The organism is Murinocardiopsis flavida (genome assembly GCF_003014485.1).
Lineage (GTDB): Bacteria > Actinomycetota > Actinomycetes > Streptosporangiales > Streptosporangiaceae > Murinocardiopsis > Murinocardiopsis flavida.
This window is the reverse complement of sequence record NZ_PYGA01000015.1, coordinates 55866-168077: the sequence shown is the minus strand read 5'-3', so window position 1 is coordinate 168077 and position 112212 is coordinate 55866. Positions and strand designations below refer to the sequence as shown.

Annotated in this window: 101 protein-coding genes, 2 tRNA genes, 1 other RNA gene and 2 pseudogenes (2 of these 106 running past the window's edge); 48 read left to right on the top strand and 58 right to left on the bottom strand. The window is 72.4% G+C overall.

Translation table 11 applies throughout. From position 1 onward, the window contains the following. Nucleotides 1-647, bottom strand: the 5' portion of a protein-coding gene (locus CLV63_RS20750) for an inositol-3-phosphate synthase (RefSeq protein WP_106584822.1). The gene continues 433 nt to the left of window position 1, outside the view; only the first 647 of its 1080 coding nucleotides appear in the window; the start codon lies at nt 645-647; the stop codon falls past the left edge of the window. A gap of 882 nt (nt 648-1529) precedes the next feature. Here CLV63_RS20750 and CLV63_RS20745 point away from each other — a divergent pair. The 8 genes from CLV63_RS20745 to CLV63_RS20710 all read left to right on the top strand — a co-directional run bounded on the left by CLV63_RS20745 (nt 1530) and on the right by CLV63_RS20710 (nt 9435). Then, the gene (locus CLV63_RS20745) at nt 1530-4067 is read left to right on the top strand and encodes a transglycosylase domain-containing protein (protein WP_245928948.1); all 2538 of its coding nucleotides are present in this window, start codon (nt 1530-1532) and stop codon (nt 4065-4067) included. Between the two features lie 55 nt (nt 4068-4122). Next, complete coding sequence (locus CLV63_RS20740; protein WP_106584821.1) at nt 4123-5565, top strand: glycosyltransferase family 87 protein; 1443 nt, start codon at nt 4123-4125, stop codon at nt 5563-5565. Nucleotides 5566-5697: 132 nt separating this feature from the next. Continuing rightward, on the top strand, nt 5698-5988 hold the full coding sequence (gene rpsF / locus CLV63_RS20735) for a 30S ribosomal protein S6 (RefSeq protein WP_106584820.1): 291 nt from the start codon (nt 5698-5700) through the stop codon (nt 5986-5988). Between the two features lie 58 nt (nt 5989-6046). After that, nucleotides 6047-6637 carry a single-stranded DNA-binding protein gene (locus tag CLV63_RS20730; protein WP_106584819.1) on the top strand — a complete coding sequence of 197 codons (591 nt, stop codon included), beginning with the start codon at nt 6047-6049 and terminating at the stop codon, nt 6635-6637. A gap of 79 nt (nt 6638-6716) precedes the next feature. Beyond that, on the top strand, nt 6717-6953 hold the full coding sequence (rpsR, locus tag CLV63_RS20725) for a 30S ribosomal protein S18 (RefSeq protein WP_106584818.1): 237 nt from the start codon (nt 6717-6719) through the stop codon (nt 6951-6953). A 21-nt stretch (nt 6954-6974) separates the two neighbouring features. Then, nucleotides 6975-7421: a 50S ribosomal protein L9 gene (gene rplI, locus CLV63_RS20720; RefSeq protein WP_106584817.1), complete on the top strand. Its 447-nt coding sequence runs from the start codon at nt 6975-6977 to the stop codon at nt 7419-7421. Between the two features lie 163 nt (nt 7422-7584). Then, the gene (locus CLV63_RS20715; RefSeq protein ID WP_106584816.1) at nt 7585-8412 is read left to right on the top strand and encodes a peptidoglycan recognition protein family protein; all 828 of its coding nucleotides are present in this window, start codon (nt 7585-7587) and stop codon (nt 8410-8412) included. Nucleotides 8413-8601: 189 nt separating this feature from the next. After that, nucleotides 8602-9435, top strand: a complete 834-nt coding sequence (locus CLV63_RS20710; RefSeq protein WP_106584815.1) for a peptidoglycan recognition protein family protein — start codon at nt 8602-8604, stop codon at nt 9433-9435. A 123-nt stretch (nt 9436-9558) separates the two neighbouring features. On the opposite strand, the gene CLV63_RS20705 is transcribed toward CLV63_RS20710, so the two are convergent. Further along, a complete protein-coding gene (locus tag CLV63_RS20705) occupies nt 9559-10938 on the bottom strand; it encodes an MATE family efflux transporter (RefSeq protein ID WP_106584814.1) in 1380 nt (459 codons plus the stop codon). 326 nt (nt 10939-11264) lie between these two features. Here CLV63_RS20705 and dnaB point away from each other — a divergent pair, with 326 nt between their 5' ends. Then, nucleotides 11265-13859: a replicative DNA helicase gene (dnaB, locus tag CLV63_RS20700; protein WP_106584813.1), complete on the top strand. Its 2595-nt coding sequence runs from the start codon at nt 11265-11267 to the stop codon at nt 13857-13859. Nucleotides 13860-14038: 179 nt separating this feature from the next. Here the strand turns inward: dnaB and CLV63_RS20695 are convergent, their stop codons facing one another. The 4 genes from CLV63_RS20695 to CLV63_RS20680 all read right to left on the bottom strand — a co-directional run bounded on the left by CLV63_RS20695 (nt 14039) and on the right by CLV63_RS20680 (nt 17079). Further along, the gene (locus tag CLV63_RS20695) at nt 14039-14746 is read right to left on the bottom strand and encodes a type 1 glutamine amidotransferase domain-containing protein (protein WP_106584812.1); all 708 of its coding nucleotides are present in this window, start codon (nt 14744-14746) and stop codon (nt 14039-14041) included. A gap of 86 nt (nt 14747-14832) precedes the next feature. Then, entirely contained in the window at nt 14833-15420 is a 588-nt protein-coding gene (locus tag CLV63_RS20690; protein WP_106584811.1) for a TetR/AcrR family transcriptional regulator, read from the bottom strand. 71 nt (nt 15421-15491) lie between these two features. Beyond that, complete coding sequence (locus tag CLV63_RS20685; protein ID WP_106584810.1) at nt 15492-16328, bottom strand: alpha/beta fold hydrolase; 837 nt, start codon at nt 16326-16328, stop codon at nt 15492-15494. A gap of 202 nt (nt 16329-16530) precedes the next feature. After that, entirely contained in the window at nt 16531-17079 is a 549-nt protein-coding gene (locus CLV63_RS20680; protein ID WP_106584809.1) for a TetR/AcrR family transcriptional regulator, read from the bottom strand. 104 nt (nt 17080-17183) lie between these two features. Between CLV63_RS20680 and CLV63_RS20675 the strand changes: the two genes are divergently transcribed. The 3 genes from CLV63_RS20675 (at nt 17184) to CLV63_RS20665 (ending at nt 20285) form a co-directional block, all read left to right on the top strand. Continuing rightward, nucleotides 17184-18044, top strand: coding sequence for an enoyl-CoA hydratase/isomerase family protein (locus CLV63_RS20675; RefSeq protein WP_211301396.1), 861 nt, complete (start codon nt 17184-17186; stop codon nt 18042-18044). A gap of 168 nt (nt 18045-18212) precedes the next feature. After that, entirely contained in the window at nt 18213-18644 is a 432-nt protein-coding gene (locus tag CLV63_RS20670; protein WP_106584808.1) for an HIT family protein, read from the top strand. A gap of 21 nt (nt 18645-18665) precedes the next feature. Further along, nucleotides 18666-20285 carry a GMC family oxidoreductase gene (locus CLV63_RS20665; protein ID WP_106584807.1) on the top strand — a complete coding sequence of 540 codons (1620 nt, stop codon included), beginning with the start codon at nt 18666-18668 and terminating at the stop codon, nt 20283-20285. A gap of 224 nt (nt 20286-20509) precedes the next feature. Here the strand turns inward: CLV63_RS20665 and CLV63_RS20660 are convergent, their stop codons facing one another. Together CLV63_RS20660 and CLV63_RS20655 are read right to left on the bottom strand one after the other, a co-directional pair. Next, complete coding sequence (locus CLV63_RS20660) at nt 20510-22393, bottom strand: ABC transporter ATP-binding protein (protein ID WP_106584806.1); 1884 nt, start codon at nt 22391-22393, stop codon at nt 20510-20512. Between the two features lie 163 nt (nt 22394-22556). Next, nucleotides 22557-23108: a TIGR03086 family metal-binding protein gene (locus tag CLV63_RS20655; RefSeq protein ID WP_106584805.1), complete on the bottom strand. Its 552-nt coding sequence runs from the start codon at nt 23106-23108 to the stop codon at nt 22557-22559. Nucleotides 23109-23206: 98 nt separating this feature from the next. On the opposite strand from CLV63_RS20655, the gene CLV63_RS20650 reads away from it, so the two are divergent. Next, the gene (locus CLV63_RS20650; protein ID WP_245928946.1) at nt 23207-24001 is read left to right on the top strand and encodes a helix-turn-helix domain-containing protein; all 795 of its coding nucleotides are present in this window, start codon (nt 23207-23209) and stop codon (nt 23999-24001) included. 230 nt (nt 24002-24231) lie between these two features. Here the strand turns inward: CLV63_RS20650 and CLV63_RS20645 are convergent, their stop codons facing one another. The 8 genes from CLV63_RS20645 to upp all read right to left on the bottom strand — a co-directional run bounded on the left by CLV63_RS20645 (nt 24232) and on the right by upp (nt 33479). Next, a complete protein-coding gene (locus CLV63_RS20645) occupies nt 24232-25131 on the bottom strand; it encodes a phosphotransferase enzyme family protein (protein WP_106584866.1) in 900 nt (299 codons plus the stop codon). A gap of 2419 nt (nt 25132-27550) precedes the next feature. Beyond that, nucleotides 27551-27979 carry an uL11 family ribosomal protein gene (locus CLV63_RS20640; RefSeq protein ID WP_106584803.1) on the bottom strand — a complete coding sequence of 143 codons (429 nt, stop codon included), beginning with the start codon at nt 27977-27979 and terminating at the stop codon, nt 27551-27553. Between the two features lie 347 nt (nt 27980-28326). Beyond that, nucleotides 28327-30216 (bottom strand): ABC-F family ATP-binding cassette domain-containing protein, encoded by a 1890-nt coding sequence (locus tag CLV63_RS20635; RefSeq protein WP_106584802.1) that lies wholly within the window; start codon nt 30214-30216, stop codon nt 28327-28329. Between the two features lie 538 nt (nt 30217-30754). Next, nucleotides 30755-31015, bottom strand: coding sequence for a hypothetical protein (locus CLV63_RS20630; protein WP_106584801.1), 261 nt, complete (start codon nt 31013-31015; stop codon nt 30755-30757). A gap of 221 nt (nt 31016-31236) precedes the next feature. Next, on the bottom strand, nt 31237-31752 hold the full coding sequence (locus CLV63_RS20625) for a PH domain-containing protein (RefSeq protein WP_106584800.1): 516 nt from the start codon (nt 31750-31752) through the stop codon (nt 31237-31239). 13 nt (nt 31753-31765) lie between these two features. Beyond that, nucleotides 31766-31930, bottom strand: coding sequence for a hypothetical protein (locus CLV63_RS33675; protein ID WP_170134285.1), 165 nt, complete (start codon nt 31928-31930; stop codon nt 31766-31768). Between the two features lie 136 nt (nt 31931-32066). Next, nucleotides 32067-32291: a three-helix bundle dimerization domain-containing protein gene (locus tag CLV63_RS20620; protein WP_106584799.1), complete on the bottom strand. Its 225-nt coding sequence runs from the start codon at nt 32289-32291 to the stop codon at nt 32067-32069. A 534-nt stretch (nt 32292-32825) separates the two neighbouring features. Continuing rightward, complete coding sequence (gene upp / locus CLV63_RS20615; RefSeq protein WP_106584798.1) at nt 32826-33479, bottom strand: uracil phosphoribosyltransferase; 654 nt, start codon at nt 33477-33479, stop codon at nt 32826-32828. Between the two features lie 488 nt (nt 33480-33967). On the opposite strand from upp, the gene CLV63_RS20605 reads away from it, so the two are divergent. From CLV63_RS20605 to CLV63_RS20590, 4 genes are all read left to right on the top strand, one after another. Beyond that, complete coding sequence (locus CLV63_RS20605; protein WP_106584797.1) at nt 33968-34471, top strand: tRNA adenosine deaminase-associated protein; 504 nt, start codon at nt 33968-33970, stop codon at nt 34469-34471. A 107-nt stretch (nt 34472-34578) separates the two neighbouring features. After that, nucleotides 34579-35076 (top strand): tRNA adenosine deaminase-associated protein, encoded by a 498-nt coding sequence (locus tag CLV63_RS20600; protein WP_106584796.1) that lies wholly within the window; start codon nt 34579-34581, stop codon nt 35074-35076. Between the two features lie 85 nt (nt 35077-35161). Continuing rightward, the gene (locus tag CLV63_RS20595; RefSeq protein WP_106584795.1) at nt 35162-35665 is read left to right on the top strand and encodes a nucleoside deaminase; all 504 of its coding nucleotides are present in this window, start codon (nt 35162-35164) and stop codon (nt 35663-35665) included. 10 nt (nt 35666-35675) lie between these two features. Then, nucleotides 35676-35760: transfer RNA gene (locus CLV63_RS20590), tRNA-Ser, on the top strand. A 66-nt stretch (nt 35761-35826) separates the two neighbouring features. Here the strand turns inward: CLV63_RS20590 and CLV63_RS20585 are convergent. The 3 genes from CLV63_RS20585 to CLV63_RS20575 form a co-directional block, all read right to left on the bottom strand. Next, nucleotides 35827-36891 (bottom strand): aminotransferase class V-fold PLP-dependent enzyme, encoded by a 1065-nt coding sequence (locus tag CLV63_RS20585; RefSeq protein WP_106584794.1) that lies wholly within the window; start codon nt 36889-36891, stop codon nt 35827-35829. Between the two features lie 207 nt (nt 36892-37098). Next, nucleotides 37099-37734, bottom strand: coding sequence for a GNAT family N-acetyltransferase (locus CLV63_RS20580; RefSeq protein WP_106584793.1), 636 nt, complete (start codon nt 37732-37734; stop codon nt 37099-37101). Between the two features lie 105 nt (nt 37735-37839). Further along, nucleotides 37840-39405 (bottom strand): multicopper oxidase family protein, encoded by a 1566-nt coding sequence (locus tag CLV63_RS20575; RefSeq protein ID WP_106584792.1) that lies wholly within the window; start codon nt 39403-39405, stop codon nt 37840-37842. A 167-nt stretch (nt 39406-39572) separates the two neighbouring features. On the opposite strand from CLV63_RS20575, the gene CLV63_RS20570 reads away from it, so the two are divergent. Further along, the gene (locus CLV63_RS20570; protein ID WP_146165622.1) at nt 39573-40730 is read left to right on the top strand and encodes a sensor histidine kinase; all 1158 of its coding nucleotides are present in this window, start codon (nt 39573-39575) and stop codon (nt 40728-40730) included. Continuing rightward, nucleotides 40727-41401 carry a response regulator transcription factor gene (locus tag CLV63_RS20565; RefSeq protein ID WP_106584790.1) on the top strand — a complete coding sequence of 225 codons (675 nt, stop codon included), beginning with the start codon at nt 40727-40729 and terminating at the stop codon, nt 41399-41401. The genes CLV63_RS20570 and CLV63_RS20565 overlap by 4 nt, the downstream gene beginning before the upstream one ends. A 68-nt stretch (nt 41402-41469) precedes the next feature. Here CLV63_RS20565 and CLV63_RS20560 read toward each other — a convergent pair whose 3' ends face one another. From CLV63_RS20560 to CLV63_RS20550, 3 genes are all read right to left on the bottom strand, one after another. After that, the gene (locus CLV63_RS20560; RefSeq protein WP_106584789.1) at nt 41470-41967 is read right to left on the bottom strand and encodes a phosphoribosyltransferase; all 498 of its coding nucleotides are present in this window, start codon (nt 41965-41967) and stop codon (nt 41470-41472) included. Between the two features lie 131 nt (nt 41968-42098). Further along, the gene (locus CLV63_RS20555) at nt 42099-43574 is read right to left on the bottom strand and encodes an AAA family ATPase (RefSeq protein WP_106584788.1); all 1476 of its coding nucleotides are present in this window, start codon (nt 43572-43574) and stop codon (nt 42099-42101) included. 168 nt (nt 43575-43742) lie between these two features. Beyond that, entirely contained in the window at nt 43743-44507 is a 765-nt protein-coding gene (locus CLV63_RS20550) for a transposase (protein WP_211301395.1), read from the bottom strand. A 48-nt stretch (nt 44508-44555) separates the two neighbouring features. On the opposite strand from CLV63_RS20550, the gene CLV63_RS20545 reads away from it, so the two are divergent. Further along, nucleotides 44556-46175 (top strand): hypothetical protein, encoded by a 1620-nt coding sequence (locus tag CLV63_RS20545; RefSeq protein WP_146165621.1) that lies wholly within the window; start codon nt 44556-44558, stop codon nt 46173-46175. 80 nt (nt 46176-46255) lie between these two features. Here the strand turns inward: CLV63_RS20545 and CLV63_RS20540 are convergent, their stop codons facing one another. Continuing rightward, nucleotides 46256-46840, bottom strand: coding sequence for a helix-turn-helix domain-containing protein (locus tag CLV63_RS20540; RefSeq protein WP_106584786.1), 585 nt, complete (start codon nt 46838-46840; stop codon nt 46256-46258). A 62-nt stretch (nt 46841-46902) separates the two neighbouring features. Between CLV63_RS20540 and CLV63_RS20535 the strand changes: the two genes are divergently transcribed. Then, nucleotides 46903-47850, top strand: a complete 948-nt coding sequence (locus CLV63_RS20535) for an alpha/beta hydrolase (protein WP_106584785.1) — start codon at nt 46903-46905, stop codon at nt 47848-47850. A gap of 158 nt (nt 47851-48008) precedes the next feature. Then, nucleotides 48009-48848 (top strand): CPBP family intramembrane glutamic endopeptidase, encoded by an 840-nt coding sequence (locus CLV63_RS20530; protein ID WP_106584784.1) that lies wholly within the window; start codon nt 48009-48011, stop codon nt 48846-48848. A gap of 113 nt (nt 48849-48961) precedes the next feature. On the opposite strand, the gene CLV63_RS20525 is transcribed toward CLV63_RS20530, so the two are convergent. Then, nucleotides 48962-49049 (bottom strand) — tRNA-Ser (locus CLV63_RS20525). Between the two features lie 113 nt (nt 49050-49162). Here CLV63_RS20525 and ffs point away from each other — a divergent pair. Both ffs and CLV63_RS20515 read left to right on the top strand, forming a co-directional pair. Continuing rightward, nucleotides 49163-49258, top strand: an RNA gene (gene ffs / locus CLV63_RS20520) — signal recognition particle sRNA small type. A gap of 166 nt (nt 49259-49424) precedes the next feature. Beyond that, nucleotides 49425-51575, top strand: a complete 2151-nt coding sequence (locus tag CLV63_RS20515) for a DNA polymerase III subunit gamma and tau (RefSeq protein ID WP_106584783.1) — start codon at nt 49425-49427, stop codon at nt 51573-51575. A 79-nt stretch (nt 51576-51654) separates the two neighbouring features. On the opposite strand, the gene CLV63_RS20510 is transcribed toward CLV63_RS20515, so the two are convergent. From CLV63_RS20510 to CLV63_RS20475, 8 genes are all read right to left on the bottom strand, one after another. Then, nucleotides 51655-52305, bottom strand: a complete 651-nt coding sequence (locus CLV63_RS20510; RefSeq protein ID WP_106584782.1) for a DedA family protein — start codon at nt 52303-52305, stop codon at nt 51655-51657. Then, nucleotides 52302-52961, bottom strand: a complete 660-nt coding sequence (locus CLV63_RS20505; protein ID WP_106584781.1) for a class I SAM-dependent methyltransferase — start codon at nt 52959-52961, stop codon at nt 52302-52304. Before CLV63_RS20505 ends, CLV63_RS20510 begins: the two co-directional genes overlap by 4 nt. A 375-nt stretch (nt 52962-53336) precedes the next feature. Continuing rightward, on the bottom strand, nt 53337-53966 hold the full coding sequence (locus CLV63_RS20500) for a TetR/AcrR family transcriptional regulator (RefSeq protein ID WP_245928945.1): 630 nt from the start codon (nt 53964-53966) through the stop codon (nt 53337-53339). Nucleotides 53967-54008: 42 nt separating this feature from the next. Continuing rightward, a complete protein-coding gene (locus CLV63_RS20495) occupies nt 54009-56648 on the bottom strand; it encodes a PEP/pyruvate-binding domain-containing protein (RefSeq protein ID WP_106584780.1) in 2640 nt (879 codons plus the stop codon). Nucleotides 56649-56658: 10 nt separating this feature from the next. Then, on the bottom strand, nt 56659-58227 hold the full coding sequence (locus CLV63_RS20490; protein WP_106584779.1) for an MDR family MFS transporter: 1569 nt from the start codon (nt 58225-58227) through the stop codon (nt 56659-56661). Nucleotides 58228-58883: 656 nt separating this feature from the next. Next, complete coding sequence (locus CLV63_RS20485; RefSeq protein WP_106584778.1) at nt 58884-60122, bottom strand: CaiB/BaiF CoA transferase family protein; 1239 nt, start codon at nt 60120-60122, stop codon at nt 58884-58886. Between the two features lie 95 nt (nt 60123-60217). Then, complete coding sequence (locus CLV63_RS20480; RefSeq protein WP_106584777.1) at nt 60218-61738, bottom strand: carboxyl transferase domain-containing protein; 1521 nt, start codon at nt 61736-61738, stop codon at nt 60218-60220. A gap of 123 nt (nt 61739-61861) precedes the next feature. Further along, complete coding sequence (locus CLV63_RS20475) at nt 61862-63172, bottom strand: SLC13 family permease (RefSeq protein ID WP_106584776.1); 1311 nt, start codon at nt 63170-63172, stop codon at nt 61862-61864. Between the two features lie 152 nt (nt 63173-63324). Between CLV63_RS20475 and CLV63_RS20470 the strand changes: the two genes are divergently transcribed. Then, nucleotides 63325-64026: a FadR/GntR family transcriptional regulator gene (locus tag CLV63_RS20470; RefSeq protein ID WP_106584775.1), complete on the top strand. Its 702-nt coding sequence runs from the start codon at nt 63325-63327 to the stop codon at nt 64024-64026. Nucleotides 64027-64143: 117 nt separating this feature from the next. Here the strand turns inward: CLV63_RS20470 and CLV63_RS20465 are convergent, their stop codons facing one another. Beyond that, a complete protein-coding gene (locus tag CLV63_RS20465; RefSeq protein WP_106584774.1) occupies nt 64144-65331 on the bottom strand; it encodes a methyltransferase domain-containing protein in 1188 nt (395 codons plus the stop codon). A 78-nt stretch (nt 65332-65409) separates the two neighbouring features. Next, nucleotides 65410-66534: an alkene reductase gene (locus CLV63_RS20460; protein WP_106584773.1), complete on the bottom strand. Its 1125-nt coding sequence runs from the start codon at nt 66532-66534 to the stop codon at nt 65410-65412. A gap of 59 nt (nt 66535-66593) precedes the next feature. Between CLV63_RS20460 and CLV63_RS20455 the strand changes: the two genes are divergently transcribed. After that, nucleotides 66594-66962: a MerR family transcriptional regulator gene (locus CLV63_RS20455; protein ID WP_106584864.1), complete on the top strand. Its 369-nt coding sequence runs from the start codon at nt 66594-66596 to the stop codon at nt 66960-66962. A gap of 99 nt (nt 66963-67061) precedes the next feature. Further along, a complete protein-coding gene (locus CLV63_RS20450; protein ID WP_106584772.1) occupies nt 67062-67412 on the top strand; it encodes a YbaB/EbfC family nucleoid-associated protein in 351 nt (116 codons plus the stop codon). Between the two features lie 83 nt (nt 67413-67495). Here the strand turns inward: CLV63_RS20450 and CLV63_RS20445 are convergent, their stop codons facing one another. Further along, a complete protein-coding gene (locus CLV63_RS20445) occupies nt 67496-68236 on the bottom strand; it encodes a DUF6882 domain-containing protein (protein WP_106584771.1) in 741 nt (246 codons plus the stop codon). A 143-nt stretch (nt 68237-68379) separates the two neighbouring features. Here CLV63_RS20445 and recR point away from each other — a divergent pair, with 143 nt between their 5' ends. The 3 genes from recR to CLV63_RS20430 all read left to right on the top strand — a co-directional run bounded on the left by recR (nt 68380) and on the right by CLV63_RS20430 (nt 71105). Then, nucleotides 68380-68979, top strand: coding sequence for a recombination mediator RecR (gene recR / locus CLV63_RS20440; RefSeq protein ID WP_106584863.1), 600 nt, complete (start codon nt 68380-68382; stop codon nt 68977-68979). Between the two features lie 188 nt (nt 68980-69167). Further along, nucleotides 69168-70439 carry an aspartate kinase gene (locus tag CLV63_RS20435; RefSeq protein ID WP_106584770.1) on the top strand — a complete coding sequence of 424 codons (1272 nt, stop codon included), beginning with the start codon at nt 69168-69170 and terminating at the stop codon, nt 70437-70439. 99 nt (nt 70440-70538) lie between these two features. Further along, on the top strand, nt 70539-71105 hold the full coding sequence (locus CLV63_RS20430) for an NADAR family protein (protein WP_106584769.1): 567 nt from the start codon (nt 70539-70541) through the stop codon (nt 71103-71105). Between the two features lie 22 nt (nt 71106-71127). Here CLV63_RS20430 and CLV63_RS20425 read toward each other — a convergent pair whose 3' ends face one another. From CLV63_RS20425 to CLV63_RS20395, 7 genes are all read right to left on the bottom strand, one after another. Further along, nucleotides 71128-71676 (bottom strand): NUDIX domain-containing protein, encoded by a 549-nt coding sequence (locus CLV63_RS20425; RefSeq protein WP_106584768.1) that lies wholly within the window; start codon nt 71674-71676, stop codon nt 71128-71130. After that, on the bottom strand, nt 71673-73118 hold the full coding sequence (locus CLV63_RS20420) for a pyridoxal phosphate-dependent decarboxylase family protein (RefSeq protein WP_245928944.1): 1446 nt from the start codon (nt 73116-73118) through the stop codon (nt 71673-71675). The genes CLV63_RS20425 and CLV63_RS20420 overlap by 4 nt, the downstream gene beginning before the upstream one ends. A gap of 2 nt (nt 73119-73120) precedes the next feature. After that, nucleotides 73121-74518 (bottom strand): MFS transporter, encoded by a 1398-nt coding sequence (locus CLV63_RS20415; RefSeq protein ID WP_106584767.1) that lies wholly within the window; start codon nt 74516-74518, stop codon nt 73121-73123. A gap of 157 nt (nt 74519-74675) precedes the next feature. Beyond that, a complete protein-coding gene (locus CLV63_RS20410; RefSeq protein ID WP_106584766.1) occupies nt 74676-75350 on the bottom strand; it encodes a DUF3159 domain-containing protein in 675 nt (224 codons plus the stop codon). A 266-nt stretch (nt 75351-75616) separates the two neighbouring features. Then, nucleotides 75617-76225 carry a GNAT family N-acetyltransferase gene (locus tag CLV63_RS20405; RefSeq protein ID WP_106584765.1) on the bottom strand — a complete coding sequence of 203 codons (609 nt, stop codon included), beginning with the start codon at nt 76223-76225 and terminating at the stop codon, nt 75617-75619. A 127-nt stretch (nt 76226-76352) separates the two neighbouring features. Next, nucleotides 76353-76856: a hypothetical protein gene (locus tag CLV63_RS20400; RefSeq protein WP_146165620.1), complete on the bottom strand. Its 504-nt coding sequence runs from the start codon at nt 76854-76856 to the stop codon at nt 76353-76355. 151 nt (nt 76857-77007) lie between these two features. Continuing rightward, nucleotides 77008-78237, bottom strand: a complete 1230-nt coding sequence (locus CLV63_RS20395; protein ID WP_245928943.1) for a DUF418 domain-containing protein — start codon at nt 78235-78237, stop codon at nt 77008-77010. 81 nt (nt 78238-78318) lie between these two features. Between CLV63_RS20395 and CLV63_RS20390 the strand changes: the two genes are divergently transcribed. Next, entirely contained in the window at nt 78319-79092 is a 774-nt protein-coding gene (locus tag CLV63_RS20390; protein WP_106584763.1) for a TetR/AcrR family transcriptional regulator C-terminal domain-containing protein, read from the top strand. A gap of 87 nt (nt 79093-79179) precedes the next feature. On the opposite strand, the gene CLV63_RS20385 is transcribed toward CLV63_RS20390, so the two are convergent. The 4 genes from CLV63_RS20385 to CLV63_RS20370 all read right to left on the bottom strand — a co-directional run bounded on the left by CLV63_RS20385 (nt 79180) and on the right by CLV63_RS20370 (nt 83590). After that, nucleotides 79180-80484, bottom strand: a complete 1305-nt coding sequence (locus CLV63_RS20385; protein ID WP_106584762.1) for a dihydrolipoamide acetyltransferase family protein — start codon at nt 80482-80484, stop codon at nt 79180-79182. A 14-nt stretch (nt 80485-80498) separates the two neighbouring features. After that, nucleotides 80499-81497, bottom strand: a complete 999-nt coding sequence (locus CLV63_RS20380) for an alpha-ketoacid dehydrogenase subunit beta (protein ID WP_106584761.1) — start codon at nt 81495-81497, stop codon at nt 80499-80501. Nucleotides 81498-81513: 16 nt separating this feature from the next. Further along, a complete protein-coding gene (gene pdhA / locus CLV63_RS20375; RefSeq protein WP_106584760.1) occupies nt 81514-82614 on the bottom strand; it encodes a pyruvate dehydrogenase (acetyl-transferring) E1 component subunit alpha in 1101 nt (366 codons plus the stop codon). A 298-nt stretch (nt 82615-82912) separates the two neighbouring features. Then, a complete protein-coding gene (locus tag CLV63_RS20370; protein WP_106584860.1) occupies nt 82913-83590 on the bottom strand; it encodes a GntR family transcriptional regulator in 678 nt (225 codons plus the stop codon). Nucleotides 83591-84317: 727 nt separating this feature from the next. On the opposite strand from CLV63_RS20370, the gene CLV63_RS20365 reads away from it, so the two are divergent. The 3 genes from CLV63_RS20365 to CLV63_RS20355 all read left to right on the top strand — a co-directional run bounded on the left by CLV63_RS20365 (nt 84318) and on the right by CLV63_RS20355 (nt 86529). Next, nucleotides 84318-85022 carry a phosphatase PAP2 family protein gene (locus CLV63_RS20365; protein WP_245928954.1) on the top strand — a complete coding sequence of 235 codons (705 nt, stop codon included), beginning with the start codon at nt 84318-84320 and terminating at the stop codon, nt 85020-85022. A gap of 122 nt (nt 85023-85144) precedes the next feature. Beyond that, nucleotides 85145-85354 (top strand): hypothetical protein, encoded by a 210-nt coding sequence (locus tag CLV63_RS20360; RefSeq protein WP_245928942.1) that lies wholly within the window; start codon nt 85145-85147, stop codon nt 85352-85354. Between the two features lie 116 nt (nt 85355-85470). Next, nucleotides 85471-86529 carry a LacI family DNA-binding transcriptional regulator gene (locus CLV63_RS20355; RefSeq protein ID WP_106584758.1) on the top strand — a complete coding sequence of 353 codons (1059 nt, stop codon included), beginning with the start codon at nt 85471-85473 and terminating at the stop codon, nt 86527-86529. 57 nt (nt 86530-86586) lie between these two features. On the opposite strand, the gene CLV63_RS20350 is transcribed toward CLV63_RS20355, so the two are convergent. After that, on the bottom strand, nt 86587-87378 hold the full coding sequence (locus tag CLV63_RS20350) for a phosphotransferase enzyme family protein (RefSeq protein ID WP_245928941.1): 792 nt from the start codon (nt 87376-87378) through the stop codon (nt 86587-86589). An 83-nt stretch (nt 87379-87461) separates the two neighbouring features. Next, nucleotides 87462-88529, bottom strand: a complete 1068-nt coding sequence (locus tag CLV63_RS20345; protein WP_106584757.1) for a sigma-70 family RNA polymerase sigma factor — start codon at nt 88527-88529, stop codon at nt 87462-87464. A gap of 321 nt (nt 88530-88850) precedes the next feature. Here CLV63_RS20345 and CLV63_RS20340 point away from each other — a divergent pair, with 321 nt between their 5' ends. Together CLV63_RS20340 and CLV63_RS20335 are read left to right on the top strand one after the other, a co-directional pair. Beyond that, entirely contained in the window at nt 88851-89702 is an 852-nt protein-coding gene (locus tag CLV63_RS20340) for a hypothetical protein (protein ID WP_106584756.1), read from the top strand. Between the two features lie 350 nt (nt 89703-90052). Next, nucleotides 90053-90889, top strand: a complete 837-nt coding sequence (locus CLV63_RS20335) for a hypothetical protein (RefSeq protein WP_106584755.1) — start codon at nt 90053-90055, stop codon at nt 90887-90889. Between the two features lie 390 nt (nt 90890-91279). Here the strand turns inward: CLV63_RS20335 and CLV63_RS20330 are convergent, their stop codons facing one another. The 5 genes from CLV63_RS20330 to CLV63_RS20310 form a co-directional block, all read right to left on the bottom strand. Further along, nucleotides 91280-92257: a nucleoside hydrolase gene (locus CLV63_RS20330; RefSeq protein WP_106584754.1), complete on the bottom strand. Its 978-nt coding sequence runs from the start codon at nt 92255-92257 to the stop codon at nt 91280-91282. Nucleotides 92258-92343: 86 nt separating this feature from the next. Beyond that, nucleotides 92344-92799 carry a hypothetical protein gene (locus CLV63_RS20325; RefSeq protein WP_106584753.1) on the bottom strand — a complete coding sequence of 152 codons (456 nt, stop codon included), beginning with the start codon at nt 92797-92799 and terminating at the stop codon, nt 92344-92346. A gap of 345 nt (nt 92800-93144) precedes the next feature. Continuing rightward, nucleotides 93145-93894 (bottom strand): GAF and ANTAR domain-containing protein, encoded by a 750-nt coding sequence (locus CLV63_RS20320; protein WP_170134283.1) that lies wholly within the window; start codon nt 93892-93894, stop codon nt 93145-93147. A gap of 244 nt (nt 93895-94138) precedes the next feature. Then, nucleotides 94139-95566, bottom strand: coding sequence for an FG-GAP repeat domain-containing protein (locus CLV63_RS20315; protein WP_106584752.1), 1428 nt, complete (start codon nt 95564-95566; stop codon nt 94139-94141). Between the two features lie 124 nt (nt 95567-95690). Then, nucleotides 95691-96590 (bottom strand): MurR/RpiR family transcriptional regulator, encoded by a 900-nt coding sequence (locus CLV63_RS20310; protein WP_106584751.1) that lies wholly within the window; start codon nt 96588-96590, stop codon nt 95691-95693. 75 nt (nt 96591-96665) lie between these two features. Here CLV63_RS20310 and CLV63_RS20305 point away from each other — a divergent pair, with 75 nt between their 5' ends. Together CLV63_RS20305 and CLV63_RS20300 are read left to right on the top strand one after the other, a co-directional pair. Next, complete coding sequence (locus CLV63_RS20305) at nt 96666-97799, top strand: NAD(P)/FAD-dependent oxidoreductase (RefSeq protein ID WP_106584750.1); 1134 nt, start codon at nt 96666-96668, stop codon at nt 97797-97799. 93 nt (nt 97800-97892) lie between these two features. Next, the gene (locus CLV63_RS20300; protein ID WP_106584749.1) at nt 97893-99269 is read left to right on the top strand and encodes a sodium/glutamate symporter; all 1377 of its coding nucleotides are present in this window, start codon (nt 97893-97895) and stop codon (nt 99267-99269) included. A 22-nt stretch (nt 99270-99291) separates the two neighbouring features. Here CLV63_RS20300 and CLV63_RS20295 read toward each other — a convergent pair whose 3' ends face one another. From CLV63_RS20295 to CLV63_RS20285, 3 genes are all read right to left on the bottom strand, one after another. Continuing rightward, nucleotides 99292-99690: a hypothetical protein gene (locus tag CLV63_RS20295; RefSeq protein ID WP_106584748.1), complete on the bottom strand. Its 399-nt coding sequence runs from the start codon at nt 99688-99690 to the stop codon at nt 99292-99294. A 61-nt stretch (nt 99691-99751) separates the two neighbouring features. After that, on the bottom strand, nt 99752-101104 hold the full coding sequence (locus tag CLV63_RS20290; RefSeq protein WP_245928940.1) for a hypothetical protein: 1353 nt from the start codon (nt 101102-101104) through the stop codon (nt 99752-99754). Between the two features lie 432 nt (nt 101105-101536). After that, the gene (locus CLV63_RS20285) at nt 101537-102946 is read right to left on the bottom strand and encodes a YcaO-like family protein (RefSeq protein ID WP_245928939.1); all 1410 of its coding nucleotides are present in this window, start codon (nt 102944-102946) and stop codon (nt 101537-101539) included. A gap of 243 nt (nt 102947-103189) precedes the next feature. On the opposite strand from CLV63_RS20285, the gene CLV63_RS20280 reads away from it, so the two are divergent. From CLV63_RS20280 to CLV63_RS20265, 4 genes are all read left to right on the top strand, one after another. Next, nucleotides 103190-104110, top strand: a complete 921-nt coding sequence (locus CLV63_RS20280; protein WP_106584745.1) for an SAM-dependent methyltransferase — start codon at nt 103190-103192, stop codon at nt 104108-104110. A 93-nt stretch (nt 104111-104203) separates the two neighbouring features. After that, complete coding sequence (locus tag CLV63_RS34655; protein ID WP_245928938.1) at nt 104204-105094, top strand: DUF3105 domain-containing protein; 891 nt, start codon at nt 104204-104206, stop codon at nt 105092-105094. Between the two features lie 90 nt (nt 105095-105184). Next, nucleotides 105185-106171 carry an NAD-dependent epimerase/dehydratase family protein gene (locus CLV63_RS20270; protein ID WP_106584744.1) on the top strand — a complete coding sequence of 329 codons (987 nt, stop codon included), beginning with the start codon at nt 105185-105187 and terminating at the stop codon, nt 106169-106171. A gap of 99 nt (nt 106172-106270) precedes the next feature. Beyond that, the gene (locus CLV63_RS20265; RefSeq protein ID WP_106584743.1) at nt 106271-107122 is read left to right on the top strand and encodes a class I SAM-dependent methyltransferase family protein; all 852 of its coding nucleotides are present in this window, start codon (nt 106271-106273) and stop codon (nt 107120-107122) included. A gap of 242 nt (nt 107123-107364) precedes the next feature. Here CLV63_RS20265 and CLV63_RS20260 read toward each other — a convergent pair whose 3' ends face one another. After that, nucleotides 107365-108672: a sensor histidine kinase gene (locus CLV63_RS20260; protein ID WP_245928937.1), complete on the bottom strand. Its 1308-nt coding sequence runs from the start codon at nt 108670-108672 to the stop codon at nt 107365-107367. After that, nucleotides 108669-109325, bottom strand: a complete 657-nt coding sequence (locus CLV63_RS20255; protein ID WP_106584742.1) for a response regulator transcription factor — start codon at nt 109323-109325, stop codon at nt 108669-108671. The genes CLV63_RS20260 and CLV63_RS20255 overlap by 4 nt, the downstream gene beginning before the upstream one ends. A 208-nt stretch (nt 109326-109533) precedes the next feature. Here CLV63_RS20255 and CLV63_RS20250 point away from each other — a divergent pair, with 208 nt between their 5' ends. The 6 genes and pseudogenes from CLV63_RS20250 to CLV63_RS20235 all read left to right on the top strand — a co-directional run. After that, nucleotides 109534-110040 (top strand): hypothetical protein, encoded by a 507-nt coding sequence (locus CLV63_RS20250; RefSeq protein WP_245928936.1) that lies wholly within the window; start codon nt 109534-109536, stop codon nt 110038-110040. Beyond that, nucleotides 110040-111173 carry a peptidoglycan-binding protein gene (locus CLV63_RS20245; RefSeq protein ID WP_106584741.1) on the top strand — a complete coding sequence of 378 codons (1134 nt, stop codon included), beginning with the start codon at nt 110040-110042 and terminating at the stop codon, nt 111171-111173. The genes CLV63_RS20250 and CLV63_RS20245 overlap by 1 nt, the downstream gene beginning before the upstream one ends. Nucleotides 111174-111235: 62 nt before the next feature. Next, a pseudogene (locus tag CLV63_RS35285) lies at nt 111236-111409 on the top strand (ATP-binding cassette domain-containing protein); the annotation flags it as partial. 95 nt (nt 111410-111504) lie between these two features. After that, nucleotides 111505-111615, top strand: a pseudogene (locus tag CLV63_RS35280) (ABC transporter ATP-binding protein); the annotation flags it as partial. A gap of 105 nt (nt 111616-111720) precedes the next feature. Next, nucleotides 111721-111864: a hypothetical protein gene (locus CLV63_RS35275; RefSeq protein ID WP_394339795.1), complete on the top strand. Its 144-nt coding sequence runs from the start codon at nt 111721-111723 to the stop codon at nt 111862-111864. Further along, nucleotides 111864-112212, top strand: the 5' portion of a protein-coding gene (locus CLV63_RS20235) for an ABC transporter permease (protein WP_106584740.1). 857 nt of this gene lie beyond the right edge of the window; only the first 349 of its 1206 coding nucleotides appear in the window; it begins with the start codon at nt 111864-111866; the stop codon falls past the right edge of the window. Before CLV63_RS35275 ends, CLV63_RS20235 begins: the two co-directional genes overlap by 1 nt.

The window sequence follows — 112212 nt, the reverse complement described above, 5'->3', positions numbered from 1 at the left end:
AACTGGTACGTGCGGTCGACCACAACGCCGCGGTCCTCGAACAGCTTCGCGAGCACCCGGTGCGTGATCGTGGCGCCCACCTGCGACTTGATGTCGTCGCCCACAATGGGCAGCCCCGCCCGGGTGAACCGCGCCGCCCACTCCGGGTCGGAGGCGATGAACACGGGCAGCGCGTTGACGAACGCCGCCCCGGCGTCGATGGCGCACTGCGCGTAGAACCGGGCGGCCTCCTCCGAACCGACCGGCAGGTAGCAGACCAGGACATCGGCGCGCGCGGCCTTCAGCATGGCCACCACGTCGACCGCGTCGTCGGCGGACTCCGCCACGGTCTGCCGGTAGTACCGGCCCAGCCCGTCGTAGGTGGGACCCCGCTGTACGGTGATCCCCGTCGGCGGCACCTCGCTGATCGTGATGGTGTTGTTCTCGCTCGCGGTGATCGCCGAGGCGAGGTCGTGGCCGACCTTCTTCGCGTCGACGTCGAACGCCGCCACGAACTCCACATCGCGGACGTGGTAACCGCCGAACTCGACGTGCATCAGCCCGGGGACCCGGGCGTGCGGATCGGCGTCGGCGTAGTAGTGGACGCCTTGGACGAGTGACGCCGCGCAGTTGCCGACTCCCGCGATGGCGACGCGTACCGAACCCATGTGACCTGCGCTCCTTCGACCATGCCCGGCGCGGCGCGCGGCGGCGGACGTGCGGCCGCCCCGTGGTGCCGTGCCGACCCTCCGGGCAGCGTCCGAGTTGTCTGTTTTGTGGTTGTTAACGGTATCGGGTCGATATATTGGCGACCCGGGAGGGATCACGGTGGTCCGCATCGCTCCCGGCACTGCGCCATGCCCCTGGCGGGTAAAAAACCTCGCGCTGCTGAGCTGCGATAACCCGACTGAATGGGAAGATCCGCCATTCCGGCTCCCACTCTGCCCCCGGCAGGTCGTACGCTGACACCGCTGAGGAACGAGTAGCGGATCGTTACCGAGGCAGGGCCGTAGAGCAGTACGCTCGCGCCCGGGTTGTGCTATATGACCGCATCGCCCTAACGTAACGATCGCCCCTTTGTGGGCCGGCGTCGACAATCCGGCGCCGCGCATGCCAGGGTCCACCGCGTACCGCTTGGTCACGAGCGGTGCGATGCGCCGTTCACCGTGAGCGGTCAGGAAGGAGCGACGGCACGTCCGCGCCGGGAGCAGTCGTACCCCGGCCCGGTACCCCCCACACGTTCCCCTGTGCCTCGGGCGAGGTCCGTCCCGAGCACGGAGCGTGCGGCAGTAGTCGAGTGCCGTGCTCTGGAATTTCCGCCCCGATAGGCCAGCGACAGGAGGAAGCAGCGACCAACGTCTTCGGCACGCCGGAGAGGACCACCCGCACGCACCCGGAGTCCACCCCTTTACCAACGGACACCACTGCGACCGCGGCCGGTTCAACTCTCCCCCCAGGCGAGTCGGACCCGTTATCCCCGGGGGATCCCGCTGCCCCCTTCCGTTCCCGTTCCCCGAGCGGGCCGGCCTGACGAAAGCAGACGATGACGCGTGAGTAGCGAAAGACGACGGAGCGCCGGTGGCCGGCGCCGGGCCGGCGGCCCGGCGCCCGAATCGCGCGGCAACGGCGGCAGGCGTGCCTCCCGCGGCTACGACGACGAGCGCCCCGCCCCGCGCCGCCAACCCGCAGAGCAGGAGTCCGGCGGTTTCTGGGACGACGACGAGCGCGGCGGCCGCGACCGCAGGTCCCGGCGCGACAGCCCGCCGCCCCGCCGCGCGGCGGCGGCCTCGGGCGGCGCCCGCGACGGCGGGCGCCGCCGCGGCGACGACCGCGAGGGCCGCGACGGCCGCCGCAGGCCGCCGTCCAGCGGCTCCCGGTCCGAGGGCTCCCGGCGGGCGTCCGGCGGTGGGCGGCGCCGCCCACCGGGGCGCGACGACGAGCACGACGACCGCGGCCCGTTCAAGCGGTTCATGGCCAAGGCGTGGAAGCCGGCGCTGATCGTCTGCGCTGTGGGGTTCGTGGGGGTCGTGGCGGTGTTCGGCATCGCCTACGCGACGACACCGGACTTCAACGAACTCAAGACTCAGGCCACCTCCCAGAACGCGGCGACGTCGATCCGGTTCGAGGACGGCGGCATGGCGACCACCTCGGGCGAGGTGAAGCGGTTCCCGATCGGCGCGAACGAGATCCCGAAGCCCGTCAAGAACGGAGTCCTGGCGGCCGAGCAGCGCTCGTTCTACGACGACCCCGCCGTGTCGCCCGTCGGCATGCTCCGCGCGGCGGCCGGCTTCGGGCAGGCCGGCGGCGGTTCGACCATCACCCAGCAGATGGCGCGCAACTACTATGACGGCCTCTCGCAAGAGGTCAGCTACACCCGCAAGTTCAACGAGATCATCATCGCGCTCAAGGTCGAGCAGTCGCTGAACAAGGACCAGGTGCTCGCGCAGTACCTGAACACGATCTTCTTCGGCCGCAGCGCCTACGGCATCCAGGCGGCGTCGCAGGCGTACTTCGGCAAGGACATCGACAAGCTCGACAACGCCGAAGGTGCGCTGCTCGGCACGATCATCCAGCAGCCCGGCAACTTCCAGGACGTCTCCAAGGACCCCAAGATGGAGGCCGTCCTCAAGGAGCGGTGGCAGTACACCGTCGACGGCATGGTCGCCATGAACGGCGACGACCCGAAGCTCGGGATCAGCCAGGCAGAGGCCGACAAGCTCGAATTCCCGAAGATCATCAAGCCGCAGGCCGACAAGGACAGCACGGGCTACCGCGGCTACATCAAGACCGCGGTGACCAAGGAGCTGACGTCTCGGTACTCGCTCAAGGAAGCCGACATCGCCGGCGGCGGCTACGAGGTCAAGACCTCGCTCGACAAGAAGTACATGGAGTACGCCGAGAAGGCCGTCAAGGAGGAGATCCCCGAGAACACCCCCGAGGAGACCAACATCGGTCTCGCGTCGGTCGAACCCCAGACCGGTGAGGTCAAGGCGTTCTACGGCGGCACCGACTTCCTCGAGGACGCCAACAACTCCATCGACCAGACCGGCCAGGCGGGTTCGGCGTTCAAGCCCTACGTGCTCGCCACCGGCCTGTCCCAGGGCATCAGCCTGAAGAGCGAGTTCAACGGCGACTCCCCGCAGAACTTCGAGGGCCTCGGCGAGCCGGTCCGCAACGACAGCAACAAGTCGTGGGGGACGGTCGACCTGGTCGACTCCACCGCCAACTCGGTCAACACCAGCTTCGTCGAACTGGCGATCCAGGTGCAGCCGCAGAACGCGGCCGACACGGCGAAGAAGGCGGGCATCCCCGACGCCCGGTTCAAGACGGCCGACCTCGGGCCGAACATCGCTCTCGGTACGTACCAGGTCAGCGCGCTCGACCAGGCCGCGGGGTTCTCCACCTTCGCCAACAAGGGCAAGCACATGCCCCAGCACATGGTCACCGAGGTCAAGAACCGCGACGGCAAGGTCATCGAGCCGAACGACGCGGACAAGCTCGACAGCGGCACGGCGGCGTTCGATGCCGACGTCGCCGCCGACGCCACCTATGCCATGGAGCAGGTCGTCAAGAACGGCGGCGCCAAGACCGCGGCGCTGCCCGACGGCCGCCCGGTGGCCGGCAAGACCGGTACCTCCAACAGCGCGAAGTCGGCCTGGTTCGTCGGCTTCACCCCGCAGCTGTCCACGGCGGTCGGCCTGCACCGCAGCGACCAGAAGCCGGTGACCATCCCCGGTGTCGGCGCGCTGTACGGGTCGAAGACCCCTGCTGCGGTCTGGAAGAACTTCATGACCAGGGCCATGAAGGGCAAGGAGATCCAGAAGTTCCCGCCGCCGGCCAACGTCGGCCAGGCGAAGAACTACGGACCCACGCCGACACCGACCCCCACACCGCGGGAGACCGAGGAGCCGGACCCGACCCCGACACCGACACCGTCGGACTCCCCGTCGCCGACGGCGCCGGAGACCACGCCGCCGCCCGACGACTGCCGATGGGGCGACCCCCGGCCGGAATGCCAGGATCAGCCCGACCCGCCTGATCCGACCGACGATCCCGAAGAGACCGACGGGCCCGGAATCCCGTGGTGACACCCTGACCCGCCGTGTTGGCCAGCACCGGCGAACCCGTCTATAAAAGGGTGGCGTGATCACCACGTCTGATACCCCGGGCCATCCAGGTGCCGGTGACGCCGACAGCGTCACCGGCACCTCGCGCAGGTCGGCCGCCGCGGCGTTCCCGTGGCTCTGGCTGACCGCCATCGGGCTGGCCGGCGCCGTGCTCGGCTACCTCGTGAAGCTCTCCTGCCGCACCGGGGGGTGGTGGGACGGCACCCAGAACCACTTGGGCTGCTACAGCGACATCTACCCGCTGTACTTCCGCGACGGCCTCGACACCGGGACCGTCCCCTACCTCGACAAGGCCGTCGAGTACCCCGTCCTCATCGGGGCCTTCATGCACCTCGCGGCGCGGGCGGTGGCGTGGCTGCCCGACGAGGGGGCGCGGGCGCTCGGCTACTTCGACCTCAGCGCGGCCGTCCTCGGCGGGTTCCTCGTCGCCGCGGTGCTGAGCGTCGGCTTCCTCGTGGGGCGCGGCGGCGTCGCCGGGGCCGGGCGCCCGTTCGACCGCACGGCCGCGCTCGTCGCCGGGGCGTTCACCGCGCTGGTCCCCGCCGCCTTCATGACCGCCTACATCAACTGGGACCTCATGGCGGTCGCGCTGCTCTGCGGCGGCATTGCGGTCTACGCGCGGGGGCGCCAATGGAGCGGAGGGGTGCTCATCGGCCTCGCCGTCGCCGCGAAGTTCTACCCGTTCCTGGTGTTCGGCCCGCTGTTCGTGCTGCTGGCGCGGCACCTGCTGCGCCGGTGGCGCGGGCTCCCCGACGAGGCGGGCGCGACCTCCGTGGGCGACTTCCTGCGCCCGCTGGGGGGCGCCGCCGCGGCGTGGGCCGCGGTGAACGTCCCGGTGCTGGTGGCGGCGCCCGCCGCGTGGGCGACGTTCTTCACGTTCAGCCGGGAGCGGCCGGCCGACTGGGGCTCGGTGTACTTCGCGCTGGGCGAGCTGGGCCTGTTCGACACCGGCGACCTGGACCGGATCAACTTCCTCGGCACCGCGCAGCTCGTGGTCGTGTGCGCCGGGGTGGCGCTGCTCGCGGTGCTGGCGCGGCGCAGGCCGTCCTGGGAGCAGCTCATCCTGCTGGTGGTGGCGGGGTTCCTGATCACCAACAAGGTGTGGTCGCCGCAGTTCGTGCTGTGGCTGCTGCCGCTGGCGGTGCTGGCCTGGCCGCGCAGCACGATGCGGCCCTGGGTCTGGGCCGCCGTGCTCGGGGTGTGGCAGCTCGCGGAGTACGTCTACATCAACGCGATCTGGGCGCTGCTGGCGCACTTCACCGACATGGAGGCCGGCAGTGCGGCGCCGTCGGCGGGCTTCCCGGCGTTCGCCGCGCAGGCCTTCGGCTTCGGCGACACAGCGGCGACCATCGACGGCCCGACCTACGCCATCGCCCAGTTGGTCCGGATGTTCTCGCTGGTCATCGTGTGTGCCTTCATCGTTGTGGATTGCCTGAGAAACGGCGATTCCAAGGCTTGACAACTGGTAACCTTGGCATTCGTCCGGCTCCGAGCCGCCCCCTCCGCATTCCGCGCACCGGTGGCGGCTCGTGCCCTCCTGCCACGGGCAACAGCCCGTGGCCGCACCAGTCCAGAGGAGGTACGCACGCATATGCGTCGTTATGAAGTCATGGTCATCCTCGACCCCAACCTCGACGAGCGCACGGTCTCGCCGTCGCTGGAGCAGTTCCTTGCCGTCGTCCGCAACGACGGCGGGTCCGTCGAGAAGGTCGACGTGTGGGGCAAGCGCCGGCTGTCCTACGACATCAACAAGGTGTCCGAGGGCATCTACGCCGTCATCGACCTCACCGCGACCCCCGACACCGTGAAGGAGCTCGACCGCCAGCTCGGGCTCACCGAGGCGGTCCTGCGCACCAAGGTCCTGCGCCCCGAGGTCCACTAGGCGCTTCCGCGCCATCCCCGCACACGCCGTCCGACTCAGACCGAACCGGAGTTGACCAATGGCAGGCGAAACACAGATCACGCTCGTCGGCAACCTCGTCGACGACCCTGAGCTGCGCTTCACGCCCAGCGGGGCCGCGGTGGCGAACTTCCGCGTGGCCTCGACCCCCCGTATCTTCGACAAGCAGGCCGGTGACTGGAAGGACGGCGAATCGCTGTTCCTCACCTGCACCGTTTGGCGGCAGTACGCGGAGAACGTGGCCGAGAGCCTTCAGCGGGGCATGCGCGTCATCGTGCAGGGCCGGCTGAAGCAGCGGTCGTTCGAGACCAAAGAGGGCGAGAAGCGCACCGTCTTCGAGATCGACGTCGACGAGGTCGGCCCCGTGCTGCGCAGCGCCACCGCGAAGGTGACGAAGACCCAGCGGCAGGGCGGCGGCCAAGGCGGCTTCGGCGGCGGTCAGGGCGGCGGTTTCGGTGGCGGCCAGGGCGGCGGCAACCAGGGCGGTTACGGCAACCAGGGCGGCGGCTTCGGCGGCGGCCAGGGTGGCCGTTCCGGCCCGCCCGCCGACGACCCGTGGGCCACCGGCGGCGGCAACCAGGGCGGCGGTTTCGGCGGCGGGGGCGGGTTCTCCGACGAACCCCCGTTCTGATCGGCGCGGCAACACAGCACATCTGTCCGAATTGACCATCCCCGGATAGCACCGGGGCTCTTGCAAAAGGAGCACCACGATGGCGAAGCCGGCAGCACGCAAGCCCAAGAAGAAGGTTTGCCTGTTCTGTCAGGAAAAGCTGTCCTACATCGACTACAAGGACACGACCCTGCTGCGGAAGTTCATTTCCGACCGCGGCAAGATCCGTGCCCGTCGAGTGTCGGGCAACTGCACGCAGCACCAGCGCGACGTCGCCACGGCGATCAAGTCCGCGCGTGAGATGGCGCTGCTCCCCTACACCAGCACCGCTCGCTAACGACGCCGAGGGAGGTTCATCGTGAAGCTGATTCTGACCCACGAGGTCATTGGCCTCGGCGACCCCGGTGACGTGGTCGAGGTGAAGGACGGCTACGGCCGCAACTACCTGCTGCCCCGCGGGTTCGCCATCAGGTGGACGCGTGGCGGCCAGCGGCAGATCGACTCGATCCGCCGTGCGCGCGCCGCGCGCGACATCCGCAGCCTGGACGAAGCCAAGCAGATCGCGGGCCGCCTCGGCTCGCTGAAGGTGCGGCTGACCCAGCGCGCGGGCAACGGCGGCCGGCTGTTCGGTTCGGTCACCCCGTCCGACATCGCCGACGCCGTGAAGAACTCGGGCGGCCCGGCGGTCGACAAGCGCCGGGTGCAGATCGGCAACCCGATCAAGTCGATCGGCGACCACAACGTGCAGGTTCGCCTGCACCCCGAGGTCACGGCCACTGTCGCGGTCGAGGTCGTCGGGGCTTAGGCTCCGACCGCAGCACGGCCCCGTCCCCGCAAGGGGGCGGGGCCTTTTGCTGTGGCCGATTCCGGACGGTCTCAATCGGCGCGTGACCCTTTGAACACATTCGGTCGCGTGTGGTTTCCTTTGTGACTTGCCATAAAGGCGCGAATGGAGAGGATTGGGTTCAATGTCCGATGTAGATCCCCATCAGCCGTACCAAGGTCCGAGCCGCAGAAACGTCTTCCGAGGGGCCGCGCTCACCTCGGGGACGGTGCTCTTCGGCGGCGCGTTCACCATCGGCACCGCGACCACCGCCGCCGCGGCGCCCGAGCCGCAGCTGCACACCCGCGCCGATTGGGGCGCGCGCCCGCCGTCGTCCCCGGTGCAGGTGCTCGACACCCCGCCCGACACGATCATCGTGCACCACACCGCGGGCGGGAACAGCGACGACACCTCGGTCGAGCACGCGTACAAGATCTCCCGCGACATCCAGAACCTGCACATGGACAGCAACGGCTGGATCGACGCCGGCCAGCAGCTGACGATCAGCAGGGGCGGGCACGTCGTCGAGGGCCGCGACAAGGCGCTCACCGCCATCCGCGACGGCAAGCACTGCTACGGCACGCACGTGGCCGACCACAACGGCCACTGCATCGGCATCGAGAACGAAGGCATCTACGTCACCGACACCCCGCCGAAGGCGCTGGTCGACTCCCTGGTGGCGACCCTCGCCTGGCTGTGCACCGCCTACTCCCTCGACCCGCAGGCCGCGATCCTCGGGCACCGCGACTTCAACGCCACCCAGTGCCCGGGCGACGTCCTGTACGGGATGCTCCCCGATATCCGCAACGCCGTCGCCGACTCCCTTGCGGCCTCCGGTGTGCGGACTACACCAGGTGCGCGCCGCGGCCTGCCCGCCGACCACCGTCCCGGCTATCCCGCTGTCCCGAAGCAGGAGCCCAAGCGCGAGCTGTACCACGGCCCGGCGCGCGGGCCCGACGACATCAGCCGCTGACCGGTACCGATCGCTCCCCGCTCGCGCAGGGGTACGGCGCTCCCGAGAACGCCGCGCCCCTGCGGTAGGCCGGTCCCGGTATATCGTGTGCGGCGACACGCCGACACACCTAGAGTGATTCAATAACTACTATTAGTCACATATCGTTTTCGATGGGTCCGTTACTCCATCGAAAGGGATGAGTGCCGCATGTCCATTCACCAGCACCGCCTTCGGTCGCAGGAGGGCATGTCACGCAGGAACGCATTACGCGGCGCCGCTTTTGTGGCGGGCGGTGTTCTGCTCGGTGGGGCCGCCGATCTCGGCGGCCCCACCAGTGCCATGGCCGCAACACTGTCGGGGACCGTCTACAAGCGCGGCGACTGGAAGGCCAGGAAGCCGAAACAGGCCGCACAGGTGCTCGGCAAGGGCCCGGATCACATCATCATCCACCACACGGCCACCGCCAACAGCGGCGACCGGTCCAAGAACCACGCCTTCGCGCTGTCGCGCTCGATTCAGCGCTACCACATGGACAGCAACAAGTGGGATGACACCGGCCAGCAGCTCACCATCAGCCGCGGCGGCCACGTCATGGAGGGGCGCAACGGCTCCCTCGCGGCCATCCGCGGCGGCAGGCACGTCGTCGGCGCGCACGTGGCGAACCACAACGCGCACACCATCGGCATCGAGAGCGAGGGCACCTACACCTCCGCCGGGCCGCCCACGGCACTGCTGAGCGCCCTCGTCGAGACGTGCGCCTGGCTGTGCGCCGCGTACGGGCTCAACCCCGCCAAGGCGATCGTCGGGCACCGCGACTACAACAAGACCAGCTGCCCCGGCGACAAGCTCTACTCGCTGCTGCCGAAGCTGCGGTCCGATGTCGGCGCGCGGATGGCCCGCCTGGAGGTCCGCCTGGAGCAGCTCGGCTACGACGAGGTGCCGAAGGAGCACCTGCCGACCTACCCCGAGGTGCCGATGGACGAGCGCACGACGGACTACTACCACGGCCCCGCCTTCGGCGACGCCGACCCTTCGCTGTAGCGGCACGCCGCCGAGCGTGCGCGAACGGGCCCCTCGACTCGGTCGAGGGGCCCGTTCGCGCACGCTCGCCGCAAGGGCGTGCGGCAGGACCACCGGCGTGGAGCCCGACGGAGCCCGGCGGGATCAGTCGGAGCGCTGACGCTCGCGGTCGCCCGGGCCGGCGGCCCCCGTGACCAGCCACGCGCCGCCCCGGGCGCGCAGGGCGAGGGTGATGCCGCGGGCGGCGATCCACACCCCGTACGCCAGCCACAGGGCCGGCAGTCCGTACGGGGAACCCTGCGGGGTGGCCCACAGCACCAGCAGGGCGCACGGCAGGAACGCGAGCATCGTCCACACCCCGGCCCAGGCGAGGTAGCGCTGGTCGCCGGCGCCCATGAGGATGCCGTCGAGCACCATGACCACCCCGCTGAGCGGCTGGAGCAGCGCGACGATGATCAGCACGGCGAAGATCAGCGCGCCGACCTCGGGATCGGTGGTGAACGGCAGCGCGGCGAACGGGCGCACCGCGAGCACCAGCAGCAGGAAGGCGACGCCACTCAGGACGCCCCACTCGACCATGCGGCGGGTGATCGCGCGGGCGCCCGGTGCGTCGCCGGCCCCCAGGTAGCGGCCGATGATGGACTGCCCGGCGATGGCGATGGCGTCCATGGCGAACACGAGGAGGGTCCAGAGCTGGAAGGCCACATGGTGCGCCGCGACCTCGGTGTCGCCGAGCCGCGCCGCGACGGCGGTGGTGACGATCAGCACGATCCGCATCGAGACGGTGCGCACGAACAGCGCGAACCCGGCGCTCGCCGTGGCCCGGAGCCCGGCGGAACTGGGGGCGATGGCGACCCCGTTGCGCCGGGCGGCGCGGCCGACCACCACGATGTAGACGGCCGCCCCGGCGGTCTGCGCCGCTACGGTGGACCATGCCGACCCGGCGATGCCCCAGCCGAACCCGAACACGAAGGTGACGCACAGCACGATGTTGGCGAGGTTGGCGCCGAGCGCGACCAGCAGCGGGGAGCGGGCGTCCTGGAGGCCGCGCAGGACACCGGTGCCGGCCATGGTGATGAGGAGCGCGGGGGTGCTGAGCAGGCTGATGCGCAGGTAGGTGAGGGCGTGCGGTGCCGCTGTGTCGGAGGCGCCGAGCGATTGGATCAGCCAGGGTGCCAGCGGCAGGAAGACCGCGATGACCCCGATGCCGATGAGCAGGGCGAGCCAGAGGCCGTCGACGCCGTGGCGGATGCCGGCGGGGATGTCGCCGGCGCCGAACCGGCGGGCCACGGCGGAGGTCGTGCCGTAGGCGAGGAAGATGCACAGGCTGGCGAAGGTCAGCAGGACCTGGCTGGCCACCCCGAGGCCGGCGAGTTCCGCGGTGCCGAGCCGACCCACCACCGCAGAGTCGGTGAGCAGGAACAACGGCTCGGAGATGAGTGCGAAGAAGGTCGGGACGGCGAGCCGGAAGATCTCGGCGTCGCGGACATGGCGGAACGGCGGGGCGGACAGAAGTTTGCGCATGACCTTGCCACATTAGCGTACGGATGTTCGACTGAAAGCAGTAGGGTTATCCACCGACGGCAGGCGATCCTGTGGATAACTTGTGGAAACCCGGGTGAGAACTTTCTTTCCCACACAGGTCGTGGACAGAGTTTTTGCAGGTCAAATCGGTTGCAAGGGGATAGGTCGAAAGTTATCCACAGGTGTTGTGCACAAGTTGTCCGCAGAAACGCCCGAGTCGTCCACAGGATCTCCCCAAGTCTGTCCACAGGACGCTTTGCGCACCGCGCGGGGAGTGACGAGAATCCAAGTCCGGGTCATCTGGCGGCCCGCAGGGGGGAGTACCAGTGAGCGTGGGCGAACCGCCGCCCGGGGAGGGCGGCTTCGAACGCGCACTGCCGAGCGACATCATGGCCGAGCAGTGCGTCCTCGGCGGCATGCTGCTCTCCAAGGAGGCCATCACCCAGGTCGTCGAGATCGTCAGGTCCGCCGACTTCCACCGGCCGGCGCACCAGACCGTCTACGACACCGTCGTCGACCTGTTCTCCCGCGGCGAACCCGTCGACGCGGTCTCGGTGAACGCCGAGCTCACCAAGCGCGGCGAGATCACCCGCATCGGCGGCGCACCGTACCTGCACACCCTCACCGAGGCCGTGCCCACCGCCGCCAACGCCGGATATTACGCGCGCATCGTCGCCGACCGCGCCGTGCTGCGCCGCCTGGTGGAGGTCGGCACCCGCATCGCCCAGATCGGCTACGCCGGCGACGGCGAGGTCGACGACCTCGTCGACCGCGCCCAGGCCGAGGTCTACCGGGTCGCCGAGAAGCGCACCGGCGAGGACTACCTCCCGCTCAGCGAGATCATGCCGGGCGCCCTCGACGAGATCGAGGCCATCTCCGCGCACGACGGCTCCATGACCGGTGTCCCCACCGGCTTCACCGACTTCGACGCCCTCTCCAACGGCCTCCACCCCGGCCAAATGGTCATCATCGCCGCGAGACCCGCTGTGGGCAAGGCGCTGGCCCTCGACACCCCTCTTCCGACCCCGGGCGGGTGGACCACCATGGGAGAGGTCCGGACCGGCGACACGCTCCTCTCCGCCGACGGGACGCCCACCCGCGTCGTCGCATCGACCGCCGTTATGGCCGACCGCGACTGCTTCGAGGTGACGTTCGACGACGGCAGCACGATCGTCGCCGACGGCGAGCACCAATGGCGCACCGACACCCGTGCCTCGCGGCGCGCCGCCCAGGAGGTGCGGGCTCGCCGATCCGACCGGCCCAGGGCGGTTGCCGAGGTGCGGACCACCCGCCAGATCGCCGAGACCCTTCGCTGCGCGACAGCCGACCGGCGGCTGAACCATTCGGTGCGCAACGCGGCACCGCTCGACCTTCCAGAGCAGGACCTGCCCCTTTCGCCGTATCTGCTGGGGGCGTGGCTGGGCGATGGGCACTCGGCGGGTGCGCGGATCACCACCGCCGACCCCGAGATCGTCATGTACCTGGAGGCGGAGGGGTTCGTCGTCCGACCGGTCGGCAATGCGACGATCTCCTACGGGGTCTGCTTCCCTGCCGGAAGCGGTCCCGTCGAACGCCCCTGCGTCGTCTGCGGCCGGTCCTTCGTCCCGAAACTCCCGCACGTGCGGACGTGCGGGCAGTCCTGCGGCGGTAAGGCGCGCTTCGTCTCCGCGCCGGTCGCGCACGCCACCTGCGTCGATTGCGGCAAGCGCTGCTTCGGGCAAAGCCGTTGCCGCGAATGCATCACCGACCACGGAACCGTGACCGCGGTCCTGCGCAAGATCGGTGTCCTCGGTGACAAGCACATCCCTGAGGAGTACCTGCGCGGCTCCTTGCGGCAACGCCGTGCGCTCCTCGCCGGGCTGCTCGACACCGACGGGACGGTCACCCGAACGGGCGCTGTCCAGTTCGCTGTTACGAGCAAGGCGCTCGCCGAGGGTTTTCGCGAGTTGGTCCACAGCCTCGGTTATCGGTGCGGTACCTCGCTCAAGCGGGTCAACGGCCGGTCAGAGGCATCGTCCACCTGCTACGTCGTCACATTCAGCACCCCCGATGAGGTCTTCCGCCTCGAACGCAAGAAGTCGGCTCACAAGGAGCGGGGGGACAGGAACTATCCCCGTGTCGGGGCGCGCTTCATCACCGACGTGCGTCCGGTGCGGAGTGTCCCGGTTCGGTGCGTCCAAGTCGACCATCCGGATCACCTCTACCTCGCCGGCCGGTCGATGATCCCCACGCACAATTCGACCCTCGCCCTGGATTTTGCGCGGGCCGCGTCGATCAAGCATCAGCTGACCAGCGTTTTCTTCAGCCTGGAGATGGGGCGCAACGAGATCGTCATGCGGTTGCTCTCCGCCGAGGCGCGGGTGCCGCTGCACACCATGCGGTCCGGGCTCATGACCGACGACGACTGGACCCGGTTGGCGCGACGCATGGGCGAGGTCGCCAGCGCGCCGCTGTTCATCGACGACTCCCCGAACATGTCGATGATGGAGATCCGGGCGAAGTGCCGCCGCCTCAAGCAGCAGCACGACCTCAAGCTCGTGGTGGTCGACTACCTCCAGCTGATGTCGTCGGGCAGCCGGGTCGAGAGCCGCCAGCAGGAGGTGTCGGAGTTCTCGCGGTCGCTCAAGCTCCTCGCGAAGGAGCTTGAGGTCCCGGTCATCGCGTTGTCCCAGCTCAACCGTGGTCCGGAGCAGAGAACGGACAAAAAGCCCCAAGTTAGCGATCTACGCGAATCGGGCAGCATCGAGCAAGATGCCGACATGGTCATCCTGCTGTACCGCGAGGACGTCCATGAGAAGGAGTCGCCGCGGGCGGGCGAGGCCGACCTCATCGTCGCCAAGCACCGCAACGGTCCCACCGCCACTGTGACCGTGGCGTTCCAGGGCCACTACAGCCGATTTGTCGACATGGCGCCCGGATAGTGAAGCGCCGGGATGCCCATCTCCGATTCGGAGATGGGCATCCGTTCCGGTCGGCGATCGCCGTCGCGATGGCGGGGCGGTCGAGGATCTCCCGGAGAGGCCGCGGGGCCGGGGCCGCAGGCGCTCGGCCCCGCGGGGTCACTCGTCAGTGCGCCCGATAGTGCTCATTGGGGCGCCCGCTATGCGCGGGCCTCGTCGACCTGGGTGCGGAGCGTGAGGAGGGTGAGTAGGGCGTCGGCGGCGGGGCCGGAGGAGGCGGGGCTCTGGCCGGTGATGAGGAGTCCGTCGACGACGACGTAGGGCTGCCAGTCATCGGTCTTGGAGTAGTCGGCGCCGAGCCGCTTGAGTTCGTCCTCGACGAGGAAGGGGACGATGCCGGTCAGGCCGACGGCGGCCTCTTCCCCGTTGGTGAAGCCGGTGACCTTCCGGCCCCGGACGAGGGGTGTGCCGTCGGAGTTGGTGGCGTGGCGCAGGGTGCCGGGGGCGTGGCAGACCAGGGCGAGGGGCTTGCCCGCGCGCTGGACGGTCTCGATGAGCCGGACGGAGGCGGGGTCTTCGGCCAGGTCCCACAGGGGGCCGTGGCCGCCGGGGTAGAAGACGGTGTCGAAGTCGTCGGCGGAGACGGAGTCGAGGCGGACGGTGTGGGCGAGGGCGGCCATGGCCTCGGGGTCGGCCTCGAAGCGGTGGGTCTCGTCGGTCTGGAAGGTGGGCTCGTTGCTCTTGGGGTCCAGGGGCGGCCTGCCGCCCTTGGGGGAGGCGAGGACGACTTCGGCGCCGGCGTCCTTGAAGCGGTAGTAGGGGGCGGCGAGTTCCTCCAGCCAGAAGCCGGTCTTGCGGCCGGTGGTGCCGAGTTCGCCGTGCGAGGTGAGAACGATGAGGATCTTCATGGTGTGACTCGAATTCTAGTAGACCGGTCGACTCTGTCATGGCAGGTGACCGGTGTTCGGGCGGGTCTTCGGGGTGCGGCCGGGCTCTACAGGTGCAGGAGTTGACGGGTGACCGTGGTCGTGGTGTCCAACGGGCTGATGTCGCGGTGGATCTTGACCATGACGCTCGCTCCGAGCCACATGTCGTACAGGGCCTGCGCGGTGTCGCGCGGGGTGCCGTCGAGGGCGATCGATCCGTCCTCCAGGCCGGCCGTGATCGTCCGTTCCAGGCGGTCGATGATTCCGGTGGTGCCTTCCTTCAGGGCGAGCCGCATCGTCTCCGACAGGTCGGCGACCTCCGCGCCGAGCTTGACGGCCAGGCACTTGCCCTGGCATTCGTCGAGGGCCTGTGTCTCGCGCCAGTTCCGCCAGTAGTTCATCAGCCGTTCCGCCGCGGTCAGGCCCGGCTCGGCGAGGACGCGGTCCATGTCCGCCAGGTAGTCGGTGAAGTAGGCCCGCATCATGGCCTCGCCGAAGGCGTCCTTGGAGCCGAAGAAGTGATAGAACGACCCCTTCGGCACCCCGGCCGCGGAGAGGACTTCGTTGATGCCCACCGCTGAGAACCCCTTGCGGGACATGATCTGCTGGGCGGCGTCGAGGATGTTGCGGCGGGTGTCGCCCTGAACGGCTGGCATGCTCCCCATCCTACCTCCCATTAGACCAGTCGTCTAAGTCGTGCCGTGCGCCGGCCGCACCGCCCGGCGGGTCATCCGCCGAGGAAGTCCAGCAGGATCTCGTTGACCTCGGCGGTGTGGGTGGTGAGCAGCCCGTGCGGCGCGCCGTCGATCTCGACGTACTTGGCGGCGGGTAGAGCCTTGGCGAAGCGGCGCCCGGTGGCGTCGATCGGCAGGGTGCGGTCGCCCGTGCCGTGCACGATCAGGGCGGGGACGTCGATCCGGGGGATGTCGGCCCGGAAGTCGGTGGGCCAGGTCAGCGGGGCGGCGGCCGAGGCGATCGGGCCCGCTCCGGCTGCGACGTTCCAGGCGTTGCGCACGGCCTCCTCGCTCACCCGGGTGCCCAGGTTCTCGTCGAGGTTGAAGAAGTCCGTGTAGAACCCGGTGAAGAAGGCGTAGCGGTCCTTTTTCACCGCCTCGGAGACGCCTTCGAAGAAGGAGGGCGGGGCGGCGCCGTCGGGGTTGTCGTCGGTGATCGCCAGATACGGTTCCAGTGACGCGAGGAACACCGCCTTGGCGACCCGGTCGGAGCCGTAGACGGACAGGTAGCGCGCGACCTCGCCGGTGCCCATCGAGAAGCCGACCAGGACCGCGTCGCGCAGGTCGAGGGTCTCCATGACGGTGTTCAGGTCGGCGGCGAAGGTGTCGTAGTCGTAGCCGGTGGCGGGCTGGCTGGATTTGCCGAAGCCGCGCCGGTCGTAGGTGACGACCCGGTGGCCTGCCGCCAGAAGGGCCGGGGTCTGGCCCTCCCAGGAGTTGCCGTCGAGCGGGTAGCCGTGGATCAGGACGACGGGCTGCCCGCTCCCCTTGTCCTCGTAGTGCAGTTCGATGTCGGTGCTGTTCTCCGTGCCGACCTTGATGCGTCCCATGATGCCTTCCCCTTCCGGGAATTCGGTGCCTTGCGTGTTCCGACACTGGAACTATACGACCGGTCTACTCTGAGCGCAAGCCCCTCCGTCGCCGATGTCGGACGAAGGGCCGCCGCATGAGCCGGCGGCGTCCGTGGCCCGCCGCATTCCAGGGCCGACCGGGTCGCCTCGGCCCGGCCGGGTCCCCGGTGCGAGCGAAGGACTATGCGGGCCAGGCCCGGATCGCGAAACGCGCCGCGTCCAGGAGCCGGTTCCGGTCGGCACCGTCGCGGGCCAGGGCGGCCATGCCGGACAGCACGGTGTCGACGAACGCGGCGACGCCGTCGGCCTCGGCGGCCGACGCGAGTTCCCCCTCGGCGGCGGCCCGGCGCAGGCGTGCCCGGATCATGTCGCGTGTCCTGTCGCGCCGTTCGGTGAGCCGCGGCTCGCCCATGACGAGGCAGCCGGGGGGCTGCCCGGGCGCGGTGAAGTGCTCGGCCGCGGACCGCAGCAGGCGTTCGATCGCAGCACGTGCCGCGGGTGCCGAGAGGTCGCGCTCCAGGTCCTCGTCCAGGTGCTCGGTGTAGAGCGCGCACGCCTGCTCGAACAGCGCTTCCTTGTCGCCGAAGGCCGCGTACAGACTCGGCGCGGCGATGCCCGCCTCCGCGCACACCTGCGCGACGCTCACCCCGTCGTATCCCCGCTCCCAGAACGCGCGCATCGCCATCCGGAGCACCGCGTCCTTGTCGAACGTCCTCGGTCTGCCTGTCATGAGCCTTACTTTAGCGCACGTTAAAGAATGTGCTACGTTCCTTCTGTAACGACCAATAAACAACGTCGGGCGGCCGTGCCGTACCCGACCGGAGGAGCGAAGCGATGAGCTACAGCGGTTACAAGGCCCTGGTGGTCCGCGCGGAGGACCGGATCGCCCGGGTGACCATCGACAACCCGCCGGTGAACACCGTCGACGCCACACTGGCCGGAGACCTCAAGGCGTTCGCGGAGGAGGTGGCGACCGACGAGGACGTCGCCGTGATCGTCTTCCAGTCGGCCAGCCCCGAGTTCTTCTCCGCCCACGCGGACTTCGAGTGGTCCTTCGATCCGAGCACCCTCATGGCCCTGGCCGACCCCGACGCCGACCCGGCTCTCAATCCGCTCCAGCAGCTCAACGAGCGGCTGCGCACCCTGCCGCAGGTGACGATCGCGAAACTGCGCGGTTACGCCCGCGCGGGCGGCGTCGAATTGGCGATGGCGGCGGACATGCGGTTCGCCGCAGCGGACCGGACCTGGCTCTCCCAGCCGGAGTCGCTGATGGGCATCTTCCCCGGCGGGGGCGGCACCCAGTACCTCAACCGGCTGGTCGGCCGGGCCCGCGCCCTGGAGATCGTACTGGGCGCCGAACTGTTCGACACCTCTGTCGCCGAGCGCTACGGGTGGATCAACCGCGCGGTCCCGGACGAACACCTCGACGCGTTCGTCGACGCCCTCGCCCGCCGCATCGCCGTGCTGCCCCAGGGCGTCGCCGCCGCCGCGAAGGAGGCGCTGGACGCGGCCGAGGCGAGCGGCCCTGTGCCGAACCTGGCGGAGGAGGCCGCCGCCCACGCCAAGGTCTACCCCTCCCCGGACGACGTCGTCCACCGGCTCCGCGTACTGATGGACCACGGCGGGCAGACACGCGACGGCGAACTCCGACTGGAGCGCCTGCTCGAATCCATCCCCTGGGCCCACCGCTCCTGACCGGCCGCCGGCCATGCCCGCCGGACACCGCACGGTCGCGGTTCCGGTGTCTCCGGTACCCGCGACGTGTGCGGCCCCTCAGAATTCACCCAGGACTCGGGGCACCGAGAGAACCCGCTCGCGCCTCTCCGCGGAGGGCTGCCCGCTGTATGTAAAGGAGATTCGGCCATGCCCACTCTGTTCTCACGCATCATCGCGGGTGAGCTGCCCGGACGCTTTGTCTGGCAGGATCCCGTCGTCACCGCGTTCCTCACCAACGCGCCCTTGAGCCCCGGCCACACCCTCGTTGTCCCTCGGCGCGAGATCGACCGGTGGACGGATGCCGACGGCGCGCTTCTGGGGCGGTGCATGGAGGTCGCCCGGGCCGTCGGGCAAGGGGTGCAGCGGGCTTGGGACGCTCCGCGAGCGGGCCTCGTCATCGCGGGTTTCGAGGTGCCGCACCTGCATATACATGTCGCTCCCGTCTGGGACATGTCCGACTTCGATTTCGGCAGGGCCGAGCCGGAGGACGAGTCCGCTCTGGACGACGCCGCGGAGAAACTGCGTGCCGCTCTGCTCGAACTCGGTTATGACCAGGCCCGGGACACCGACCGCGGCTGACAGTCCAAGGAGACGCTGAGCATGAGGAGACACCCCGGACATGCCGATACCGCGGCGACCACGACGTCGCATCGGCTCGCACTCGCCGACCACCTGGACGACGGCGCCACGTTCGACTACATCGTGTGCGGCGCGGGTCCGTCCGGTTCCGTTCTCGCCGGCCGGCTCGCGGCCGATCCGGCCGTCACGGTACTGCTCGTCGAGAGCGGCGGCGACGACGATGACGAGCGTGTCCGCGACCCGGACCTGTGGCCGGCCAACCTCGGCAGCGAGCGGACCTGGGACCACGTCACGGAGCCGAACCGGCATCTGAACGGGCGCCGGCTCGCTTATGCCACGGGCCGCGGGCTGGGCGGGGGAAGCGCCGTCAACGCGGGTGTGTGGAGCCGTGGCCACCGCAGCGACTGGGACTCCTACGCCGAGGCCGCGGGCGATTCCATGTGGGGCTACGCACACGTGCTGGAGCACTACCGCGGCATCGAGGACTGGCAGGGCGCGCCCGACCCCGAGCGCCGGGGTACCGGCGGGCCGATGCGGATACGGCCGTCGCAGGACGTGCATCCGCTCTTCACCGCGTTCCTCGACGGCGCCGAGACCACAGGACTCTCCCGGTTCGACAGCGCCAACGGCGCCCTGATGGAGGCGGACTCCGGTTGCGCCGTGCGGGACGAGAACATCCACAACGGCGTGCGGCAGACCCCCTTCCGCCGATACGTCGCCGACCGGGTGGGGCAGCCGAACCTCACGGTGCTCCCGCACACGACGGTCTCCCGCGTCCTGCTCTCCGCGGGCCGGGCCCACGGCGTCGAGCTCGTGCGCGACGGCACGCCGCTGCGCGCCCACGCGTCGCACGAGGTGGTGTTGTCGCTGGGTGCGATCGGCACCCCGGCCGTGCTCATGCGGTCCGGGATCGGGGACGAGGGCGAGCTGCGGAACTTCGGCATCCCGGTGGTCCAGCACCTGCCCGGCGTCGGCCGCAACCTCGACGACCACATACGCCTGCCCTGCATGTGGGAGGCGACGGACGTGCCGCTGCCGGTGCCCACACGCAGCCAGGCCGTCTGTTTCTGGGCAGACGGAACACGGCCGGGCGCACCGGAGTTCGTCATGTACGTCTCGCCGGCGCCGTCCGTCTCCCCCGAGAGCGCGGCGCAGTATCCGCCGCCGGAGCGGTGCTTCACCCTGATGCCCGCCATGCGCCTGCGCGGCGGCAGCCGCGGCCGGGTCCGCCTGGCGAGCACGGACCCGATGGCAGGACCGCGCATCGAGACGAACTTCCTCGCCGACCCCGACGACGTGCGCTCGGCTCTGTCCGCCGTCGCCATGGCCCGGGAGATCGGCAACTCGGCGGCACTCCGCCCGTTCGTCGAGCGGGAGGTGTCCCCGGCGTCCGCTGTGACGGACACGGTGGAGATGTTCGTGCGGAACGCCGTGGAGACCTACTGGCACCAGAGCGGTACGTCCCGGATGGGTCGGGACGAGGGGGCCGTGGTGGACGCGAGGCTCAAGGTGCACGGCATCGAGGGCCTCCGCGTCGCCGACGCCTCGGTGCTGCCCCATGTGACGGTCGCCAACACCCTGGCCCCTTCCATGGTGGTCGGCGAGCGGGCAGCCGGGATCCTCGCGGCCGAGCAGGGCTGAGATGACGAGCAGGGCCGGGATTCGCCGCACTGCCACGGGACGCCTCACCGACCCCGGGGGCCTCGCCGCGATGCTGCTCAAGATCCCGTGACGGAAGGGCCGTGACGCGGCGGGTGGTACCGCCGGCGATGGACCGGGGCGGCCGCCCTTGCGATGCGCACCGCAAGGGCGGACTCCGGACGGGCGCCGCCGCCCGCGCCGCTCCCTGGCGCGGGCGGCGGGGGTCAGACCGCCACGTCGGCGGTGTCGGCGTCGTCGAACTGGGTGCGGTAGAGCTGTTCGTAGCGTCCGCCTGCGGCGAGCAGGTCGGTGTGGGTGCCCCGCTCCACCACGCGGCCCTCTTCGAGCACCAGGATGAGGTCGGCGGCGCGGACGGTCGAGAGGCGGTGCGCGATGACCACCGCTGTGCGTCCGTCGAGCGCCTCGGCCAGCGCCTCCTGCACGGCGGCCTCGGAGGTGGAGTCGAGGTGGGCGGTCGCTTCGTCGAGGATGACGACGCGCTGCTGTGCGAGCAGCAGCCGGGCGATGGTCAGCCGCTGGCGCTCGCCGCCGGACAACCGGTACCCGCGCTCGCCGACGATGGTGTCGAGGCCGTCGGGCAGTGAGGCGATGAGGTCGGCGAGCCGGGCGCGGGTGAGGGCGTCCCACACCTGGGTTTCGGTCGCGTTGGGCGCGGCCATGAGCAGGTTCGCCCGGATGGACTCGTGGAACAGGTGGCCGTCCTGGGTGACCATGCCCAGGGTGTCGCGGATGGACTGGGCGGAGAGGTCGCGGACGTCGATGCCGGCGAGCCGCACCGCGCCGCTGTCGGCGTCGTAGAGGCGCGGGGCGAGCTGGGCGATGGTGGACTTGCCGGCGCCGGAGGATCCGACGAGCGCCACCATCTGGCCGGGCTCGGCGCGGAACGAGATGTCGTGCAGGACGTCGACGCCGCCGCGGGTGTCGAGGGTGGCGACCTCCTCCAGTGAGGCGAGGGAGACCTTGTCGGCTGAGGGGTAGGCGAACCGCACGGAGTCGAACTCGACCGACACCGGGCCGTCGGGGACGTCCTCGGCGTCGGGCTTTTCGCGGATGAGCGGCTTGAGGTCGAGGACCTCGAAGACCCGCTCGAAGCTCACCATGGCGCTCATGACCTCGACGCGCGCGCTGGCGAGTTCGGTCAGCGGGGAGTAGAGGCGGGTGAGGAGCATGGCCAGGGAGACCACGGCGCCGGGTTCGATGGCGTTGGTCAGGGCGAGGTACCCGCCGAGCCCGTAGACGAGTGCGAGTGCGAGCGCCGAGACGAGGGTCAGCGCTGTGACGAACACGGTCTGGAGCATGGCGGTGCGCACGCCGATGTCGCGGACGCGGCTCGCGCGGGCGGCGAACTCGGCCGACTCGTGGGCGGGGCGGCCGAACAGTTTGACGAGGGTGGCGCCGGGAGCGGAGAACCGCTCGGTCATCTGGGTGCCCATGACGGCGTCGTGGTTCGCGGCCTCGCGCTCCAGGTGGGCGAGGCGGGTGCCCATGCGGCGCGCGGGGAGGACGAACAGCGGGAGCAGCAGGAGTGTGAGCAGGGTGATCTGCCAGGACAGGCCGATCATCACGATCAGGGTCAGCAGCAGCATGACGAAGTTGCTGACGACGCCGGACAGAGTGTCGCTGAACGCCCGCTGCGCGCCGATGACGTCGTTGTTGAGCCTGCTGACCAGGGCGCCGGTGCGGGTGCGGGTGAAGAACGCGACCGGCATGCGCTGGACGTGGTCGAACACCGAGGTGCGGAGGTCGAGGATGAGCCCTTCGCCGATGTTCGCGGAGAGCCACCGGGTGAACAGGCCGAGGGCGGCCTCGGCGATGGCGATGACGGCGATGAGTGCGGCGATCCCGCCCACGATGGTCATCGGTTCGCGCTGGATGATGGCGTCGATGACGCGTCCGGCGAGTACCGGTGTGGCGACGGCGAGGATCGCGGTCAGGACGCTGAGGACCAGGAACTTGGCGATCCGCCGCCGGTGCGGCCGGGCGAACCGGCCGATGCGCCGCAGTGTGGCCATGGAGAACGGGCGTTTGTCCTGCTGCGCGTGCATCGCGTTGTACAGCGAGTTCCACGCCGTGACTTCCATGCTCATCGGTACCACCGGATCGTCGGAGCGGCTGTTGCAACCCCCAGACTGATACCTCAACTAAGGTTGAAGTCAAGCCGGCCAGTGTGGGGGACGCCGGATCAGTGGTGCGTGGGTCTGTCGTCCAAACGCTACGCAGGACCGCCGACAATCCGGAGGCGTGCGGCGGCTACCAGGCGCGACGCCCGACGGAGGCGAGGAACGCGGTCTGCCGTCCGGAGCCGGGCGGCGGGACGAGAGCGGGACCGCACACCCCGTCGCTGTGCAACATGTCACCGAACGACGCGGCCTTCTCCGCCGCCCAGTCGATGTCGGCGGGGTCGAGTCGGAGCTCCAGGCCGGCCGCCTGTGCGAGGTCCCAGCGGTGCACGATCAGGTCGAAGTTGACGAAGCGGTCGAGTGCCACGTCGAACCTGCTGCGGCCGAAGAAGCCGTCGAAGGTCGCCGCCGCGCGCTCGGGGTCGGCCAGTTCGGCTTGGACCACCGCTGCCGCCGCCCGCCAGGAGCCGACCGGGTCGTCGGCCGCGGACGGGATGTCGCCGAGGCCGCGGTGCACGAACCCGAGGAACATGACCTGGTTCTCCACGAGGTGGCCCACAACCCCGCGGGCCGTCCACTCGGGGCAGGGCGACGGGCTGTCCCACCGCTCGGGCGGCACCGCCTCCGCCGTTGCGGCGAAGTCGGCTGCCAACCTCGTGAACCGTGCTGCGATCTCGCTCATATTCGGCCATCCGTTCGTTGCGACAGGAGTTCGATTATGGCTCCCTGCGGTGCTCGGCGGATTGAACAAAAGCGACATCGGCGGATTACGATGGGCGGGTGATCCGACCAGTGCGGGAGGACGCCCGCGGCATCATCGACGCGGAGGCCGGCCTCCGGCGCTTCCGCCTCGACCGCTTCCCTCCGTCGTCCCCAGCGGCGCGGTTCGTCGATCGCTACTGGGTGTCGACGTGGGACCTCGCGGCGCCCTACGTGCAGCGCGTCTTCTCGCACCCCGTGGTGAACGTGGTGTTCGAGCCCGGCGGCACCGTCCACGGGCCCACCACCCGGGTCTCGAACCAGGTCCTCGAAGGGGCCGGGCGGGTCCTCGGCGTCATGTTCCGGCCGGCGGGGTTCCGGCCGTTCCTCGGCGCGGCGATGTCGGGCATTGTCGACGGCACGCTCGACCTGTCCGCTGTGTTCGACGGCGCCGCCGACCTGGCGGACGAGATCGCGGCCGCCGCCGACCCCGCCGCCATGGCCGCCGCAGCCGACCGCTTCCTGTGCGAGCGGGTGCCGCCGCACCCCTGCCCCTCGGAGCCGACGAGCGCCCTCGTCGAGCGCATCGCCGCCGACCCCGCCATGGTCAGGGTCGAGGACCTCGCCGCGGGCGAGGGCATCGGCGTGCGCCAGTTGCAGCGCCGCTTCACCGACCATGTGGGCATCAGCCCCAAGGCGGTGATCCGCAGGTACCGCCTGTACGAGGCGGCGGAGCGGGCGCGCAAGGGCGCCGACGTCCCATGGGCGGCGCTGGCCGTGGAGCTCGGCTACAGCGACCAGTCGCACCTGACCCGCGAGTTCACGGCGGTCATCGGCACCCCGCCCGACCGCTACGCGCGCACGGGGTCGGCCTGAGCGTCCGCACCCACCCGCCCGCGTTGCGGTCACGGGCGCAGGGCCAGCGGACGGTGGGGCGGCGGGGCGGCGGGGGTAGGGCGGGGCGAGTCAGCGGAGCGGTGGGACGGTGGTGCCGGGCACTTCGTGACCAGGGAAGGTTCCCCTTGGCGGGGCCGGTTCCCCTTGGCGGGGGCGGTGGTGCCGGGCACGCCGCGACCAGGGAAGGTTCCCCTTGGCGGGGCGGGGCCTCACGGGCGGAGCCGGGTGAACGCTGCGATGCGCCGCCGGTGGTAGTCGAGGTCCCCGGCGTCCTGCCCGGCCTCATTGCCGCGAGCGCGTTCGACGTAGGCAGCCTCACTGCGCAGCCGGTGCCGGATCAGCTGGACGGTAGTCTGCTCGTCCATGTCGCCGGCGGTGCCGCCTGCCTGCTGGTACGCGGTGATGAACCGGCGGCGCGCCTCGGCGGGGCCGTCGAACCCGCCGGACCACTCCATCGCGGCCGAGGCGACCTCCAACTCTGGCGGGCCCGTCATGGCCTCGTCCCAGTCGAACAGCGCCACCAGGCGGCCTCCTTGTGTCAGTGTGTTCCCGGAGTAGAAGTCGCCGTGCAGCGGATGGGACACCGGGGCGCGCCGGTGGAAGTCGGCCAGCCACTGGTCGAGCGCGGGATCAGGGGGCGTCGGCGCATCGCCGGTCGGCCGCCCGTCGAGCCCGGCCTCTAGGAGGGTTCGCGTCGGCCGCGGAGCCGGGCGCAGCGAGGCCAGTGCCCGGTGCAGCCGGGCGAGCAGGCCCGCGGCCTGCTCGGCGGTGTCGGCCTGGGCGGGGTCGGGCCGCTCCCCGTCGACAAAGCGCCATAGCGACAGCGGTCTGCCCTCCGCGCGCACGACGGTGCCGCCGTCGCGGGTGCGCAGGGGGGCCACGGCCTCGGGCAGGCGCTGAGCCGCGTGGGCGGCGATGGAGTGGCACCATTCCATCTCGGCGTTGCCGCGGCCGAGCGGGCCGACGCGCACGACCAGGGCACCGGTGCGGTAGGCGGCGGACTCCTCCCCTCCGAACAGGCGCACGGCCCGGTCGTCCACGGTGTGCCCCCAGGCGTGTGCGATGGCGCGGCGCATGGCGGCGGTGAGCGGTGTCGCGGCAAAGGACATGACGCTCATCATGCACACCGGTCCAGGTGTGGGCATACCGAGGACGACCGGCCATGGCGCGGCGAAGGGGGCGGTGCCACGGGACCGCGCCGGTCGCCGCGCAGGCATCCGATACGTCCGATACAGGACGGACGGTGCTGCCCGCGCCCCGAAGACGCCGCCCCTCCATCGCGCGGTGCGGCGCGGACACCACCAGCGGCGTGATGCGAACGCCAGCGGTGCAACCCGGCGGAAGCGGACCGACGAGGGTCCGTGGACTATCGGCTCCTTAAGGCGTCGGGTCTGCTGGGCGGTCTTGTCGCAGGTCACCATGCGGGTGCGCGGTGGTGAAAAGCGGCAGCAACGGCGGCACAGGGTCGGGCTCGGTTGTTCCGGCTGGGGTATGCGGGGGTCGGGGCGGGAGACGGGGCAGCGACGGCCGGTGGTGGGCCGGGGTAGGTGGTCGTCTCCGCAGCGTTGTGGGGGCGGTCCGTCTGTTGGGCGGCCTTCTCGCTGGGCCGCGTGCGGGTGGTCTGTGGTGAGAAGCAGCGCCGAAGGCGGGAGGGGGTCGGGGTTCGGCTGCATCGGCTGGGGTGGGCGGGGGTCGGGGTGGGTGCCGGGGGCGTCCGTGTCCGCGGCGGGCTTGGGCGGGGGTGTCGGGGTGTGGGGCGTTGGCTCGGGGTGTGGGTTGTGGCGTCGGCTTCGTGCCGGGGGTGGGTGCCGAGAGCGTCCTTGCCCCCAGCGGACCTGGGCTGGGCTGCCGGGGAGCCTGCGCAGCAGCGACGGCCGAAGCAGACGTCGGGGTTCGAGGCATAAGGCTCGCCACGTACTGAGCGCGCGACCGGGGTGCTGTGTTGGGGCGCCCGGGTGTGGTTGCGGTGGGTTCCGTGCGGCGTCGGGCCCGGCGGTCGCAGTGCGGGATGTGTGTCGGCCGTCGCTGCTGCGCAGGCTTTCCGGCAGCCTGGCTCCTGTTCCCTTGGGGTCACGGACGCCCTTGCTCGCGGGCGCCTTGCTTCGGGGGCGGTCTCGCCTCCGGGTGCCCGTGGCCGTTTCCGTGCGGTGCCGCGTAGCGGCAGTCCTTCTGGCGCCCGGGTCGGTGGGTGCGTGAGCATGCCGTCGTTGCCGTTGGGTCGACGGCGTTGGGTGGGCGGGCGCATCGTCCTGCGCAGAAGGGCAGGTCAGCGGATCGGGGGCGGCGCCCCACCATCCCGGGCGTCTCGTATCGTGAGAACTCGATGAGAGGGTCAACCCAGACAGCACCCGTATGACGTCTGGATGAGCACCCCGCCGCTCGCCGGGCCCGCACCACCCGTAAAAACCGGACACCATACCGCAATCCGGGCGCGTGGCGGCGGTCTCGGCCGATCACTCGTCCGCATGATGGACATGATCTTGGCGCGGGGACCGAATCGGCGCCTCTTCGCCGCGAACCACGCGACCAAAAGGGACATTCACCGCCAATCGCCCTTTGCGGGTGGGGCTCTGCGCAGGTAGCCGTGCTTTTCGCTGCGGGGGGACGCGGGGAGGCGCTGACGACCCCGAGAGACCCCGGCCTCGACCGCCCACTCCGGCCCATCCCCGGCCATCGCCGCCCCGTCGCCCACCCTGGCCCCCGCACGCCCGATCGAGGCAACCCGAACTCGGCCCCTCGCCGCCGTTGGTGCTGCTGTTCCCCACTGCGCACCCGGCTCGACTCCGCCGGGGTCCGGAGCCCGCCCGCCGTTGGCGCTGCATGTAACCACTGACCGCCCGCGCGCGGACCGGTGAGAAGGCCGCCCCTCGAACGGACCGCCGCCCGCGCACCCCGACGGAGGCAACCGGGCCCCGGCCCCTCGCCGCGTCAGGTGCTGCTTTCCCACCGCGCACCCGTCTCGATCCCGCCGGGGCCCGGAGCCCGCCCGTCGTCGTCGCTGCCTTTCCCCGAAGGCCACCCGTGCGCGGCCCGGAGACAAGGCCGCCCAGCAGACGGACCGACCGCAGGTGCCGGATCGATGCCGCCAATGAGCGAAGTCCGCCTGCCGTCGTTGCTGCTGTTCGCCACCGCGCACCCGTCTCGATCCCGCCGGGGCCCGGGCTCTCGCCGCCGTCGTTGCTGCTTTGACCGAAGGTCACCCGCGTGCGGCTCGGCGGCAAGGCCGCTCTGTGAACGGACCGACCCCACAACGCTGCGGAGGCGACCACTCACCCCGGCCTGCCGCCAGCCTTCGTTGCCCTGTCGCCCGCCCCGACCCTTGCGCGCCCCGACCGAAACAAGCGAGCCCGGTTCCCTCGTCGCCTTGGGTGCTGGATTTGACCACTGACTACCCGCGTGCGGCCTGGTGGCAAGGCCGCGCCGCGGACGGGCCGTCCCCGGGAAAGCCGGAACTCCGCCGGTGCGGGAGAGGTGGACAAGGTCATCGGACGAACCAGGAGGGGCTGGTTGCCTCGGTGCGCGGGGCGATCAGGTGTCGCTGATCGCGACGCCCATCGACCTGGCGGTGCCCGCGATGGTCCGCATGGCGGCGTCGATGTCGGTGACGTTGAGGTCGGGTAGTTTGCGTTCGGCGATCGCGCGCAGGTCGGCCCGGGTGAGCGTGCCCGCGGTGGTCCGGCCCGGTTCGGCCGACCCCGTTGTGCCGATCGCGCCGCGGATGAGGTGGGCCGTCGGCGGGGTCTTGAGCCGCAGCGCGAACGTGCGGTTCTCGTACACGGTGATGTGCGCGGGGATCGTCTCGCCGCGGTGGGCGGCCGTCGACGCGTCGTAGGCGCGCTTGACCTCGATCAGGTTGATGCCCGTTGCGCCGAGCGTCTTCCCCAGGTCGGCGACTGCCGCGTCGCCGGCGTTCAGGTTCAGCGTGGTCTCGAAGACCACTCGTTGTGCGGTGGCCATGGTCGTCCCCCGGATCTCGTGGATGGTTCGCCGAGGACGCTAAAGACTCCAGTGGGTGGAGGGTCAAGGCGATTAACACGGACCGCCGATCCCGCGCAGTGAGGAGCGGGATCGGCGGTCCGCACGGCGCGGGGAGCGGGGGCGGCGGACCTCACCGCGCGGGGAGCGGGGGCGGCGGACCTCACCGCGCGGGGATTGGGGGCGACGGTCCCGATTCGCGGCCGCCCTGTTCGCCCTGCCCGCTCTGGCCGGGCCGCCCTCCTCAGCCGACCCGCTCCGCCCCGGCCGGTCTGCCCTGGTCGGACCGACCGCGGCGAACGTGTGCCCGCCGTTGGCGGGCGCGGTCCTCACCCCGCGGTGGTGAGCACTCCGTCGCACATGTGGATCCGGGTCGCGGCGGTGCGCTCACGCAGCCTTCGGTCGTGGGAGACCACGACCAGGGCGCCGCGGTACGCGCTGAGGGCCTCCTCCAACTCCTCGACCAGAACGGGCGAGAAGTGGTTGGTCGGCTCGTCCAGGAGCAGCAGGTCGATCCGGCCGGTAACCAGGCGGGCGAGTTCGATGCGCCGCTGCTGGCCCACCGACAGGTCGCCGACCGCGACCCCCAGGTCCGCCGCCCGGAACAGGCCGAGCGCCAGGAGCGCGGAGCGGTGGTCCGCCGGTGGTCCCGGTCTCCCCGCGGCGAACGCCTCCAGGACGGTGCGCTGCGGGTGCGCCACAGTGTGCTCCTGGTGCAGGAGGCCCACCCTGCTGGGCCGCCGCCCCGTTCCACGGTCGGGGGTGAGCTCTCCGGCGAGGACGTGCAGCAGGGTGCTCTTGCCCGCCCCGTTGGGTCCGGTGACCAGGACGCGTTCGCCGCGGGCGATGCGCAGCCGGTCCACGCTGAGCCGGTGGCCGACGGCGACGTCGCGCAGTTCGACCAACGGTGGCACCGCTGGTGGCACCGCCGGTTCCGCCGCGGGGAGGACGCCGCCAGTGCCACAGGTGGGTCCGGTGCCACCGGAACCGGCAGAGCCGCCCCTGCCGCCGGATCCACCAGAGTCGCCGGTGCCGTCGCTGCTACCGGATCCGCCAGTGCCACCGGATCCACCGGGTTCACCGCTGCGACCAGATCCACCGGTGCGACCAGGGCCACCGCTGCCGCCAGGGTCACCCGTGCCGCCGTTGTCCGTCGTCGCCGGGTCGGCGTGGAAGCGCAGCGGCTCGGGCGGCACCGGGACGGGGTCGGCCCTGAGCCGGCGCAGCCGTTCGCGCGCGGCGCGCACCTTGTTGGACGTGGAGTGCGAGGACGACCGCGACCGGTGCGCCCCGTTGCCGCTGAACCAGGCCGGACCCTTGCGCGAGATGCCGCCGAGCCACGCTCCGGCGGACTCGGCGATGCGCTCCTGCCGGTCGATCTCCGCGAGCCAGTCGCGGTACTCCTGCGCCCAGCGCTGCCGGGCCGCCGCCTTGGCGGCGAGGTAGCCGCGGTACCCATTGCCGTACGCGGTCACGGCGCGGGTGTCGCGGTCGACCTCCAGGATCGTGGTCGTGACGCGGTCGAGGAACACCCGGTCGTGGGTGATGGCGACGACCGTGCCCCGGTGCCTGCGCAACCGGTCCTCCAGCCATGCGGTCGCGACGTCGTCGAGGTGGTTGGTCGGCTCGTCGAGCAGCAGCAGTTCGGGGTCTGCCGCGAGTGTCGCCGCGAGTGCGAGGCGCGAGCACTCGCCCCCGGAAAGGGTGCGCAGCGTGCGGTCGCGGGGGAGTCGGGGGAGCCCGAGTCCGTGCAGCGCGGCGTCCACGCGGGCGTCGGCCTGGTAGCCGCCGCGCGCCTCGAACTCCGCGAGGAGTTCGCCGTAGGCGTCGAGCTGCTTGGGTTCCGCGGTGCCCAGTGCGGACTCGGCCGCCCGGATCCGCGCTTCGATGCTCCGCAGGTGGGCCAGTGCGGCGTCGATGATGTCGCCGACGGTCGGCTCGTTCAGGTCGGCGCCGAGCAGGGACGGTGTCGGCGTCTGGGCGAGGTAGCCGATGCCGCCGGGTGCGGAGACGGCGGCATCGCCGCCGTCGGGGGCCTCGCGCCCGCTGAGGAGTCGGAGCAGGGTGGACTTGCCGGAGCCGTTGTCCCCGATGATGCCGACCCGTTCGCCGGGTTTGACGGAGAGGGACACGCAGTCGAGTACGGTTCGTTCGCCGTAGCGCTTGGTGGCGTCGGTCAGGGTGAGCCGGCTTGCGGCGAGGGTTGGCGCGGTGGTCATGAGCGACCTCCTGGAGTCCGGGCCGCGCGCGGGGGCGTCGCGGCGGGTGGGGTGCGGCCCGCGCCGGGCTCCCGCCCCGTGGGGGCGCGCGAAAGGCGCGGCCGTGCACGGAGGTGCTGGTGGGGCGGGAACCCGGCTGCGGGCGGGACGCGACGGCCTGCGGTGGGCGCGGCGAAGCGCGCTCAGGACACCGCGGCGGCGGAACTCGCGTCCCTGGACCGGTGGACTACAGGAAGTGGATCAGCGTACCCATGCGTGGATCATAGGCGGCGGTCGTGGCCGATGTCACGGGGTTTTCGTGCGATACGAGTCACAACGTATCGTCTCGTTGAACGCTGACACCCGGAGGCAACACCGCCGGGTTGCGGAGCGCGGTCCGCCTGGCGGGGACATGGCGACATGGCGGTGCGGTGCTCGCTGCGGCTCACGGTTCGCGCGGCGGCGCAGCACGGGTGAGCGGTGCTTCAACCACTTGGGGCGGGTCCACACCCAGCAGCCCGGGCCCCAGCGGTACGTGCCGCTGGGACCACTGAGACCACTAAGACCAGAGGGCTTCGGGACGGGTGACGCCGTCGGGCGCCGTGACCAGGTGCCAGCGCAGGATCGGGCGCACGGGGTCAGCGGATGCGGCGGCGCTCGACGGCGGGACGGCGAGGGCGGGTTCGTGCGGGGCCGGCTGCTGCGGCACCGCGGCGGGGGGCACTGCCGTGCCGTGGGTGCCGCGGCGTGCGGGGAGGCGACGGCGGCGCGCGGTAGCGGACCGTGCGCCCGGCGAGGGGTCGCTGACCTTTCGCGCCATGGGTTCCTCCTGGGAGTTTTAATGAACGAGGCTTTCAGTTAACCTTGTGTTCACCTGGAAGTCAATTTGATTCCACCGTGTCGCGCCCCTTTCGTGACACCGGTGTCACCGGCGGTAACCGGTGTTGGTCATGGGTCCGCAAACGCGTCGAGGCGCCCACCGGCGGGGGGCGCCTCGTGCGTTCGGGTTCGGTCGGTCCGGGCTGAGCCGGGCCCGGCGGATCAGTCCTTACCGGGGAAGATCAGCCCCACGACCTCCAGGTACAACTGCTCGGGGTACGGCACGTAGTTGATCCTGCTGAGCGCCTGGTCCTGACCGGCGGACTCCATGACGAACGTGCCGTAGCCGATGAGCCGGCCCACGAGCGAGCGTTCGAACCGCATGTCGGTGACCTTGCCGAGCGGCATCATGTTGACCTGCCGGGTGATCAGGCCGGTGGTGAGCAGCAGCCGTGCCGAGGTGATGACGAAGTAGTCGACCGACCACTCCGCCACCCTCCAGACGAACCAGACCAGTACCAGCAGCCAGATCCACCAGATGACCGCGAGCGTGGTGGCGCTCGCCGCCATGCCGGTGTTGCTCAGGATGCCTGCTCCGATGAGGCTGACCAGCACGATTCCGACCGGACCCATGAGGATTGCCGGATGCCGCCGCATGGTGATGACCTGCTGCTCATGCGGCAGCAGGTAGCGGTTGACGGAGGCGGGTGCCGCATCGCCTGGAGTGACGAGCTTCATGCTGACCGGGCCCTCAGACCGACAGCGCGTTCACGAACCGCGACAGCGACTCGGCGGCGCCCATGAGGCCGCCCAGGCCGGTCTGGATGACGTCGGCGGAGGCTTCAGGCTGGCTGATCAGGTAGAAGATCAGGAATGCGATGAGTCCGTATTTCAGCCATTGTTTCACCTTGGCCATGCGCTACTCCCCAAGAATGCAACTGACCCACTAACCCGAATTGATTGTTACACCCAAGATCGACCCCGTAAAGCCGGTTAGCACCCTTCGGCGTGGCGCTCGCGCCCGGGCGGCTTGTGCTGTGCCGAGGGGCGTGCTAGTGCCGTTCGGCGAACGCGAGCACGAGCACCTGGAGGTGTTGCCGTGCGATGCGTTCGACGAGGTCGGGCGTTGCTCTTCCGGTGACGTCCTGTGCACCGTGGCGAGCGGCGTCGACGCATCTCGACACGGTGCTCTGCTGGTGTACCCCGGCGAACTCGGTCCGCAACCGGTCGACGACGGGTGAGAACTCGCGCGGGACGGTGCCGGCGTTGTTCGTCATGTCACTCCTTGAGGGGAAAGGGTGATCAATTGCGCTCCGTACTCGTCTACCAGCAGTGGGTAACCGATGCAAGGGTCGCAACGCCCTGTTCAGGCGAGATCCGTGTGCACTCGGGATGTCGGGTGGCGAAGTAGAGGTGGGGTCAGTGCGTCCACGGGGAGGTGGGCGCGGCCGGGGCGGGGTCGGTGCGAGTCGCCGTCCGGGTCCCGGTCCGGATAACTCTACTGGGTCACGGGTTCATCTCAGGTGCAATTCGGTTGGGGTGTAATGCGAAATCCGGAGATTTTTGGACAGTGATCAGCGGGTGTGCGGACGAACCTTCCCCTTTGGTGCGAGTTCACACCCGCTGTCACCGATTCGACACGGAACGGACGCCCCAGGGCACCCCGGACGCGGCGCGGCACCGCGCCCGGAGTCCCGCCTCACCCCTCGCCGCACCCTCGCCGAGGCAGTGCCGCGGCGACCGGCGGAGTCGGACCGGCCCGGCCCGGTCGGACAAGCGCCGGTTGGACCAGCCAGGTCGGTCCGGCCCGGTCAGACCAGCCCGTAGAGGCGGTCTCCCGCGTCGCCCAGACCGGGCACGATGAACCCCTGCTCGTTGAGCCGGTCGTCGAGCGCCGCTGTGACGATGCGCAGCGACGCGCCGTGCTTCTCGCCCAGCGCCGCCGACAGCCGGTCGCGCACGGCCTCGATCCCCTCCGGGGCGGCGAGCAGGCAGATCGCGGTCACGTGCTCGGCGCCCCTGTCCACGAGCAGTTGGAGCGCCGCCGCCAGGGTCCCCCCTGTCGCGAGCATCGGGTCGAGGACGTAGCACTGCCGCCCCGAGAGGTCCTGCGGCAGGCGGTCGGCGTAGGTGGCGGGCTGGAGGGTCGTCTCGTCGCGCGCCATGCCGAGGAAGCCCACCTCGGCCGTCGGCAGCAGCCGGGTCATGCCGTCGAGCATCCCCAGGCCGGCGCGGAGGATCGGCACCACCAGCGGGGTGGGGCGGGTCAGCTGCACGCCGGGCGCCGGGGCGAGCGGCGAATCCACGGTGACCTCGGACACCCAGACGTCCCGGGTGGCCTCGTAGGCGAGCAGGGTGACCAGTTCGTCGGTCAGCCGCCGGAAGGTCGGCGAGTCGGTGCGGACGTCGCGCAGCGTCGTGAGCTTGTGGGCCACGAGCGGGTGGTCGACCACGTGGGTTTCCATGAGATGAATACTCCGGTGAGCTGGGAGGACGTGATGTCGGGGTGCTGCGGGAAGTCTAACTTCGCCCGCCAGGCACCGGAGGTCGCCGTGGGCGCCCGCGCGGCCGGGTGGAGCGTGCCGCCGCGGGTGCGCCCGCTGCGGCCGATCCGCTTCGGCTCACTTGGATAACGAACCGGGAACCGCGGCGCGGGCCGGGTGCGCCGCGCGCCGCCGGGAGGCGCCGCGAATCAGCATCCCACCTGGACGTTCGCTGATCACAGCGTGCAGTGGGGAGGGCAGCGCGGGGTAACGAAACCGTCCGCTCGCCCCCGCGGGGTTCTGCCGGGCGTGCCGAGTCCGTTCTAATAGGAGCCGTGAGCGCTGACTTCTATCACGGGGACGCCTCCCCCACCGGGGACCGTGGCACGGGCGAGAGCAGCCGTTACGATGACGCACCACCGGAGGATCTGCGATCCTGGCCGGACCAAGGCCATCCGGTTGGGGTGTCGATGACGGAACTCGATCAGGGCGACGACGGTTCGGGCGACTTTGTCGCGGTCGCCTACAGGGAAGAGGACTACTGGGATGTCGACCTGCTCCCGGTGGCCCTGACCCAGGACCTCAAGGGCCTGCTCCACGCGCTTCGCCAGCAGCCCAGTATCAGCGGCGCGATCGGCCTGGTCTCCGTCGGCGACGACTTCTTCGTGATCGTGCGCGTGTACGGGCGCGACGACGTCAGCATCTTCCTGTCCGACGTGACCGCCTCCGTCGACTGGGAGGTGGCGCGCGAGGTCCTGGCCTACCTCGACATCGACATCCCCGAGGACGAGGACCTCGACCAGGTGCTGCCGGCCGGCGACCTGTCGATCATCGCCGACCTCGGCCTGGACGAGATGGAGCTGGGCGCCCTCGCCGGCGACCTCGACCTGTATCCCGACGAAGTGCTCGCGAGCATCTCCGAACGACTCGGATTTCAGCAGGCGTTCCAGCGTGCGCTCGACGGGATGGGGTAGGCACTCCAGACGAATGAGCGCGCGGGAACCTGTGCCCGCGGCGTCCCTGCGTTGTCGCCCGGCCGGTGGTGCGCACTCCGGTCGGGCTAGGGAGGACGAGACGCACGGTGTCGATCTTCTCAGCGGTCTTCGGCCGCTCGAATGGCACCTGGGCGGGCGGCGAGGTCGATCTGTCCGAGGCCGAGTCCATTGACGACATCACCGACCTGATGCGCGATGTTGCGGGCGCCGAGGACCCCGACGCCGCCGAAGGCACCATGGTGCTGCTCATGGAGGCCGACGACGAGTGGTTCGGCGTGGTCCGCGTCGACGACCGCGCCGATCCCCGGGTCTTCCTCTCCGACGCGCGCGCCGTGCACTCCAACGCGGTCGCCGCGCTGCTGCTCGACAGCGGGACCATCCACGAGCCCGAGATGGTCGAGGGCACCGGGCAGAAGCCCTACCCCGACCCGGGCGGCGACACCGGGTTGCTGGCCGACCTGGGCACCGCCCCGGCCGACCTCATCGCCCTGACCCTCGGCGAAGGGCTGCTGCCCGCCGACGCGCTCGCCGTCCTGGCCGAACGCGCCGGGTTCGCCGACTCCCTCGACGCACTGCGCGTATGAGCGGCCCCGAACGAGGCGCCGCGGGCGCGGGTGCCGCGCAACGGCGTGCCGCGGGCATGGGCGGTCCGGAACGAGGCGGGCGGGCGTGAGCGGCACCGGACCGGCGCCGGGCCCGCGGGCCGGGTTCGACGCCGCGCTCGAGGCGGCCCTCGCCGAAGCCGCGCGCACCGGCGAGAGCGGCGACGTCCCCGTCGGCGCGGTGGTGCTCGACCCCGCCGGCGCCGTCATCGGTACCGGGCACAACGAGCGCGAGGCGACCGGCGACCCCACGGCGCACGCCGAGGTGCTGGCGCTGCGCGGCGCGGCCGAGCACCTGGGCGGGTGGCGGCTCACCGGCTGCACGCTGGCGGTGACCCTGGAGCCGTGCACCATGTGCGCGGGGGCGGCCGTGCTGGCGCGGGTCGCCCGGGTGGTCTACGGGGCGCGCGACCCGAAGGCGGGCGCGGCGGGGTCGCTGTGGGACGTCATGCGCGACCGCCGCCTCAACCACCGCCCCGAGGTGATCCCGCCCGACCTTGTGAGCGAGGCGGTCGCCGACCGCTGCGGGGCGGTCCTCAAATCGTTCTTCGCACACCGCCGATTCCGGTAGGGTTGATCCCGGTGGAGTCGCATAGTGGCCGAGTGCGCGCGCCTCGAAAGCGCGTGAAGGGAGACCTTCCGAGGGTTCAAATCCCTCCTCCACCGCCGCAACGGAAGCCGTCCGGATCATCCGGGCGGCTTCCGTCGTTTCCGCCGTCGTTGCCGCCCTGCTCAGCGCGCCTTGGCGACCAGTTCGACCGCGCGGTCGACGTCCTCGGCCGTGGTGTAGAGGTGGAACGAGCAGCGCAGTCGGCCGCCGCGTACGGCGGCGACCAGTCCCGCCTCGGCGAGGCGGGCGGCGGCGTCGTCGCCCACCTCGACGGAGACGATCGCGGAGTCCTGCGGGGCGAGGCCCAGCCCGGCGCGGAACCGGGCCGCGAGCGCCCGGTCGTGCGCGCCGATGGCGGCCTCGCCGAGGTCGGCGAGCAGTTCCAGCGCCGGTGCGTGGCCCACCCAGGACGCCCACGCGGGTGACAGGTCGAACCGCCGCGCGTTCTCGGCCAGGCGCAGCGGGGCGCCGTAGATGGACGACCAGACGTCGGCGCCCGCGTACCACCCGGCGGCGAGCGGGGTGAGGGTCGCGAGCGCCTCCTCGGTGCCGCCGAGGAAGCCGGTCCCGCGCGGGCCGAGGAGCCACTTGTACCCGCCGCACACCAGGAAGTCGACGCGGTCGGCGGGGATGGGCAGCCAGCCGGCCGACTGGGTGGTGTCGATGAGCACCCGCGCCGAATGGCCGCGCGCCGCGGTGAGCAGGTCGTCGAGCGGGGCGACCCTGCCGTCCGCCGACTGCACCATCGAGACGGCGACGAGGGCGGTGTCGGGCCGCACCTCGGCCGCGATGCGCTCCAGTGGGACGGAGCGCACGCGCACACCCCGCTGCTCGGCGACCAGGAACGGGAACAGCAGCGAGGTGAAGTCGCCCTCGGCGAGCAGCACCTCGGCACCGGCGGGCACGCTCGCCGCGACGAGCCCGACGAGCTGCGACACCTGCGCACCCACGGCGATCCGCTCGGCGGGCAGGCCGACGATCCGCGCGAACGCGGCCCTGCTGCGCGCCACCGCGTCGTCGCATTCGGCCGCCAGCGAGTGCCCGCCCGCCCGTTTGCGCTCGAACGCGTGCACCGCCTCGCTCGCCACGCGGGGCGCGAGTCCATAGGTGGCGGTGTTCAGGTACAGCGTCTCGGGGGCGAACTCGTCGCGCACGTGCGCGGGAAGCAATGGGGTCTCGGTCGTCATGTCCTGGATTTTCCCGCCGCCGCGATGCGGCCGATCATCCGGGCCCGCCTCTATCGGTACCCGGCCGCCGGGTCGGCGAAGGCCCACTGAACGCCGCCGCCCTGGAATCCGGCGGGCAGACGCGCCATGGAACGCGGTCGACCAGGGAGGACAGGCGCGGCATGGGGCGGCGGGGACGCTTTCGGCCGCGGGTGTCCGCGGGTGTCCTCAGGTGCGCGCGGCGCGGCGCATGAACCAGTTGGGTACCCCGATCACCTCGGCCTCCGCGGTCACCGTGTAGCCGAAGCGCTCGTAGAACGCGACGTTGGCGGCCTTGTCGGTCTCCAGGTAGCCGGATTCTCCCGCGGCGTCGAGGCGGCGGCAGTGCTCGCGCATGATGCGGGATCCGATGCCCCGCCCTTGCAGGGCGGCGTCCACGGCGAGCGGGCCCAGATGGACGTGCGGCTCATTGGGGTCGTGCTTCGACCAGGTGCCCGTCCAGGAGAGCACCTTGGCGACGGCCGACGGCCCCAGCGCGGCGAGCGCCGGCAGCAGGCGCACCTTCTGCCCGGTGGACAACCGGCAGGTGTCCACCGGCGCGACGCCGGTCAACCCGACGACGGCGCCGTTGCGGATGGCGCAGATGTGCCGCATCGCGGGGGAGACGCCGAACATCCCGCCGACCAACCGCCCATGGCAGCGCAGCCGCCGGTCCGGGTCCGGGCCGTACGCGGCGACGTGCAGCGGGTTGTCGCGCATCCCGCGGGCGATGACGGCGACGGCTTGCGGGATCTCGTCCGCGCGCAGGTCGCGTACTTCGATCGGGTCGGAATCGGTGCCGTTCGGGCCGCTGGTGTCTGTCATGGTCGGCTCCGTGGGTGATGGGGGGCGCCCGCTCCTCTGCCGCCTGGATCCCAGGGGTCTCGGCCGCCGGGGGCGGTCGGGGGTTCGGTGTCAGTGGTGTCAGTGTCAGTGGTGGTCGTGGTCCCCGCCGCCCCCGCCGCCGTTCCCGCCGGGGAGGCGTCGGGGGGCCTGGTCCTCGGTGCCCGGTTCGACGATGGTGAACTGCCCCATCATCCCCTGGTCCTCGTGCTCCAGCATGTGGCAGTGGAACATGTACGGGGTGTCCGGGTCGGTGTGCGGGCCGAACTGGACCGCGAGCCGGGCGGTGGCGCTCGGCGGCAGGTAGACGGTGTCCTTGCGGCCGCGCATGGCGGGGGGCGGCGGTTCCCCGTTGATGTCGAGCACGCGGAACGCGACCTCGTGGATGTGGAAGCTGTGCGGGTTGCCCGGGTTGCGCACCGTCCAGATCTCGGTGGCGCCGGCCGGGACGACCTCGTCGATGCGGCGCATGTCCATCGTGTCCCCGTTGATCTTGGAGGTGCCGCTGAGCTCGAAGTCGCGCTCGACCGCGTCCTTGCCGGGGGTGATCTCCGGGGTGTCCGCCAGCCTCTCCGGCAGGGGCTTCGCCTCCGTGAGCCGGTCCTTGGCGCGGATCTCCACGAGGTCGAACTCGTCGTCGGCGCCCGCGAGCCGGTCCTGGGGGAAGCCGCCGCCCTCCTTGGGCGCGAAGCTGCGCAGGACGACCTCCTCGCCCGGGGTCAAGTCGGCGACGATCTCGGCGCGCTCGCCGGCCGACAGCCGCACCCGGTTCATTCTCACCGGCTTCGGCAGCAGCCCACTGTCGGTGCCGATCAGCGAGAACGAGCGGTCGTCGGCGAACCCGAAGTTGAACGACCGGGCATTGGAGCCGTTCAGCAGGCGGAACCGAACCCGCTCGGCCCCCACCTCCAGGTACGGGTCGCGGGTGCCATTGACGAGGATCTGGTCCCCGAGCAGCCCGTAGGTCGACTGGAGGCCGAGGGGCCCGGGGGCGTCCAGGTCGAGCCGGCCGTCCTCGGTGAACTTCTTGTCCTGCACCACAAGGGGGATGTCGTCGACGCCGTACTCGCTGGGGAGGTCCTTCGGCACGGTGTCGTCGTCCACGATGAGCATGCCGGTGACCCCGCGGTAGACGTGCTTGGCGGTCTCGCCGTGCAGGTGCGGATGGTACCAGAGACTCGCCGCCGGCTGGTCGACCGTCCAATACGGCGACCAGGTCTTTCCGGCGCCGATGGTCTGGTGCGGGCCGCCGTCCATCTTCGCCGGCAGGCGCATCCCGTGCCAGTGGACGGTGGTGGTGTCGGGCAGCTCGTTGCGGACGTCCATCGCGACCTTGTCGCCCCGCGACACCCGAATCGTCGGCCCGAGGTAGGCGCCGTTGACCCCCCACGTGTCGGTCTGCCTGCCGGGGAGGAACTCGCTGCGCCCCTGCTGGAGGGTGAGGTCGAACCGCTTGCGGCCGTCGCCGTCCACCTCCGGTTCGAGCAGCGGCGGGATCCGCACCCTGTTCTCGAACGCGAGGTCGCCGGCGTTCGTCTGGTACGCGGCGAAGTACACCCAGGTGGACACGCCCAGCCCGGCCGCGAGCAGGACGGCGACGACGGCAGCCGTCCACTTCAGGAAACGGCGGACGGGTCCGCGGGACCGGGCCATGATCCTCCTTGCAGAAATGCAGGGACGTGCGCCGGTGCGCCCCGTCGAGCCGCGAGCCTAGGAGGCGGGCCGGGGCGCGGGCATCGGCGTTTCGGCGCGACCGTGTACCGCATCCGCGGTATGCGGCGGCACTCGTGCGGCCGCCCGTTTCGTCCTAGGATCCCGATGTGCGGCGCTTACGGTTCGGACCCGGCTGCGATCTCGCCGGAGCCGTGTTCGTCATAGGCGTGATGCTGGCCGCGACGAGGATCTCCAGCGACCCGCCCGCGCCGTTTCCCGACGCGGTCGTGGTCGTCGCGGTGTGCGTCATCGGCGCCTGGGCGGCCGCGGCGCGCCACGCCCCGCGCGTCGCCCTCGTCGGCGCCTTCACCTGCTACTTCATCGCCATCGCGATCGGGGTGCCCGCATTCGAGCCCGCGTCGGCGATCGGCCTCCAGCTCTTCACCGCTGCGGCGGCGGGGCACCTGCGGTGGGCGGTCGGCGCGCTCTCGCTGGCCACGGCCGGTGAGGTGCCGTACCGGATCCTCGGCGCGGACGCCGAACCCGCGCTCCAGGTGCTGTACGAAACGGCGGTGAGCGCGATCCTGCTGGTCGTCCTCGTGCTGCTCGGGGAGGCGCTGCGCAGCCGCCGCGCGCTGGACGAGGAGGCCGAACTCCGGCTGTGCCTCGCCGAACAGGAGTTCCTTCAGCGGACCACCGCCGAACGGCTGCGCGCGGCACGGGACCTGCACGACGTGCTCGCGCACACGGTGACGGTGGTCGGCATCCAGGCGAGCGTCGCCGCCGAGAGCATCGACGGCCACCCGGAACGCGCCAAGGCCGCCATCGCGTCGGTCCGCGCGGCGAACGAGGACGCGATGCGGGACCTGCGCAGCACGATCGCCGTGCTGCGGGAGCGCCGGGGCGGCGGCGCCGACGTCCCGCTCGGTGTCGGCCAGCTCCACGACCTGCTCGACGCGGTCCGCGCGACGGGGATGAGCGCCGTTCTCACGCTCAGCGGCGACATGGCCGCCCTGCGCCCCGCCGTGGAGCTCACCGTGTACAGGGTCGTCCAGGAGTCGCTGACCAACGCGCTGCGGCATTCCGGTGCCGCCTCGGTCGGGGTGGACGTCGCGGTCGGCGACGCCGCCGTCCGCGTCACCGTCCGCGACGACGGCCCGGACCCGCGCGTGCCCGACCGGCCGGCGCACCGCGCCGGGTCGGGCCTGAGCGGGATGGCGGAACGGGTCGGGGTCCTGGGCGGCGAACTCCGCTACGGAGCGGCCGACGACGCCGGGCCGGGCTGGTCGGTCCGGGCCGACATCCCGTTGAAGGGCGCGTCATGACGATCCGGGTGGTACTGGCGGACGACCAGGTCATGGTGCGCACCGGACTGAGGGTGCTGTGCGAGCGGGACGGCGACATCGCCGTCGTCGCCGAGGCGGCGGACGGCGCCGCGGCCGTCGACCTGGCCGCCGAGCACCGGCCCGATGTGGTCCTGATGGACATCCGCATGCCGGTGCTCGACGGGCTCTCGGCGGCCCGGCGCATCCTCGACGGCCGGCGCGCGGTCAGGGTGCTGATGCTGACGACCTACGAGATCGACGAGTACGTCATCGACGCGGTACGCGCCGGTGCGAGCGGGTTCATCTCCAAGGACATCGGCCCTGAGGGGCTGCGCGACGCCGTGCGCACCGTTGTCGCCGGCCAGACCCTGTTCAGCCCGAACGCCGCGCGGACGCTGTCCGAGGCGTTCGCCGCCGCCCCCGGTCCGCCCCCCGACACCGACCGGTTGAGCCCACTGACCGCGCGGGAGTCCGAGGTGCTCGCACTGGTCGCGCGGGGGATGTCCAACAAGGAGATCGGGCGGGTGCTGTCGTTGAGCCCCGCGACGGTGAAGACGCACGTGAACCGGTCGATGACCAAGCTCGACGCGCGCGACCGCGCCCAACTCGTCGTGCTCGCCTACGAGTCCGGCCTGGTGCGGGCCGGGGCCACGAGGCGGCCCGGCGCGTAGTCTCCGCCCCCGCGTCGGGCCGTCAGGCGCCCCCGCGTCGGGCGGTCAGGCGCCCCCGCACCGGGCGGTCACGCGTCGCGGACCTGGTCGGGGCGGTGGACGACGGGCGGCAGGACCGACCACGGGAAGTTGATCCACTGATCGGTGCGCTTCCACACGTACTCGCACTTCACGAGGGACTGCGACTTCTCGTAGACGACCGCGCTGCGGACCTCGGCGACGTGCGCGGCGCAGAAGTCGTGCACGAGCTTCAGGGTCTTGCCGGTGTCGGCGACGTCGTCGGCGACGAGCACCTTCTTGCGGCTGAGGTCGACCGCGTTGGGCACGGGCGGCAGCATGACCGGCATGTCCAGGGTCTCGCCGACCCCGGTGTAGAACTCGACGTTCATGACGTGCAGGTTCTTCACATCCAGCGCGTACCCCAGGCCGCCTGCGACGAAGAGCCCGCCGCGGGCGATCGAGAGGATGATGTCGGGCTCGTAGCCGTCGTCGGCGATGGTCTGCGCCAGTTCGCGCATCGCTGTCCCGAACAACGCGTAGGTGAGGTCCTCGCGCTCGTCGCCCATTCCTGCTCCCCCTGTCGAGGTCGTGCCCCATCGGCCGGTCGGCCCCGGTACGGATCCAACCAGACCCGTTCCCCGAGGCGGACCACCCCCGCCACGCCGCGCGCGGTGGGGGTGCGCCGGAGGGTTCGTTCTCAGCTCCCCTGGCCGTACAGGGTCGGCAGATCGACCAGCAGGATGTCAGAGGAGGCATCGGCAGCGGAGCGTGCCTTGTCGTTGAAGCCTGCTCCACTGAAGCAGATGAGCCGAGTGCGGCCGGTGTCGTATTTCCCCGCGCGGGCGATGAGTTCACGGATGTGCTGGAGGCGCTCGATGTGGGCGATGCCCATGGTGTCGTTCCACTTGGCCTCTCCGATCGCCAGCAGCGGGGGTTTGGCGCCGTCGGCGACTCCGATGACAGCAGCGTCGACCTCGTGGCCGGTGCGGGCACTGGGGTCGTGGACGACACCGTGTCCGACGCGGGCGGGCAGGCCGCCGAGGAGTTCGGGGTCCGCGTGGTGCAGCGCCCATTCGCGGCAGACCTGCTCGAAGTGGGGGCCGAGGACGTTGTTGGTAAAGCGTCGGCGGCTGGCCTGCCAGACGCGTGCGGCGCTTCCGGGGCGTTCCAGCTGGTCCCAGACCGGGCGCATGATGGCGTGGTAGAAGCCGACCAGCGGCTCTGCGATGCGGTAGGTGGGGCGGTTGTTGCGAAAGGCGTCTGAGTCTCGTTGCAGCAGTCCGGCGTCTTCGAGGACGTTGATGGGGTGCGCGACGTCGGTCGCCTTGCGTTCCAGGTAGCCGGCGATTCCACCGCGGGTGGCGTTGCCGTCGGCGACCGCTGCCAAGACCGAAAGGTACAGAGCCGTGTCGCGCAGGTCGGGTTCCTCGGCAAGGAGGTACCGGGCCTCACGGAACAGGGGTGTCTCGGGATTGAGGACGGTGCGGATGACCCAGGCGTCGAAGTCCTCGGGACCGGTCGGGCTGTCGCCTCGGGCGAACTCGCGCCGATAGGCGGGAGTGCCGCCGACGATCGCGTTGACCTTCAATGCCAGGCGGGGGTCCGCGATGTTCCAGAATTCGGCGGCGAGGCGGTGGTCCAGCGGCCTGACCACCAGTTCCAGCCCGGCCCGGCCACGCAGCGGGGCATTGCCGGAGAGAAGCCTGCCCATGAAGGACAGGGCCGAGCCGCACAGCAGCAGTCGGCTGCGGGAACCCGTGCGCTGCTCGCGCTGCGGCCGGAACGCCTCCTGGATGAGGGACGGCAGCTCCGGATTGGCTCTGGCGAGGTAGGGGAACTCGTCGATCACCACGGGCACAGGCCGTTCGGCACCGAGAGCGAGGAGGGCGTCGACGGCTTCCGCCCAGTCGGCGAAATGGTACGGGCTGGCGGGCCGGACGTGTTCGGTGAGCGCGGTGCTGACCCTGCGCAGGGACTCGGCGTCGGTTGCCTCGGTCGCGCCGAAGTAGAAGCCTCCCGCGACGCGGCAGGCGGCGTCGAGCAGGTAGGTCTTGCCTTGGCGGCGCCGACCGGAGACGACTCCGAGAGTGGCGCCCGGCTGCGGGTCATTGATGAACCGGTCCAAGGCGGCCCATTCGTAGCCGCGGTCGAACATCTCGACGGGCTTGTCCACAGGGTCGTCTCCTTGTATAGAAGTACGTTTCTATAAATTGTACTTCTATGTTCGAGCGAGTGTGTTCCGCGTGGTCGCCTGCTCTCATCGGCGCAGGCGAACCGGACGCGAACTCCGGGCCGGGGCATGGCCGGCATGTCCGGCCGGGTGGGGAAGCTCCTATAGATGTCAAGCGGCTTGCAGGAGCTGTTCTTCGGTCAGATGCTGGCGCGGTAGATGCTGGTAGGTCTCACGGGCCACGTAGCGTTTGAGGCATCGGATGACGTCCTTCTTGGACATTCCCTCGGCGGTGCGCCGGGCGACGTAGGCACGGGTACGGGCGTCATAACGCATCCGCACCAGCACGATCGTGTGCAAGGCCTTGTTGGCCTGGCGGTCACCGCCGCGGTTGAGCCGGTGCCGGTGCGTGCGCCCCGAGGACGCCGGGACCGGAGCCGCCGCGCACAGATGCGCGAACGAGGACTCACCACGCAGCCGTTCGGGGTTGTCCCCGGCGCTGACCAGCAGCTGCCCGGCGGTCTCGGGCCCTACTCCCTTCAGGACGACCAGATCCGGAGCCGTCCGGCACACCAGGTCGGCCAGATCGGTGTCGGCCTCGGCGATCTCGGTGCTCAGCGCTTGATGGCGGCGGGCCGGACGGCGCAGCGCGACCAGAGCCGCCGGGGCGGGACGGGCCAGATCCCCGCTCGGACGAGACCGGGCCAGCGTGCTGATCAGCCCGCTGGCAGGCAGGCCGCGCACCTTCTCACGCACCGCTTCGGGGGCGGTGACGATCAGGGTGCGGATCTGGTTGATGGCCTGAGTACGGGCCTTGATCGCCGAGGAGCGCGCCACCCGCAGGGCACGGATGGCCTCCACAACACCGTCACGGGTCTTGGGCGTGCCACTGGCCCGCCCCGAGAGCACCGCGGTAGCGGCGGCGTAGGCGTCCACCGGGTGGACTCTTGTCCCGCAGGGACCGTTCGGCAAAACTGTGACGGCATGAAGGACGATCCTGCGGATGGTGTCCACAACGAGATCACGGGCGACGCCCACTCCGTGGTCCAGGCGCGCGACATCCACGGCGATGTCGTATTCCACGCGGCGGCCCCGCGTGAAGGCGCCGACCCGCGCCCGCTGGTCCTGGCGGGGGCCGTGCACACTAACCCCGTTGAACTGGCCGCGACCGTCCGTGCCAACTGGAGCACAGCCCGGCGGCGGTTCGTTGCGAACATGGGCACATCGGGGGCGCCCTCCGAAGGATGGCGGGACCTCGCCACATGGCTGCGGAGCTTCGACGATCCCGAGGCCGACGATATCGAGGGCCGGATCGAACTGATCGACCGCCGGTTGACCGGAGGCACGCTCCCCCCGGACGTGAAACTGCTCTACCTGCTCCGCTGGCTCGACCCGAACGGTGAGGCGGTGTACCGAGGGCATTCCGTGACCGTCGAGCGGCTGGCCGAGGTGGCGCTGCGCCGCCGCCTCGCCCCCGATGGGGCTGACGCGCGCCTCTACGAGGACCTGCACAAGCACCGGCTGCTCGACGTCTTCGCCGGGTTCGCGCGGCTGCGCGGACTGAAAGGCAAACAGCGGGACTGGGACGACGCTCGCAAGCGCTGGCACATCATCCTTGAGCAGTGCAGCCACATGCCGCGCGACGTGCGGCGTACGGCAGACAGGGACGCCCGTCGCCCGCTGCTCGCCACCGTACTGCCCCCGCCCGCGAAGAGCTTGCGGCCCGCCGATGTGTTGGCACAACCCTCGGCTGGTTCCGTCGCGTGGTTCGACGAACTGATCTCCAAGGCCGGCGGGGCTCGGAGCCCGTTCGGCATGGTGGCGCAGTTCGTCACCGGCGAGCTTGCCTCGGCGTACGCGAGTCGGCAGCGGGCCGACGGCGAACGCGCGCGGCAGGACCGTGAGGCCGACCGGCAGCGGCGCGAGGCCGGCGAGGAGCGCGCTCGGCTCCAGCGGGAATGGGCCGATTACGAGTCCGGCCTGCACACGCCTGCTGCCCGTTTGCTCTCAATCGGCCGTGCCGCGGTGTGGGTCTCCCTGTGGAGCTGCCTTGCGTTCGCGGCCGTATCCCTCCTATGGGTCGCGATGTGGGATTGGACGTGGCAGTGGGGTTCGGGGACGGCGTCCGCGCTGTGGCTGGCGGGTACGCACATCGCCCTTGCCGCGGTGCCCGCGGTGTGCTTCCGCGCCATTGCGGCGTCCGCGCTCGGCGGTACCTACCGTCCTCCGATCCTGCGGCCGGCGCAGTGGCTTCCCACCCGGCGCCCGGATGCCGTGCGGCTGGTGGTCCGACTCGCCCTTTTCCTCGGAATGGCCTACCTCGCCGGGGCGCTGACGCACGACTTCCTGGCCGCGATCGAGAAGTCCGGCCTGCCCAGAGGCCAAATGGGCGCCGTTGCGTTCACCGACATCTCCCCGTTCGGCAACGTGATCAGCCTCCGCGACGTCGGCTCGCAGATGGCCCTCGGCGAAGGGCTGTCGGCCCTGTGCTTCGTCCTGGTCTCGGTGGCCGTGTTCGTCCTGGCGCCCCTGTGGGCGGGACGAGCCCGTCGGTGGGACGAGGCGCACCAGCAGCGGGTACGCGAGTACCAGGCGGGCCGATGAGCCGCCGATCCTCCGCATGGGCCATTCCGGCGGCGGATGGGGTGATCAGGAAAGGAACCGTCTGACGGCGAACGAACCGATCAATCGGTGGCCTGGTCGGTATCGGCGTTCGCGCCGGGGACCTCGCGGGAGGCTTTTCCGGGGGTGTCGGGGACGACGGCGAAGCTGACGATGTGGCGGGTGCGTCCGTCGTCCGGGGTGCTCGCGGCGCGCGTGGTGACCGCCCTCTCGAACTCTTCGACCAGTTCGGCGAACTCCTCGCTGGTCAGCCATGCGGCGCCCTGGCGGTAGACCAGGCCGTCGGCCGCGGGGTCGGCGTCGTCGCGGGCGAGGTAGCGGCCGAAGTCCGCGAGCAGCGTTCCCGAGAACGCGGTGACCGCTTGCCGGTGGTCGTCGCGCGTCATCGTCGTCCGGTCGTCCTCGCCGACCAGCGCCCTTTCCTGGCGTACCTGGTAGCTGCGCTCGATCGTGCCGCGGACGCGCTTCTCGCCCACCACCTCCAGCACCTCCGCGTCGGCGAGCACGGCGATGTGCCGGTACATCGTCGCCGGGGCGATGTCGGGGAGGCGCTCGCGGAGCTGCGCGGTGGTCAGCGGCTCGGCGCCGAGCAGCGTCTGCATGATGCGCATCCGGACGGGGTGCAGAAGGAGATTTGCGGTTGCCATGACTCTATGGTCTCATATTTGAGAACGTTCTCGATATTGAGAACAATGGGAAGGCGGAGCTTGTGCGGCACATCGACATGCCGGTCGGCGCGGACGACGCGGTGACCCTGGCCGGAACGCTGACCCTCCCCGAGGGCCCCGGCCCGCATCCGGCGGTCCTCCTGCTGCACGGGTCCGGACCGATGGACCGCGACGGCAACGCCGCCGGGCTCCGCATGGACCTGGGCGCGCCGGTCGCCGCCGCCATGGCGGCCGAAGGGATCGCCGTACTGCGCTACGACCGGCGCGGGGCGGGCGACACCCCCGGCGACTGGCGGGCCGCCGGATTCACCGGCAACCGCCGCGACGCCGCGGCCGCGGTCCGCGCCCTCGCGGCACACCCCGGCATCCGGGCGGACGCCGTCGGCGTGGTCGGCCACAGCGAGGGCGCCCTCCACGCCATGGCCCTCGGCGCGCAGCCGGGCGTCAAGGCACTGGTGCTGCTGGCCGGGTTCGCCCGCGTCGGGGAGGACGCCTTCCGCCGGCAGGCCCGGTCGATCTCCCGCGGCCTCCCCGCTCCCGTGCGGATCCTGCTGCCGGTCCTGCGCCCCCTTGCCGAACGGCTGCTCACCCGCGTCAAGAACACCACCACGGACGTGGCGCGCGTCGCCGGGCTGCCGGTGAACGCCCGGTGGATGCGGGAGATGCTCCGCCACGACACCCGTGCGGACCTGACCGCCGTCGAGGTACCCGTGCTTGCCGTCACCGGCGCCAAGGACATCCAGGTCGACCCCGCCGACCTGGACGAGATCCGCCGCCTGGTGCCCGGCGGGGCCGAGGTCCACCGGGTCCCCGACCTCACCCACGTGCTGCGCCTCGACCCCCGGCCGCACTCGGTGCGGTCCTACCGCCGGCTGCTGCGCGACCCCGTCGACCCCGACCTGCTGGCGCTGGTCGCCGGGTGGCTCGGCCCCCGCCTCCGGGACGCGCCGCGCGAGCCGGGCGCCGCGGAGCACCCGGCGTCGCCCTGAGGGCGGGCGGAGGCCCCGCCGCCCCCGCCGCCCCGCGGCGGCGCCCGCACCGCCTCCGGCCCACCGCGCGGCCCCGGCCGCACGACGACCACCACTGATCACCCCCTGTGGCGGGAACACCGCGTTCCGCCACGCGAACCCCGCAAAGGACACACACCATGCCTACGACGACCCCCGCGCGCCGACCGAGCGGCCTCGTCCTCTTCTTCGCAGTCACCTTCGGCACGAGTTGGGCGTCCTGGCTCCTCGCGATCTGGCTCGGCGGGCCCGCGATGTCCGCCCCCGTGGCCATCCCCTATGTGTTCGGCGCATTCGGCCCGATGGTCGGCGCGCTCGCGGTCCGGGTGCGCCGCGGCCGCCGCGGCGAGCCGGCCCCGGACCACGTCGTCCGGCTTCGCCCGAAGATCCTGCTCTGGGCGCCGCTGCTGATGGCGCTGGCGTCGGCGAGCGTCGTGGGCGGCGCGCTGATCGGGCACGAGCTGGGCGCGCCCGCCGTCACCACGGCGAACGCACAGGAGCTGTTCCGGATGGCCGGCGGCCCGGTGCCGTTCCTCATCAGCATGCTGCTCATCGGCCCGCTGTCCGAGGAGGCCGGGTGGCGCGGCACCGCGTACCCGCGCATGCGGGCGACCGCGGGCCGTGTGCGCGCCGGCCTGGTGCTGGGCGCCGTCTGGGGGGTGTGGCACCTGCCGCTGTTCTTCATCAACGGGACCGTGCAGGCCGATCTGGGTATCGACAGCCTGAGCGGCCTGCTGTTCGCACTCAGCTTCATCCCGATGACACTGCTGATCAACCACGCCTACGACCGCGCGGGGACGTTCGCCGCCGTCGCGGTGCACTTCGCCGTCAACACGACCATGGTGCTGGTGGGCGTCCAGGCGCCCGTGGCGATGGCCTACGTCTTCACCCTCGAGATCGTCCTCGTGCTCGCCCTGCTGGCCGCGCACCGCCCGGCCAGCATCCCGGCCGCGCGGCACGTCGACCACGCCGCCGTCTGACCGGCCGCGATCGGGATCGCCCCGGCGGCCGACTGAGACCAAAACTGAGACCACGCACGACGAAGGCCCCGGCCGGTTTCCCGGTCGGGGCCTTCGAACAGCCCGGTGAAGGCTGGCGGAGGATACGAGATTCGAACTCGTGAGGGGTTGCCCCCAACACGCTTTCCAAGCGTGCGCCCTAGGCCACTAGGCGAATCCTCCGCCGACAACTCTACAGGGAGGGCGGCAGTGGTCCGTACGGGTTTTCCTGCCGGTCGACCGGTGGACGCCGGGCGCGGTGGCGCAGTGGGGGCCGGAAGCGTATAGACTCAGGGGCAGACCCCTCGTGTGGCGTCACCTTATGAACCTCCCCAGGGCCGGAAGGCAGCAAGGATAAGTAAGCTCTGGCGGGTGCGCGGGGGGTCCTTTTTGCGTCCTCGCACCTCATTCGCTGCCGCAGCCGCCCCGGCTCTGCCGCGTTGCGGTGCGGACTGTCGCCGGTACGCGGTTCAATAGGGTGCGTTGACGCCAACCAGTGGGCTGATCGCGTCGTGTGCCCGAGCAGGGCCGGTCCGCGGAGGGAGCAGTGAGCGCACCGTGAGCATCGCGCTGTATCGCAAGTACCGGCCGGCGACCTTCGGCGAGGTCCGGGGCCAGGAGCACGTCACCGACCCGCTCCGGCAGGCGCTGCGCAACGGCCGCATCAACCACGCCTATTTGTTCAGTGGGCCGCGCGGGTGCGGCAAGACCTCCAGCGCCCGCATCCTGGCGCGCTCCCTCAACTGCGAGCAGGGCCCCACGCCCGACCCGTGCGGGCAGTGCGACTCCTGCGTGGCGCTCGCGCCCGACGGCGGGGGCAGTATCGACGTCATCGAGATCGACGCCGCGTCGCACGGCGGTGTCGACGACGCCCGCGACCTCCGCGAGCGCGCGTTCTTCTCGCCCGTCGGCTCGCGCTACAAGGTCTACATCATCGACGAGGCGCACATGGTGACCCGCGAAGGGTTCAACGCGCTGCTGAAACTCGTCGAGGAGCCGCCGCCGCACCTCAAGTTCGTCTTCGCCACCACCGAGCCCGAGAAGGTCATCGGGACCATCCGGTCGCGCACCCACCACTACCCGTTCCGGCTCATCCCGCCGAGCACCCTGCGGGAGCTCATGGAGCAGGTCCTCACCGACGAAGGGGTGACGTTCGACCCCGCTGCGCTGCCGCTGGTGGTGCGCGCCGGTGCGGGGTCCGCGCGCGACTCCCTGTCGATCCTCGACCAGTTGCTCGCGGGCTCCGGCGACGACGGCATCACCCGCGAGGGCGCCGTGGCGCTGCTCGGCTACACCGATTCCGGGCTGCTCGGCGCGATGGTCGACGCCCTCGGCGCGCGCGACGGCGCGGCGGCCTTCGAGCTGATCGACCGCATGGTCGAGGGCGGCCACGACCCCCGCAGGTTCACCGCCGACCTCCTGGAGCGCACGCGCGACCTCGTCGTGCTCGCCGCGGTGCCCGACGCCTTGCAGAAAGGGCTCATCAACGTCCCGCCCGACGACGTCGAGACCATGCGCGAGCAGGCCGCGCGGCTCGGCCCGGCCGCGCTCACCCGCGCGGCCGAGGTGCTCAACACCGGCCTCACCGAGATGCGCGGCGCCACCTCGCCGCGGCTCCTGCTGGAGCTGCTGTGCGCGCGGGTCCTGCTGCCGGGCGCGGAGTCCGGCGGCGACACCTCGGCCCTGCTCACCCGATTGGAGCAGGTCGAGCACCGGGTCGCGAGCGGAGCGGTCGCGGCCCCGCAACCCACGGCAGCCCCGCCACCCGCAGCGGTGCCGCCCGCGCCCCAGCGGCGCGCATCGGAGCAGCCCGCTCCGCAGGCCGCCTCGCAACCCGTCCCGCAGCCCGAGCCCGATGCGCCCCAGCCGAGCCGGGCCGATGTTTCCCGTGAAACCCCTGCTGATGCCGCCCCGCGGCCGTCGGGTGTCGCGCAGGACGACCGCCCGCAGCAGCCGCAGCGCCCGGAATCCTCGGGGCCGCAGCGCCCGTCCGCCGATGATTGGGACGCGCCGTCCGCTTCGGGCGGCGGGCAGGCCGCCCCGCGGCAGGCCGCCACGGGCGGCGGTGCGCTCAACCTCGGCACCGTCCAGAGCGCGTGGGGCCGCATCATGGAAGCCGTCAAGCAGGGGCGGCGGTTCACCTGGATGATCCTCACCGCCAACAACGTCACCGTCATGGGTGTCGAGGGCAACCAGGTCCAACTCGGCTTCGAGCGTCCCAACGACGCCCGGGGCTTCTCCAACAGCGGCAGCGACAAGGTGGTCGCCGAGGCCATCAGGCAGGTCCTCGGTGCCGAGGTCCGGGTGACCGCGGCGGCCGCGTCCGGTCCCATGCCGCCGCCTCCCGCGCAGCGCCCGGCCTCCCCGCCGCCTGCCGAGGAGCCCGTCCGGTGGGACGCGGAGCCGCGGCAGCCCGAACCCCAGCAGTCCCGGCGTCCCGATCAGTCCGCGAACACCGGGCACGAGCAGCGGCCGCCCGCGCCCGAGCGCCCGCCGGACATCGAGCCGCCCGACGATTTCGGGCCGCCGCCCGAGGACTTCGGCCCGCCCGACGACCTCCCGCCCGACCGCGGCACCGCCGCCCCGAGCGGCTCCGCGCCGCCCGCCGCGCCCAACGCCGAGGAGGAAGCGCCGGGGATGTCGGGCATCGCCCTGCTCCAGAGCGAACTGGGCGGCACGGTCATCGAGGAGATCGACCACCAGGCGTGATCCCCGCCAAGGGCCGGCCGACCCGGTCCCGGTGTCAGGTGAGCCCGACCACCTGGCGGTGGTGGTCGGGACCCGGGGGCTATGGTTCCGCGGGTTCGGCGGCCGGTTCGGGGGCGGGTTCGGTGTTCGGCGCGGATGCGGCGGGGCGGCGGGCGCGGCGGTACAGGTGCAGGGCCGCGAAGGCCGCGACCACCAGGACCGCCGCGGCGATGTTGACCCCGTTGGCGAACAGCTGCTGCGCCTGGGCGCCGAGGACGTAGCCGCCGGTGGTCAGGGTCGCGGCCCACACGACCGCCGAAGGCGTGTTCGCGAGGCTGAACGCCGGGTAGCCGACGCCGGACCAGCCGGCCAGCCGCGGTGTCAGCGCCCGCGCGGCGAACAGCCACTGCCCGGCGGCGACGGCGGGGACCCCGTGGCGTTCCACGAAGCCCCCCGCCCGCGCCCACCCCGCCGCGATGATCGGGGGGATGACCGGGGGAGCGGAGCGGCGCCGCCACCGCCGTCCGTTGCCGTAGCCGAATTGCGCGCCGACGACCGCACCGAGGATCGCCGCGGTGAGCGCCGCGGCGAGCGTCACGAACCCCGACTGCGCGAAGAACCCCAGGGCGAGCAGCACCGCTGTGCCGGGGATGAGCATCCCCGGGAGCAGGGTGCCCGCCTCCAAGACAAGGAGCAGCGCCGCGACCGGGAGCAGGAGGCCGGGCGGCAGCGCCTCCAGGAGGTCCTTCACCGGGCCGGGCTGGTGCGGCAGACGTAGGTTCGCGCCGGGGGCATGTTGCGCCAGACGGTGCGGGTGAGGAGGACTTCGTCGAAGACCCGCTCCAACCGGCGGCGGAACAGCCGTCCCTGGAGGGTGGAGATGCCGTGGTTGTACACGATGGTGGTGAACGGCGCGCCGGGGCGGAGGGCCCGCGCGACCTCGGCGAGGACCCGGCTCTGCTGCTCGCCGGTCATGAGCGTCCACGGCAGCGCGCTGACCACGGCGTCGAGTTCGCCGACATCGTGCTCGGCGAGGAGGGCGCGCAGGTCGGCGGCGTCGCCGTGCACGACGTCGAGCCACGGCTTCGCCTCGCGCAGGTGCCGCACCATGTCGGCGTCGAGCTCGATGGCGATGTGGGTGGATCCCGGTGCGAGCCGTTGGTGCACGACGTCGCTGACGGATCCCGTTCCCGGGCCGAGCTCCACGACGGTCGCCGGGCGGGACGCCGGGACCACCTGGGCGAGCGCCCGGCCGCCCCACGCGGAGGTGGGGAGGACGGCGCCGACGCGGCGCGGCCGCCCGGCCGCGACGCGGACGAAGGCGGCGTACTCGCCCGCGAGCGAGGCCAGCCGGTCGCGCAGCGGTGCCCCGGACGCGGGGCGTTCACGGCCGGGCTGCTCAGGCATGCGTGCGCTCTCGTCTCGTCGGCGGTGCTGATGCGATACCCGGCGGTCGCGGATACCGTCCCAAGTTACCCGAGGCCGGTTCGCCGGGGTGAGAGGCCCACGGCGGTTCGAGCGAAGCCACTGCCGCCGGCGCAGGGCGCGCGGCGCCATGGCATGCCATGGCCGCCAGGGCCCGGCGGGCGCAAGGCCGCCGCCCGCGGTGGCCCGGGTCTGGCGGGAACACCGCGGCGTGGTGCTTCGTGCCGCCGGGTGCTTTGCATGCCCCTACTGCGCCCGCTTCGCGGATTGTCGCGCAGCGGGGACCCGCGACGGCAGCCGACCCCCGTTGTCGCAGGGTTCCTCGGGGCCGCGTTGACCACCGCTGTTGTAGCGGTACTAGTCGGCGGGGGCGGCGAAGAGGGGGACGATGACCTCGTCGACGATCCCGACGATCACGTGGTCGGGGACCGGTGCTCCGTTGAAGAGGAAGTGGTAGCGGAGCAGGGCCGACCCGGTCTCCAGGCGGCGCGGGGTGGCCGACCCCGGCGCGCACTCGCCGCGCTCGACCGCCCGGCGCACCAGGACGCCCATGACGTTCGCCCCGTTGCCGCGGACCCGTTCGCGGACCTCGGCCGCGCGCTCCTTGTCGGTGAGGACGTCGGTGAGCAGCCCGCGCATCGCCTCGCCCGCAGGCCCGTCGAGCAGGGCGCCCGTCTCGCGCAGGACGCTGAGCGCGTCCTCGCGGAAGCTGCCGGTGTCGGGCAGCGTGTCGGGGTCGGGCAGGTTCTCGTAGATGGCGTCCATGATCAGGTCGATCCGCTGGGGCCAGCGCCGGTACAGCGACGCCTTGCTCGCCTTGGCGCGCACGGCGACGGCGTCCATGGTGAACCGGGCGTACCCCACCTCGGCGAGTTCGGCGAGCGCCGCCGAGCGGATGGCGGCGTGCAGCTCCTCACCGCGCCGCCGGGGCCCCTTGCGGTGGTCGGTGGGCGGTGGTCGGCGCCCTGCGATCCCAGGGTTCGTCACAGCGGAAGGGCCTCACGGGATTGGCGGCGGGTCGGGTCGATTCTACGGAGCACCGGTGGCACCGGTTCCGGTATCGGCGGCGGTCACGGTGCCGCGGTCGCCGTCGACGGTGACGAGCAGGCCGTCGGCGAGCGCGGCGGTGCCTTCGCGGGTGCCCATGACGGCGGGGATGCCGTACTCGCGGGCGACGATCGCCGCGTGCGAGGCGAGCCCCCCGGTGTCGACGACGACGGCGGCGGCCCGCTGGAACAAGGGCGTCCACGCGGGGTTGTTGTAGGGACAGACCAGGACCTCGCCGCTGCGCAGCGTGCCGAAGTCGGCCGCGCGGGCGATGACGCGGACCCTGCCGGTCGCGGTGCCCCCGCTCGCGGGGGTGCCGTTGGCCAGCGTGTCCGCCGAGTCGCCGGAGGCGGGGAACACGGCGGTGAGGTCGATCAGCCGGACCCCGGCGAGTTCGGCGCGCTTCGCCGACCGGGCGAGGACGGTGCGGCGCAGCCGCTCGGCGTCGGCGGCGGGCAGCCGCCCGGCGTCGCCGATGGCCTCCAGTTCGGCGAGCCGCAGGTGGAAGACGTCCTGCGGGGTGTCGAGCACGCCGGCCCCGTGCAGGCGGCGCCCCATCTCCAGGAGGCTGCGGCGGATGGCGGGCAGCAGCCTGGTGCCGTGGAAGTGGGTGTCCTCGCGGATGGCGACGAAGCTCTGCGCGGCGCGGACGGTGCGCAGCGCGCGGGAACGGCGCGCCGCCGAGCGCAGGGAGGGGTGGTCGAGCAGCCGTTCCTCGGCGGCGCCGTTGCGGCCGTCGGCCGCCTCGGCGACCCGCTCCTCGGCGAGGACCTTGACCAGGCCGATCACCACCTCGGGCGCCTCGACCCAGGTGGGTGCGGAGATGAGCAGCGGGCTCGCGGTCTCGCGGTGCCCGTACTCGGCGAGGAAGTCCGTCAGGCGGTCGGCGAAGCCGCGGAACCGCGCGTCGGTGCGCACCGACGCGAGGACGTCGGCGGCCTCGGCCCCGGTGAACGCCGCGAGCAGGGCGGGGTCGTCGCGGACCGACCGCGCGAGTTCGGCCAGAGCGCTGTTGGCGTCGCGGGTCCGGGTCGGGGCGCCCGCCATCAGGTCGGCCATCAGGTCGCGCCTGCGGAGGCGGACGAGCAGCAGCCGGAGCCGCAGCAGGGAGAGCGCGCCCCGGGGGAAGTAGTCGATGCGCAGGGCGGAGATCGCGTCCATCAGCTCCAGGTCCGCGCGGGGGTACCGGCGCAGCTCCGACCAGGGGGTCTCGTGGAGGTCGCGGGCCGTCCGCTCCTCGGCGACGCGCTGGAACGCGGCGAAGCGCGGGTCCGCCGTCCACCGGGCGGGGGAGAACCGCCACGCCCGGTAGCCGAGCAGGGCAGGCGCCGCGAGCAGCTTCACCGTGGGACGCGGGGCCGGCGGGACGAATCCGGCCACCACGCCGTCCTCCTCGGGGAAGATCCGGTCGAGCCGGGGGAAGCGGACGCCCACGCTGGCCATCATGCGCCGGACCATCTCCAGCGGGCCGTGCTCCATCCAGCTGGTGCGGTCCAGCGGGTAGGGGCGGGTCGGGAGCATCTCGACGAGGAACGGGGCGACCCTGCGCTGGATCGGGTTGAGCCGCAGCGGGGGCGGCGGCAGCGCCGTCATCGGGCGGGCCTGGAGCAGGTGGACGGCGCCGCGGGCAGCGGCGGCCGTTCCGGGTGCCGCGGTGTCGGGGGCGGCGTCGGGCGCGTACGCCCATTCGATGTCCTGCGGCCGCCCGAAGTGCTCGGCGGCGGCGACCGCGAGCCGCACCAGTTCGCGCAGCACGGGGTCTGGCAGCCGCCGCGCCGTGCCGTCGCCCGCCACCTCCTCCGTGCCGCCGCCCGCGGCGCCGCGCACGACGACCTCGCCGCCGCCGGGCCGGTAGTCGCGGACCCGCCCGTCGCGGCCGAGTACGTAGTGGTCGGGGGTGACGAGTCCGGACACCACCGCCTCGCCCAGGCCGACCCCGGCGTCGACGACGACATCGCCGCGTGCGCCCGTGACGGGGTTGGCGGTGAAGAGCACCCCCGCCGCCGCGGCGGGCACCATGCGTTGGACGACGACGGCGATGCGGACGTCGTCCGACGGGATGCCCCTGGCGCGGCGGTAGGCGATGGCGCGGTCGGTCCACAGCGACGCCCAGCAGCGGGCGACGGCGTCGAGTACGGGGCCGTCGCCCTCGACGTTGAGGAAGGTGTCCTGCTGGCCTGCGAACGCCGCCCCGGGCAGGTCCTCCGCTGTTGCGCTGGAGCGCACGGCCACCGGCCCGCCGCCGAGGTCCCGGTACCCGCTGAGGACGGCGGCGCGCAGGTCGGCGGGGATCTCCGCCGCGGCGAACGCGGCGCGGATGGCGGCGCCGCCGGGGTCCGCGCCGCCATCCGCGCCGGCACCGCCCGCCGTGCCGGCACCGGCGAGCGCCGCGGCGATGGGCGCGGCGAGACCGGCGCGTTCGACCAGCGCGGTGTAGGCGGCGGTCGTGACGACGAAGCCGGCGGGGACGGGGAAGCCGCGGCGCACCAGCTCGCCGAGGTTCGCGCCCTTGCCGCCCGCAGTGGCGAGGTCGTGCGCGCCGACGTCGCGCAGCGGTGCGGTGAGGCGGTCGGCCGCCGCGGGCTGGGGCCGGGTGGAGGTACCGGTGTCGGGTCCGATCATGGCGGCGCTCCTATGCGTCTCTGGTCGTGGCGGGGTCGGGGGCGTGCTCGGGTTCAGGGGCGGCGATGTCGACGTGCGCCTCGGTGCGCAGCGGCCGGGCGGGGAGCAGGACGGCGAGCAGGAACGCGAGTGCCAGCAGCGGCACCGCGTACCCGAACACCGGGGGGAGCGCCGCTCCGAACGCGTCGCCGACCGATGTGCGCAGCCCCGCGGGCAGGGTGCGCACGAACCCGGGTGTGAGGCGGTCGAGGTCGCCACCGAGCCGGTCGATGACTGTCGCGGGCACCCGTTCGGCGAACCGGTCGGTGATCAGCGCGCCCATGACGGCGACGCCGACCGAGCTGCCGATCTGGCGGAGGAAGGTCACGGTGGAGGTGGCGGTGCCGAGGTCGCGGTGGGCGACGCTGTTCTGCACCGCGAGCATCGTGACCTGCATGACCAGGCCGATTCCCGCGCCGAGGAGCAGCATGATCGCTGCGGCGGCGGCGGGGCTGCTGCGGGCGTCCAGTGTGGCGAGCAGCGCCATGCCCACGGCGGCGGTCGCGGTGCCGATGACGGGGAACGGCTTGTAGCGGCCGGTGCGTGTGATGAGCCACCCCGAGAGCGCCGTGGTGCTGAGGATGCCGACCATCAGCGCGATGAGCAGCCCGCCGGATCCCGTTGCAGAGGTGCCCATGGCGATCTGGAAGAAGGCCGGCAGGTAGCTGAGCGCGGTGAACATCGCGAACCCGATGAGGAAGCCGATGGCGCCGGGGATGGCGAAGGCCGGGTCGCGGAACAGGCCGAGGGGCAGCACCGGGTCGCGTGCGAACCGCGCCGTGCACAGCCACCCGGCACCGGAGAGGACCAGCGCCGCGACAAGGGCGGGGGTCGCCCACGGCGGCCAGGGGCCGGCGGTGCCCGCGCCCGAGGTGAGCAGCACCAGGCAGACAACGGTGGCACCGAGGGCCAGGGCGCCGCCGTAGTCGACGGGCCGCCGCTCCGGCGGCGCGGGCAGGCGCAGGGTGGCGGTGAGAACGGCGAACGCCAGCACGCCCAGGGGCAGGTAGAGGTAGAAGATCCAGCGCCACGAGAGGTGGTCGATCAGGACGCCGCCGAGCAGCGGCCCGGCGACCGCGGCGAGGATGTAGGCGCCGCCGATCAGGCCGAGGTAGCGGCCGCGCTCGCGCGGGCTGACCACCTCGCCGATGATCGCCTGGGCGCCGATCATGAGCCCGCCGCCCCCGGCGCCCTGCACCGCGCGGAACACCACCAGCTCCGTCATCGTGTCGGCCTGTGCGCAGAGCGCGGCGCCGAGCAGGAACACCAGGATCGCGGCCTGCATGACCCGCTTGCGGCCGAACGCGTCGCCGAGCTTGCCGTACAGCGGCATGGCGACCGTCGCGGCCACGAGGTAGGCGGTGACCACCGTGGAGAGCAGCCCCAGCCCGCCGAGTTCCCCGGCGATCGTGGGGAGGGCCGGCGCCATGATGGTCTGGTCGAGCGCCGCGAGCAGCATGGCCAGCAGGACTCCGGGGAGGATGGCGCCGACGCCGCGCGGGCGGCGCGCCCGGCGATCCGCTGCGGTGCTGGACGGCATGCGGCCTCCTCCTGGCAGGGGAGCGCGCGCCTGCACGCCCATTAGAGTACGTTGAGTTCTCTAATTGCGAGAGTAAGCGACACCGGTAGAAAACGCAACGTTCTCTAACTGTTCAATTCCCGGAAAAGCGGCGTCGTCCGGCCGGCTGCCGGCGCGGGGTACCGGACCACGGCGCGCGGGTGCCCCTCCCCGAGTGGGGCCGGCGACAGGTGGGAACGGGCCGGTTGTGTTTCGGCCGTCGCTGCTGCGCAGGCTCACCGGCAGCCTTGCCTCTGTCGGCTGTGGTGAGCGAAATCTGGCAGTTGAACGTGTGGAGGGCGGGTGGCCTTGCGCGCGCGGGTCCCGCTGCTCGTGTGGGCGCTGCGGGGACCGCGGTGCATTGGAGCGATGTGAAACGTCGCGGTTCGTGGTTGTGCACCAGGCCCAGGGCGGCGCGGAACCCTGACCGGAGGGTGCGGGCCGAGATCGCCGGTCCCACTGGAGTCGGGGGCGAGGCTGCCGGAAAGCCTGCGCAGCAGCGACGGCCGAAGTGCATCGTGATCTCTGAGCGCCTGGCCCGGGCCCGAGCGGCGCACCGTTGACCTGCTCGGCCACTGAAGGCGGGCGCCGCTTCGGCGCCGGAGCGGTCCACCGCTCCGGCGCCGTGCGGGCGGGGATCAGGCGTCGAGGGAGTCCAGCCAGGCGCGGACCTTCTTGTTGTGCTCGCCGAGTCCGGGCGGGGGGAGGTGGCCCGCCTGCTGCGCGGCTCCCGACCCGGCAGCGGCGGTCCCCGGCGTGCCGTCCGCGGGCGCGGCGTCCCCGGCGGGCCGGGGCGGGTCGAAGCGGAGCGCCGAGCCGGGGAGTTCGATGGAGCCGAGTACCGGGTGGTCGACGTCGATGACCAGGCCCTGGGAGCGCGCCTGCGGCCACTCGTAGACCTGGTCGATGCTGCGGATGGCGCCGCACGGGATCCCGATGGCGCCGATGCGCTCCAGCCACTCGTCGCGGCCGCCCGTTGCCAGGACGGCCTCGATCTGCGCGGTCAGCTCCGGCCGGTTGGTGACGCGGTCGGCGTTGCGGGCGAACCGGGGGTCGCCGGTGTCGAGACCGAGGAGTTCGGCGAACCGCGCCCACTGCACCTCGCTGGCGACGGCGACCTGGAGTTGGCCGTCCGCGCAGGCGAACGCGCCGTAGGGCGCGATCGAGGGGTGCTGGTTGCCGATGGGGCCCGGCACCTCGCCCGCGACCGTCCACCGGGTGCCCTGGAAGGCGTGGACGCCGACGATGGACGACAGCAGGGAGGTGCGCACCACGCGACCGGCGCCGGTCTTCTCCCGCTCGTACAGTGCGGCGAGGACGCCCTGTGCGGCGTTCATCCCCGCCAGCAGGTCGCCGATCGGGACGCCGACCTTGGTGGGCTCGTCGGGGCCGGGGCCGGTCAGGCCCATGAGCCCCGCCTCGCCCTGGGCGATCTGGTCGTAGCCGGCCCTGCCGCCCTCGGGGCCGTCGTGGCCGAACCCGGTGATGGAGCAGACGACCAGGCGCGGGTTGAGCTCGTGCAGCCGGTCCACGTCGAAGCCGAGCCGGTCGAGCACGCCCGGGCGGAAGTTCTCGACGAGGACGTCGGCCGCGCGCACGAGTTGCGTGAGCCGGCTGCGCCCGTCGTCGGACTTCAGGTCCAGCTCGATGGACTCCTTGTTGCGGTTGCAGGAGAGGAAGTAGGTGCTGACCGGGTCCTCGTCGGGGCCGACGAACGGCGGCCCCCACCCGCGGGTGTCGTCGCCGGTGCCGGGCTGCTCCACCTTGATGACCCGCGCGCCCAGGTCGCCCAGCAGCATCGCCGCGTGCGGTCCCGCCAACGCTCGGGACAGGTCCACCACAACGGTCTCTGCCAGTGGTCCGTCGAGTCGCGCCATGCTGGTGCTCTCCTCTCGATACATCCCGGTCGGCTCCATCCTTCCGGCTGGGTGTGCGCGGCGCGTCGGCGGGGCCGCCGACGTCCGCCGGGCGCCTACTGGGGGAGTCCGAGGCGGCGGTAGCGCGCCCACCGCGCCCGGGTCCTGGCGGCGGGGTCGGCGCCGATCAGGCCCGCGAGTTCCGTGTGCACGGCCGCGCCGAGCCGCAGGCAGAACGCCTCGGGTTCGTCGGCGGCGTCGTCGTGTTCGGCGACGATCCGGTCCACGACCCCGTTGGCGCGCAGGTCCACCGACCGCACGCCTTGGGCCGCGGCGAGCTCCGGTGCGCGGTCGACCGTGCGGTGCACGATCGCGCTCGCGCCTTCGGGCGGCAGCGGGGACAGCCAGGCGTGCTGGGCGGCGATCACCCGGTCGGCCGGTGCGAGTGCGAGCGCGCCGCCGCCGGTGCCCTGGCCCAGCAGCACGGCGACCGTGGGCGCCTCCAGGGTCACCAGCTCCGCGAGGCAGCGGGCGATCTGCCCGGCCATGCCGCGCTCCTCGGCGTCCTTGGACAGCGCCGCGCCGGGGGTGTCGATGACGGTGACCAGCGGCAGGCGCAGTTCGCGGGCGATGCGCATGCCGCGCCGCGCCTCGCGCAGCGCGGCCGGGCCGAGCGGGCGCTCCACGGACTGGCGGTCGCGGTCCTGGCCCAGGACGACGCAGGGGGCGTCGCCGAACCGGGCGAGGGCGAGCAGCAGCCCCGGGTCGGACTCGCCGTCGCCGGTGCCGTTGAGCGGGACGACGTCCGTCGCGGCGTGCCGCAGCACCCTGCGCACGCCGGGCCGGTCGATGCGGCGGGAGCGGGTGATGGAGTCCCAGGCGGGGATGTCGGGGACCGCCTCGTCCGCTGCCTCCTCCGCCGGTGCCCCGCTTGGGGCGGACGGCCGCGCGAGCAGGACGTTGAGGGCGCGGTCGGCGATGGCCGGGACGTCGCCGGGCTGCATGACCGCGTCGATCAGGCCGCTGCGGTACAGGTTCTCCGCGGTCTGGACCCCTTCGGGGAAGGGCCGGTCGTACAGCGCCTCGTAGACGCGCGGGCCGAGGAAGCCGATCAGCGCGCCCGGTTCGGCGACGGTGAGGTGCCCTTGGGAGCCCCATGAGGCGAGGACCCCGCCCGTCGTGGGGTGGCGGAGGTAGACGAGGTAGGGGAGTCCGGCGCTCTTGTGCGCGGCGATCGCGGCCGAGATCTTCACCATGGACAGGAACGCGAGGGTGCCCTCCTGCATACGGGTGCCGCCGGAGGCGGGCGCGGCGAGGAGGGGCAGCCGCTCCGCTGTGGCGTGCTCGACGGCCTCGACCAGGCGCTCGGCCGCCGCGATGCCGATCGACCCGGCGAGGAAGCGGAACTCGCAGGCGACGACGGCGACCCTGCGGCCGCGGAGGAGCCCCTCGCCGGTGATCACGGCCTCGTCGCAGCCGCTGCGTTCGCGGGCGGCGGCGAGTTCGGCTGCGTACTCGGGGCCGGGGTGCACGTCGATCGGCTCGGTGTCCCAGGAGCGGAAGGTGCCGGGGTCGAGTGTCGCGGTGAGGAGTTCGTGGGCGCCCAGACGGCGGGGACGCTCGCTCGGACGCGCCATGGCGGTCTCCTCCCGGAGGCTCGATCGGATTACTGGACTAGCCAATAATCCAATTTGGTCAAAGTCAAGCCCGCGCCGGCGCCGCGGGGCGCGCACCCCTGCGGCGCCGGCACGGGCGCCGGTTCACAGCCAGCCGGGCACGACCAGGACGCCCCACGCGATCAGCGGTCCGACCAGCACAACGATGGCGCTGTAGATCAGGATCTGCCGGTAGAACCGGTCCGGGTCGACACCGGACGCGTTCGCCAGGACCAGCGCGCCGTTGGTGGAGAACGGGCTGACGTCGACGATGGTCGAGGACACCGCGAGCGCCGTGATCAGGCCGACCACGCCGATCTCACCCTGGAGCAGGAACGGCACCGCCAGCGGGATGGTCGCGCCGAGGATCGCCGTGGACGAGGCGAACGCGGACACGATCGCGCCGATGTAGCAGAGCAGCAGGGCGACGAGCATCGGCGCGCCCAGGCTCGCCGCGCCGTTGCCGACGTACTCGATCGTGCCCGCCTCCTCCATCACGCCGACGAAGGTGAGCATCCCGGTGATCAGCAGCACCGTCGACCAGCTGATCTGGTTGATCGCGCCCTTCTGCGCCCTGGGGGACAGCAGCGCCAGGACCACGGTCACCGTGATGGCGACGAAGCCGACGTCGATGCCGAACCCGAGGGCGAGCACGCCGAGCGCGATGATGCCGACGATGGTCGCGGCCTGGTCCCACCGGAACCCGGCCGCCGGCGCGTCCCCGGCGGCGGTCCCGTCGGGAGGGCCGTCGCCGTTCGCCGTCCCGCCGCCGGCGCCGACGGCCGCCGTCTCGAACTCCCTGGCGTGGACACCGATGAGGCGGTGCCCGCCCAGCGCGAAGAACAGCACGAGCGAGATCGCGATGTTGAACAGCAGGCTGCCGAAGAACAGGGTGAGCGGGGCGAGGGTGAGGTCGCTCTGCGCGACGATGCCGTTCACGGTCACGCCGTAGACGCTCGCCGGAGAGAACCCGCCGCCCTGCGCGCCGTGGACCACCATCATGCCCATGAGCAGGGGGTGGATCCTGTACTTCGCGGCGAACCCGAGGGCGATGGGGGCGATGATGGCGACCGCAGCGGGGCTGAGCGCACCCACCGCCGTGAGCAGGGCGGTGATGGCGAACATGATCCACGGGATGGCGATGACGTACCCGCCGACGAGCCGCACCGCCCCGCGTACCAGCAGGTCCACCGTGCCGTTGTTCTTCGCGATCGCGAACAGGTAGGTGACGCCGACGAGGGTGAGGAACAGGTCGGCGGGGAACCCGCCGAGGATGGTCTCGGCGTCCATGGCGAGCGCGAGCGTGCCCACGAGGAACGCGGCGACGAACGCCAGGGCGCCGATGTTGACGGGGAGGGCGGTGGCGATCACGAACATCGCCACGAGGACGACGATGGTGAGGAGTTGTGGAGACATGGTGGACCGATCAAGGGGGCAAATGGTGATGTAGGTGAGCTGTGATGCAGCTCATTTGGATCAGTGGCCTAGCCAATATGCCGGATATCATCCTGTCAAGTCCTCCCCCACGAGGTCCCTCCCCCGAGTCCGGGGAATTCCCGAAGGAACCCATGACCGCCAAGCCGACGCCGCGCCCACGCCCCCTCGCCCGTCCCCGCCTGTACGAACAGCTCGTGGAGCGGCTGTGCGAGTACATCCGCGAAGCCGGACTGGGCCCCGGCGACCGACTCCCCTCCGAGCGCGAGTTCGCCGCCGCGCTCGGCGTCAGCCGGGTCTCGCTCGGTCAGGCACTGGTCGCCCTGGAGGTCCAGGGCATCATCGACGTTCGGCACGGCGACGGCGCCGTCGTCCGCTTCACCCCCACCGAGGAGCAGGTCCTCCGGGTGCTCCGCGACCGCGACAACCGCCGCGCCGAGATCATCGAGGCCCGCCAGGCGCTGGAGGTGAAACTCGCCGAACTCGCCGCTCGGCGCCGCAGCAAGGCCGACATCGCCGAGATCGACGACGCCATCGCCGCCATGGGCGCGGAGGTCGAGTCCGGCGAGCGCGGCGTCACCGGCGACGAGCGCTTCCACCTCGCCATCACCCGGGCCGCGCGGTCCGGCCTGCTGGCGCGGATGATGGAGGAGATCTCGCCGATGATCCTGCAAACCCGGGTCGAGTCGCTGTCCCAGCCCGAGCGGCCCGCCGCCTCGCTGGCGGGGCACCGCCGCATCGCCGACGCCATCCGCGCCGGCGACCCCAAGGAGGCGGCCGAGGCCATGCGCGAACACCTGCACATGGTCTCCGACGTCCCCTCGCTGCCGGAGTGAGCGCCGCAGGGGCGGCGGGCACCGCGCGCCGGGACCGCGCCGGCGGCCGCTTCCCGCGCTGAGTCGGACGGGGCGTCGGCCCTGGTCCCACTCCCGTTCGCGCATGAGCGGCCCCGGTCAGCCCTTGGCGCCGGACCAGGCCGGGAGCGTCCACCCGGGGCCGTCCGGGCTGTCGAGCCAGGCGCGGTGCACCCCGTCGGGCGCCACGGTGAGGCCGTAGCGGTCGGCGCCGGGACGCCCCTGGTCGCGCCACTGCTCCAGCGCCGCGCGCAGTTCGTCCCAGAGCCGCCGCGGGCCGGCCTGCTCGATCGTCCACCCGGTCTCCTCCGGGATGATGCGCGCCCACGACCCGTCGCCGCCGGTGGCGGTCAGCCAGGCCGCCGGGCCGTGCTCGGTGCGCCGCAGCCCGCCCCGCCACGAGCGCACCATGAACGACAGCGGGAAGGTGGCGTCCCAGTCGCTCAACCACGGGATGGGGTCGACGGTGGTCCGCGACCGGTGCTCGGGCGGCCCCATGAGCCCGCCGGGGTCGACCGGCGGGGGGCGCTGGCCGCGCAGCCAGATGAACCCCAGCCGGCCCAGCAGCGGACCCGCGGCCGAGCCGTCGGCGGCCTTCGTGAGCCGGGCCAGCGCGCCGCCGAACCCGTCGACCGTCGACCACGGGGTGACGACGAGGCCGCCCGTCGCGGTCTGCTCGATCCACGGGAGCGGCACCCGCGCCGCGTTGCACGTGGCGATCACCCGGTCGTAGGGGGCGTTCGGCGGGTACCCGGCCTCGCCGTCGCGGTGCAGGACGGTCGGCGACCGGCCGAGGCGCGCGAGGGCGGCCCGCGCCGCGGCGACCGCGTCGGGATCGATGTCGACCGAGGTCACCGCGTCGTCGCCGAGGAGCACCGCGAGCAGGGCGGCGTTCCAGCCGGTGCCCGCCCCGATCTCCAGGACCCGGTGCCCCTCGCGCAGGTCGGCGGTGCTCAGCATGCGGGCCACGATGGTCGGCGCCGAACTGGACGACGTCGCGGCGAGGCCCGGATGGGCGGGCGTGCCGCCGGCGCCGAGCCGGGTGATCACGACTTCGTCGGAGTACACCGCCGACAGCCAGCCCTCGGCGTCGGCCCCGGCGTCGAGCGCCGCGCCGTCGAGGCTGTGGGCGCCGGTCGCCGGGATGAACAGGTGGCGGGGCGTGACGCGGAACGCTGCGGCGAGGCGGTCGTCGGCGAGTTCCCCGCTGCGGACCAGCGCGTCGGCCAGCGCCGCGTGCCGTTGGGCAGCGGATTGCGCGAACGCCTGCGAACCGTGGTCCGTCACGCTGCCAAAGTACGGCGCGCGGCCGCGATCCGGAAGACGCGGCGAGCGGCCCGGGTTCGCACGCCCGGCCGGTGCCGTTCAGGCCGCCGCGGACACCGGCGTCCCCGCCGGCAGCGACGCGGGGTGGGCCGGGTAGTCGGTGTACCCGGCCGGGCCGCTGTCGTAGTGCGAACTCGACCGGAGCGGGGCCCACGGCGCGTCGGCGGCGATGCGTTCGACCAGGTCGGGGTTTGCCATGTAGGGGCGGCCGATGGAGACCAGGTCGGCGCGGCGCGCGCGCAGCAGGCGCGCCGCGGAGTCCCGGGTGGTCTCCTCGTGTTCCCCGGTGTTGCCGACGAGCGTTCCGCTCCAGAACGGACGCAGGTCGGCCAGCGCCGGGTACACGGGGTCGTCGGTGAGGTGCAGGTAGGCCAGGCCGAGCGGGTCGAGCGCGGCGAGGAGCCGCCGGTAGACGGGGGCGGGATCGGCCTCTGCCATCTCGTTCTCGGGGTTGCCCGGCGACAGGCGCAGCCCGACCCGCCCGGCCCCGACGGCGTCGGCGACCGCCTCCGTCAGTTCGACGGCGAACCGGATCCTGTTGGCGGTCGAACCGCCGTAGCGGTCGGTGCGCAGGTTGGTGTTGTCGGCGAGGAACTGGTGGACGAGGTAGCTGTTGGCGCCGTGGATCTCGACGCCGTCGAACCCGGCGCGCACCGCGTTGCGGGCGGCCCGCGCGTGCTCCGCGACCGTGGTGCGGATCCCCGCGCGGGTCATCGCCAGCGGCACGACCGGGGCGACCTTGGAGTCAACGGTGTGCAGGGGGGCGGTGAGCGCGACCGCCGACGGCGCCTCGGGCCGGCCGCCGTCCAGCCGGTTCAGCGGGTGCCCGTTCCGCCCGGAGTGCATGAGCTGGGCGAAGATGCGCCCGCCCGCGGCGTGCACGGCGTCGGTCACCCGCCGCCACGCGGCGACCTGCTCCTCGGTGAACAGGCCCGGCTCGTTCAGGTACTGCTGGCCGCGCACGCTCGGCGCGATGCCTTCGGAGACGATGAGCCCGGCGCCCGCGCGCTGGGCGTAGTAGGTCGCCATGAGCTCGCTCGGGACCCCCTCCAGGTCGGCGCGCAAGCGGGTCATCGGGGCCATGACCACGCGGTTCGGCAGCGCGGTCATGGGGAGGGAATAGGTGGACAGCAAGGGGTCGGAACCGCGGCTTTCGATGCTCATGGGGCAACGGTAGAATCTGACATCCATGGCAGGTTCAACCCTTTGTGGTGGAGGTCACCATGCGGATCGGCGAGCTGGCCCGGCGCACCGGGGTGAGTGAGCGGTCGCTCCGCTACTACGAGCAGCAGGGGCTGCTGAGCGCCCGGCGCACCCCCGGCGGGCACCGCGAGTACGCCGACGACGCCGTGGCCGCGGTCGACCGCATCCAGTGCCTGTACTCCGCCGGCCTGTGCAGCGCCAAGATCGTCGAGCTGCTCCCGTGCATGCGCGACTCCGACCGCGGCCTGCCGACCCCCGAACTGGTCGGCGACCTCCAGGTGGAACGGGCGCGCATCGACGGGATGATCGACCGCCTGCTGGCGTCCCGCGACATCCTCGACGGCGTCATCGTCTCGGCCGTCGAATCCGCGCCCGGCGGCGCGGCCTGACCCTGCCGGGCGTCGCAGCGCGGGCGGCCGAACGAACGGATACGCTCGCAGGCACGGATGACGCGTGCAAGGAGAGATCCAGTGAACCCTGGCGGCGGTATGGACATGCAGGCGCTGCTCCAGCAGGCCCAGCAGATGCAGCAGCAGTTGATGTCGGCTCAGGAGGAGCTCGACGACGCGAAGGTCGAGGGCACCTCCGGCGGCGGTCTGGTGACCGTGACCGTGAGCGGGCGCGGTCAGATCGAGGACATCAAGATCGACCCCTCGGCGATCGACCCCGAGGACACCGCCGAGACCGCCCAGACGATCGCCGACCTGGTCCTCGCCGCGGTCCGCGACGCCGAGACCGCGGTCGAGGAGCTCCAGCAGGAGAAGATGGGCCCCCTCGCCGAGGGCATGCCCGGCGGCGGCATGCCGGGCGGCGGAATGCCCGGCCTCCCCGGCTTCTAGCCGGGAACCCCACCCCGGCGCGGCCCCGGCCGCGTACGGGCGGCCGCTGCCGGTCGGGTGCGGCGGGTCGCCACCCCGGCGGCTCAGCGCATCGGCAGCTCTCGGCCGGGCGTCGGCCGGACCGAGATGTCGCCGAGCCGCGCGTGCTCGTCGAACTCCAGTGCGACCGTGCAGTCCGGGCGCTCGGCGGCGATCCCGCCCGTTTCCGTGGCGGCGATCCGGAACCCGTGCCGGTCGAGGTAGCCGGTCGCCATCGCGCGGTGGTCGTGCGGGAAGACCTCCAATGCCTGCACGAGCATGCGCGGCAGGGCGATCGCGTCGAATGCCGCCACGGGGACCGCCGGATCGTTGATGACCATGTAGAAGCGCGCGCCCGTGCCGGCGGTCACGCCGCCGTAGCCGCGGGCGCCGAGCGCCCCCATGGCGGCGAGCGAGAGCCGTTCGGCGGCCCTCCGCGGGTCGGCGAACTCCGCCAGTTCGAGTCGCGGGGTCACCAGTTCCGGGATCCCGTCCCGGTCGCCCAGGTCGCGCAGTGCGAGCACCGGGGCGAGGCGCGGCGACCCCGGCGGGTGCATGTGCTCGTTCGCCCAGGCCCACAGCCAGCTGCCGTCCGTACCGAAGGTGCCCAGCGGCGCCATCGACACCGTGACATCGCCCTGGCGGAAGGTGGACGCGTTCACGTCGACGTGCCAGTCGCCCATGGGCTGGTGCTCGTTGAACACGGGGACCTGTTCGAGCACGACCGCCGCATAGGCGGCTCCCAGCCTTTCCAGGCCGGGGCCGAACCACTCGCGCGTCCCCGATCCTCCGCTCGATTCGTTCATCCGCGCCGCTTCCTCCTGTCGATGGTGGTGTGTTCCGCTCCGCCGCACCGGTGCCGGTCGCGCGGGGCGGTCCGCTGTTGTGGCACGAGCCCGCGTCCGCCTCGACTACCGTTGGGGCAACGCGAGAACGCTAGTGGGTGGCGATGTACGAGGGTGCGGTCCAGGGGCTGATCGACGAGTTGGGGCGGTTGCCCGGCGTCGGTCCGAAGAGCGCGCAGCGCATCGCCTTCCACCTGCTCGCCGCCGAGCACGCCGACGTCAAACGCCTGGTGAACGCCCTCGTCGAGGTCAAGGAGCGGGTCAGGTTCTGCGAGATCTGCGGCAACGTCGCCGAGGAGACGCAGTGCCGCATCTGCCGCGACACCCGCCGCGACGCCGCCGTCATCTGCGTGGTCGAGGAGTCCAAGGACGTCGTCGCCATCGAGCGCACCCGCGAGTTCCGCGGCCGGTACCACGTCCTCGGCGGCGCGATCAGCCCCATCGAGGGTGTCGGCCCCGACGACCTGCGCATCCGTGAACTCATGACCCGGCTGTCCGACGGCCAGATCACCGAGCTGATCCTCGCCACCGACCCCAACCTCGAAGGCGAGGCCACCGCCACCTACCTCGCCCGGCTCGTCAAACCCATGGGGTTGAAGGTCACCCGGCTGGCGAGCGGGCTGCCGGTGGGCGGCGACCTCGAATACGCCGACGAGGTCACCCTCGGCCGGGCGTTCGAAGGGCGCCGGAGCCTGGAGTTCTAGCGTCCCGGCCCCGACCCGAACCGAACCCATCCCGGCCCCGACCGGCCCCGGCCCGGTTCCCGGTCGGCGCCGCGCGGGCCGCGACCGGTGCGCGGGACACCGACGCAGGTCGGCGGGGTGGCGCTCCGGACGAATCGGTAGACTTCTCAACTGGTTACCTTGATCCCAACTCCTCAGGAGCGCCGATCGTGGCTTTGATCGTGCAGAAGTACGGTGGCTCTTCCGTGTCCGACGCGGAAGCCATCAAGCGAGTGGCCCAGCGGATCGTCGCCCAGAAGAAAGCGGGATACGACGTCGTTGTCGTGGTCTCGGCCATGGGCGACACCACCGACGAGCTCCTCGACCTCGCGAAGAAGGTCAGCCCGCTGCCGCCGGGCCGAGAGCTCGACATGCTCATGACCGCGGGCGAGCGCATGTCCATGGCGCTCGTGGCCATGGCCATCGGCAACCTCGGGTACGAGGCGCGGTCGTTCACCGGGTCGCAGGCCGGGGTCATCACCACGTCCCTGCACGGCAACGCCAAGATCATCGACGTCACGCCGGGGCGCATCCAGGAGGCGCTGGACGAAGGGTCCATCTGCATCGTCGCCGGGTTCCAGGGCGTCTCGCAGGACAGCAAGGACATCACCACGCTGGGGCGGGGCGGCTCCGACACCACGGCGGTGGCGCTCGCCGCCGCGCTCAACGCCGACGCCTGCGAGATCTACTCCGACGTCGACGGCGTGTTCACCGCCGACCCCCGCATCGTGCCCACCGCGCGGCGCATCCCGGTCATCTCCTACGAGGAGATGCTGGAGATGGCCGCCTGCGGCACCAAGATCCTGCACCTGCGCTGCGTCGAGTACGCCCGCCGCTACGGCATCCCGCTGCACGTCCGCTCGTCCTTCAGTCAGAAGCCCGGCACATGGGTCGTCTCGGAAGTTGAGGAAACCGAAGGCATGGAACAGCCGATCATCTCCGGTGTCGCACACGACCGCAGCGAAGCCAAGATCACGGTCGTGGGGGTGCCCGACCGGGTCGGCGAGGCGGCGACGATCTTCAAGGTCCTCGCCGACGCCGAGATCAACGTCGACATGATCGTGCAGAACGTGTCGGCGGCCTCCACCGCCCGTACCGACATCTCGTTCACGCTGCCGGCCGACTCCGGGCAGACCGCCCTGACCGCGCTGAAGAAGGTGCAGGAGAAGGTCGGGTTCGAGTCGCTGCGCTACGACGACCAGATCGGCAAGGTGTCGCTCATCGGCGCCGGCATGCGTTCGTACCCCGGGGTCACGGCCCGGTTCTTCGACTCCATCGCCGGGGCCGGGGTCAACATCGAGATGATCTCCACCTCCGAGATCCGCATCTCGGTGATCGTCGCGCTGGACGACGTCGACACCGCCGTGGGCGCCGCGCACTCCGAGTTCGCGCTCGACGCCGAGCAGGTCGAGGCCGTCGTCTACGGCGGCAGCGGGCGCTGACACTGGGGCGGCGCCCGGTGCGCCGAGCGCCGTCCGAGGGCGCTTCGTCCCGAAAAATCGGTCGGGTCGGGGCGCCTCTTCTGTGCGACCATCGACCGCATGGACGGCACGCCCCCTGATCTCCCGCTGTCGGTCGACGAGCTGCGCGCAGCGGCCGCCCGCGATACGCGGTTCAAATACCTGTACTTCTGGGGGCACCGCCCCAACCGCGACGGCAGTATCGGCGCGGGCTGCCTGAGCCAGTGGTGGCCGTCGCCGTTCACGGTCGACGGCGTCGCCTACGCCACGGCCGAGCACTGGATGATGGCGGAGAAGGCGCGGCTGTTCGAGGACGCCGACGCGGCCGAAGCGATCACCGCCGCAGCGAGCCCCGGCGCGGCCAAGCACCTCGGCCGCAGGGTGCGCGGGTTCGACGCCGCGGTGTGGGAGGAGCGGCGGTCCGACATCGTCGTGCGGGGGTCGGTGCACGAGTTCGGGCACCACCCCGACCTGCGCGCCTATCTGCTCGGCACGGCGAACCGGGTGCTGGTCGAGGCGAGCCCGCACGACCGGGTCTGGGGCATCGGCCTGGTGGCGGACGACGAGCGGGCCCGGAACCCGGCGCGGTGGAAGGGCCTGAACCTCCTCGGCTTCGCCCTCATGCGCGCCCGCACCGAACTCACCTGAGCGTCCGTGCGACCCGCGGTGACTATTTCGGTCGGGCGCGGCGGCTTTGGCCGGATCGGGTCACATAGCGGGCGCGGAGGGCTGGGGCGTTGGCGATCAGCAGGGTGCGGAGTTCCGGGGGGACGAGGTCGACCGCGGCGAGCGATTCGGCGTCGAGGGGGATCAGGTCGACCTCGTGCAGCCCGTTGCCGGGGTGGAACTCGGGGCCGTAGCGCTCCTCGGGCCGCATGCGCAGCAGGCGGCAGCCGAAGATGTAGTGCCGGTTCAGCCGCTCGTCCGGCCCGTGCACGCGGTCGACCGCGGTGAGCAGCACGAACCGGTCGGCGGTGGCGCGCAGCTCCTCGTCGAGTTCGCGCGCGAGCGCCTGGAGCAGTGTCTCGCCGTCCTCGACCTTGCCGCCGGGGGTCGTCCAGTACAGGTCGCGGCCCGGCACGGTGCGGCGGAACAGGACCACGGCGCCGTCCGGGGTGACGAGGACCGCGCGCACCCGCTCGCGGTCGGGCGCGCCGCCGGTCAGGTAGTGCCCCTCCCACAGGGGTGCGGGACGGCGGGACGGGTCCGGCGCGGTCATGCCGGGACCCCGCTCGCGTTGTACAGCGACCCGATGAACTCGGTCAGGAAGCGTTCCTTGAGTGCGGCCGGGGCGGCGTCGAGCAGGGCGAGGACGGGTGCCATGCGCTTCGGTGCCGCGCCGCCGGCGCCCAGCCCCGCCGAGGCCATGACCCGGGCGATGTCGGCTCCGGTCAGCGTCTCGGGCGCGAGCGCGGCGACCGCCTCCACGAGGCCGGGATCGGGTTCGGGCGACGGCAGCAGTGCGGCCGCGCGCACCGACGCGGCGAGGTCGGCGAGCATGGCCGCGGCCTGCGGTCCGGTGGCGGGCGTGATGGTGAGGTGCAGGTTCCTGGGGATGCCGTCGTAGCCGAGCTGGGCTTGCAGGAACCAGCCGCGGGCGCGCATCTCGTCGGCGACGTGCAGCGGGTCGGCGGCGTCCACGGCGATGCAGACGAGGGTGGCGCCGGGGGAGCCGAGGACGCGTACCCCGTCGATGGCGCCGATCCCGGCGACGACGTCGTCGGTGGCGCGCAGCGCGGCGGCCGCCAGCTCGGCGTAGCCGTCGTCGCCGACCCGGCGCAGCACCGCCCATGCCGCCGCGAGCAGCCCGGCCGACCTGCTGCCCTGCATCGTGGGATTCACCACGGGGTAGCCCGGCCAGTCGGCCGAGGCGAAGTACTGGCGGCGGCGCAGTTCCGCGTCGCGGTACAGCACCACCGAGGCGCCCTTGTCGGTGTACCCGTACTTGTGCAGGTCGACGGAGAGCGAGGAGACGCCGGGCACGGAGAGGTCGAACGGCTCGGCCGCGCGCCCGATGCGGCGCAGGTAGGGCAGCACCATCCCGCCGACGCAGGCGTCCACATGGCACCAGACGCCCCGTTCGCGGGCGCGGGCCGCGATCCGCGGAACGGGGTCCACGACGCCGTGGGCGTAGGACGGTGCCGAGGCGACCACCATCGCGGTGCGGTCGGTGAGTGCGGCGGCGACGGCGTCGGGGTCGGGGACGAGCGTGCGGGGGTCGACCGGGACCGTGACGACGCCCAGCCCCAGGTAGCGTGCCGCCTTGCGGAACGCGACGTGCGCCGTCACCGGCAGCACCAGTTCCGGATCCGCGATCCCCCGGACCTCGCGCGCGTAGTCGCGGGCCGACTTGACGGCCAGCAGGATGGATTCCGTCCCGCCGCTGGTGAACGAGCCGCGGGTGTCCGGCCCGCCGCCGAGGAGGCGGGCGGCGAAGCCGACCACGTCGTTCTCCAGCCGCAGCACGCTCGGGAATACCGTCATGTCGAGGCCGTTGACGGTCGCGCAGCGCGCGTAGGCGTCGGCGGCCAATGCGTCCAGGCCGGGGATTCCGGCTTCGTAGACGTAGGCGAAGGTGTGTCCGCCGCGGGTCGGCATGTCGTCCGCGCGGAGGGCGTCGAGTTCGGCGAGGATGCCGCTGTTGCGGTCGGAATCAGGCACGTTCAGGCACTCCGGTTGTTCCACGTGAAACTTTCGGGGTCGGCGAGCATTGCATCGAGCCGCGCCTCCGTCACGTCGTAGCGCCGGACGAAGACGAAGCTGAGCGCGATGAGCAGAGCGGGGAGGACGCTCATTCCCGCGACGATCCCCCAGAGGGCGCCGGCGGGCTGCGCGACGTCACTGGTGGCATCCGAGGGGATGAACCCGCTGAATTCGAGAACAAGCGCATAGGCCCCGGCCCCTGCCGCCATCGCCAGCGTCTCACCTGCTGTCCACAGGCCGGTGAAGATTCCGGCACGGCGCTTGCCGGAGACCGCGGCGTCCAATGCGATGACGTCGGTGAGCATGGCGAACGGGAGCATCTGCGTCCCTGCGTATCCGACACCGACCACCGCCACGCACGCGAAGGAGTACGGCGCCGCGAGCGTCGGGGGCAGCAGCGGCACCGCCACCAGGGCCAGGGCGCCCGCGAGGAAGAGGGCGGCGGCCGCGAGCAGGCACGACCGCTTGCCGTACCGCCGCGCCGCCCGCAGCCACAGCGGCATGGTCAGCACGAGCGGGCCGACCAGGCAGACGAAGAGGGGCGTGACCGCGGCGGGGGACCCCAGCAGGTAGCCGGCCAGGTAAGGCGCCCCGGCCAGCATGATCCCGGCGGGGACCGCCTGGAGCACGAACGCCCCGAAGAGCAGCAGGAACGGCCGGTTGGTCCGGGCCACCGCGATCTGGGCGCGCAGCGACCCCTCGGCGTCGGTCCGGACGGCGCGCGGGGCCCGCCGGGTCCCGAGGAACGCGGCGAGCGTGCCCACGAGCAGCAGCCCGGCGACGGCCAGCCCCATCAGTCGGTACCCGGTGGCGGCGTCGTCCTGGCCCTGCGCGATGGCGGGGGCGAGCCCGCCCGAGAGCAGGATCGCCACGCCCAGGAAAGCGATCCGCCACGACATCAGCAGTGACCGTTCGGCGGTGTCGCCGGTCATCTCCGCCGGCATCGCCACGTAGGGCACCTGGAACACGGCGAAGGCGGTCGCCGCGAGCAGGAAGGCGACGGCGACGTAGAGGGCGGCGGCCGTCCCGCTGAGGGACGGCGCCATGAAGATCGCCGCGAAGGTCACCGGCAGCGTGAGGGCGCCGGCGAGCAGCCAGGGTCGGCGCGGCCCCATGGCCGACCGGGTCCGGTCGGACAGGCTGCCGATCCAGGGGTTGAGGAGGACGTCCCACGCCTTGGGCAGGAACACCACCAGGGCGGCGATCCCCGCCGACACGCTGAGGACGTCGGTGAGGTAGTACAGCAGGATCAGCCCGGGCACCGTGCCGAAGGTCCCGGTGGCGATCGACCCCAGGCCGTACCCCACCTGCACCGCGCGGGGCAGGGCGGCGGTCGGCGGTGGGGGAGGTCCGGCCATGCTGAATTAGAACATGAACATCATTCGGGTCTCCAGCGGTGGCGGCGATCAACGGGCGGGGTCGGCGCCCGGCACGCGGCCGTCCCGCGGCATGCCGACGGCCCCCGCCGTGCGGCGGGGGCCGTTGTCGAGTGGCCGGTCGGCCGTACTGCGCGAACTACGCGGTGGCGGGCTTGATGAGGCGCTTGGTGGAGCGACGGAAGGCCCAGATCACAGGCAGTGCCGCGACGGCGGTGAGCGGGAAGCCGGTCACGGTGTCGGCGATGGCCAGGCCGGTGGTGGAGTCGGCCAGGTAGAGCCACTGCTGCACGCCGTACCGAGCGGCGAACATGAGCGTCACCGCAGTGGTCGCGATGTCGTGGGCGAGCAGCGTGGGTCGGTCCTCGCGCCAGGCGTACTTGCCGCCGTGCACGGCGTTCCAGATCATTCCGGTCACCGGGCGGCGCGCGATCTGCGAGATGAGGCTGCCGACGAAGGCGAGCCCGGCGGCCACGATGCCGATGAGGAAGAAGTCGGCCGCTTCACCGGTCACCGCGGAGACGCCGCCGGCGGCGGCGACGCCGAACACGCCGCCCATCGCGGCCATGAACTTCTCACCGCGCCACATCCGGAACACCGCCAGCGCAAGGGCGACGGCGATGGAGCCGCCGATCGCGACGGGGAGCGAGGCGAAGGGCACGGCCGCCGCGAAGAGCACGACGGGGATGGTGGAGTACACCATGCCCATGGGGCCGCCCACCTGGTCGAGCACCGTCTGCTGCACGTCCACGGGCTGCGCTGCCCGGGCGGTCTCGCCGTTGCGGTCGTTCGCTGTCTCTTCGAGCGGTGCCATGTCGTTCTCCTCGTTCTGCCGCGGGGGGTGGGCCGAAGGTCCCGGCCCGCCTGCTCATGTCCCTCATTCCATCGGGAGCAGCGCCTGTGCGGCAGTGGGACCGCGTCACCGGTCCGGCATGACGTCCTTTGCGGTCGAGGCATGACGTGGTGTCACTGGCGGCACCGCGGAGCCGGCGCAACGCCAGGTGTGCGGGCGGTCCCGGGGGCGCGCCGCCGCGGCAGGGCGCACGCGTCCGCGCGGGCGCCGCACCGGCCCGCTGCGGCTCACACCTGGGGCGCGCGGAGCATGGACCAGGTAGTGGGGGCCGCGCCGGGGAGGGCGTCCTCGACCGCCGTGACCTCGAAGCCGAAGCGGCGGTACAGCTCGACGTTCGCCTCCTCGGAGGTCTCCAGGAAGCACGGGTGCCCGGAGGCGTCGGCGGCGCGCAGGCCCGGTTCGATGACGGCGCGGCCCAGCCCGCGGCCCTGCGAGTGCGGGCGGACGCCGACCGTCGCGAGGAACCAGGCGGGCTCCGCGGGCCGGTGCTCGGCGAGGACGGCGTCGGCGGCGAGCATCGGCTCCAGGCGGTCGCCGTAGGCGCGCGCCAGTTCGGGCCCCGCGAAGAGTTCGGGCGGCACCGCTGTGTCGGGCCGGGTCCACACCGCAACGGCGGCGGCGTCGTCCGACGTCCAGACGCTGCCGTAGGGCAGGCCGATCCGTTCGGTGAAGTACAGCTGCATGGCGCGCAGCCGTTCGAGGTGCCGTTCCTGCGGGAGGCACCACCGCGTCCACCGGTAGTCGGCGAACGCCGCCGCCAGGGTGTCGGCGATCGCGGGGAGGTCGGCCGCTGTGGCGGGCCGGACGCCGCCGGCCGCGGTGCGGGCAGATGACATGCGCCGCCTTTCGGGAAGTCGGTGATGGTTCAGCGGGGCCGGGTCGACGGCCCGGCCCTGCGCTGACAACGGACGACGGGCCGCGCGTGGTTCCGCGGCCCGCCGCCGGTGCTCCCCGCGTCCCGGCTCAGCTCCGGTGGCGGCGGGCGCGCCGCCGCAGGTACAGGGCGGTGCCCGCCGCCCCGAGCAGCAGCGCCACCGCTACCGGGGTGCCGACCAGGCTCATGAACCCGGCGCCGATGTTGGCGCCGATCGTCGGTGCGGTGTAGACCGCCCAGGTGAAGCCGGTGATCAGCCCCGCGGCGGCGGCCAGGCCCACGACGATCCACCAGGCGGCGTCGAGCCGGTTCCGCGCGGTCGCACGGGCGAGCACGACGACGCCGACGCAGAACAGGACGACGGCCGCGACGCCGATGACGTTCTCGACCAAGGGGGAGAAGGGGACGCGGTACAGGTAGTCGGGGTCGTCGAGGTTCGTGACGCTCTTCGGGGGGACCAGGTAGAGGCCGCGGGCCCAGAAGAGCGCGAATGACCCGCCGAGGACGACCGCCGCCCCCGCCGCCCACAGCCCCAGTGCGGGCATGGGGGAGCTGTCGTGGTCTCGGACTGCTGTGCCGTGGTTCTCGCTCATGCACCGATACTCCCCGGGGCACCCGGGGGTACGCCACGGTCCGGGTACTCAGTTCCGGCCTGAGTACCCGCGCGGCCCCGCCGCTGCGGGCCCGGCGGCGGGCGGGGCACCGGCCCGGGTCTCGAGGGGGTCCGCCGCCCGCGGCCGGGGATCAGGCGGCCGGGCCGTAGACGGCCCTGCGCAGAACCGCTTCAGCGGGGCCCTTGCGGTGGGCCCGCTCCAGTGCGTAGGCGCCGATGGCGACGACCAGCCACACGCCGATGGCGAACAGCGCCATGCTCGCGCTGCCGAAGTGCGCGCCCAGGCCGAGGCCCCACGCTGCGAGCAGCGGCGCGAACAGCAGCGAGTGGGCGAGGTAGCAGGACAGCGAGCGCTTGCCGACCGCGGCGACGACGGTCGCCGCTGTGCCGCGGAGCGCGCGCTCGGACAGGTGGTGCGCCAGCAGGCCGAAGAGGGCGGCGTAGCCCAGTCCGGCGGGCAGCCCGGTGGCCATCTGCACCATGAACCACGGACCCTGGTCGCCCAGGTGGTTCGGCGCGATGTCGAGCACGCCGACCTGGGCGAGCGCCACGGGGAGCCCGCCGAGCAAGCCGATCGGGATGCCGATGGCGGCGGTCGCCCTGAGGAGCCCGAGGTGCGCGCCGGGGCGCTCCAAGACGCGCCGCCGGGCGGCCCAGAACCCGAGGAGCATCGCCGCGTGGAAGGTGAACCCCAGGAACCCGCCGACAAGGGTCGTGCTGAACAGCCAGGTCGTCAGCCGGGTGACGGCGGCGGCGCCCCAGTCGGCGGTGCCCGCGGCGTAGTACACGGTGGAGGGGGTGGTCGCGGCCGTGGCGGCTCCGGAGACGGCGTCGAGGACCGTCAGGGCGGTCAGGAGCAGCAGCAGGGAGACGGCGGCCCCGGCGGCGATCAGCAGCGTCCGGTTGGTGCGGCGGATGAAAAGCCAGCTCAGGGCCAGGCCGACCAGCCCGTAGAGGCCCACGATGTCGCCGGCCATGAGCAGCCCGGCGTGCAGTGCGCCGATGGCGATGAGGCACAGGTGCCGCTTGCTGAGCAGGACGAGGGCGGACCGCTCGGTGCGGCCTGCCGCGACCTGGCGGCGGAAGAGCTGCATCATCCCGTAGCCGAACAGGAAGGCGAACATCGGATACACGCGCAGGTCGAGCGCTGTGATCATGGCGAACTGGACGGCGCCGTCGATCGCGGAGCCGTCGACCGGGTGCCATCCGGTGGGGCCGTGCTCGGCCGCCCACAGGTAGAAGCCGGTGTTGGACAGGACGATCAGCAACAGCATCACGCCCCGTGCGAGGTCGGGGGCCGGTGACCGTTCCAGTGGGGTCGCCGGGCCGCGGCGGGTCGGCGGACGGGAGATCGCGGACATTCCGGTGGCTCCATTCCAAAAACTACGAACAATGTTCGGATTACTCCGAACACTATTCGCTGTTCTAGGATGATCGCAATCATGGATACGGAAGAACCCGCCAAGTCCGAGCCCGATCCAACGCGTGCGCTGGAACTACTCTGGTCCGGGCGGCTGCCCAAGCCGGCCCGCGGCCCCGATCGCGGGCTGACCCTCGTCCAGATCACCACGGCGGCGGCCGCGACCGCCGAGGCCGACGGGCTCGACGCGCTGTCGATGCGCAAGGTCGCCGCCCGCCTCGGCGTCGGCGTCGCCTCGCTCTACACCTACGTGCCCGGACGTTCGGCGCTGCTCGCGCTCATGCTCGACACCTTCATCGCCGACGCGCCCCTGCCGCACACCGTCCCGGGCACGTGGCGCGCGCAGATCGAGGTGTGGGCCAGGGCCGACTGGGCGTCGTTCCGCTCCCGGCCGTGGCTGCTGCGCCTGGCGACGGTCCGCCCGCTTCTGGGGCCCAACCTGCTGCGGTGGTACGAGTCGGCGCTGCGCGTCCTCGCCCGCACCCCCCTCACCACCGCCGAGCGGGTCGCGGCCGTGGAGACCATCGACGGCTACGTCCACGGCAGCGCCCGCGCCGCCGTCGACTCCGCCGGGGCCGACGCCGCATGGGAGGCCGCCCACGTGCGCTTCGTGAACAGCGTCGTCGATTTCGACCAGTACCCCTTGTGGGCCGAGGCGGCGGTGGGCGGCCACCTCGGCGACCACGAGGCGCACTTCGAGTTCGGCCTGCGCCGCATCCTCGACGGCATCGAGGCGCACATCGAACGGAGCGCCGGCCCCGCCGGCCCTGACGCCGCCGCCGACCCCGCCGGCTGAGACCGGGCCGGCGCACGCGAACGGGCCGCCCGGGCTGTTGCCCCGGCGGCCCGTTCACGTGCGTGCGCCGCTGTGCGCGTGCCGTCCTCAGACGAGGATGCGCAGCGGCTCCTCCAGGGTCTCGGCGAGGTCCTTGAGGAACGCGGCGCCCACGGCGCCGTCGACGGCCCTGTGGTCGACCGACAGCTCCAGCGCGATCGTGTTGCGGACGGCGACCTCGCCGTCGCGCACGACCGCCTCCTGCCGCATGGCGCCGATCGCCAGGATCGCGGCCTCGGGTGGGTTGATGACGGCGGAGAAGCTGTCGACGCCGAACATCCCCAGGTTGGAGATGCTGAACGTGCCGCCGCTCATCTCCTGCGGCTTCAGCTTGCCGTCGCGTGCCCGCCCGGCGAGCTCGCGGGTGTTCGCGGCGATCTCGGACAGCGTGGTCTTGTCGGTGTCGTGCAGCACCGGGACGAGCAGGCCCTCGTCCACGGCGACGGCGACGCCGACGTTGATGCGGCCGTGCTGGAGGAGCTTGTCGTCCACCCAGGAGGAGTTGACCTTCGGGTGCCGCTTCAGCGTGGTGGCCACGGCCTTGACGATCAGGTCGTTGAAGCTGATCTTGACGCCGTCCTCGGCGAGCCGGGCGTTGATGTCGGTGCGGAACGCCTTCAGCGCCTCGGCGTCGATGGCGCGGCGCAGGTAGAAGTGCGGGACCTCCTGCTTGCTCTGCGTCAGCCGGCGCGCGATGACCTTGCGCATCTGGGAGAGCGGGACCTCCTCGGACGCGCGGCCGTCGTCGTAGGCGTCCTGCGGGCCGCCCTTCGCCGGTGCCGCGGCGGCCGGCTGCCGCGCGGCGGGCGCCTGGGGGGCCTGCGCCTGCGCCGTGCCGTTGCCGCGTGCGGCCTCGATGTCGGCGCGCACCACGCGGCCCTTGGGCCCCGAGCCGTCGATCTCCTCGATGTTCAGCCCGTACTCGCGCGCGAGCCGCCGCGCCAGCGGGGAGCTGCGCGGGCGCGGGCCGTCGGACGATCCGCCCGGCGCGGCCGGCGGGGCTTCGGCGCCGCCGCCGCTCTGCGCGGACTCCTGCGCCGGTGCCGCGGCCTCGGGCGCCGCGGTCTCGGGGGCGGGCGCCGCCGAACCGCCGCCCGACTCCTCGGGCGAGGAGTCGGCGCTCTCGCCGAGCACGCCGATCACCGAGCCGATGGGGACGGTGTCGCCCTCGCTCACCGACTGCTTGACGAGGTAACCCTCCTCGTACGCCTCGTACTCCATGACGGCCTTGTCGGTCTCGATCTCGACCAGGACGTCGCCGGGCGCCACCTTCTCGCCGACCTGCTTGACCCAGGAGCTGATGACGCCTTCCTCCATGGTGTCGGAGAGGCGCGGCATGTAGATCTCAGTCATGGTCGTTCCCCTGTTTAACCGACCCGCCGGCCGACAGCGGCCAGGGTCTCGTGGATCGCGGTGGTGATCGAGTCGACCGACGGAAGGGCCGCCGTCTCCAGCGGCTTCGCGTACGGCATCGGGACCTCGGCCATGGCCACCCGGCGCACGGGGGCGTCGAGGAAGTCGAACGCGCCCTCCTGGATGGAGGCGGCGATCTCGGCGCCGATGCCGTAGGTCAGCCAGTCGTCTTCGGCGACGACCGCGCAGCCCGTCTTGCGGACCGACGCGACGATCGTCTCACGGTCGAGCGGGCGCAGGCTCCGCAGGTCGACGACCTCGACGCTGATCCCGTCCTCGGCGAGCGACTCGGCGACCCTGGTGGCGACGGTGGCCATCCGGGAGTAGCCGATGAGGGTGATGTCGGACCCTTCGCGGGTGACGGCGGCCCGGCCGATCTCGGCGACGGTGTCGTCCTCCTCGGGGACCTCGCCCTTGGAGTTGTACAGGCCGAGGTTCTCCAGGAACAGCACGGGGTCGTCGTCGCGGATCGCCGCGCGCATCATCGACGCCGCCTCGGCGGGGGTGCTCGGCGCGAGGACCTTCAGGCCGGGGATGAAGGAGTAGAACAGCTCGATGTTCTGCGAGTGGGTCGCGCCGAGCTGCTGGCCGCCGCCGCCCGGTGTGCGGATGACCATCGGCACGCTGTTCTGGCCGCCGAACATGCCGTAGATCTTGGCGGCGTGGTTGATGATCTGGTCGATGGCGATCAGCGAGAAGTTGATCGTCATGAGCTCGACGACCGGGCGCAGGCCCAGCATCGCGGCGCCGACCGCGGCGCCGACGAAGCCCTCTTCGGCAATGGGGGTGTCGCGCACCCTGCGCTCGCCGAACTCCTTCAGCAGGCCCTCGGTGATCTTGTAGGACCCTTCGAAGACGCCGATCTCCTCGCCGATGAGGAAGACGTTCTCGTCGCGGTGCATCTCGGCGCGGATGGTCTCGCGCAGCGCCTGGCGGTAAGTGATGACGGACATGACCCGCTCCTAATCTCTACTCGGCGAACACCGGGTCGGCGGGCATGCGAGTCGATTCGTTCGCCACGGGGGTGGCGTAGGTGTAGTCGAACAGCGTGGAGACGTCGGGGTGCGGGCTGTTCTCGGCGAAGTCGGCCGCGTCGGCGACCTCGTCCTTGACGGAGTCCGCGATCTCCTTCTTCGTGGCGTCGTCGAGGACGCCGGCCTCGGTGAGCTGCCGCTCGAACGCCGCGAGCGGGTCGTTGCCCTTGGCCTCCTCGGCCTGCTCCTCGGTGCGGTACTTGGCGGGGTCGACCACGGAGTGGCCCTTCATGCGGTGGCTCATGGTCTCGAGCAGGAAGGGGCGCTGCTCCGCGCGGGCGCGCTCGACGAGGTCGGTCGCCGCGTCGCGGACCGCCAGGACGTCCTGGCCGTCGACGCGCTCGCCCTCGATCCGGAACGCCGAGCCGCGCTTGTACAGCTCGGGCTCCGCGGAGGACCGCTCCACCGTCGTCCCCATGCCGGTGTAGTTGTTGACCACGACGTAGACGACGGGGAGGTTCCACAGCGCCGCGATGTTCAGCGACTCGTGCCAGGCGCCGATGTTGGTCGTCCCGTCGCCCATCTGGCACATGACGACCTCGTCGCCGCCCTTGTAGGTGACGGCGAGCGCCGCGCCGGTGGCGAGGGGGAGCTGGCCGCCGACGATGCCGTAGCCGCCCAGCAGGCGCACCTGGGTGTCGAACATGTGCATGGAGCCGCCCCAGCCCTTGGACACGCCGTCGGTGCGCCCGTAGAGCTCGGCCATGACCCGGCGGCTGCTGATGCCCTTGCCGAGGGCGTAGCCGTGTTCGCGGTAGTTCGTGAACAGGTAGTCGCGTTCCTGGAGTGCGGTCATCAGGCCGACGACCGTGGCCTCCTCACCCAGGTTGAGGTGGCAGTACCCGCCGATGCGGGCCTGGGTGTACGCCTGCGCGGTCCGCTCCTCGAAGCGCCGGATCAGCAGCATCTGCCGGTAGTAGTCCAGCAGGTCCTTGGGCGGCTCGGCGCCGATACCCGAAGGGGAGTCCTTCCGGCCGCGTTTGCGGCCGCCGGAGGTCTTGGCGCCGCCGCCTTTCGACTTGGCCGTTTCAGCCATCGTGATGCCTTTCTTCGTGCTGAGGCGGCCTCGGACCGTGCGGGTGGCCGGGCGAGACCTGCTGCCATGATCCCGCGCTGTCGAGCACGGTCATGACGGGCGCGCCCGGTGCCGTGCGGGGCGGTGGGCGCGCTGAGAGTGGCTGTAGATACATTTGTGTGAAGTTCGTCGCGCACACTCTACGTACTGATCGATGATCGATCAATAAGACTTTACGGGATATCTCGGACTTTTTCGCTCGGGGTCCCGGTCGGGGCCGACCGCGCTCACGGGCGGTCGGCGCGGAGGTCCGAACCTGTCAGCCGACGATGTTCCGCGACTTCAGCGCCGCGTCGACGTAGTTCAGCACATGGTCGCTGAGCAGCCGGCCCACGCTGGGGTCGCGCGCGGCGAACGCCTCGATGATCTGGGCGTGGTCGGCGGCCTTGGCGTGCAGTTCCATGTCGAGCCAGCGCACCGACAGCGCGGTCCAGACCTCGACCCCCAGCGACTCCCAGGTGTGCAGCAGGACGCTGTTGCGCGCCTGGCGCACGATCACCCGGTGGAACTCGACACTGTGCCGGATCTGGCCGTCGACGTCGCCGGTGGCGGTCGCCCGCTTCAGCGCCTCGACCTCGGCGTGCAGCGGACCGAGGTCGGCGGCGAGGCGTTCGGCGGCGAGTTCGGCCGCGACGAGTTCAAGACCGGCCCGAACGGGATAGATCTCAGCCATGTCCGCGACACCGAAATCGCGCACCCTGGCCCCCTTGTTCGGAACCGACTCGATCAGCCGCAGCGCCTCGAGTTCGCGCAGCGCCTCGCGCACGGGCGCCTGGCTCACGTTGAACTCCGCGGCGATGCGCCGCTCCACGATCCGCTCCCCCGGTTGCCAACGACCGGACAGCAGACCGTCGACCAGCATGCGGCGGATCTGCTCCCGGAGCGGGTTGCGTGCCAGGCGCGACGTGTCGCCGGGCGGCGCGGGGAGTTCGGTCATCGACATCCCTTCCGATGGGTCGCGAGCGGAGGCAGAGGCACATTGAAGGGTGCCACACCCCTGCGGCCGGACACGTGCCCGCACCGGCGGGCCCCGGCCGCGCGGACGCTCCACGGCGTTGCGCCGGGCATGGCGCGGTCGGCATTTGCTAACGAATGGCTCACGTTCCCGTGTCACTCCGGTGGACGGCGCGAGCGCGATGCGTTACTGGACGGGATGGGGCGATATCGGACGATCGTAGTCAAAGGCGTGCAACAGTGTGTGACCAAACCGGGCGCTATGCTGTCCAGTCGGACACCTTGTGCATACCCCGTCGTCACCCAGGGGTCAGGTGTACTCCTCCCGCACAGGGGAGGATCCCCACTGCGGGCACCGCCCCGAGAGCGCAAGCCCCCTTGTACCGGGGCAGCGGCGGACGAATCCGCCGCGTTCACACTTTCCGACCATCCACTTGGCAACCGATCCGGCGGCAAGAACGTCTCATCCATACGCACGACCGTGCCGCAGGCCAGCCCACGATCCGTGAGACAGCACTGAGCACATGAACCACACGATGCGGCCCCGGCGCAGGCCTAACGCAGGCGCCGAGAGCCCGTTCCCCGCTTTCTACAGACCCAGAGCCCTCCGAATCGACCCTTCCCGGCTGCGCCAGGCCCTTCCCGGCCGACGGCGCAACAACGAGGATCCCACCGTCGTGTGGCCGAGTTGGGGCGAGATCGCCTGGGGCATGGCATCGGACAAGAGCGCCATCTTCATGCTGGTGGCGCTCATCGTGATGACCGTACTGTCGGCGGGGCCGCTGCACATCGTCGACAACTGGGTGAACACCGCGCCGCGCCCCTTCTACGACGAGATCAGGATGTTCCTCATCCTGTGGCCCGACACCATCGCCTCGCGTGGTGTCGCCGGCCCGGTGCTCGGTGTGGTGGCGCTGCACTTCGCCTATCAGTACCAGTCGTGGCGCCCCATCATCCTCAGCGGTGCCGGACTGGTGGGCATGATCGGCCTCGTGGGCACCATGAAGTTCCTGCTCACCCGGGGCCACCCGCGCACCTTCAACCCCGCGTTCTTCTCCGACGGCGGCGGGGTGTCCTTCCCGTCGGGCCACGGCGCCAACGCCATCCTCATCTACGGCATCGCGCTGTTCTTGATCATCCGCTACAAGGCGGTGCGCCCGCACATCGTGCACCGACTCGCCTGGACCATCGTCGTCATCGCGATCCTCCAGTCGATGATCTCGACCTACCTGCACTTCCACTGGTTCTCCGACCTCGCCACGGGCATGGTCGCCGGCGGGTTCGCGCTCCGCCTCGTCATCCGCCTCGACCAGATGATCCCCGAGGGCTACACAACGCACTGGTGGTGGCCGTGGCGCGGCCGCCGGCTCTGGAGCGGCGAGCACCGCGCGGCGGCCGACACCGCGTCCGCCTGATCGGTCCCGGAACGCCGGATCCGCGGCTAGATTGGGGCCTCCGGTCGACCGGCGCCGCTGCGCGGGACGGCCCCGTGACGAACATGCATCCGAGGAGAACGGTGTCGATCCTTCAGCCGGACATGAAACGCATCAAGCTGGCCGTCCCCGCAAGCCGGGAGTTCGCCGCGATCAGCGACCTCGACGGCACGTTCACCGAGGTCGCCGACCCCAAGGGCCAGTACCGCTTCAAGCGGGGCGGCCGGTCGTTCGAGTTCGAGGCCACCGGCGAGTCCGTCGAGCACGACGGCGCGACCGTCCAGGTCTTCGCGGCGGTCGCCGTCAACGACTGAGCCCGCGGCGCGCACCGGGTTCCGGCGCCGGTTCCTTGACGGCCCCGGCTTGAACGGGTGATCCTGGTCACCGCTCGTTGATGATACGTATCATCGCCGGACGAGGACCACGCACCGTGACCAGACCCCGCAGGCGCGTCACCCAGAAGGACATCGCCCGCATGACCGGCGTCAGCCAGGCGGTGGTCTCGCTGGTGCTCAACAACCGCACCGACACCGGGGTCCGCATCGCCCCCGAGACCCGGGCGCGGGTGCTCCGCGCCATCCGCGATACCGGCTACGTCGCCGACCCGGCGGCGCGCAGCCTGGTCGCGCGCCGCAACCGCATCCTGGCCGTGTTCACCGCCGAGGGGGCCTTTCCCCACCACGACCGGTACCGCCAGTTGCTCGCGGGTGTCGAGGCCGGCGCCGAACGCACCGGCTCCGACCTGCTGCTGCTGAGCAGCGCACCGGTGTCCGACGGGCGGCGCCGGATCTTCCGGGGCGACGAGCGGTTCCGGCTCGCCGACGGACTCCTGGTGCTCGGCGGCGAGGTCGACCGCTCCGAGCTGGTCCGGCTGGCCGACGAGGAGCACCCGTGCGTGTCGGTCGGACCCGGCGGCGACCCCGGCGGGCCCGTGCCGAGTATCGGGGCCGACTACCCCGCGGCGGCCGCGGCACTGGTCCGCCGGGCCGTGCGGCTCGGCCACACCCGGCTCGCCTACATCGGCCCCGGCGGCCCGGCGGCGGCCGGTACCGGCCAGGGCCCGGAGGCCCGTACCGGTCTGCTGCGCGGGTTCCGCGCGGCGGTCGCGGCGGCGGGCGCGGACGGCGCTCTGATCCCCGCCGCGGCGCCGGGCGCCCTGCTCGACGCGCTCGCCGGGAGCAGGCGCACGGTCGCCTTCGTCGACGAGCCGGCCGACGCGGCGGCCCTGGCGGCGATCGCAGCGGAGAGGGGGGTGGGCATCCCCGGCGACCTGTCCGTCGTCGTCCCCGGCCTGCCGCCGGACACCGGCCAGGGAGCGGGCGGGGTCGCGTTCAGCGGGTCGGCCGACCCGCGCGCGGCGATGGGCCGGGCGGCGGTCGGGCTGCTGAGCGCCATCCTCGACGGCGCGGACGCCCCCGGGCCGCGGCTGCTCGACTGCGCGCCGGTCGAGGGCCGCACCATGGCCCCGCCCCGGCGGACCGGGCCGTAGCCGGGAGGCTCCCGCGGCCCCGAACGGGGGCGGCCCCTCCCCGGATCGGGGCCGCCGCTACCAGGCGTGCCAGCGCACCAGCGGATCGCCGGCGCGCAGCGAGGCGACCCTGCGGCGGAACTCCGCGCGGGCGCCGGGCGAGGCGGGCGCGTGCTGGGCGACCCAGGCGGCACTGGCGGTCTCCCTGGCGCCGCGCAGGGCGGCGCAGCCCGGCCACTCGGCGACGTCCCACCCGTAGGCGCCGGTGAACCCCTGGTACTCGCGCTCGGGCATGCCGTAGCGGTCGCGTGCCAGCGCCATCACCACGAGGTCGTGCTCGCGGAGGTCATGGGAGACGTACTCGAGGTCGGTGAGGACGGGGCCGTCGGGGCCCACGACGACGTTGCGGAGCAGCGCGTCGCCATGAATGGGGCCGGGCGGCAGGCGCGGGCGCAGCGCGGCGATCTGCGCGGCGCACGTCTCGGCGCGCTCGCGCAGGTAGGCGGCATCGGCGGGGTCGATGCCACCCTCGGCGGCGCGGAGCCACCGATCAACACCCGCGAGGAGGGAGCGGGCCGGGAGCGGGAACGGGGCCGGGCCCAGCGCGTGCAGGCGGCGCAGCAGCGACCCCAGGTCGGCCCCCGACGGCGGGCGCTCCGCGGGCGGCAGCCGCTCCCAGAAGGTGACCGGGCGGCCGAGGGCGGCCACCGGCCCGGCGAGGGGGCGCACGGCGGGGACACCGCGTTCGAGCAGCCACCGGGCCGCCCGCACCTCGCGCGCGGCCCGGGCGGTGGACGCGGCGGAGCGGCCGACCTTGGCGACCGCCTGCCCGCCCGGCAGGGCGAACACGGTGTTCTCGCCGGACGACACCGGTTCGGCCCCGGCGGAGTCGAACCCGCAGCGGGCGGCCGCGGCGGTGAGCGCCTCCCGCGCGGGGTGCGGATCGGGCGGGGTCAGCGTCCTCCCGCCTTCCGGGCCGTGGGCGGCGCCGGTGCGGCACGGGACGCGGCGGGAGCGGGAGCGGCGCGGGTGCCCAAGGGGCCGCGGGCGCCGGCCAGCTCGGTGGGCAGGCCGAACTTCGGGAACAGGGTGACGTCGAAGAACGTGGTGACGTGCGTGACCTCGGCCGGGGTGGCGGTGAGCACCTGGAGCTGGAACGCGCGGAAGACGTGGTCGTCGGAGCGCAGGTAGACGGCGAACGCCGGCTGGCCGTTGGCGGTGAGGGGGATCATGCGGAGATCGCCGGGGCCAGCGGGGCACTGGGTCGAGATGAGCCGGGCGATGTCGCCGCGGCCGACGAACCACTGCGGAAACGGCGGCATCTCCCACCCGGCCTCCTCGGCCAGCAGCAGCATGAGGGCCGGGATGTCGGAGGTCTCGAACGCAGCGGCGTAGCGGTCGAGGAGCGAGCGCAGCCTGGGGTCGGCGGGCTCGACGAGCTGGTCCTCGGCCGGCGCGGCGGCGTCCAACTGGGCGCGGGCGCGCTGGAGCGCGCTGTTGACGGCAGCGGTCGTGGTGTCGAGCAGGGCGGCGACCTCGGCGGCCCGCCAGCGCAGGACGTCGCGCAGGATCAGGACGGCGCGCTGGCGGGGCGGCAGGTGCTGGAGGGCGGCGATGAGCGCCAAGCGGGTGCTCTGCCGGGCGGCGACGATCTCGGCGGGGTCGTCGGGCAGCGGTTCGAGCCAGGACACCTCGGGGCCCGACGCGACCACGGGGACCTCGGGGGAGTCGCTGGGCGCACCGAGACCCGACGGGAGGGGGCGCCTGCCCCGGGACTCCAAGGCGGTCAGGCAGGTGCGGGTGGCGATGCGGTACAGCCAGGTGCGCAGTGACGCGCGGCCCTCGAACCCGCCGAACCCGCGCCACGCGCGGAGGTAGACGTCCTGGACGAGGTCCTCGGCGTCGTGCATCGAGCCGACCATGCGGTAGCAGTGCACGAGCAGTTCGCGCCGGTACGGATCGGTGAGCCGGGCGAAGTCGTGGGCCGCCGGCGGCGTGGCGATCGCCGTGCCTTCGGGCATCGGTCGCTGCCTTTCGATCGATGGATCGAGCCGGTCGCGGCCACTGCGCGCGATCGGTCCCTGGAGCTCCACGGTAGGCGGCGGGTACGACATCCGCCGGGAGCGCGGCCGGGCCGCGCCGCCGCGGCCGCGCCGGATCGCCGCCGTCCGCGGGGATCCGGTGGACTCGGCACGAATTCGCGGAATGTGTGGAGCCGAAACCGCGAACCGTGCTACGGTCACGTTCCGTTGGCGGGTTGGCGCTGTTCGTGACCCATGCGTGTCCGTGCGCCCCGCCCGCGATCCGCCGTCTCCGCACCGCCGAGCAGGGGAGCCTCCTCCGTGATCCGTACCGACCGCAGTGCGCGCGCCCGTCGCGCCGCCGCGGTGGTGCGCGCACTGGGCGGCCCCCTGCGCAGGGCACTGCTGCTCGGCGGGCTCGCCGCGGCGGCGTGGCTGCTCGGCACCGCGGTGGCGAGCGCCGACACCTTGGGCGTCCCCGACGATCCGGCGCAGTCCGCTGTGCGCGGCGCGGCGGAGCAGGGCGACGCCCCCGCGGCGAAGGCCCGCGGCGCCGCCGACCCGGCCGCGCCCGCCGAAGCCCCCGCCGCGGTGCCCGACGCGGCGAAGGCCGCGCCCGAGCCCGACGTCCCCGAACCTGACATGCCCGCTGTCGACCCGGCGCCGGAACCCCCGGGGCCCTCGGCGAGCGACGTTGTCGCCGACGCGGCCGATGACGCCGGCGGGCAGGTCCGCGAGGCGATCGACCGGTCCGCCGACCCCCTTCCCGGCGGCGACCCCGCCGGGCACGGGCGCAACCCGGCGCCGGAACCCGAGCAGCACCGCCCCGAACCCGCCGACGATGCCGCGGACGCCGAGCCGGCGCCCCGCTCCGACGCCGGCACCCCGGACGTCCGCACCGGTCCGACCGACCGCTACGACGCCGCGGCGCAGCACGGCCCGGACGTCTCCGCGCACGACCCCGGCGCCCGCTCCGATTCCGACGGCGCGCCGTCGTCCGGTTCCGCGGCGCTCCCGGCCCAGGCGCAGGGCGGCGGCCCGCTGACCCTGGTCGCCGACCTCACCCGTTTCACCGGCCCGCGCCGCTCCGGCGGCGCGGCCCAGGCGCGGCACATCGAGTCGGCCGTTGTGCCGCAGGTGCCGGTCGCCGACCGCTCGTTCTCCCCCGACTAACACAGGGGACCTCTGCGCCCGCGCGTCGTCGCGGGCCGCTCCGCAGGCCGGCCCGGCACCTCCGCCGCCAGGCCCAGGCGACACCGCACCGCCCGTCCCAGCACCACGCGTACTGGGGGCTGACGTGAGCCCCGCGCCCCCGAACCACGGGGTTCACGTCAGTCGGCGGTCCGCCAGACCCCACGACTGAATCCGGCACCGCGCCGCAGCGCCCGCCACGCGCACGGCCGGGACCGCCGGATCCCGAGAACGACGCGGACGCGTCCCCGGCCAGGACGAACCGCGGAATCGGGCGACCAGCGTCGCCCGATGCGACCAGCACAGACGTTCACGCTCCGAAAGGACCATCAATGTTCGCGTTCGCTCGCACCGGCGTTAAGACCCTCCTGCTCGCGGCCGGAACCGCCGGGTTCCTCGCCCTGGGCGCCGGGATCGCCGCCGCCGACGAGGCGCCCTCGGGCTCCCTCGGCCTGAGCGGCCCGTCGACCGACGCCGGCCACGTCGTCCCGCTCGTGGCCGGCGCGCCCGACCAGGTCATCGGCATGGTGCCGACGCAGCTCCAGTGGGAGGACGCCAACGGCGCCCTCCAGTCCGTCTCGGTCCCGCGGACCGAGCCGCTGCTGAGCGACGCCGGCGGCCGCGTCCTCGGCGCCGCCTCGAAGACCGAAGGGCTCCTGGGCGCGGTGCCGCAGACCGCCCCCGTGACCGACAAGGTGCGCCGCACCGGCGGGACGGCGAAGGACACGGTCGGCTCGACCGGCGGAACCGCGAAGAAGACCGTCGGCGCGGCCGGCGGAGAGGCGCGCGGCCTCGCCGGCGCGGCCGAGAAGCCGGGTGACGCCGTCCAGCCCCTGCGCGACAAGGTCGAGGGCGCCGTGCCCGCCGGTGCCGCCGACGGGGTCACCTCGGAGCTGCGGCAGCACAAGACCCCGCCGCAGCACAAGACCCTGCCGCAGCGCGCCGCACTGCCCGAGGCGCCGGCCGGCGGGGTCGACGGCGGCCTCGCCGCGGTGCGCGGCGCCACCGAGGGCGGCACCGCCGAGAGCGTCGTCCGCGACGCCACCGGCGGCGACGTCCACCACCAGTCCGGCGAGGTCGCCGACATCGACGTGGCCCCCGACACCCAGGAGACCGTCCGCAACGTTGCCGACGGCGTGCGCACGGCCGACATCTCCGTGGGCGACTGACACACCCCCAGACGGATCCCGCGGGTTGAGGGGCTCTCGGGATCCACGGGGCTTGGGCGGACAGCGGAGTCCCGGAGAGCGGGGCGTCCCGCCGTCCGGGGAGGGGTCGGGGCGGACCCCGGGACCGCCGCCGCGCCGCCCAAGCCCCCCTTTGCCGGATGGGAGCCCACGGCTCGCCGGGCGGCCGCTCGGCAAGCCGTGGGCTCCACCGGAGTCGGCCCGGCTGCCGGGGTATCCACCGGAGCCGGCCCGGCTTTCGGGGCAAGCGTCGGAGCCGGACCGGTTGTCGGGGTATCCACCGGAGCCGGTCCGGCCGTCGGCCGACGCGCATCCCGTCGCGCACAAGGCGCGCGCCGGACCGGCGTCCCCGGCCCTTGGCGCGCGGCGCTCTCAGCCGGTCGGCGCGCCCCCGGTGAAGGCCCGGTCGGGGGCGGCTGGGGCGGCGAGCATCGTCGTGATCAGCGCGGCGAAACCCTCGGCGTCGACCTCCTCGACGACCTCGGCGTTGGGTTCGAGCCCGTGGACGCCCCACGACATCGCCGCATAGCCGGTGGTGAGCGTGCCCGCCGTTTCGACGTCCACGTGGTAGCCGGAGCTGCGGACCAGCAGTTCGGGGTGCAGCAGCAGCGCGACGGTCAGCGAGTCGGGGTGCGTCGTCCCCGCGATCCCCACACTCTCGTCGAACTCCAGGGTCGCGGCGCACACGCGGTCGAAGAAGCCCGCCAAGGGCGTGCCGATCGCGGCGATCTCCGCCAGCCGCTCCCGCCCGAACACGGCGTGGCGCAACGTCACCGGGTCCCATGGGACGACGACGATGTCGAACCCCGCTGCGAAGACGGCCTTCGCCGCCTCGGGGTCCACGAAGAAGTTGAACTCGGCGGCGGCGGTGATGTTGCCGCGCCCGTTGTTGGAGCCGCCCATGACGTACAGCTTCTTGACGTTGTTGGCGAACTCCGGGTCCTTCAGCGCCGCTGTGGCGATGTTGGTCAGCGGGCCGATCGCGACGACGGAGATCTCACCGGGGCGCTCGGCCGCGAGCCGGACCAGGGCGTCGACCGCGTGCTCCGCCTCGGGTTCGCAGCCGGTCATGTCCATGTCGAGCCCGCCGACACCGTCGCCGTGCACCTCCTCGGCGCCCACCCACGGGCGGACCATGGGCCGGCGGCAGCCGAGGTGGACCGGCACCGTGCCGAGACGACCGGCGGCGTTGAGCGTGAGGAAGGCGTTGCGGACCTGGTAGTCGAAGCCGACGTTCCCGGCGACCATGGTCACGGCGCGCAGGTCGGCCTCTGCGTCGAGCAGGCCGACGAGCAGCGCGACGCAGTCGTCCTGGGCGGTGTCGGTGTCGATGATGAGCGGTACGGGCATCGGTGCTCCAGTGAGGGGTGGGGTGGGGCGGGGACCAATGGGCGTTCCCGCCCCATGCTGCCGTCACACCGGAGCCGCCACCACCGTCACACGGGAGCGCGCGCAGCCGGGGGAGCGGCGGTGGCGGTGCCAGGGGCACGCCGGTAGGCGGCGACGGTGACCGCTGTGAACGCGAAGGCGCCGATGGCGGTGATGACGGTCTCGGGCCACGGGGCGCTGTGCATGAGCGTCGCGGTGAGACCGAGCACGGTGAAGACCGCACCGATCGTGAGGGCGCCGAGCAGCACGGGGCGGGGGATCCCGCGGGCGGCGGGCAGGATGGCGGCGAGCGCGAGCCCGGCCGCCGCGAGGCCGAGCGCGGCGTTGCCGAGCTGTGCGAGCGCGGGGTCGGCGATGTCGGCGTACGCCTCGGGCGGCGCGGGCCGCCCCGGCATCCCGATCTCGCCGCGGGACGCCATGTAGACCTTCCCCACGGTGTAGACCAGCCAGTACCCGGCCGCGGTCCACCCGGCGGCGCGGACAAGTGCACGTGTGATGTCCATACCGCGACCTTCCCCCACCACCCCGCCCCCGGTGATCGCCCCCAAGGGGGACCCCCTTCCCCCACCCGGGGGAATTCGGGCGTGAGGGCGGCGCCGAAGCGCGTGCGCCGTGCTCGCACGCGAGCGTGCCAAGCGCATGATGCCTGCCCCGCGCGGGAACCCGTTCCTTGAACGTACGGAGACCCCCCAATGGACCGAATCTGCGGCGACTCGGTAAGACGGCTGCGGAACTCGACAAGAGCAGAATCAACGATGACTTTGGAGATCTGGGAGTTGGACAACGGGGACGTGGCCGTTGGCGTCCGGGCCGATGACCGGGGGCGGGGTGGGCCGTGTCCGGTCGGGTCAGGGGGTGGGGCCCGGGGTGGTGGTCTGGGTGAGGATTTCGGCGGCGATGTCGCGGAGTTTGGTGTTGCGGTTCTGGGAGGTGCGGCTCAGGACGGCGAAGGCGTCGTCGGCGGAGCACCGGCGCCGGGCCATGATGATGCCGATGGCCTGGTCGATGGTCGCCCGCGAGTTCAGGGCCGCGTGCAGGTTCGCTTCCTTGCTCTCGCGGAGTTCGCGTTCCAGCCGGACGGTGCGCATCGCGGCCAACCGCTGGTCGAGGTTGTCCATGACGATCGCGGCCAGGTCCCGCAGGGTGGCGCGTTCTCCTTCGGTGGCCTCGCGGGGGACGGTGCCTATGGCGTTGACGGTGCCGAGGCGGTGGCCGTCGGCCGTGGTGATGGGTGCCGCGGCGTAGAAGCGCAGGCCGAGTTCGCCGCGGACCAGGGGGTTGGCGAGGGCCCGTGAGTCGCGCAGGGCGTCGGTGACCACGTAGGTCGCGTCCTGGAGGATCGCGGAGGCGCAGAGCCCCGGGTCGCGGCCGATCTCGACGACCCCCTCGGGCAGCCCCTGCGCGGCCTTGAACCAGATCCGGTCCTCGTCCACGATCGTGACCGTCGCGATGGGCACCTGGAAGGTCCGCGCCACCAGTGCGGCGACCCGGTCGTAGGACCCGTCCGGCGGGGTGTCGAGGATGTCGTAGCGGCGCACCGCCGCCATGCGTTCGGCCTCGCCCGACGAGCCGCCGTCCTTGTGCTCGGAGTCGCGCATCGGGTCCTCCGCGTCCGCTGGATATGCCGTCAATAGCACCACACGGTCGGCGGGACGGGTGGGAAAAGGCCGTATTCGGCATAGCGGCACGCTGATCGAGCGGCACTCTGATCGGCGAATCGGCTCTGCCGGAGTGGGCCGGGAGGGCGGATCGGAATGGGGGGTGGGTCCGAGCGTGCATGTGGGCCGGGGGCCGGGTGCGCGACCGGGCGGCCGTGCATGCGGGCCGGGGGACCGGGCGGGGTCACTCGGTGAACGGGGCGCTGGTGAAGGCGGACTTGTCGTTGCGGCCGTCGGTCACCCACCACTGGACCGGGGACTCGTGGGTGACGCTCGGGTCGTAGGCGAGGACCAGTTCCTCGGTGCCGTCGCCGTCGTAGTCCCCGGCGGCGAACGCGCGCGCCAGCCGGTGCTCCTTGTTCACCTTGCCTTCGGGGCCCTTGGCGGGGCCGGTCCGCTTCAACGGCGTGGAGTCCGCGCTCCGCCGCAGCCCGTCCTCCGTCCCCGTCAGGACTTCGACGCCGCGGGCGTCCCTGCCGACGGCGAGCTCGTCGCCCTTGGCGCCGTCGAAGTCGCCCGCGACCATGGTGCGCAGCCCGTAGCTCGCCGAGTCGCTCGAACCGGGGAGGGTGGACGCCTCCGGCTTCTCCTCGATCCCGTCCTCTGTGCCGTAGTAGACGTTGAGCTTGCGGTGGACCTCCGGCGCCTCGGTCTCGTAGCCGGGCTCGTTGTTGCGGGTGCCGTCGTCGCCCACGGCGATGTCGCGCGTCCCGTCGCCGTCGAAGTCGCCGAAAGCGGCCATGTTGCCCGCCGCGAGGGTCGCGGCGGGCCGCCCGCTGAGCCCGTCCGGGCCGCCGGTGTACAGGGTCGACTCGGCCTGTTCACCGTCGCTTATGTGCTGGACGAGCAGGTTCGTCGCGCGGTCCCCGTCGATCTCGTCGGCGAGGAGGGAACCGGGCTCCACGTCCTCCGGCAGCCCGATGGAGGCGGTGTCCGCAGGGGTGCCGTCGCGGTCGAACGGTCCGCGAAGGACCCGCAGCGACGACGCGGTACCGGTGCTGTCGGTACCGGTGACCGCCAGGTCCGCTGCGCCGTCGCCGTCGAAGTCCCCCACAGCGGGGGCCTGGTCGACCGGTTGGCCCTCGCCCGTTGCGATCGGGGTCGGTTCGGCGTCGGGTTCGGGGCCGCGGGGCCCGCCCCAGATGACGGCGGCCTCAGGCGGGTCGGCTTCGGCCGCGCCGAACCCGTTGTCCGATTCGAGGGCGGGGATGTCGGCGAAGCCGTCGCCGTCGAGGTCGGCGGCCGCGGGACGCAGGCGCTCGCTGTCGCCCGCCGGGCCGAATCCGAGCCCGGTGGCGGGGAGCACGGTGCGGGTGGCCGGGTCGAGCCCGTTCTTGGCGCCGTAGACGACGGCGAGGTGGCCGGCCGGCTCCATCTCCTGCCCGGCCTCGGCACTGTAGTCGCTGGTGAACACGAGGTCGGGGTATCCGTCGCCGTTGACGTCGTCGGCGCGATCGCCGCCGTTGCCCTCGGGGATGGGGGCGGCCTCGCCCGGCGGGGTCGCGACCGGCGAGGTGCGGGCGGCTGGGCGGTCGCCGGGGTCCTCTGCGCCGCATGCGCTGAGGAGCAGCGTGCCGGTACACGCGGCGGCGGTGAGTGTGCTGATGCGCATCGGTCCTCCAGAGACGGTGGTCGCCCCCCGTTGGGACTCAGGCCGCACCGGCAGGGTTCTCCCTAGGGCGTCACATCACGGTAAAAACGGACGTCTGGCGCGAAGCGCAGCGTCCGCACGTCCGTCACCCCGCGCCTCCGTCCACGACCTCTGTGTCGATCTCGGTGCCGCTGATCTCGCGCCTGAGCCGGTTGAGGCGCTGGTGGGCGGCGACGGAGCCGCTGCGGTCGCGGGCCGCGAGTTCCATGGCCAGGGCGTGGGCGACCAGCCAGCCCGCGAAGTTCCCGCTCGCTGCGCCGGAGGTGGACGGCGGTGTGCTCAGGACGGCGGCGACGCGGTCGCGTACGGCTGACTCGATGGCCTCGGTGACGACGACGACGGGGGCGCCGATCTCGGCCGCGCGCGACAGCACGGCGTCGATCTCGCGGAAGAGCCGCAGCGGGGCGAAGACCACGACGGCGTCGTCGTCGCCCATGCCGAGGAGGTCGTCGGCGAGGCGGAAGCCGGTCGCCTCCAGGGGTGTGCACCGGCGGCCCATCCGGCCGAGTTCCAAGGCGAAGTAGCGGGCGGTCGCTGACGCGGGGCCGATGCCGTAGGCGACGGTCCGACCGGCGTCCTCGACCAGCCGGACGGCCGTGTCGAACTCCTGGGGGTCGAGGACGGCGGGCAGTCGGTGCAGCAGGTCGACGCTGTCGGCGAGGACCTGGTCGAATACGCGCGTCCCGCCGAGGCGTTCGAGCCGCTGGTCGAGGACGACGGCGGGGTCGCGGCGCGCCGTGAGCATGGCGAGGACGGAGCGCTTGAGTTCGCGGAGCCCGCTGTAGCCGAGTGAGCGGGCCGTGCGGACGACGGTGGCGTCACTGGTCCCGGTGAGCGAAGCGAGTTCGGCCGCCGAGGCCGTGACGGCCTCGGCGGGGCGGTTGAGCAGGAAGTCGGTGACGGCGCGCTCGCGCGGGGACAGGGTGTCGATCCGCGCCGTCACCCGGTCGCGGAAACCGCCGCTCTCCGGTTGTGAAGCTTTCATTTCGTTATTGACCTATTCATGTAGTGAATACTACTGTCCCCTGTGAGGCCGACCACACAGCAAGGACCAGTTCGAATGAAGCACCAGTTCGTGATTATCGGCGGTGGCATCAACGGATGCGCCGCCGCGTGGCTGCTCGCCGCAGCGGGGGAGGACGTCCTCCTCCTCGAAGCCGGCGAGATCGCCTCAGGGGCCTCCGGCGGCTTCGGCCGGCGCGGCGTCCGCGGCAACCGGCGCGACCTGCGTGAAATGCCCCTGATGCGGGCGGCGTACCGCATCTGGCCGACGCTCGCCGACCAGTTGGGCGCCGAGACCGGATACGAGCGAACCGGCGGCATGTCCCTCATCGAGCAGGAGACCACCGGCACCAAAGGCGGGCTCGTCGCCGCCGACGCCCAAGCGGCGGTGCAACGGGGCCTCGGCGTGCCGACCGAGGTCCTGGGGCGCGACAGGGTCCTCGCCCTCGAACCCGGCGTCGGCCCGGAGGTACGCGCAGCGCTGTACTGCCCGCTCGACGGAAGCGCCGACCACACCGCCACCACCAGGGCGTACGCTGCCGCCGCCGAGGCGCGGGGCGCCACCGTCAAAGAGCACAGCGCCGTCACCGCCGTCGAGCGCTCCGAGGGCAGGGCCACCGCCGTCCGCACGGCGCAGGGGCAGCGCTACGAGATCGGGCAGGCGCTGCTGGTGCTGAACAACACCGGAGCGGTCGACCTGCTCCGCGACCAGTTCGACGTGCACCTGCCGGTCTGGCGCATCCTGCCGCAGGCGCTGCGGGTGACCCCCAAGGCCGCGCCGCCCATGTCACATCTCATCGGGCACGACCACCGCTCGCTGTCATTGAAGGCCCTTCCCGACGGCGGCGTCATGGTGAGCGGCGGATGGCGCGGCCGCTGGAACGCCGACCTCGGACGGGGGGAGCCCATCGAGGCGAACGTGCAGGGCAACCTGCGCGCCGCGGCCGAGGTGTACGCCGGGCTCGCCGACGCCCGACTCGACATCGCCGAGACCTCCCAGCCGGAGTCGTGCAGCGCCGACGAGATCCCGATCATCGACCGCATCCCCGGCACCGAGAACGCCCTGGTGGGCACCGGGTGGACCGGACACGGCTTCGCCATCGCGCCCGCGGTCGCCGAAGCCCTCACGTTCTGGGCGCGCACCGGCGCGCGCCCGGACAGCCTCGCCCCGTTCTCATTCGACAGGTTCTGACCGGCCGCCCCGCGGTCCGGCCGAGCGGAACAGCGTGCGGAACCCCATGGGGATCCGCCGCACCCGCACCGGTCCTTGCTCACAAGGAGCAGCATGTTCCCGACAGACGAAGTCAGCGGCGATGCCGTCAACACCCTCCTCTTCGCCTGCACCGTCCTCGGCCTCCTCGTGCTCGCGGGGGTCGTACTGCGGCTGCTGATCGCCCCGCTGCGGAGGCTCTTCATCCCGGCCGCTCTCATCGGCGGGGTCCTCGGCGCGGCCCTCGGGCCGTACGGGGCCGGACTGTTCCCCGAGAGCATGATCACCACATGGGCCGGGCTGCCGGGGGTGCTGATCACCATCGTGTTCGCTCCGATGCTCATCGGGATGCGCATCCCCAACCCGCGCACCAGTTACCACCTGATCGCGCCGCAGCTCCTGTTCGGCTACATGAGCGACTTCCTGATGATCGGGGTCCCCATGCTGGTCTGCGCGGCGCTGCTGATGCCGTTCTGGGACGTCGGCGCGATGTTCGGCACCATCATCGAGGTGGGCTGGCCGGGCGGGCACGGCACCGCCGCCGGCATGGGACCGGTCTACACCGAGCTGGGTTGGGCCGACGGCGGCGCGCTCGCCCTTGCCAGTGCAACGGCCGGGCTGATCTTCGGGATCGTGGTGGGGATGGTGCTGATCAACGTCGCCGCCCGCCGCGGCGACCTCAGCACCCCGACCGGTGGCGGCGACGGTGGCGGCTATGCCCCCGAGGTGCTGCCCGCGGGGTCCCGGCCCGTACTCGGGAACGTCACGCTGAACAAGGACCTGGTGGACGGGTTGGCGTTCCACGGGGCGCTGATCGCCGCGGCGGTCCTCATCGGCTGGGTGTTCCAGTACCTCCTCGGCCTGGTCGTGCCGGGCATGCCGCTGTTCCCCATGGCGATGATCGGCGGCGCCATCGTGCAGGCGGCCATCGCGCGGACCCGGCTGGGGGACGCGGTCGACCCCGGCAGCCTGCGCGCCATCCAGGGTGTCGCCCTCGACCTGCTCGTCGTCTCCGCGGTCGCCTCGATCACGGTCCCGGTGGTGGTGGACAACATCGTCCCGCTCGCGATCCTCGTCGCCGTCGCCGCGGTGATCGCGGTCGGCTTCTTCTACTGGGCGGGGCCGCGATTGTTCCGCGACGCGTGGTTCGAGCACTCCATCGTCAGTTTCGGGTCGCAGACGGCCGTGGCCTCCGTCGGACTGATGCTGCTGCGGTCGGCGGACCCCGACCTCAAGACCGACGCGGCCCGCTCCTACGCGCTGCGCGCGCCCTTCTTCAGCCCGATCGTCGGCGGCGGCCTGCTCACAGCGATGCTGCCGCTGATCGCCGTGAACTACGGGCCGTGGGCCCTGGGAGTCGGCGGGGTCGTCGCCGCCGCGCTGGTCTACCTCCTGGCGCGGATCCTCAAGATCTGGCAGCGCCCCGCAGCACGGGCGCGCACCGGCACCTGACCCATGGCACCCCCGCCGCCGGTCAGCGGGGGCCGGGGGAACGCAGGGCGGGGACCACGGCGAGGGCCGTGCCCGCGAGCGCGGCGGCGGCGTTGGCGGCGGTGATGCCCGCCGAACCGGGGCCCAGCGCGAACGGGACGAGGACCAGGGCCGTTCCCGCCAACGGGCCGACCGCGCCGATCGCCGCCGCCCACCGGCCCAGGCGCGTGCGGGCCGAGAGCAGCGCGATCCCCGCCCAGGCTGCCGCCGCGGCGATCAGGCCCGTCCCCACGACCCCCGCGACCGTCGCGGTGTCCGCGGCACCGCTGTCCGCCCCGGTCCGGTAGAGCCCCGCCAGCAGCGCCCCCGACAGGAGGGCGCCCGCAAGGGCGGCGAGGATTCCGCCCGTGGCAACGGCGAGCGCCCACAGCCAGGTCCTCATGCGTGCTCCTCTTCGGCGGCGCGGTGGGCCGCGCCCCGGTGCGTGCGCGGTCCGGCGGGGGTCATCCGGGCTCCGCCAGGCAGGCGGGGAACTCCTCGAACCGGCGGCGGCCGTCGTCCCCGGGCGCCCCGAGGTACTCGGACTCGACCGTGCGCGCCTCGGAGGACCCGGTGTAGACCTTCATGCCGAGCCCGGCGCCGAGGGCGATCCTGCCGCCGAAGGTGTCCTGGCTGGAGGTCTTGTCCTGGACGATGCTCGAGACCCACGCCTTCTCGTACATGAGCTTCTCGAACTCGCCCGCGCCCGGCGGCGGCTCGGTGAGGAGCGCGTCCCCCTCGTCCATGACCTGGTTGAACGCCAGAGCGGGCATCCCCAGCAGGCCCTGTTCGTCGATGTACTCCTCGGCGATGCGGCGCTCCTCCGGGGTCTTCAGCTCGATGACCGTGCGCGACTCCTGGAGCGAGCTCTCGCCGTCCTTGCCCTTGTAGCCGCCCTTGGCGCCATCCCCCTTGCCGCCGACCCGGTTCTTGCCGACGAGCGACTCCTCGACCGAGGTCAGGTACATGATCTCGACGGGCTCGCCCTGCTTGTTGCGGGTGATGCGCACGGCCCCGGTCCACTCGCCGGCGTTCTCCAGCCCGTCGCCGGCGACCTCGCTCCCCGCTCCGAGCTGGCCGTCGAGCTGGTAGGTGGTGGCGGTGAGGGGGTACGAGGGGTCGTCGGGCCTGCGGTTGTCGGTGCGGACGGCGACCTGGCCGCCCACCTTCGCCCTGCCGTTGATCCCCGTGCCGATGTCGAAGTATTTCTCGGCCTTGGAGTCCTTCGCGCTGAGGCCCAGTTCGGCGTTGCCCCCGGCTTCGAGCCGGGTGGTGGCCGTCGTCATCTGCGGGTCGGGGATCTCGGGCGGCGGGTTGATCGCGTAGTAGAGGCCCGCTCCGGGGTTGCGCGACATGGCGTCCATCGCGGCCTGGTTCTCGAAGATGTCGTCGCGGAAGGAATCGGCCTCGGCCTTGTCCTTGAACACCCAGGTGTCGCCGACCGACCCCTTGAGGTACGCGCCGATCTTGGCCTCGCCGCCCAGCTGGAAGTTCGACCCGCCTTCACCTTTCAGTTGGAAGAGTTTTCCCTCTACGCCGATTTCGGCATTGTGCGGGATGAGGGTCATCCGGTAGGTCCCATCGGCCATCTGCTGTTCCATGAACGCGAATTCGTCCCCGAACTTGAAGATTCCGATGTAGGTCGAGTACCCTGCCTTTTCCTGTTTCTGGTAGACCTCGCAGCGCTTGGGCAGATAGGCGGCGTCGGGGTCGCCCTTCGGCGGCGGTTCGCAACTCGTCCCGAACAGGCGGCAGATCGCCGCTTGGACACTGCTGGTGACGTCGGTTGGCACCCCGGCCACCAACAGCGCGCTCATCAGGGCCGACGCCAACACGATCACCGCCGCGTACTCCGCCGTCGATGCGCCCGGATCGGCACGGGCGCGGCGCTGCGCACGGAACAACGGATCCCCCGGATCTAGTACGGAGAAGGGGCGCGCCGGAAATCGCGAGCCGTCCAGACGATAAGGGTTCTCCGCCCTGCTCCGCAGGCCGTGAATTCGCGCGGTTTCCGGACCCGGATTCGGGCGCGCTGCCGTTCCGCGGCCGTTATAAAAAATCGTAGCCGCAGGTCAATAAGGACCTCGGGTCTTCAGTCGGTGATTCCGCGGAACAATGCTTCCCCGGAGGTCAACCGGCTCGAAACCCGTGGTTTTCGCAGTATTGGTGGAATGTTGTGCGATTCCGCGGCGGATGGGAGTGCTCCCAGTCAGGGGAGCGCTCCCGGCCCGGGTGCAGTGCGCCGAGCGTCACACCGTTCGCCCGGCGCGCAGGCGGCGGCCGCGCGCTCCGGGGAGGGCGAGATGGCCCTTGGTGATCAGGTGGAACCTCTCCAGGCCGGGGCACTGCACCTGGACGACCGTGGTCCCATGGGGGAGCTTCGTGAGGGTGTACGCTCCCACGCGGTGGCCGGCGGCGGCGAACCGCGCCACCACCGCGGCGCGCTGCGCGGGGACGCCGGTCCCGCGCGGGACGGTCTCGGCGGGCATGCCCGTGAGCGGCGCCTCGCCGATCCGGTCGGCGAAGTCCAGGTGGGCGCAGGCGAGCAACCGCGGGTGTGCGGCGAGCCGATCGCGCACCGCAGAGGCGGTGTCGTGCTCGGCGACGACCCGGTCGAACGTGGGACGCTCGGCGGGCCGTCCGTCGGCCGCTGACGCCGTGTCGTGCTCGGCGACGACTCTGGCGAGCAGTTCCCCTTGGACGAACTCGGTCACCGCACGGTCCACTGCGGTCTCGCCCGACAACGACGCGCCGAGAGCGTAGTAGCGCGCCGATCCGCCCGCGAGCCCCGGAGCGACGGCCATGACCACCGGAACCCGCAGGTCGGTGGTCAGGTCCAGCAGGACGACGCGGCTGCCGACGAGTGCCGACGCGCGGTCCAGCCGCGCATGCAGGAACCCGGGCAGCGCGGTGTCGGGGACGCGGGCGGGCATGGGGCCGCGGTCGTACACGCTGCGCAGGAGGAACAGGGAGAACGCGTCGCGCTCCGCCCACTCGTTCAGAGCGTGCAGGAGGGCTTCCTCACGGGTGGCGCCGATGGCGCACCCCGTGTTGACCGTGTAGGAGAGCAGGGTGCGGTAGTCGGCGGTGTCGCCGACACGGGACCGGTAGTCCGCCATGCCGTCGGTGGGGATGGGGAACCACGGTGCCCAGAGGGACAGGGGAGCGGGGAAGGAGGGGCCGCCGTCGAGAGCCGCGTACGGCAGGCACGCCACCCGCGCGTCCGGCTGGTGGGCGAGATCATGGACGGCGCGGTCGGCGCCCACCGGCCCGGTGAGGAGTTCGCGGGGCTCATGGAGCTCGACGGCCAGGGACTCCCGGATCAAGGGGCCGCTGAACGCGTGCTCCAGCGCCTCGAACATCGCGCCGACGTGGGCCGGCGCATGCGCCCCCTTGCCGCTGCCGAGGCCGTAGGGGACCTCGGTCCCGTCCTGGTGCCAGAGTTCGCACTGGGTCGCCGTGGGGTCGGCGCGGTCGAGCACCCGCGAACGGGCCCGCCAGCCGAGGGCGTCGATGTCGGACCGGACCCGGCGCTCCGCGGCGTCGAGCGGCAGCTCGCGCTCGCCGCCGCCCGGCCAGTCGCCGGTCCCCCCGCCGACCGGGCGGCCGAAGCCGTCGGTCGCCCGGTCGGCGGGGTCGAACCACTCAGACCGCGGCAACGGGCTCCCGCACGGTCTCCTCGTCGAGCTCCTCGACATCGAGTTCGACGGCGTCGACGTGGTCGAGCGACACGGTCAGGTCATATCCGGCACAGGCCATGCTTCACTCCTCGATCGGTCCCAATAGGCGTCGTGCTCGGTCCTCCAAATTTCTAACGCACCGCGCCCGATATGTCACGGGTCGAAGTGCCGCCCATTTCCGCGGTGGTGCGCGCCTGGTGTCCGGACTGGCACACTCACGCCATGGCGACATCGGAACCGCGGCTGGCGGCCCGCGTCGACGCGCTGATGACCGACGCATGGGTGCTCGCCGCGTTCGCGTCCGCGGTCAACGGCGAACCGCTTTCCGAGGAGCACGGCGCCGTCCTCGGCGCCGCGGGTCTCGCCGAACGGGTTTCCGAGGGATGGCGGTTGCGGCCGGACCACCGTGCGGAACTCGCGGGGCGGCCGGATGCGGACGCCTTCCCGGGACGCATCGGACGGATACTGCGCCAGGCCGCCGACGCGGCCGAGGGCGTCCCGGCCCGCCCCGACGGAGACGACGACGCCGTCTTCACCGCGGAGGGCAGGAACTCCGGCGCGCAATTCGGTGAATACCTGGACCTGCTGGCCGCGCGGCTCCCCGGCGTCGGCGGCCTGCTCCGCTCCGAAGGACTCCGGTTCCTCGATGTCGGGACCGGCATCGGCGCCATAGCCGCCGAGGTCGCGGCCCGGGTCCCCGGCGCACGCGCGGTGGGGATCGACGTGCAGCCGCGCGCCCTCCGGCTGGCAGCGGCCCACCTCGCCGAGCGGCGGCTGGACGACCGCGTCGAACTGCGGCTGGAGGACGTCGCGGCACTCACGGACGCCGGCGCCTACGATCTCGCGTGGCTCCCGTTGTCGGTGATCGGGACGGCCGCCGCCGCCGAAGCCCTGCCGCGCATCCGCGGTGCGCTGCGGCCCGGCGGCCTGCTGATCAGCGCCACCGCCCTGCGCGGCGCTCCCGAGGAAAGGGGGACCAGGCGCGAAGCGGTCCTCAGGTGGCGGGTCGACCGCATGGGGAGCACACCGTGGGACGCGGGGGAGCTGGCGGCACGCCTGGTCATGGCGGGGTACGTCGACGTGCAGGAGGTGCGGACCCCGCCGCACGCCATGGCCCTCGTCGTCGCCCGCGCCCCGCACTGACCTCGGAGGCGACGGGCAGGCCGGCGGCGGCGCCCGGTCGCTCGCACCACTGGACCACGCGGTGGGCGGCCGCGCGGACGGTAAGGTGCGCCTGTGGTGAATCCCCAGGACCCGTACGGGCACGGCGCCCCGCCCCCGCCCCCGAATCCGCAGCAGCCCGGGCCCGGCCCCCGGCAGTACGAGGGCGGTCCGGGTCCGGCGATGGCTCCCCCCGAAGGGCAGCAGCCCCCGCCGCCCGGCCCCTACCCCCCGGGCGCGTACCCGCCCGGCCAGTACCCGTATCCGGGCGGCCCCCCGCCCGGCCGGGAGCAGCAGCACCCGGGTGGCGCCCCGCCCGGTCCGCCGCAGCCGCCCCACTGGCCCCCGGGCGCCCATCCGCAGGGGCCACCGCCCAAGCGGGGGAGCGCGGCGCCGTGGATCGTCGTCGGTGTCGTGGTGGCGCTGTTCGTCCTCATCGGCGGCGGCGCCGTGGGCGCCTACATGTTCCTGGGCGATTCCACCGAACCCGGCCCCACGCAGCCGGGCGGGCACGTCGCCGACTCCGACCTCGACGGCGTCGTGAGCTTCGACGACCTTTCCCCCGAGCACACCGACTCGCCGGTGGACTACCCGCAGCACCCGCCCGTGGGCGGCGAGCACCGCCAGGAGTGGCTCAACTGCGGCGTCTACGACGAGGAGGTCCCCGCCGAGAACGCCGTGCACTCGCTGGAGCACGGCGCGGTGTGGATCAGCCACGACCCGGACCTGCCCGCCGAGGACGTGGAGTCACTGCGCGGCCGGTACTCCACCGGCGACTACCTGGTCGTCAGCCCGATCGAGGACCTTCCGGGGCCGGTCGTGCTGTCGGCGTGGGGCAAGCAGCTCATCCTGGAGTCCGCCGATGACGACCGCGTCGACGCGTTCATCCGCGAGTACCAGCAGGGGCCGCAGACCCCCGAGCCCGGCGCGCCCTGCTCCGGCATGGTCGGCGAACCGATCGAGTGACCCGCCGCCGGTACGCCCTGCGCCCACCGCGATTCTGCTGCGAGCAGTAGGCGCTTCCGGTGGCGCCCCGATACCGGGAGAGTGGGCGCCATGAGACTCCTGATATTGGGCGGGACGGAGTTCGTCGGGCGCGCGGCCGCCGACGAGGCGCTGTCCCGCGGCTGGGACGTGACCCTGTTCAACCGGGGGAACCACGCCCCGCCGCAGGGCGCGACCGTACTGGCGGGCGACCGCACGGGCACCGGCGGTCTCGCTGCCCTCGGGAGCGGCGAATGGGACGTCGTCGTCGACACCTGGTCCGGCGCGCCCTCGGCCGTGCGCGCGACCGCGCGCCTGCTCGCCGACCGCGCCGGGAGCTACGCCTACGTGTCGAGCCGCTCGGTGTACGCGTCCCCCGCTGCGGCGGGCATGGCCGAGGACGGCCCCGTTGTGGACGCGGAGCCCGGCGACGGCGGCGGCGTCGAGTACGCGCGGGCGAAGCGGGGTGGGGAGCTCGCCGCCGCCGAGAGCTTCGGCGACCGCGCCCTGCTCGCCCGCCCCGGGCTGATCATCGGGCCGCGGGAGAACATCGGCCGGCTGCCGTGGTGGCTGCTGCGGATCGCCCGCGGCGGACCCGTGCTGGCCCCCGGACCGTCCGACCTCGACCTCCAGTACATCGACGCGCGCGACTTCGCCGCGTGGACCATCGACGCCGCGGCCCGCGGTCTCGGGGGCGCCTACAACGTCGTCAGCCCGCCCGGGCACACCACCATGGGCGAACTGCTGGCGGAGTGCGTGCGCGCCACCGGGTCGGCCGCCGATCTGCGGTGGAGCGGGCCCGATCGCATCCTCGCCGCGGGCATCCGGCCGTGGCTGGACCTCCCCATCTGGCTCGCCCCCGGCGACGACTACGACCTGCTGCACCAGGGCGACACCGCCAAGGCGCACGCCGACGGCCTGCGCTGCCGCCCCGTCGCCGAGACGGTCGCCGACACCTGGGCCTGGCTCCAGGGCCTGGACGGGGCACCGCCGCAGCGCGCGGACCGGCCCGTCGTCGGCCTGGACCCGGACGTGGAGGCGCGGTTCCTGCGGGCGTGAACCCGGCGCCGGGTACCCGGCCGCGGTTGAGTAGCAGCGCGCCCGGACACCCGTCGCCGCACTCATGCCGCCGGGCGCCGCGCCGCGCACGCTGGAGCCATGAACCACGCAACCGCGATCACCGCGGCACCTCTCCAGACCACAGCCACCGCGACCGCCGGGCCCGTCACGAAGGCGAAATGGGCGCTGACGCGCCTGGCACTGCGCACCATCGGCACGCTGAGCGACGGCGTCCGGATCGGCTACCGGCACGGCTTCGACAGCGGCACCATGCTCGACTACGTCTACCGGAACGAGCCCGGCGGCCGGTGGGGCGTCGGCCGGCTCATCGACCGGGTGTACCTGAACGCCGTCGGGTGGCGCGCGATCCGGGCGCGCCGCGCGCTCCTCACCGACGTCCTGCGCACCGAGATCGAGCGGCGGGAGGACGTCGTCCGGATCCTGGACGTCGCCGCCGGCCCCGGCCGCTACCTCCAGGACCTGGCGGCGGACCAACCGCACCGGGCCCGGATCCTCTGCCGCGACCTCGCCGACCACGGCCTGCGGCGCGGCGCCGCGCAGGCCGCCGAACGCGGCCTGGACAACATCCGCTACGAGCAGGGCGACGCCTTCGACCCGGCGCCCGCCCCGTTCCTCGACGGGCCGCCCGACGTGATCGTGGTGTCGGGCCTCTACGAGCTGATCCTGAGCGAGCACCGCATCCAAGCGTCGATGCGGCGGCTGCGCGCCCTGCTGGCGCCCGGCGGCGTCCTCGTGTTCACCACCCAGGAGCACCACCCGCAGTTGGACTTCATCGCCAACGTGCTGCCCAACCGCGACGGCGACCCGTGGGTGATGGAGTGCCGCCCCGCGCGCACGACCGAGCAGTGGGCCAGGGACGCCGGGTTCACGGGCACCGCCAGCACCAGGGAGGAGGTCGGCCTGTTCGCCGTGACGCGGGCCGAGGGCTGACCGGCCGTCCGCGGGCGCCGGGGCTCGGCCGGCGGATTCCCGGCCCGCCACGACCACTCCGGCCCTGATGCGCGCGCTCATCGCACGCCACCTGGACGGACTCGCCGCCGCGGACCCGCAGCCCGGCACGCCGGACACCGGATAGATGGCGGAAACCTGCCGCGGCGGCTCTGACCCGGCGCGCATCCGAGCGGACCACGGAACACCTTCGGCGTGCCGGTCCACCGGACCGGCGGCCCGGGTCAGGCCGGTTCGGCGGGTTCGGTGTCGTCGCACAGAGGGAGCGTGACGGTGACGGTCATGCCGCCGCCTTCGCGCGGGCGCGCCGCGGCGTCGCCGCCGTGGGCGCGCGCCACCGACCGCACGATGGACAGGCCGAGCCCGGCGCCCTTGGTGGTGGCCACCCGGTCGTCGCCGAGGCGCCGGAACGGCTCGAACAGCGCCGCCACCTCGTAGGGCGGCACGACCGGCCCGGTGTTGCCGACCTCCACCACGGCCTTGCCCGCGCGGACCCCGCTGGTGACGCCCACCCAGCCGCCGTCGCCGGTGTTGTGCCGGATGCCGTTCTCCACCAGGTTGTACACCAGGCGCTCCAGCAGCAGCGCGTCGCCGCCGGTGAGCGCCTCGTCGGCGGTGCCGTGCACGGTGACGCCCGCCTGCTCGGCCTCGGGGGCGGTCTGGACGATCACGTGGTCGACCACGTCGGCCATGTCGACCGGCAGCCGCTCGGTGACCTCCCGCTCCGACCCGGCCAGCATCAGCAGTCCGCCGATCAGCCGCTCATGGCGGATGTTGATCTCCAGCAGGTCCGTGCCGAGCCGCTTGACGTCGTCGGACGCCGTCGGGCGGTGCATGGCCAGCTCGACCAGCGCGCGGCCCAGCGTCAGTGGTGTGCGCAGTTCGTGTGAGGCGTTGGCGACGAACCGGCGCTGCCCGTCGAAGGACCTGTCGAGCCGTTCGAGCATCGTGTCGAAGGTGTCGGCGAGGTCCTTCACCTCGTCGTCGGGCCCTGTCAGCGCGATGCGCTCGTGCAGGCCGCGGTCGGCGGCCGGGGCGCCGGCGATCCGGCGCGCCGTGTCGGTGACGCGGTGCAGGGGCGCCAGCACGCGGCCGGCCACCAGCCAGCCGAACGCGGTGGCGGCCCCGCCGACCACGAGGAGCGCGATACCGCCCTGGGTGACCAGGGACGTGGTCGCGGCGTCGCGCAGCTGTTCCTGCTGCTCCGCCATCCACTTCTCGGCCTCGGTGGCGTCGGGCGGCGGCGACGCGTCGGGGGACTGCCCCAGGATCTTCCCTTTGACCTGCGGCTCGTCGCCCGACAGGGGCGGTTTCTCGTCCTTGTCGCCCTTCTGGGCGGTGAAGATCCGGGTGCCGGTCCCGCCGATCTGCTGGTCGAACAGGGTGTAGGTGACGCCGAGCAGCAGGACGCCGGCCACGAGGAACGTGCCGCCGTAGATGAGGGCGAGCCGGGTGCGCAGGGTGATGCGCCGCCGCAGCAGCGCGCGCGGCGGCCGGAGCGAGCGGGGTGCGAGCAGGATGCGCGATCTCACGGGATGCGGTACCCCACTCCGGTGACGGTCTCGACGACGGCGGGCGGGCCCAGCTTGCGGCGCAGCTTGAGGACGGCGATGCGGACCGCGCCGGTGAACGGGTCGGCGTACTCGTCCCACGCCTTCTCCAGCAGCGACTCGGCGGACACCGGCGCACCCTCCGCCCGCAGCAGTTCGGTGAGGACCGCGAACTCCTTCTTCGACAGCGCGACGTAGCGGCCGTCCCGGAACACCTCGCGGCGCGCCGGGTCGAGGGTGATCCCGGCGCGGCGCAGCACCGGCGGCGCACCGGGACGGGAGCGCCGCCCCAGCGCGAGCACGCGCGCCGCGAGCTCGGGGAACGCGAACGGCTTGGTGAGGTAGTCGTCCGCGCCGAGGGAGAGCCCCGCCACCCGCGCGGTGACCTCGGCGGCCGCGGTGAGCATCAGGACCCGGACGGTGGACTCGGACGCGACCAGTTCGCGGCACACCTCGTCGCCGTGCACAGCGGGCAGGTCCCGGTCGAGGACGACGACGTCGTAGTCGTTGACGCCGGTGCGCTCCAGCGCCTCGGCGCCGTCGGCGGCGATGTCGACGGCGTGCGTGTCGCCGCGCAGCCACTCGGCGATCGCCTCGGCGAGCTTCGGTTCGTCCTCGACCACCAGCACCCGCATCGGACGCCACCTCCCCAATCCGCGGGACGCCGCGCCACGTGCGGGCCTCCTGCCCTGGGGGCAATGGTCGCCGACCCCCTGTTTCCGCGTCGTAAGCGCCCCCCGGCCCGCGCGAGCGGACACGCAAACGCCACGGAAACGCGGCGTCGCGTTGCATCGCCACTCGAACGGCCGGAACGCCTCCGGCCGCGATCGAGGAGGACGCGACGTGAAGCGAGACCTGATGCGCAGCCTGCTGGTGGCGGCGCCCCTGGTGCTGGGGCTGGCCCTCACCGGCTGCGGTTCCGAGAGCGGCGGCGCGAGCGGCGACGCGGCCGGCATGAGCGCCCACGAGAAGGGCGTGAAGTTCGCCGAGTGCATGCGCGAGAACGGGGTCGACATGGAGGACCCGGAACCCGGCAAGGGGGTCATGGTCAAGGGCAAGAAGGGCGGCGAGGAGGGCATGGACAAGGCGATGGAGGCGTGCGAGGAGTACGCCCCCACCGGCGAGCGCGGCAAGAAGGACCCGGAGATGGCGAAGAAGCAGCAGGAGTTCGCCGAGTGCATGCGGGAGAACGACGTCGACTTCCCCGATCCCGAGCCCGGCCAGATGGGGATCAGGATGGACAAGAAGACCGCGGAGGACCCGGACTTCGACGCGGCCATGAAGGAGTGCCAGCCCATCATGGGCGACGCCATGAAGGGCGGCCCCGGCGGCGCCGCCGGAGGCGAGTGATGGGGGAGGCGACCGTCGAGGACCGGGCCGATCCGGTGCCGGCCGACGAGGAGAGGACCCCCCGCCGCCCGCGGCGCCGGGGCCGCGTACTGGCCGTCGTCGCCGTCGCCGTGGTGGCCTCCGCTGCCGCCGCCGCGGGACTCGGGCTGCGCGGCGGTTCCGACTCCGGGGGCGCGGCCGCGGCCCTGCCCCCGGAGACCGCCGAGGTCGAGTCGGGGACCCTGCGGGACAGCGAGAGCTTCGACGGCGAACTCGCCTTCGGCACGGCGGCCACGGCGACCTCCCGCCGCTCGGGGACGCTCACCTGGCTGCCCGAGTCCGGTGCGACGGTCGGGCGCGGCGAGACGCTGTTCGAGGTCGACGCCGACCCGGTGACGCTGATGTACGGCGGGAAGCCCGCGTACCGGGACCTCGTACCGGGCACCTCCGGCACGGACGTCCGCCAGCTGGAGGAGAACCTGGCGAAGCTCGGCTACGACGGGTTCACCGCCGACGACGAGTACACCGGCGGCACCGCGGCGGCGGTCCTGGAATGGCAGGGCGACCGCAAGCTCGACGAGACCGGAACGGTCGACCTCGGCAGCGTGGTGTTCGCCGCCGGATCCGTCCGCGTCGACGGCCTCCAGGCCGGCGAGGGCGACGACGCCCGGCCGGGCGGGAAGATCCTCGACTACACCGCGACCGACAAGGCCGTCACGGTGCAGTTGGAGACCGCCGACCAGCGGCTCGCCGACAAGGGCGGCGAGGTCGACGTCACCCTGCCCGACGGTGACACCGTCAAGGGCGAGATCGACGAGGTCGACACCGTGATCGAGGAGGGCGGCGACGGCGAGGAGCCGAAGACCATGATCGAGGTCGTCGTCCGGTTGACGGGCGAGAAGGCGCAGCAGGCGGCCGAGGACTACGCCCTGGCGTCGGTGGAGGTCGCCTTCACCGCCGAGACGCGCGAGGACGTGCTGACCGTGCCCGTCGCCGCGCTGCTCGCGCTGGAGCAGGGGGGATTCGGCGTCGAGGTGGTGGCCGGCGGGTCGACCTCCTACGTCCCCGTCGAGACCGGGTTGTTCGCCGACGGCCGCGTGGAGGTCAGCGGCGACGGGATCGCCGAGGGCACGACCGTGGGGATGCCGAAGTGATCGCACTGACGGAGGTCACCAAGAGCTACCCCGGGGGTGTCACCGCGCTCGACGGCGTCTCGATGTCGATCGCGCGCGGCGAGCTCGTCGCCATCGTCGGGCCCTCGGGGTCGGGCAAGTCCACGATGCTGCACATGCTCGGCACCCTCGACCGGCCCAGTTCGGGCTCCGTGCGGGTCGACGGCTTCGACGCGGGCTCCCTGCCCGACGCGGCCCTCTCGGCGCTGCGGGCGAGCCGCATCGGGTTCGTCTTCCAGCAGTTCCATCTGGCCGCCGGGACCCCGGCACTGGACAACGTCGCCGACGGGCTCCTGTACTCCGGTACTCCGGGCTGCGGCCGGCCGAACGGCGCCGCAGGGCGGCGGCCGCGCTGGAACGGGTCGGGCTGGGGCACCGGATGGACCACCGGCCGCACGAGCTGTCGGGCGGTGAGCGGCAGCGCGTCGCCATCGCGCGGGCCGTTGCGGGCGAACCGCCGCTGCTGCTCGCCGACGAGCCGACCGGTGCGCTCGACTCCGTCTCGGGCGCCGGGGTGCTGCGGCTGCTGATGGAGCTGAACGAGGCCGGGACCACCGTCGTCATCATCACGCACGACATGGAGATCGCCGAGTCGCTGCCGCGCCGGGCCCGGCTGCACGACGGCCGGCTGGTCCACGACACGGCGCACCCCGAGACCGCGGGGGTGCGCTGATGGCGCACAACGCGCTCCGGCCGGCCCGGATGCCGGCCGGCGACGTCGTGAAGGTCGGCGCGGTCGGCCTGCGCACCCGCCCGCTGCGGGCCTTCCTGTCGGCACTCGGGATAGCCATCGGCATCGCGGCGATGGTCGGCGTCGTCGGCATCTCGGCGTCGGGCAGCGCGGAGCTGGACCGCACGCTCGCCGCGCTGGGAACCAACCTGCTCACGGCGAGTCCGGGGCAGACGTTCGCCGGTGAGGAGGCCGAGTTCCCCGACACGGCGGAGTCGATGGTGGAGCGGATCGGGCCCGTCGACACCGTGTCGGCGATCGGCCAGGTGGAGGACGCGAAGGTCTACCGCT

Excerpts from the sequence above, each read along its gene's own strand:
- rpsF (WP_106584820.1), top strand. The coding sequence starts at position 5,698 with ATGCGTCGTTATGAAGTCATGGTCATCCTCGACCCCAACCTCGACGAG.
- CLV63_RS20730 (WP_106584819.1), top strand. The coding sequence starts at position 6,047 with ATGGCAGGCGAAACACAGATCACGCTCGTCGGCAACCTCGTCGACGAC.
- rpsR (WP_106584818.1), top strand. The coding sequence starts at position 6,717 with ATGGCGAAGCCGGCAGCACGCAAGCCCAAGAAGAAGGTTTGCCTGTTC.
- CLV63_RS20715 (WP_106584816.1), top strand. The coding sequence starts at position 7,585 with ATGTCCGATGTAGATCCCCATCAGCCGTACCAAGGTCCGAGCCGCAGA.
- CLV63_RS20710 (WP_106584815.1), top strand. The coding sequence starts at position 8,602 with ATGTCCATTCACCAGCACCGCCTTCGGTCGCAGGAGGGCATGTCACGC.
- CLV63_RS20705 (WP_106584814.1), bottom strand. The coding sequence starts at position 10,938 with ATGCGCAAACTTCTGTCCGCCCCGCCGTTCCGCCATGTCCGCGACGCC.
- CLV63_RS20695 (WP_106584812.1), bottom strand. The coding sequence starts at position 14,746 with ATGAAGATCCTCATCGTTCTCACCTCGCACGGCGAACTCGGCACCACC.
- CLV63_RS20690 (WP_106584811.1), bottom strand. The coding sequence starts at position 15,420 with ATGCCAGCCGTTCAGGGCGACACCCGCCGCAACATCCTCGACGCCGCC.
- CLV63_RS20685 (WP_106584810.1), bottom strand. The coding sequence starts at position 16,328 with ATGGGACGCATCAAGGTCGGCACGGAGAACAGCACCGACATCGAACTG.
- CLV63_RS20680 (WP_106584809.1), bottom strand. The coding sequence starts at position 17,079 with ATGACAGGCAGACCGAGGACGTTCGACAAGGACGCGGTGCTCCGGATG.
- CLV63_RS20675 (WP_211301396.1), top strand. The coding sequence starts at position 17,184 with ATGAGCTACAGCGGTTACAAGGCCCTGGTGGTCCGCGCGGAGGACCGG.
- CLV63_RS20670 (WP_106584808.1), top strand. The coding sequence starts at position 18,213 with ATGCCCACTCTGTTCTCACGCATCATCGCGGGTGAGCTGCCCGGACGC.
- CLV63_RS20665 (WP_106584807.1), top strand. The coding sequence starts at position 18,666 with ATGAGGAGACACCCCGGACATGCCGATACCGCGGCGACCACGACGTCG.
- CLV63_RS20660 (WP_106584806.1), bottom strand. The coding sequence starts at position 22,393 with ATGAGCATGGAAGTCACGGCGTGGAACTCGCTGTACAACGCGATGCAC.
- CLV63_RS20655 (WP_106584805.1), bottom strand. The coding sequence starts at position 23,108 with ATGAGCGAGATCGCAGCACGGTTCACGAGGTTGGCAGCCGACTTCGCC.
- CLV63_RS20645 (WP_106584866.1), bottom strand. The coding sequence starts at position 25,131 with ATGTCCTTTGCCGCGACACCGCTCACCGCCGCCATGCGCCGCGCCATC.
- CLV63_RS20640 (WP_106584803.1), bottom strand. The coding sequence starts at position 27,979 with ATGGCCACCGCACAACGAGTGGTCTTCGAGACCACGCTGAACCTGAAC.
- CLV63_RS20635 (WP_106584802.1), bottom strand. The coding sequence starts at position 30,216 with ATGACCACCGCGCCAACCCTCGCCGCAAGCCGGCTCACCCTGACCGAC.
- CLV63_RS20630 (WP_106584801.1), bottom strand. The coding sequence starts at position 31,015 with ATGGCGCGAAAGGTCAGCGACCCCTCGCCGGGCGCACGGTCCGCTACC.
- CLV63_RS20625 (WP_106584800.1), bottom strand. The coding sequence starts at position 31,752 with ATGAAGCTCGTCACTCCAGGCGATGCGGCACCCGCCTCCGTCAACCGC.
- CLV63_RS33675 (WP_170134285.1), bottom strand. The coding sequence starts at position 31,930 with ATGGCCAAGGTGAAACAATGGCTGAAATACGGACTCATCGCATTCCTG.
- CLV63_RS20620 (WP_106584799.1), bottom strand. The coding sequence starts at position 32,291 with ATGACGAACAACGCCGGCACCGTCCCGCGCGAGTTCTCACCCGTCGTC.
- upp (WP_106584798.1), bottom strand. The coding sequence starts at position 33,479 with ATGGAAACCCACGTGGTCGACCACCCGCTCGTGGCCCACAAGCTCACG.
- CLV63_RS20605 (WP_106584797.1), top strand. The coding sequence starts at position 33,968 with ATGACGGAACTCGATCAGGGCGACGACGGTTCGGGCGACTTTGTCGCG.
- CLV63_RS20585 (WP_106584794.1), bottom strand. The coding sequence starts at position 36,891 with ATGACGACCGAGACCCCATTGCTTCCCGCGCACGTGCGCGACGAGTTC.
- CLV63_RS20580 (WP_106584793.1), bottom strand. The coding sequence starts at position 37,734 with ATGACAGACACCAGCGGCCCGAACGGCACCGATTCCGACCCGATCGAA.
- CLV63_RS20575 (WP_106584792.1), bottom strand. The coding sequence starts at position 39,405 with ATGGCCCGGTCCCGCGGACCCGTCCGCCGTTTCCTGAAGTGGACGGCT.
- CLV63_RS20565 (WP_106584790.1), top strand. The coding sequence starts at position 40,727 with ATGACGATCCGGGTGGTACTGGCGGACGACCAGGTCATGGTGCGCACC.
- CLV63_RS20560 (WP_106584789.1), bottom strand. The coding sequence starts at position 41,967 with ATGGGCGACGAGCGCGAGGACCTCACCTACGCGTTGTTCGGGACAGCG.
- CLV63_RS20545 (WP_146165621.1), top strand. The coding sequence starts at position 44,556 with ATGAAGGACGATCCTGCGGATGGTGTCCACAACGAGATCACGGGCGAC.
- CLV63_RS20540 (WP_106584786.1), bottom strand. The coding sequence starts at position 46,840 with ATGGCAACCGCAAATCTCCTTCTGCACCCCGTCCGGATGCGCATCATG.
- CLV63_RS20530 (WP_106584784.1), top strand. The coding sequence starts at position 48,009 with ATGCCTACGACGACCCCCGCGCGCCGACCGAGCGGCCTCGTCCTCTTC.
- CLV63_RS20505 (WP_106584781.1), bottom strand. The coding sequence starts at position 52,961 with ATGCCTGAGCAGCCCGGCCGTGAACGCCCCGCGTCCGGGGCACCGCTG.
- CLV63_RS20495 (WP_106584780.1), bottom strand. The coding sequence starts at position 56,648 with ATGATCGGACCCGACACCGGTACCTCCACCCGGCCCCAGCCCGCGGCG.
- CLV63_RS20490 (WP_106584779.1), bottom strand. The coding sequence starts at position 58,227 with ATGCCGTCCAGCACCGCAGCGGATCGCCGGGCGCGCCGCCCGCGCGGC.
- CLV63_RS20485 (WP_106584778.1), bottom strand. The coding sequence starts at position 60,122 with ATGGCGCGACTCGACGGACCACTGGCAGAGACCGTTGTGGTGGACCTG.
- CLV63_RS20480 (WP_106584777.1), bottom strand. The coding sequence starts at position 61,738 with ATGGCGCGTCCGAGCGAGCGTCCCCGCCGTCTGGGCGCCCACGAACTC.
- CLV63_RS20475 (WP_106584776.1), bottom strand. The coding sequence starts at position 63,172 with ATGTCTCCACAACTCCTCACCATCGTCGTCCTCGTGGCGATGTTCGTG.
- CLV63_RS20470 (WP_106584775.1), top strand. The coding sequence starts at position 63,325 with ATGACCGCCAAGCCGACGCCGCGCCCACGCCCCCTCGCCCGTCCCCGC.
- CLV63_RS20460 (WP_106584773.1), bottom strand. The coding sequence starts at position 66,534 with ATGAGCATCGAAAGCCGCGGTTCCGACCCCTTGCTGTCCACCTATTCC.
- CLV63_RS20455 (WP_106584864.1), top strand. The coding sequence starts at position 66,594 with ATGCGGATCGGCGAGCTGGCCCGGCGCACCGGGGTGAGTGAGCGGTCG.
- CLV63_RS20450 (WP_106584772.1), top strand. The coding sequence starts at position 67,062 with ATGGACATGCAGGCGCTGCTCCAGCAGGCCCAGCAGATGCAGCAGCAG.
- CLV63_RS20445 (WP_106584771.1), bottom strand. The coding sequence starts at position 68,236 with ATGAACGAATCGAGCGGAGGATCGGGGACGCGCGAGTGGTTCGGCCCC.
- recR (WP_106584863.1), top strand. The coding sequence starts at position 68,380 with ATGTACGAGGGTGCGGTCCAGGGGCTGATCGACGAGTTGGGGCGGTTG.
- CLV63_RS20430 (WP_106584769.1), top strand. The coding sequence starts at position 70,539 with ATGGACGGCACGCCCCCTGATCTCCCGCTGTCGGTCGACGAGCTGCGC.
- CLV63_RS20425 (WP_106584768.1), bottom strand. The coding sequence starts at position 71,676 with ATGACCGCGCCGGACCCGTCCCGCCGTCCCGCACCCCTGTGGGAGGGG.
- CLV63_RS20415 (WP_106584767.1), bottom strand. The coding sequence starts at position 74,518 with ATGGCCGGACCTCCCCCACCGCCGACCGCCGCCCTGCCCCGCGCGGTG.
- CLV63_RS20410 (WP_106584766.1), bottom strand. The coding sequence starts at position 75,350 with ATGGCACCGCTCGAAGAGACAGCGAACGACCGCAACGGCGAGACCGCC.
- CLV63_RS20405 (WP_106584765.1), bottom strand. The coding sequence starts at position 76,225 with ATGTCATCTGCCCGCACCGCGGCCGGCGGCGTCCGGCCCGCCACAGCG.
- CLV63_RS20400 (WP_146165620.1), bottom strand. The coding sequence starts at position 76,856 with ATGAGCGAGAACCACGGCACAGCAGTCCGAGACCACGACAGCTCCCCC.
- CLV63_RS20395 (WP_245928943.1), bottom strand. The coding sequence starts at position 78,237 with ATGTCCGCGATCTCCCGTCCGCCGACCCGCCGCGGCCCGGCGACCCCA.
- CLV63_RS20390 (WP_106584763.1), top strand. The coding sequence starts at position 78,319 with ATGGATACGGAAGAACCCGCCAAGTCCGAGCCCGATCCAACGCGTGCG.
- CLV63_RS20385 (WP_106584762.1), bottom strand. The coding sequence starts at position 80,484 with ATGACTGAGATCTACATGCCGCGCCTCTCCGACACCATGGAGGAAGGC.
- CLV63_RS20380 (WP_106584761.1), bottom strand. The coding sequence starts at position 81,497 with ATGTCCGTCATCACTTACCGCCAGGCGCTGCGCGAGACCATCCGCGCC.
- pdhA (WP_106584760.1), bottom strand. The coding sequence starts at position 82,614 with ATGGCTGAAACGGCCAAGTCGAAAGGCGGCGGCGCCAAGACCTCCGGC.
- CLV63_RS20370 (WP_106584860.1), bottom strand. The coding sequence starts at position 83,590 with ATGACCGAACTCCCCGCGCCGCCCGGCGACACGTCGCGCCTGGCACGC.
- CLV63_RS20365 (WP_245928954.1), top strand. The coding sequence starts at position 84,318 with ATGGCATCGGACAAGAGCGCCATCTTCATGCTGGTGGCGCTCATCGTG.
- CLV63_RS20360 (WP_245928942.1), top strand. The coding sequence starts at position 85,145 with ATGAAACGCATCAAGCTGGCCGTCCCCGCAAGCCGGGAGTTCGCCGCG.
- CLV63_RS20345 (WP_106584757.1), bottom strand. The coding sequence starts at position 88,529 with ATGCCCGAAGGCACGGCGATCGCCACGCCGCCGGCGGCCCACGACTTC.
- CLV63_RS20335 (WP_106584755.1), top strand. The coding sequence starts at position 90,053 with ATGTTCGCGTTCGCTCGCACCGGCGTTAAGACCCTCCTGCTCGCGGCC.
- CLV63_RS20330 (WP_106584754.1), bottom strand. The coding sequence starts at position 92,257 with ATGCCCGTACCGCTCATCATCGACACCGACACCGCCCAGGACGACTGC.
- CLV63_RS20325 (WP_106584753.1), bottom strand. The coding sequence starts at position 92,799 with ATGGACATCACACGTGCACTTGTCCGCGCCGCCGGGTGGACCGCGGCC.
- CLV63_RS20320 (WP_170134283.1), bottom strand. The coding sequence starts at position 93,894 with ATGCGCGACTCCGAGCACAAGGACGGCGGCTCGTCGGGCGAGGCCGAA.
- CLV63_RS20315 (WP_106584752.1), bottom strand. The coding sequence starts at position 95,566 with ATGCGCATCAGCACACTCACCGCCGCCGCGTGTACCGGCACGCTGCTC.
- CLV63_RS20310 (WP_106584751.1), bottom strand. The coding sequence starts at position 96,590 with ATGAAAGCTTCACAACCGGAGAGCGGCGGTTTCCGCGACCGGGTGACG.
- CLV63_RS20305 (WP_106584750.1), top strand. The coding sequence starts at position 96,666 with ATGAAGCACCAGTTCGTGATTATCGGCGGTGGCATCAACGGATGCGCC.
- CLV63_RS20300 (WP_106584749.1), top strand. The coding sequence starts at position 97,893 with ATGTTCCCGACAGACGAAGTCAGCGGCGATGCCGTCAACACCCTCCTC.
- CLV63_RS20295 (WP_106584748.1), bottom strand. The coding sequence starts at position 99,690 with ATGAGGACCTGGCTGTGGGCGCTCGCCGTTGCCACGGGCGGAATCCTC.
- CLV63_RS20290 (WP_245928940.1), bottom strand. The coding sequence starts at position 101,104 with ATGAGCGCGCTGTTGGTGGCCGGGGTGCCAACCGACGTCACCAGCAGT.
- CLV63_RS20280 (WP_106584745.1), top strand. The coding sequence starts at position 103,190 with ATGGCGACATCGGAACCGCGGCTGGCGGCCCGCGTCGACGCGCTGATG.
- CLV63_RS20270 (WP_106584744.1), top strand. The coding sequence starts at position 105,185 with ATGAGACTCCTGATATTGGGCGGGACGGAGTTCGTCGGGCGCGCGGCC.
- CLV63_RS20265 (WP_106584743.1), top strand. The coding sequence starts at position 106,271 with ATGAACCACGCAACCGCGATCACCGCGGCACCTCTCCAGACCACAGCC.
- CLV63_RS20255 (WP_106584742.1), bottom strand. The coding sequence starts at position 109,325 with ATGCGGGTGCTGGTGGTCGAGGACGAACCGAAGCTCGCCGAGGCGATC.
- CLV63_RS20245 (WP_106584741.1), top strand. The coding sequence starts at position 110,040 with ATGGGGGAGGCGACCGTCGAGGACCGGGCCGATCCGGTGCCGGCCGAC.
- CLV63_RS35275 (WP_394339795.1), top strand. The coding sequence starts at position 111,721 with ATGGAGCTGAACGAGGCCGGGACCACCGTCGTCATCATCACGCACGAC.